A 115,343-nucleotide genomic window follows, 5' to 3' on the forward strand; every position below is an offset into this window, starting at 1 on the left:
TGGAATGTTCCATATCTGAAGTGTATGGCATTTTCACGACGTTCAAAAAGTTCTGAAGCTCTTTGTCCCAGCAGAAAACGTTATTAATTCCTTCAATTTTGACAATCTGATTCAAAGTCTGTAGAGCTTCCGCTTCATCTGCACAATAATTAAAAAATCCCCCCGAATGCGTAAACAATTGCGCAAACTTATAGTCAAGATCCGCATTTTTCAGCGAATCCCCGAGCTTCTCCAGACTCTGTTTTTCCTCTTCCTCAGGCTGGTTGGTAAGTTTGCTTACAATCCTCTTGAATAAATTCAACTTAATCTATTTTTAGTCAACTTTATACAAAAATAGAAAATAATTACAATAGATTCTAAAAATGTGACTTTAAATATGAAAAAACCTGACAATTCTAAGACTGTCAGGTTTTATATATTCTATTTTAAAGAGTTTTAAAGTTGTGTTGGGCTCTCCGGAGCCTGTATCTCACTTTCCTGTTCTTTCTCTTTAATTTCAGGCATTTGAGGCGCCTCAATATCAGTTTTAGGAATGGTATTCGTAACCGGCTTTTCTGTCAGTTCAGGATCCCAGGCTCTTTTTCCGAAAATATCTTCAAGATCTTCACGGAAGATCACTTCTTTTTCCAGAAGTTTGTTCGCAAGGGCATCCAGTTTATCCTTATTTTCATCCAGAATTCTTACTGCTCTTTCATACTGATTTTCGATAATGGATTTGATCTCTGCATCAATTTTCGTAGCCGTTTCCTCAGAATACGGTTTCCCGAAAGAATATTCAGACTGGCCTGAGCTGTCATAGTAAGAGATGTTTCCGATATTCGGGCTCAAACCATAGATGGTTACCATTGCCTGAGCTCTTTTCGTTACCGTTTCAAGATCAGAAAGTGCTCCGGTTGAAATATTATTGAAAATCACCTGTTCTGCAGCTCTTCCTCCTAAAGTAGCACACATTTCATCAAGCATTTGCTCGGTGGTTGTAAGCTGTCTTTCTTCCGGAAGATACCATGCTGCTCCCAATGAACGTCCTCTAGGAACAATTGTTACTTTCAACAGTGGAGAAGCGTGTTCTACTAACCATGAGATGGTAGCATGTCCTGCTTCGTGGTAAGCCACTCTTCTCTTTTCAGAAGGTTTGATGGCCATATTTTTCTTTTCAAGACCTCCGATGATTCTGTCTACCGCATCAAGGAAATCCTGTTTTGTTACGGAAGTATGGCTGTTTCTGGCTGCAATCAGTGCGGCTTCGTTACATACATTCGCAATATCTGCTCCGCTGAAACCAGGAGTTTGTTTGGCAAGGAAATCTCGGTCAACATTGTCATCCAGTTTGATTTTCTTCAAATGAACATCAAAAATATCTCTTCTTTCGTGTAATTCCGGAAGGTCTACATAGATTGAACGGTCGAAACGTCCGGCTCTCATAAGGGCTTTATCTAAGATATCCGCTCTGTTGGTCGCTGCCATTACAATAACGTTCACATCTGTTCCGAAACCATCCATTTCCGTAAGAAGCTGGTTCAGGGTATTTTCTCTTTCATCGTTTCCGCCTGAGAAATTATTCTTTCCTCTTGCACGTCCGATGGCATCAATCTCATCAATGAAAATAATAGCCGGAGATTTCGCTTTTGCCTGAGCAAAAAGGTCTCTCACTCTTGAAGCTCCTACTCCAACGAACATTTCCACAAAGTCTGAACCTGAAAGTGAGAAGAACGGTACTTTGGCTTCACCTGCAACAGCTTTTGCCAATAGGGTTTTACCTGTTCCCGGAGGGCCTACCAAAAGAACCCCTTTAGGAATCTTACCTCCCAGTTTGGTATATTTTTCAGAGTTTTTAAGGAAATCTACCACTTCCTGTACTTCTTCTTTGGCACCTTCCAGACCTGCAACATCTTTAAATGTTACCTGAATTCTTTCTTTTTCGTCAAAAAGCTTAGCTTTTGATTTTCCGATAGAGAAGATCTGTCCTCCAGGGCCTCCGCCACCGCCCATCTTTCTGAAAAGAAGGAAATAGAAAAGTCCTAAGATGGCAATCCATATCAATGCTGAAACCAGGATATCCATGAACGGGTTTTTACCTGCTCCGTAATCTTTGGTAGTTTTGATATTGGCATTAGCCGCTTTGATCTGATCGAATTTCTGAAGGAAAAGCTGAAGGTCTCCGTATTTCACAGAAAAATCTGCTTTTGGAGCCATATCGAACGCAGAAAGCGGGTTGTTTTGGTTGGCTGTTTTGCTAACCATCGCTGTCTTTGCTGCTTTTGTTAAGAATACATCAGCTTTCTCTGTGTCTTTGTATATGATAACGTTTTGGACCTTTCCTGCCTGCATTTCTCTAAAGAAAGCATCCTCATCAATAGATTTTGCACTGTCGCCTCCTAAAAAATTGGAACCGAAAAATAGCAAAAGAGCTATGATTGCAATTGGAAAAAACCAGTTGAATCCTTTATTGTTCATTTATACTTTTTAAAATTTAAAATTCATATTCTATTTTGGTAATGGCTGCATCTCCCCAAAGTTCCTCAATGTCATAGTATTCACGTACTTCTTTCTGGAAAATATGCACTACCACAGTTACATAATCTACCAAAACCCAAATTGAGTTTTCGGTACCCTCTACATGCCAAGGTCTATCTTTAAGATCGTTTCTTACTTTTTTCTCAACACTTCCTGCCAATGCAGAAACCTGCGTATTGGAGTTTCCGCTACAAATTATAAAAGTTTCCGCTACAGAATTTTCAATTTTCGAAAGATCGAAAATCATAATATCTTCACCCTTTACGTCCTGGATGGCTTCAACAATTTTATCTATTAGTGCCTGCTTTTCTGCTGTTTTATTCATTAAAATATCTATAATCTGCAAATTTATTGTTTTTCTTTTACTTTAGCCTTATTTTTAGCCTTTTAAAGTCTTAAAGTTTTCTTAAATGGATCAATTATTTTACTTAAAAGAGTGCTCTTCTACTAATGACGAAGTTTCGAAGTTTTTACTTTATGAACATTCAGATTTTATAGGAGTCACTACATTCAATCAAACCAAAGGACGCGGGCAATACGGAAATACATGGGCAGCAGCGGCCGAAAAAAATGTTGCGTACACGCTGGCTGTCAAAACTCAAGGCTTTCTGATCTCAGATTTTATATTCAATTACTATACCGCAGTGATCATTCGTGATTTCCTTGCCAATTTGACTGATCATGATGTAAAAATAAAGTGGCCCAATGATATGATTCTTAAAAATAAAAAAATCGTTGGAATTTTAATTGAAAAGAAAAAAATTAATCAAAATAATTATTTCATCATAGGTGCAGGCTTCAATGTCCTTCAGGATACATTTGACGAAATATCGCATGCAGGCTCTCTTCTGACGCTTACCGGGAAGGTTTTCGATTTAAATGATTTTGTATTCAGTCTCCATGAATATCTGTCGGAAAAGTTGAAAAATATTCCTTCTGAACAGGAAATTATTACCCAATTCAATCTGAATTTATTCCGGAAGGATGAAATATCTGTCTTCGAAATTGGAAAAGAAAGACAAAATGGCATTATCCGGAATGCAGATGAAAAAGGAGAGCTGTGGATCGAGCTTGAAAAAGACGGTTTACGATCTTTCTATCACAAGGAGATAAAACTCCTTTACTGATTGGCTCTTTTCAGATAAAGATACAGGGTAAGCGGAAAGAATACCATGTTAGGAAGCCACATGGCTACCGCAGGCGAAAGACTTTTGTTCTCTGATACCACTTTTAATGCTTCAAAAGAGAAAACGAAGAGAAATGCCAGTGAAATCCCTATAGCCAGATTCACCCCAAGACCCCCTCTTTTCTTCTGAGAAGCCAAAGACAGCGCCAGGAACGTAAGGATAATAATAGCAACCGGCATTGCGGTTCTCTGATGAAGTTCATTAAGATAAGAATTCAGGTTGCTGTTCCCTCTTTCTTTTTCTCTGTCAATGAATTTGATGAGTTCCGGAGTGGTTTTATTCTGACCGAGAAGTTCGTTCGGAAAAAGTTCTTCCGGGGAATGCCCGTAATTTTTTCTCAACTCAACCCCGTTTCCGAGTTTCTCAGTATTGTCTTTGTTAATGGTTTTCTCCAGGTAATTGGTAAGAACAAATTGCTTTTTGGCTTTGTCCCAGTACACTTCAGATGCCTTGAGTTCATAGGTCATCTTTCTGTTTTTATCGTATTTCTGATACACAAAACCTGAACCTCTTGTTTCTCTTTTATTCCAGGAATTCACGAAAATATATTCCGTTTTGGTGAACTGGGCAGATGCAGGACCTGTTCCCAGAATTTTTTCTTTGTTGGCAGCATTATAAGTATACGCTTCCAGTTCATTTTTCTTGATATTGGCCCACGGAAGCACCATATGGTTCACCGTAAGCGATATCATGGCAATGAGGATGGAAGTATACAGATAAGGTTTTGCAAAGCGGTGAAAACTTGCTCCACTGCTTATTACGGCAACAATCTCCGTATTATTCGCCATTCGGGATGTGAAATAAATCACCGAAATAAATACCAGAATAGCCAGAAAGGTTACCACAAGATTGATAATCCAGAACGGATAAAAATGAATCAGAAAGTATACAAGATCAAGTTTGGGATCCAGTGCTTTGGCATTTTCTATCCTCGGGATTTTCTGCTGTACATCTATCACGAGCACCACTATAGACAGCAATATCAGCATGAAACTGAATGTTCCAAGGTATTTTTTGATGATATATCTGTCTATAATCTTGATCATGATGTCTTTATTTTAAAGTCTTTGTCTCAGAACGGGCACTACAGATTTTTTCCACTCGTAGAAATCACCTGCTACAATGTGTTCTCTTGCCACTTTTACAAGGTCCAGATAAAACGCAAGGTTATGAACCGAAGCAATCTGTTTGGCCAGATATTCTTTAGATACAAATAAGTGGCGTAAATAAGCCTTAGAATATTCTTTATCAACGAAACTTGTCCCAAATTCATCAAGAGGAGAAAAGTCGTTCTTCCATTTTTCATTTTTAAGATTCATCACACCCTGCCATGTGAAAAGCATTGCATTTCTTGCATTTCTGGTAGGCATTACACAATCCATCATATCAATACCTAAACCGATAGATTCAAGGATATTCCAGGGAGTTCCCACGCCCATCAGATATCTTGGTTTCTCTTTTGGAAGAATATCGGTTACTTCATCCGTGATTCTGTACATTTCTTCTTCCGGTTCGCCTACAGAAAGTCCGCCGATTGCATTTCCTTCTGCACCTGCTTCAGCAATAACTTCAGCAGAAATTTTTCTGAGATCAGAATACGTAGAACCCTGTACGATTGGGAAAAGTCTTTGTTTGTGTCCGTAGATTTCTTTATTTTCTTCAGTCCAGTCGATACATCTTTTCAGCCATCTGTGCGTAAGTTCCATAGATGTTTTGGCCTGATTGTATTCGCACGGATAAGGGGTACATTCATCAAAAGCCATGAAAATATCCGCTCCGATCTGTCTCTGGATTTCCATCGATTTTTCGGGAGTAAATAAGTGATAACTTCCGTCTATGTGAGATTTGAATTTCACTCCTTCTTCAGACATCTTTCTGCTTTTGGAAAGTGAAAACACCTGAAAACCTCCTGAATCGGTAAGAATCGGAAGATCCCAGTTCATAAATTTATGTAATCCTCCTGCCTGCTCCATAATATCCATGGTAGGACGCAGGTACAGGTGATATGTATTTCCCAGAATAATCTGGGCCTTAATGTCTTCTTTTAATTCTCTCTGATGAACCGTTTTTACACTTGCTACAGTTCCTACAGGCATAAAGATAGGTGTCTGGATCTTCCCGTGGTCCGTGGTGATCTCTCCTGCCCTGGCTTTTCCTTCAGAGGTTTTTTCTATATTAAAAAATTTCATTCGTATATTCTTTTAATTCACCGCTACTAACGTTTCTGTTTTTAAAGACAGAATCCGTTTCCGCATCATATTTATTTTTCTAAAATAGGCGCAGGTAAAGTTCCTTTCAATTTATTCTGAATGTACTTATCCGCTTTCGGATCTTTTTGCAGGATAATTTCCTTCGCTTGATCTGCAATATCCTTCATTTTATCTTTCACCACATAATATTTGAAGCTTTCCACAAAATCTTCAGACTTTACTTTATGGGTTTTAAGAACAAATCTTGTTCCTGCCTCTAAATTTTTATTCTGATATATGATAACCGCCTGATCCGTAATAGCCAGATCAGCAAGGATCTCAGCCATAGCATCAGGCTCGATCAAATTCTTGGGTTTGTCTATATAGTCGCCGCATGAGAACATGCACAGCATAACGAAAATGAAGACCAGCTTTTTCATAATCTGTTGATTATTGATTTCCATTTTAAATTTAAAACTCCAAATACAGCTTCATGAATGATTCCTCCATTCATTTTGCTTTCTCCTAAAATTCTGTTGGTAAATATAATAGGAACTTCCACAATTCTGAAACCTTTTTTAAAAGCACGGAATTTCATTTCGATCTGAAAACCGTATCCTTTAAGCTTTACATTATTCAGCCCGATCTCTTCGAGAACTTTTCTTGAAAAGCAGACAAAACCTGCTGTAGTATCATGAATCGGAAGGCCTAAAATAAACCGTACATATTTGGAAGCAAAATAAGAAAGAAGAACTCTCCCCATAGGCCAGTTCACTACATTTACTCCTTTTGAATAACGCGATCCTATGGCCATATCTGCATTCAGGCAGGCTTCAAAAAGTTTGGGAAGATCACTTGGATTGTGCGAAAAATCGGCATCCATTTCAAAAATGTAGTCGTATTTATTTTCGATAGCCCATTGAAAACCATGAATATATGCTTTTCCCAACCCGTCTTTTACATGCCTTACCGACAGATGCAGATAATGCGGAAATCTTTTTTGCAGCTCCCTTACAATCTCTGCCGTTCCATCCGGAGAAGAATCATCCACCACCAAAATATGAAAGTCATCCTCCAATGCAAAAACCGCGGAAATAATATTTTCAATATTTTCCTTTTCGTTATATGTAGGGATAATGACGAGTTTTTTCATTTCAGTTTGCAAAGATAGTTTATTTAACCTTTTTATTTTATACAAAATAATCTATAATTTTGCAAAAAACATTCCTTTGCTGTTATCACAAAATTTCATCAACCATGTAAGAATACCTGAGAACAATGACTGGGTAATCTTTATATTAATAGGCTGCATATTCCTGTATGTTTTCATGATGAATGTCATAGAAAGAGATGCCAGCCTGAAAGATTTTCTTCTTCAGAAATATTTTGACGCAAGCAACAACCTGCCAAGCTGGATGATCACCTCGTGTGTGACAGCTCTTACGCTTTCTGTTTTGCTTTCGCAGTACATCCCTATTGTCCCGAAATATATTGCCGATCTCCAGCTTATGGGGTATCAGCTCAATAAATTCGGATATACTTTACTAGCTGTGGTATTTTTTTATGCCTCAAAATCTACATTAGGCTTTTTATTTTATCAAAGTATAGGTGACGGCAGAAAATGGACTGTTTTTTACTTCACCTCCACCAAATTTTACTTTATTCTATCATTTTTGCTGATAATTTTGTGTGTAACCCACTACTATTTCCCTGTAGACAGAAATAAAATATTTTTCTATTATTTCTGCTTCTTCGCATTTGTCGTGGTTTTCAAGATTTTCTTCTATTTGTTTCACAAAAACAACATACTTCCCGAAAAATGGTATTATAAATTTTTGTATATTTGCACCCTCCAAATCGCGCCTTTATTGCTGCTTTGGAAGTTGTTATTTTTTTAATAAAAGTCAATGATGAGAATAAAGTCTATATTGGTTTCTCAACCAGCGCCTAGTGAGTCTTCTCCATACCTGGATATAGCAAAGAAGGAAAAAATAAAGATTGATTTCCGCCCTTTCATCCACGTCGAAGGAGTTGACAACAAAGAACTCAGAACACAGAAGATAGATCTGACGCAGTTTACTGGAATTATTTTCACCAGCAAAAATGCGATAGATCATTACTTCAGACTTGCCGAAGAACTGCGTTTTGCCGTTCCGGATACGATGAGATACATCTGCCAGTCTGAGGCGATTGCCAACTATCTTCAGAAACATATTGTTTATAGAAAGAGAAAGATCAGCTTTGGGGAGAAAAACTTCTCAGACCTTCTGCCTCTGTTTAAAAAATTTCCGACTGAAAAATACCTTCTTCCGTCTTCAGACGTACTGAGCCCGGATATCGTAAAAACGATGGAAACTGCTAATGTAGACTGGACGAGAGCCATCATGTACAGAACGGTATGCAGCGATCTTACGGACATCAATGCCAAGGATTATGATATGCTGATCTTTTTCAGCCCGCAGGGAATCAAATCTCTTCAGCAGAATTTCCCGGACTTTAAGCAGGAAGAAACCAAAATTGGTGTTTTCGGAAATACCACTTTGGCAGCTGCCGAAGAAGCTGGCCTGAAAGTAGACCTTATGGCGCCTACAAAGGAAACTCCATCTATGACAATGGCACTTGAAAAATATATTAAAGCACTGCATAAATAGTCTTTAATTTTTAAGATAAAAACGGCCGTCTTTTCAATACAGGAAAGATGGCTTTTTTTTAACTAAATTTGAACGAAATTTAATATTGAATGAAATGATGCTTAAAATCATTCTCAAAAATGAGGAAATACATAAGCATCTTTCGTCTCCCAATAAAAACTTAAAATATTCGGATGAAAGCTCCACAGGCAAAAAAAATAGAAAAAATACTAGAAATACACGGCGACAGAAGAACAGACAACTACTTCTGGCTTAATGAAAGAGAAAATCCTGAAGTCATCAAATACCTGGAAGAGGAAAATGCTTATGAAGAGCAGATCATGAAAGATACGGAAGCCTTTCAGGAAGAGCTTTTTGAAGAAATGAAGGCCCGTTACAAAAAAGATGACGAGTCTCTCCCCTATTTTTTCAACGGATACTGGTATATCGTACGTTATGAGGAAGGAAAAGAATATCCTATCTTCTGCAGAAAGCATAAAAGTCTTGACAACGAAGAAGAAATTATTGTTGATGTAAATATTTTAGCAGAAGGTGAAACTTACTTTGAAGTGGGAAGTGTTGCCGTATCTCCCAACAATCAGCTCGTTTCTTTTTCATCGGACAATGTCAGCCGAAGAATTTATACCATCAACTTCAAAAACCTGATAACAGGAGAAATTTTCTCAGATCAGATTCTGAATACAACAGGAAAAGCGGTCTGGGCGAATGACAACGAACACGTTTTCTATATCCGAAAGGATGAAAGTCTGCGTGCTTTTCAGGTATACAGACATAAACTGGGCACAGATGCTTCAGAGGACATCCTGATTTTCCATGAAGAGGATGATACTTTTGACGTGAATGTTTTCAAAACAAAATCAATGGAATATATTTTCATTGCGAGCTCCAGTACAATTTCGGACGAGCACAGATTTATTCCTGCCGACAATGTTGCTGCGGAATGGAAAACTATTCAGCCAAGAATAGATGATCTGGAATATTCGGTAGAACATTATGAAGATGAGTTTTATATCATTACGAATGCAGACGACGCTACCAATTTTAAGATCGTAAAAACGAAGATTGACCACTGCAGTATGGAAAACTGGACAGATGTAATTCCTCACCGCGCCGAAGTTCTGTTGGAAGGATTTGAAATTTTCAGAGATTATCTTGTTCTTGAAGAAAGAGAAGAAGGTCTTCTGCAAATCAAAATTATTGATGAAAAAACTCAGGAGTCTTATTATCTTCCTTTTTCCGATCCTACGTATACCACATATATCGGAATCAATATGGAATTTGATACCGAAGTTCTGCGTTATGGCTACACCTCTCTTACGCAGCCAAGTTCAACGTATGAATATAATATGAAGGAAAAGACCACACAGCTTCTGAAACAACAGGAAGTTCTTGGTGGAAAATTTCATGCTGAAAATTATATTTCGGAAAGAATCTGGGCACCATCCAGAGACGGAGAAACTATGGTTCCTATTTCACTGGTTTACCACAAAGACACTAAAAAATCAGCAGACACTCCATTATTATTATATGGTTATGGAAGCTACGGGCATACGGTAGACGCAAGTTTCTCCAATGTAAGGCTTTCTATCTTAGACAGAGGTTTTATTTATGCCATTGCCCATATCCGGGGTGGAGAATATCTGGGCAGAGAATGGTATGAAGACGGAAAAATGCTGTTTAAGAAAAATACCTTCTTCGATTTCATTGATGCCGGAAAGCATTTGATCAGGGAAAATTATACTTCTTCCAATCACATGTATGCGATGGGTGGAAGTGCCGGCGGACTTCTGGTAGGCGCAGTTGTGAATTACGAACCTGAGCTTTTCAACGGAATTGTAGCACAGGTTCCTTTTGTGGATGTGGTAACGACTATGCTGGACGAAACCATTCCATTGACCACCGGAGAGTATGACGAATGGGGAAATCCTAATGATAAAGAGTATTATCAATATATGAAGGAATATTCTCCTTACGATAATGTGGAGGCGAAAGATTATCCTCATATGCTGATCACCACAGGCTTCCACGATTCTCAGGTACAATACTGGGAACCCGCCAAATGGACCGCAAAACTGAGAGAACTGAAAACTGATAACAACCTTTTACTGTTCAAAACGGATATGAGCTCAGGGCATGGCGGTGCCAGCGGAAGGTTTGAATCTTTGAAAGAAGACGCGCTGGAATATGCGTTTCTTTTAATGATTGACAAAAAATAACTTTAATTTTTTCTTCAACTTTAAAAACAAAATTATGCTGTTGCTAACATTCCTTGCCATAGCCATTATTTATTATCTAATACAAAAGGATAAAATCAGAAAGGCAGAAAAGCGAGAATTTTTTAAAGAAAAGCAAGAAAAAAAACTGCAACAGCTTCTTGAAAAGGCAAGAGAAGAAGATGCAAAAAAAGCTGAAGAAAGTAAATGACAAACATTATGAATGAATCCGAATACTGGAAAAAGATAGAGCAGTTTTTTGAAGACAATTTCGAAACTGAAAAAAATCCCCCGATTGAAACACTCCTGTTTCTGATCGGGCTGCAGGAGCTTGGAAGCGGCCAGCAGAAATATACAAAAGAAGACAAAGTAAATCTGATCCACATTGCAGTATGCAGATTACTGGAACCCTTCGGATACTATAAATTCACCCACTATGAAGACGGATGGCCACAATACGACAGACTGGAAGAACTTCCGGAATTAAGACCCAACGAACAATCTCTTCTGATGAAAAAAGCAATTATACACTATTTTCAGGAAGAAGAACTTATTTGATGTAGTGATGGACTGATGCAATGATTTGTTGATATGATGATGCGATGATTTGCTGATGTGGCACTTTGAAAATATAGGTTTAAAAATTCAATAGAGGCGGGCTTTAGCCCGTCTTTTCTTTAACAAAAATTTCAAAGTGCCACACCATTTTCAAACTAAATCATTTCTTCCAATTGTGAAAGACCCATTTTAAATCCTTCTTCAAAACCCATATCAAGCAGCAGCTTCATCGTTTCCGGAGTCGGAAAGTGAATATTGACTGTTACTTTCGTTCCCTCTTCCACGCCTGTAAATCCAAACAGCCATTTCGATTGTCCGGAATCTGCATTCACATTTCCTTTCTCATCGCAGAAAGAGTCTACTCCATCAAAGCTCCGGTGCTCCATGATTTCTCCATATTGCACTTTTGCGTACATTTTTTCACCTTCAGGGCCTACCATTGCATAATGCCAGACTCCGTCTTCTTTAAAATCCTGACTTACTGTTTCGCATTTCCAGGGTTTTGGAGCCCACCACTGATCCAATAATTCAGATTTTGTAAAATAATCCCACACTTTTGAAACATCAGCATCATAAATCTTCATGACATAGACGCTGTCTGAATCAAAATCTTTGTTAAAAATGATATTAGATTCCATAAGTAATTATTTTTACCAAAGCTACTTATTTTATCAGTTTGCAGGACTTTTCATAGGACAAGTAATTTACAATTCATAAATAATTGTTAAAAAACTCCCTTTTAAGAGAAATTAAACAATTTTTTGGCTCGTTTTTTGTTTATGAAGTCTTAAAATAATTAATTTTAACATTCATTTTTTTCATATATATTAAAATCAAATAATGAATAACAAATTCATCCCAATAATTTCGGTGTTTATGACAATCTCACTGATTGTTTTCGTTACGCTCCAATTTTATTGGCTGAAAGGTTATTATGGTGCTCTGGAGCAGGAATTTTCCAATAAAGTATATTCCGCATTGGAAAATACAGCGAAAAACATTGAAGAAATTGAGGCCGATAAATACCTGAATCAAAACTATAATAATCTAAGAAACAATATTCTTGCCAGCAAAGACAAACCCTCTTTAACGACAATTCAACAGGTTGAAGATTCTGGTACACAGCGGCAGATTGTCTACTCCAAAAATATTATTTCAAAAACACAGCTTCCAATTTCTCCCAAAGGAGATACGGTAAAGCTTACTACTTTGTATACGGATGCAGCGGCTTATAAAGTAAAGAAAGATACGACCAACCGCGAAATTCTTACCACAGAACTTAACAACGATATTGAAAATGGTGATTACGCTGTAAAAGAATTCGTAAAAGTTCTCGGTACCAATCTCCCGATTGCCAAAAGAGTAGATCCCAACATCCTTGATTCTGTGATTGCGAAAGAACTCAAAATAAGGGGGATTACCGCAAAATTCGGGTATGCAGTAATCGACAAAAGCAATAAACTCACCAGCGTCGTCAATAAAGTGTACAAGGAGAAAAAAGACAGCAATACTTACAGCTACCCTCTTTTCACCGATATAAAAGACCGGACTTTATACAGTCTGGCTTTGGTATTTCCGAAAAAGGAATACTCACTGGCCATGAACAACTGGCCGATGCTTTTGGGAACTTTTCTTTCTCTACTGACTATTCTTGGAATCTATATTATCTCCATTAATTATATGATGAGGCAGAAAAAGCTGGCAGAAGTGAAGACAGACTTTATCAATAATATGTCCCACGAGTTTAAAACTCCACTGGCTACCATTTCCGTAGCTACGGACTCGCTGGCCAATGACAAGATTGCGACCAATCCGGATAAGGTAAAATATTATTCGGAGCTCATTAAGCAGGAAAATTTAAGAATGAAGAAGCAGGTAGAAAACGTTCTGAATATGTCTAAGCTTGAAAGAAATGAAGTAGAACTGTTTTTAAAAGAAACCAATGTAAGGGAGCTGATCAAAAAAACAACGGAATCTTTCAATCTTATCGTACAGCAGAGAAATGGTTCTTTGACACAGGAATTCAATGCAACCAATTATACCTTTAAAATAGATGAATTCCATATCTCCAATATGCTTGTGAATCTGCTGGACAACGCCAACAAATATTCCCCCGAAGCACCGGAGATTCATGTAAAAACAAGAAATGAAGGAAATTGGTATGTGATAGAAATTTCCGATAAGGGAATGGGAATGGAGACCCAGAACAAAACAAAAATATTTGAGAAATTCTTCAGGGAAGAAACCGGAAATATTCATAATGTAAAAGGACAGGGACTGGGACTTTCTTATGTGAAGAAAATAGCAGAACTGCACAAAGGACAAATTCTCGTAGACTCACATAAAGACAAAGGAAGTACGTTTACAATAAAATTACCCATGAGCTAAGTTATAAATGATGAATGATAAGTGATGAATGATAAATGATGAGTGATGAGTGATGGGATGTTAAATAAAATTATTGAGTAATAATAAAAACCAACTAAACAAAATATAGGAAGACAGAGTGAGAACGTTCATTCTTAATTTTTAATTATTAATTTTAAAAATCATGAGCAACAGAATATTATTAGTAGAAGACGATCAGAGTTTCGGGGCAGTGCTGAAAGATTATTTGACGATCAATAACTTTGAGGTAACCCTTGCTACAGATGGAGAACAAGGCTTGAAAGAATTTACAGAAAATGAATTTGATATCTGTATTTTTGATGTGATGATGCCTAAAAAAGATGGATTTTCATTAGCCGAAGACGTAAAAAAAATTGATAAAAACACACCTATCATATTCCTTACGGCAAGAAATATGAGAGAAGACATCCTGAAAGGCTACCAATTGGGAGCAGACGACTATATTACAAAGCCGTTTGATACAGAACTTCTTTTATACAAAATCAAAGCAATTCTACAGAGAAGCTCTACTTTGGAAAATGAAGAACAGGAGCAGTTCAAAATCAGCAACATCTTCTTCGACTCTATGCTGAGACAGTTAAAAGTAGGTGATAAAGAGTACAAACTTTCTCCAAAAGAAAACGAATTATTAAAACTTCTTTGCATCCACAGAAATGATTTCATGCCGAGAGATCTGGCTTTAAGAAAAATCTGGAAAAAGGAAAATTACTTTACCGCAAGAAGTATGGACGTATATATTGCCAAGCTTCGTAAGCTGTTGAAAGACGATGAAGGATTGGAAATCATCAACGTTCACGGAGAAGGATTTAGACTTTTAGTTAAAAATTAGTTCTAAATACAGATTATAAATATAAAATTAGCAAAACAATTAAAAATGTTTTGCTAATTTTGTTTCATACCGATAGGATATGAAAAATACAATTTTGGGCGTTATCGCCGTTTCCATCATAAGCGTTTCATGCAATAAAGATGAAAAGCCTACCTACTTAAAAGAAGAAGCTGGTGTTCAGCAGCCCAATATAGCCGTAAATTCAGCCCCAAAAGCCTCTTTAATGGACCAGGCTGGCTTTTCGTCCAAACCGAATCTCACTCCTGTATCTTCACCTTCCGGAGTACTTAATCCTCCCCATGGACAACCCGGTCACAGATGCGACATTCCGGTAGGACAGCCTTTAACCGGAAGCCCGGCACCGGCACAGGCAGCTCCGGGACAGAATATTACGGTAAACCCAAGCAATGCTGTTAAAATTGACCCTAATTCAATGTCTCCCGGAAAAGTAGCGATAGACAACAATGGAAAACAGGTAAAAACAGCGCCAGGTATGAACCCTCCACACGGGCAACCAGGTCACAGATGTGATATTCCGGTAGGACAGCCTTTAAGCAGTAAACCCGCTCCGGCTCCTGCACCTCAACCTGTACAAAATGCGGCACAAAATGTTCCGGGACCTGTAACAGCCGCCCCGCCAACAGGTGAAAAACCAAAACTGAATCCCGCGCACGGAGAGCCGTGGCACAACTGCGCCTTAAAAGTTGGTGATCCTTTGTCATAATTTTTGTACTTTTGCAGAGATGAAGCTGTTTCACCTCCTTACAATGGTATTTTTTCTAGGAATCTTTTTGGTTCCTAAAGACGGCTTCTACTCTCAACCCATGAAGGATACGTGCTGCAAAGCCAAGTCCGAAAAAAGCGACTGCTGCAAAAACCATTCTTCAGAATGCAGCAAAGACCACAAAACAAAATCTTCATGCAATGACGACTGCTGCTCGTCCTGTGCGACATGCTACACCTATATAGAAACTCCGTTTTCAAAAAATTTACACTTCGAACTGTCTTATTATAAAACCAATAAGAATCCTCAGTTCCAATACGTTGCACCTCATTTATCAGACCGTTTAAAAGAAATCTGGCAACCGCCTAAGATAGGTTAATTATCATATACAGAGTTCGTTAAACACTTTAATGGACCGTTTTTAATTAATCTAAACTTTTAAACAAAATGAAATTATATATTTCCAAGTTTATTCTTGGTCTAATGATCCTGTCTGTACAATTTATATCCGCTCAAAACCTTACCAAAAGCCAGTTCAAAGTCAAAGGAAACTGCGAAATGTGCCAATCCAGAATAGAAACTGCGGCCAAAAAAGCAGGAGCAAAAACAGCCGTTTATTCTATTGATCTGCAAACACTGACTTTAGAAACCGATTCCAAAGTTTCTACAGACGAAATTTTAAAGAAAGTAGCTGATGCCGGCCATGACAACGAAAAATTCAAGGCAGCTGATCATACTTACAAAAATCTTCCGGGATGCTGTCATTATGAAAGAAACCTTCAGCCTTCTCCTGCAGAAACGGAAGCTCATCAGCAGCATACTAAAAAAGAAAATGAATTTTATGTAAAAGGAAATTGTGCTTCATGCAAGGCCAGAATTGAAAAAGCAGCTAAAGCAGCCGGTGCAGATGCTGCAGAATGGAGTGCAGAAAAGCAGACAGTAACCCTGGGTTTTGATGCGTCAAAAACTTCATCAGATCAGATTTTAAGAGCTATTGCTGATGCAGGTCATGACAATGAAAAGTATAAAACCTCTGATGCTGTCTACAAAAATCTTCCGGGATGCTGCCTGTATGACAGAGATATTGCTTTTGGTGAGGCGAATCCTAACGTTCACTTCCAGGAAGAAGCAAAGCAGGAAAATCATACTGAGCAGGTCAATACAACTCACACTGAAACCCATGAGCAGAATGAGAAAAAAATTGAAGGCGTAACCCTTACAGCTTCAAAAGCCGCTACTGCATTAAGCAAAAAGGAAGCGGGTCTTGTTTTTAATATTGACAAAAAGGAATTATTAAAAGCCGCCTGTTGTAACCTATCGGAAAGCTTTGAAACCAACGCTACCGTAGATGTCTCTTTCAGTAATGCCGTTACAGGAACCAAACAGCTTAAAATGCTCGGACTGGATCAAAAATACACCAGCCTAACTAAGGAACTTCTTCCAGAAATCAGAGGTCTTGCTTCTGCTTACGGATTGAATTTCATTCCCGGAAGATGGATTGAAAGCATTCAGCTGACGAAAGGAGGAAGCACCGTAACAAACGGCTACGAAAGTATCACGGGACAGATCAATACCGAGCTTTTAAAAAATGCAAAAGAACCGGAAACTTCATTAAATATTTTCGCTGATTTCAATGGAAGAGCGGAAGCCAACATTACAAGTGTCTCCTCAATCAACGAGAAATGGTCACAGACCTTTTTGCTACACGGAAACGGAACGTTCGGAGATACGGATATGAATGACGATACTTTCCTGGACAGACCGAAAGGAACGCAGATGAATGCTGCTTATCTCCTTAATTATAATGATCTTGAGAAATCCGGATTGGGGTCTCATTTCGGAATTAATTTTATCAGGGACGAGAGAACAGCCGGACAGATTGGTTTCGATAAAAACCTGGGTCAGGACAAGCAGGATGCTTATGGTGTAGGGATTGATATTTCAAGATTTCAGGTTTGGAATAAAACAGGATATGTATTCAAAGGAAAGCCTTATCAGAGTTTAGGCTGGATGAACCAGTACGTATACCATCAGCAGGACAGCTTTTTCGGACTGAGAAATTATTCCGGAAAACAGCATACCTATTATTCAAATCTGATTTTTGAAAGCATCATAGGGAACACCAATCATAAGTATAAAGCGGGAGCCAGCTTTTTATATGACGGCTACGAGGAAACTTATCTGAAGGATGATATGAGAAGGAACGAAATTGTTCCGGGAATCTTTGCAGAGTATACCTTAACCGGGTTAAAATATACTTTAGTTGCAGGAGCAAGAGCAGATTTCCACAACCTTGCAGGAACCCAGTTTACCCCAAGAGTGAATTTTAAGTATGATTTCACCCCTCAGACTATTTTAAGACTTTCTGCGGGAAGAGGATTCAGAACGGCTAATGTTTTTGCGGAGAATCAGCAATATTTTGCCTCCAACAGAAGTATTCAGATCTTGCCAAACGGTGGAAACATCTACGGATTAAGACCTGAAATTGCATGGAACTATGGAGCCAGCCTGCAGCAGGAATTCAAGCTTTTCGGAAGAAAATCTTCAATTGTTGCCGATTTTTTCAGAACAGATTTCCAGGATCAGGTACTTGTTGATCTCGACCGTTCTCCACAGCAGCTTACATTTTATAATTTAGAAGGAAAATCTTTCGCCAACTCTTTTCAGACGCAGTGGGACTTTACTCCTTTCAAAAACTTTGATGTAAGACTGGCTTATAAATATTATTATGTTCAGGCAGATTATATAGATGGCCGAAGAGAGGTTCCTTTTATGGCCAAGCACAGAAGCTTTGTTAACCTTGCTTATGCCACTAATAAAAATGACAAAGGCGGATTCTGGAGCTTTGATACTACGCTGAACTGGGTAGGAAAACAAAGACTTCCTGATACATCCAGCAATCCTGATGAATTCAGATTACCTGCTTATTCTAATTCTTATGCAGTCCTGAATGCTCAGATTTCAAGGAATTTCAATAAAAAAATCAGAGCTTATTTAGGAGGTGAAAACCTTACTTCTTACTATCAGAAAAACGCGATTGTGGATTTCAGAAATCCTTTCGGAAATTATTTTGATGGCGGAATGGTATATGCCCCTATTATGAAAGCTAATTTTTATGTGGGTCTTGATGTGACATTTTAAAGAATAGAAGCCGGATGATGGAAACAGGAAGTACTGTTTACCCATTCATTTCCGGAAGTTCAATTAAACATATTGAAGTAATTTAAAAACCTTATAGGTCTGCGAGACCTATAAGGTTTATTTTTTCCATAAGAACATACATTTAATTTTAATATTGATCATTGGGAAATAGAACGGTTTTGAAAACATCGCGTTTAAACTTTATTGGATATGATTCAAACCTTATAGGTTTTAAAAACCTATAAGGTTTATTTTTTCCCATAAGAATATAGGTTTAATATTGATAAGGGGAGAAATAGAAAAGCTCTGAAAACCTTATGTTTAAACTTGAATAGATGTGATTCAAACCTTATAGGTTTTAAAAACCTATAAGGTTAAACAATTTTTATTCTGCATAAAAAAACAGTACCGTAATACGATGCTGTTTTTACTTTTTATATCAGGAAGATTATCTTCCGAAGTCGTCCTGTACTCTCACAATATCATCTTCATCAGAAGGATGGGAAGCATCTGTATGCTGCCAGATCTCTGCGACTACGCCCCAGCCTGCCAGACCTATCAGTCTGTGTCTTTCGCCCTGCTGAAGCTTAATCTGATCTTTCGGATGGTATTCTTTCAATTCGCCTTCTTCATCGGTATTGCTTGTTTTAATTCCAACTGTACCTTCCACTACCTGCCAGATTTCTGCTCTACGGTGGTGATACTGCCAGCTTAAACGGGCTTCCGGAGCTACCAATAGAATCTTAGGACTCAGCTTCCCTCCTATTTTCAGGCTTTCCACATCGATTCCGTCAAAATACTGATTGGCAAAATCCTGGGCCTGATTTTCATCAATGACAAAAAATCCTCCCCACGGTCTTGTCTCATCTTTTGCTGCAATAGTAAAACCCTGGGTTTCCAGCATTTTTCCTACCTTATCGAATATTTCTGTTTTCTCTGCACTCATAATGTATTGCTGTTCTAAAATTATTTCAAATATAAAGTTTGTTAATGACTATTCTTTCGACATTGAATAAGGAAAATCTTTTTCCTGAGATCCTCTTTCTTTGTTGGGCTTACTGTCCATCTGGAATTCCAGAACCGCTCCTTTCATCAGTTCTTTGTGGCTGAGCCAGTTTTTTGAGTAAGGCCGAAGATTTACGTTTAAAGATTTTACATATAAATTTTCTGCACTGTTTTCCGGTGCTTTTATTTCAATTTTCTTACCGTTTTCCAAATGAACCACAGCTTCTCTAAAAAGCGGAGTTCCCAGTACGTACTGATCTGTAGCAGGCGTTACCGGATAAAATCCTAAAGCTGAAAATACATACCAAGCAGAAGTCTGCCCGTTATCTTCATCGCCGCAATAGCCATCCGGAGTCGCATAATACAGCTTATCCATCACCTGTCTTGTCCAGTATTGTGTTTTATAAGGTGCTCCTGCATAATTGTACAGATAAATCATATGCTGAATAGGCTGGTTTCCGTGGGCATACTGTCCCATATTCATGATCTGCATTTCACGGATCTCATGAATAACACTTCCGTAATAGCTGTCATCAAAAACAGGGGGAAGGGAAAATACCTCATCCAGTTTGGCTTCGAATTTCTTTTTGCCGCCCATTAATCCGGAAAGTCCGTCGATATCCTGGAAAACAGACCATGTATAGTGCCAGCTGTTTCCTTCTGTAAAGGCATCTCCCCATTTAAACGGATTGAATGGAGACTGAAATTTTCCGTCTTTATTTTTACCACGCATCAATCCTGTTTCGGGATCGAACAGATTCTTATAGTTATAGGCTCTTTTTTTATAGATCTCAATTTCGGTGGCTGGTTTTCCCAATGCTTTTCCTAACTGATAAATCGCAAAATCATCATAGGCATATTCCAGTGTTCTGGCTGCATTTTCATTGATCTTTACATCGTAAGGAACATAGCCCAATGTGTTGTAATATTCCACGCCTCTACGGCCTACGGCATCTATAGGTCCTTCATGATTGGCTCCATGTTTCACAGCTTCCCAAAGTGTTTCTACATCATAGCCACGGAGACCTTTGATGTAGGCATCGGCTACTACGGAAGCGGAGTTGTTTCCAATCATGATATCAGAATAGCCGGGACTGCTCCACTCCGGAAGAAATCCTCCTTCCTTAAATGTATTCGCCAGACCTTCCTGCATTTCTACATTGATGCTTGGATATACAAGGTTCAGAAAAGGATACAAGGCACGGAAGGTATCCCAAAATCCGGTTCCCGCAAACATTTTTCCATCCAGTATCTTTCCGTTGTAGGGGCTCCAGTGTTTTACTTTGTTCTGGGCATCAATTTCATATAATTTCTGAGGGAAAAACAAGGTCCTGTACAAAGAGGAGTAAAATGTTCTCATCTGCTGATCGGTTCCTCCTTTCACCTCAATACGACCTAAAGTTTTGTTCCAGATATTTTTTGCGTCTGCTTTTACCTGTTCGAAATTTCTGCCTGCTATTTCTCTCTTCAGATTCAGTTCTGCCTGTTCGAAACTGATAAATGAGGAGGCTGTCCGGGCATAAACACTTTCTTTGTTTTTTAATTTAAACCCGACAATCGCGCCGGCATGATCGCTTGTAATTTCCAATTGATTTTTAACGAAAACACTGTCTTTCCAAGTCGTTGTTAAATCAAAGTCTTTATCAAACTGAATGACAAAGTAGTTTTTGAAATTGGTATATTTTCCTCTGGAATATTTGGTAGTATAGCCCAGGATTTTTCTTTCTTTAGGCAGGATTTTGATGTAAGAACCTTTGTTCAAAGCATCGATCACTACATACGCACTGTCTGTTTTAGGAAAATCGAATTTAAAAAAAGCGGCTCTTTCCGTTGGAGTAAGTTCTGTAGTTACGTTAATATCTGCCAGATAAACGCTGTAGCTGTAAGGTTTTGCATTTTCGGCTTTATGACTGAACCAGCTTGCCCTTTCTTCTTCTTTAAATTTCAGTTTACCAACCCCCGGCATAATGGCAAAGGCCCCGTAATCATTCATCCAGGGAGAAGGTTGATGGGTCTGTTTAAAACCTTTTATCTTATCTGCGTCGTAAGTATAGGCCCAGCCATCACCCATCTTCCCGGTTTGAGGAGTCCAGAGGTTCATTCCCCACGGAAGTCCTATAGCAGGATAGGTATTCCCATTGGATAGTGATGGTTTGGACTGGGTTCCCATTAAAGGGTTTACATAATCCGCGGGAGATATTCCCTGGCCCAGCGCAAAGATATTGAGTACAATAAAAAAAGTTGAAAATAAAGACTTCATGATATCGTTTTGTTAATTTATCTGTTGCTTTTTTTCAAAGCGTAACCGGCAGCACCCAGAATGGCTGCATCTTCAAAAATAGCTGAAATTTTAATAGGAAGACTGATTTTATGCTGCGATAAATGCTCATCGAGTCTATTTTTAAAATAAGGATAGACTTTTGCAATATTTCCGCCTATCACCAGAACTTCGGGATCATAATTTTTCACATATTTTACGATGAATTCTGCGAAGGAGTCTGCATAATCGTTAAACATTCTGGTCTGTATCTCTTCAGGTTTGTCTAATAAATCTTTGGTTCCTGAGATTTCTTCTCCGGTTAAAGCAGCATAGTGATTCACAAACCAGCGTGTCGCCAGATAATCTTCACAAATAGAATCTCTGAAAGGCGAATCCCACAGATCTTCATCTGAAGCGACTTCCCCATTATAAAAAGCACTCCCCAGGCCTGTTCCCAGAGTAACTCCAAAGATTCTGCTGTAATCTCTTACACAGCCACCAAATATTTCTCCCTCCAGAAAAGCTCCGGCATCATTAACAAAATGAATCTGGTCCGAAGAAATTGAGAGTCTTTTGGCTATTTCTTCTTTAATATTAACCTTATAAATGTCGATGAATTTTCCCTGCTGCATCAGCGATATTCCGTGTTCGTAATCAAAAGGTCCCGGCATGGCTATACCCATGAGAAGATCCTCCTTTACAAGATTCCGGCTTACTTTTTCGATGGCTGAGATCCAGTCAGAAAAAATAGTTTCCCGTGGCCCGAAAGAGTCTACATGCTCCCTCACATAAGTGGATGTAATGATTTCCCGTTTCTCCGGATCAACCTGTGCCATGGTAATATGCGAACCGCCTATATCTATTCCTACTATATTTTGCATTCTACTTTTGCTTTATTTTTTCTCTGTAAATAATTCTTTGTCTTTAAAAAGGGGACAGACAGGAAAGTAATGCTCTCCCCGTCTGCCCATCCTAAAATCCCCTAATTTATTTTTACTTTTTATTTGCCCATTGAGGATTGAGTCTTTATTCTACAATTACTTTTCCGGAAGATCCGGTTTTAGCATCTTTTGTATTGATCTTATACAGGTAAGTTCCTGCGGATAAGTTCCGGGTATTGATTACCGTATCGTTTTTATCAATTTTCTGACTTATTATTAATTTTCCTGCCGCATCATATAACATGATTTCGCTGGCAGAGCTGTCTTTGATGATGAAATGAATATTATTTCCTTTTTTAACAGGATTCGGATAGATGTCACTGATCTTATTCTTTCCGGAATCAATATCTTTTGTGGAAAGGGTTGTACAGGCCACGTCTGTTTTCCAGTTTGTGGCAGACATATTGATCAGGGTCGCAAAGTGGGTATTTGCTGTTGCATCCAATGCCCCGTTTCCGCTGCCTTCATTCATTCTCCAGTTGGCTTCAAGGCCCGGTGAGCTGGCTGCCACATTACAGTTATTGGCAAGAATCTCTGCCGGAGTCAATGCTCTTTTCCATACTCTGAATTCATCTAAAAAACCGTTAAGTGTACGGGAATTATCATAATTTCTGGCCAGATAAAGAATACCGTTCGCCGTAAAATTACCTGTAGCAGGAACACTGGCATCCAGAACACCATTCACATAGAGCTTCATCGCAGAACCATCATAAGTAGCGGCTACGTGATACCACGTATTGGTATTAAAAGTAGTTGCCGTATTAACCTTTACCTGAGCAGATCCAAAACTTAATATAAACTGCAGTTTATTATTAGCCAGATTCCCATCTCCGAATCTCAGTATGGCAGAATTGCTGTCTCCCACTTCAATACCCATTACGGATGAGATATAAGGAAATCCTGTTTTAAATCCATTCACTTTCACCCATCCCTCGAATGTCAAAGCGTTCCCGCTGAGATTAAACTGTCCGGCATTCAGATAATGAGTACTTCCGTTAAACGAAAGAGATCTTGCCCCAGGGCTTTGTACAGGAGCAAATCCACTGTTGAATGTTGATTCTCCGGAATAAGCGCTGGTACCCGCTCCACCGCATACAGCCTGTACTTTCCATAGGTAGCTGGTATTTTCCGTTAAAGCTGGCAATGTATAAGAATTGGTTGTAATATTTTGAACATCCGTCCAGGTTGTTGCCGCAGCAGTTTTATATTGCAAATTGTAAGAAGCTGCACTGCTTACTGCATCCCAGGATAATTTAGTTGTAGTTCCCAGGTAGCTTCCGGAGGTCAATCCTGACGGAGTTCCGCATGCACTCCCGGAATTAAAGCGGGGAGCAAAAAGGTAAGTACTTTTTAGGGTTGCAGAACAGTTAGACTGTATTCTCCAGTCATAATCCGTATTCAGGTTCAGACCATTAATGATAATATTACTTCCTGAATAGCTGGTCGCTACATTCACCCAAGTCGTTGAATTGGCAGGTTTATAATCAATATTGTAGGTCTGGGTCCCGTTGCCCGTCCAGTTGAGTTTAGCTGTCGTTCCGGTAAGATTTGTTGTTTCAAGCCCCAAAGGCGGATCACAGGCCTCTCCCTGAGCCCATGAATAAAGCTGACCGCTAAGCAATGTATTTTCGTTGTAAAGAATATTTGATCCTGTGCTCAGGTAGCTGGCATTATCCACCCCGTTAAGATCATACCACATAAATACTCCGTAACCGTCATTTTTAGTATTGGTTGCTAAAGTAGAAAGTGTAGCTGCAGAGGTAGACTGAGGGTTGGTATTCTTAATCCAGGTAGCTGCCGCAGAAAGTTTTGCATTGGTAAGCGGCGGTACTACGGGAGCGCTGTAAGTTCCATAATAGGGATTCCAGCTGTAGTTGATATAATTTCCGGCCATATCCCCATTATAACTTTGTCTGGATGTAGCAGGCCCTAAATAATAAAAAGTGATCAGCTTATCCGGCATTGCTGCTTTAAGCTCCTGTAAAAGCATTACAAAAGAACTGTTGTTGGGCTGTCCTGTTCCGTTGTTTCCATATCCTGCATATTCATCATCCAGGTCAATTCCGTCCAAACCGTAAGTATATACTGTATGAGCAAGCTGCAGAGCAAAATCTTTGGCTGCTTCCCTGGTTGGAAAGTTTGATATTCCGGCTCCCTGATGGTTTCCTAAAACATCCAGAAGCACCTTAATCCCTTTTTGCTGTAAAGGGCGTACATAAGTGTTCACATCGTTCAATACTTTGGTTACATTGTTATTGCTCGAAAGATAAGCCCTGCTTTTAGATGCATCATAATTAATATTGGCTGCAAAAATAATAGCCACATCAAAAAGCTGTCTGTTGGTGTTCTGTAATGTATAAGATCCTACATTCAGCATATTGTTATTGTTCACCTCCACATAGCACACCCCTACAGGATTAAGCTGCTGTGCGTTGAGTACAGATGCCGTGTGAATGGCCAATGCGGCTACGGCAGTAAGAATAGATTTTTTTCTCATAGTCAATTCATTGAATGGTTGGTAAAATCATTGGGCCTAAGCCCAATGACTTTTTTTTTATTTTACAATTAGTTTTTCCGTTTGTTTCAGACCTCCGTCCTGAGATTCGAACTGTATGATGTAATTGCCCATTGAAAGGCTAGACAGATCATACGCGTTGGCTCCGGCCTTTAATGTTTTGGTTTCTACAAGGCCTCCATTAAAATTATAAACCGATAATCTTCCTTTATTATATTCTTCAGGAATAGAAATGGTAAGTGGTGAAGATGTGCTTAAAGGATTCGGATATAATTTGATTTGTTTTTTAGCCATTACTTCTTCCTGGCCAACCGCTTTTTGAGCTTTTGAAGACCCTGTTTTCTGAGACCCTGTTGTACAAGGCACATCCGTTCCCCAATTGGAAGCATCAACACCGGTAAGGGTCAACGTAACTCCGTTTCCTGAGGTGTCCTGAACGGATGAACCGCTTCCTTCATTAAATTTCCAATAAGCAGCAAGAGAGGTAGCCGGAAGTGTCACATTACACATATTCTGACTGATCTCTGTCTGGCTCAGTGCCCGTTTCCATACTCTCATTTCATCTACCTTCCCATTGAAGTTTCTGGAGGTATTGTATAAATATCCTACATTGAATGCTCCGTTGGAAACCACATTACCGGTTTGGGACTTGGTGGCATCAAGAACTCCGTTGATATAAATTCTCATATTGGAACCATCATAAGTGGCAGCAACATGGTACCAGGTATTTGCATTTAATGCCGTAACGGATGCCAGTTTTTGCTGAACATTGTTAATGCTTAATACAAACTGAAGTTTGTTATTCGCCAGACTTGCATCGCCCAAACGTAGAAATGCAGAATTACTATCACTCACTTCTGTTCCCATTACGGAAGAAATATAAGGAGATGCGGATTTGAAAGAAGAAGGTTTGATCCAGCCTTCAAAAGATAATGCAGAACCGTTCAGATTAAGGTTTCCGGCTGATCCTGACTCACTGCTTCCGTCCAAAGATAATGCAGCAGATCCTGAAGGATTTGTAGTTCCTGTTCCGCTGTTGAATCTTGGAGCAAAAATATAGGTACTTTTTACGCTGCAGTTTGTTCTGATCCTCCAGTCGTATTCTGTATTGGCTGTTAAACCGGATACCGTAACTGAAGTAGAAGAAGTAGCCGTTGCAGCATTGGTCCAGGCAGTCGCGGAAGCCAGTTTATAATCTACATCATAGGTATTCGTTCCTACGGCAGACCAATTGAGTTTTACACTTGTTCCAGTAAGGTTACTCGTAAACAATCCGATAGGAGCATCACAGTTGGTTCCCTGTGTCCATAATTGCAAAGGTGTGCTTAAAACAGTCTGTTCTCCATACAGCGTCTGTGTTCCCGCAGAAAGCTGTGAAGTTTCATTGGTTCCGTGAAGATCATACCACATAAATACTCCGTACCCACCATTTTTGGTCTGGGTAGCTAAGCTCGTTGTGGTAGAATTGGATGTATTTCCCAACCATACAGCCGCAGGAGAGATCTGTGCATTGGTAAGAGGCGGAACATTAGGGGCAGAAAAAGTTCCGTACGAGGCATTCCAGCTGTGATTCACATAATCGCCCACTCTAAGCCCGTTCCATGAAAGTCTTGAAGCGGCAGGACCATAATAATAGAAGGTAATCATTTTATTCGGCAGCAGGGCTTTTAATTCCTGTACAAGCATCACAAAAGAGCTTGCGTTGGGCTGTCCTGTACCGTTTTGTCCATAATCAGAATACTCATCATCAAAGTCGATCCCATCAAGACCATACGTATTTACAGTGTGTGCCAGCTGCTGGGCAAAATCTCTGGCTGATTCGCGGGTAGGAAAATTACAGAGACCTGCTCCCTGGTGATTTCCCAGAATGGTTAATACCACTTTCATTCCTTTGTCCTGAAGCGGTTTTATGTAGGTACTTGCATTGGTCAGTACTTTCGTAACGTTATTATTACAGTACAGATAAGGTCTTCCGCGGGATGTGTCGTAATTGATATTAGCAGCAAAAATATTGACCACATTGAACAGGTATTTGCCCGAGGTCTGCAGCTTATACGATCCTGCATTCAGGAGGTTGTTGTTGTTTACTTCCACATAGCATATCCCCGTAGGGCTAAGCTGCTGGGCATTAAGCACAGGGATTGCATGAATGATCATTAAGATCAACATAGTAATGGTTTTTTTCATAATGTTTTTTTATTAAATGTTGTGTCGGCAGTATCTAAAATCTCATCATAGAAATTTAAAATTATGGGGTAAAATTCAGACTAGAATGCTCCTTCTGTAGACTTCTCCAGCTCCCTCGCAGATTTCAGGAACTCTTCCACATTCATTTCCTTGAAAAAGAGCAGGCCGTGTGTAGCCCGTAACCGCGGGCTTTCATTATCGTAGAAGTAAGGTTTCCCTAAAACAAGCTGAACATCCTGCAACTGTTCTACCCAGGTCTGAATAGAAAGGTGACTGAATTTCCCATCGTAACGGTAGCTCGGGAAAGACGCATCTACCTGGCTCATATAGCTGTTGGTGAAGCTTTCGTCCATCGTACTCATCGCATTAAGCGATACCGGAAAAATATGAGTCACATCTGCCGCATTAAACTGATACCAAACATTTCTGTAGCCCCAGATTTTAATATTTGAAAGGTCTTTTTCTTTGCCCCACTCTCTTACCGCTTCAGCAATCGCCTGTAAAACTTTATAGTGAGTATCCGGGCCGCTGCCTTCGGGATCAAATGCCAGACTTATGACGGTAGGATCAATATCCCTCAACTGTTTCAGGATGGGAATAACATCTCTTTCCCGGTTGGGTTTTTCTGTAAAAATAGCTCCGGTATAAAAACCCAGTCTTAAATGATGAACATTTTTGGTCCTTACCCCAAAATGGGCCCAAACCAGCTCTTCTTCATATTCACGGATCATTCCTTTTAAAGTCTGGATCTTAGGCTCAGGATTCTGGCCGTCATAACTAAAGTTTACGGCAGCGATAATTTCATGGATCCTTTCTTCCAGATCTTTTTTATTTTTCAGATCCCACAGCTCTACAATATTCCTTACCATTCTGTGCGAAACGGCTCTTGATCTTTCATAAGCATTTCCGGAGGCAATATTGATCAGGTAATGATAAACGTCTTTATCTTTTTTCTTTTTATAGCCTGCTTCAAAGAAATCCGGGTATTCAAGCATTTCAACTTCTTCCTTTTGCACAAAAGAAAGGGTATCGTGAAGGATTTTGATTAAAAATTTATTGGTAACCGCCGTAAATCCTGAGGTAAGCACCGAGTAATGGGACTCATTGGTCTCATTACGCGACTGATAATGAATATAAGGCAGTAGTCCTAAAGAGATATCATCATGATGCGGCCCTGTATGGTAAAAAACTTCATTGCTGAGTCTGTCTGTCCCTTTTGTGATTTTACCGGTAATAGAATCAATGACAGATTGAACCGTATGCTCTCCCAAATCAGGGATGAGCTTTGTGTACTGATCTTCTCTAAGATCGTCCAGCGTAATATGTTCCGCATATTTGTTCAGTTTTCGGGTAAGAGACATCACCGCTTTATCTGTCTTTTCCTGAGACCAGCTGCCTGAGCGGTAATAATCATCGATATAGTCGCTCAGCATTCCTGCTGCTCCCAAAGTGATGTAGAATCTGCCATTTGGAAGTTCTGCGAGGACAGAGGCAGGATAGAGATTGGATGGCGGAAGCTCCAGTGCATTTTTTATCATAGGGGCTTTTGCTTCTCCTGCTGCAAAAATAATGGCTACCGCGTCTTTATTGTAGGTAATGGTTTCCAGGCCAATCGTAATCACGAGTCTTTCCTTTGAAATCTCAATACCTCCCAAGTCTCCTGCTGCTACAGCTTGTGTCTCAAAATTGGTGGAAGTGAGCCGTGTTGTAGAATACGGATCGGAACCTTTGATATTAAATGCAATATGCCCGTCCGGACCAATTCCTCCAAGAAAAAAGCCAATTCCTCCCAATCCGCGTATCTTCTGCTCATATTCCGAGCACCAGTTATCAATAAGAAAAATGGATTCTTTCTGCAGTTTTTCCAGAGGGTTCAGCGCTTCCCTGTATCTGAGCTCCAGATTCACTTTATTTTCAGGGAAAATCTCTTCAAAGCTTTTGCCTTCCGCCAAAGGAATTTCGTTGGAGTTGATCAGCAGGGCATTTTCTCTTTTCAGCCCGAAGCTTTCAATATAATATTTGTTTACGTAATGGTAGAAACTATTCGCCTGTGATGACTGTATCGGATAAAACTCATCAATCTGAACAAAGTAAAGATTGGCCAGTGACGGTTTATCCTGAAAAAACAAACCATGTTTTTTCCTCAGTTCAACAACATTTTCATTTTCCCAGTTTTCAAGGATGTGTTTTGTCCAGAAAATAAAGTATTCCGGAGTTTTTCCCGTAGGAAGACTGATCACTCCGGTTGGGTTTTCGTGTACCCATTCCAGGAAGCGCAGTGCGGTAAGCATTCCTAAATTTGGAAAATTATCTACAACGATATAGGGAACATTCACCTTATTGTTGCGAGGAACATCATTCAGAAATGATTGTTCTACCGGCGTAAAAGTTTTGTTCTTTTCCATTACGTTTTTGTATTTAGTGTTATAAAATCAATAGTCCTAAGTCAACAGGTCCGGATTCTTGTTAAAGGTATCCCACAAGAGTTCGCCAAAGAGTGTATTGGCCCATGCAAACCACTCTCTTGTAAATTTCTTATCGTTGTCTTTGTGGAAGGATTCATGCATAAATCCTGTTCCTCCATGCGTTTTCTGTAAAGTCTCTATACACCATTTGATTTCTTTTCTATCCTGGGTGGTAAGGGCTTTCATAATGATGCTCATCGGCCAGATCATATCAAGACCAATGTGAGGTCCTCCGATTCCTTCTGCCAGTTTTCCTTTGAAGAAGAACGGGTTATCCTGTGACCAAATATATTTTCTGGTATTTATATAAATGGGATCATCTGCTTTCACCGCCCCCAGATAAGGTAATCCCAGTAAACTCGGGCAGTTGGCATCATCCATTAAGTTATAGCTCCCGAATCCGTTGGTTTCAAAAGCGTAGATCTTTCCATATTCAGGGTGATCGTAGATTCCGTATTTCTTGATGGCAGCATCTACCTCATCAGCAAGGCTGTTGAGCTGCTGGGCCAATGCTTTTTCATTTTTAATCTGTGCAACCATTTCTGCTGCCTGACGTAAGCTTACCACCGCAAATAAGTTGGAAGGAATCAGAAAAGCGTAGATGGTAGCATCATCACTCGGACGGAACATAGAATTGATTAATCCTACAGGTTTTGTGGGATAGCCGTAGCCTCCCATCGGGATTCCGTCTGTAGCCCAAGCCGTCGTACGCTCGAACTTATAAGGCCCCAGGTTTGTTTTTCTCTGCTGCTCTATGAAAGTCTGTAAAGTAAGCTTAATTCCTTTCAGCCAGTTGTTATCAAATGGTTTTGTATCTCCGGTGGTTTTCCAGAAATGGTAGGCGAGACGGATAGGATAACACAATGAATCTATCTCCCATTTTCTCTCATGGATGCCGGGTTTCATATCCGTATGATCATATTCTTTCCATTTGCTTATTTTATTTTCATCATTATAAAAAGCATTGGCATAAGGATCTTTAAGGATAAATTCTGTTTGTTTATGGATAACTCCTGCGATAAGCTGATGTAATTTTTCGTCTTTTTTGGAGAACTGCAGATAAGGGAAAACCTGTGCAGAACTGTCACGAAGCCACATGGCATCTATATCTCCAGTAATCACATAGGTATCCGGAGTTCCGTTGGTTTCTTTATAAAAAACGGTAGTATCTAAAGTATTTGGGAAACAGTTTTCAAAAAGCCATGACAGCTCTTTGTTTTTCACTTTCTTTTTAAAAGCCGCAATCGCACTTTCTACCGCCTCACTGGTAAAATTTCTTTTATCTTTCGGAACGCGGACAACAGGAAAATCTTCCACACTCAGCGTTTTAGCAAAAACATTCTGAGTAAACAGTAATCCCGCTCCTGCAAGTGCACTTGTCTTTATAAACTTTCTCCTTTCCATTATACTTTTTGTTTCGTTATTTTTTATTGATTTATTTTACAGGCTTGCTTCCCATTACAAATTTCAGTTCGCCGCCGTTCATAATATCACTGTGATTGATTTCCCAGCTTTTGAATTCCTTCCCGTTCAAAAACATTTTCTGAACATAGATATTTTTATCAGATATCTTATCGGCAATTACGGTGAATGTTTTTCCGTTCTCCAGCTTCAAAGAAACTTTTGGAAATTGCGGTGCTCCAATGGCGTAGACAGGTTTCCCCGGCGTCACAGGATAGAATCCTAATGAGGAAAAAATATACCATGCCGACATCTGGCCGCAGTCTTCATTATTCACAATACCATCCGGTTTTGCTGCATACATATTGTCGCGGATGAATTTTACCATATTTTGGGTTTTGTAAGGCGCTCCTGCATAATTGTACAGATAAGGAACATGATGTCCCGGCTCGTCGCCAAATCCCAGAGAACCGATAAATCCTGAAATATCCACATGCTGCTCACCAATCATTTTAAGTTCTTCGGTGAAAGTTTTATCAAGCTTTTCTTCAAAGCCTTTTTTTCCACCATATAAATTCATCATTTCGTCAATCTGGTGAGGAACGAAGAAATCATAGGCCCAGATATTTCCGGAAACCCAGTGCGGCTGTAGTTTTTTCCAGTCGTTTAAAGGAAAATCCGGGAGAAATTCTCCGTTTTTCTGTCTTGGCCAGAAGTGGTTGTTTTCTTTGTTGAAGGTATTGAGAAAGCTCATTGAACGTTTCTTATACACTTCTGCCTCTTCTTTTTTGCCCAGTTTTTCGGCAAGCTGCTGAATACACCAGTCGTCATACGCATATTCCAGTGTTGCAGAAACAGAAGCTCCGTTTTCTGACGGGGTGTAGCCTAATTTAATATAATCATTAAGACCGCCGCCACCATCGCTGCTGCTCATTTTGTCCGTTAAAGAAGCGTCTTTCATCGCTGCGAATGCTTTTTCCTGGTCAATTCCCGGCACGCCTTTGGAAATAGCATCCCAGATAACCGATACACTGTGATAGCCCAACATACAGAAATTATCATATCCGCACAGCTCCCAGATCGGCATGTGATCTTTACGGTCTGTATACCTGCTGATCAGGGAATTGGCAAATTCTTTGGTATGCTTCTGATCCATAATGGTCAACAGCGGATGGGTTGCTCTGAAACCGTCCCAATATGAATATGTACTGTAGTTCGTAAACCATTTGGTATTCATATTTTCCTGAGCGGCCACATAATCTCCATTGGTGTCCATATACAGATTAGGAGCAATGAATGTATGGTACACTCCGGTATAGAAAATTTTTCTCTGATCGTCTGTACCGCCGGTCACCTGAAATCTGCTGATAAGATCTCTCCACGTATTCTGAGCGGTTTCTTTTGCTTTTGCAAAATCTACATTCTTAGCTTCTGCGTCAAAGTTTTCCTGAGCTCCTTCTGTACTTACCGGAGATAAAGAAACTTTCACTTCAATACTTTCGTTCTCCTGAGTAGAAAACCGTACAAAAGCTTTAGCATCTTTGGCAAGAGCGATCTTTTCGTTCTCTTTTATCTTCCCTTCGGAGTAGGTTCCGTAAGATTTAAACGGTTTTGAAAATTCCATCACAAAATAAGCGAATCTTTTTCCTCCCCAGCCGTTGCTGTAGCAGTAACCTTTGATCTTATTGTTTCCTTCTATACTTACCAACGTATGATAAATATTTCCGAAGATTTTATTTGTTGGATCTATGATGACATTGGCTTCTTCACTTTTTGGAAAAGTATATTTATGAAAACCAACTCTTGGTGAAGCAGTAAGCTCAGCTTTAATTCCATAACTGTCCAGCATCACTGAATAATAACCCGGAGAAGCTGTCTCTCTATCATGACTGAATGTAGAGCGGTAGCCAGTTTCCGGCTTTTCTTCTGAACCCGGAAGCATCTTTATTTTCCCAACTGTCGGCATGACCAGGATATCTCCAAGATCTGCCCAGCCTGTTCCGCTAAGATGATTATGACTGAATCCCATAATGGTTTTGCTGCTGTAATGGTAACCGGAACACCAGTCCCAGTCGCCACTTTTTGTATTCTGATCCGGACTGAGCTGGATCATCCCGAAAGGCGTAGTAGCTCCGGGGAACGTATGGCCGTGTCCTCCTGTTCCAATGAAAGGATCTACCCATGAAAGGACATCATCCTTCCGTTGCTGGGCATTTCCTACTTGAGAAAACAGGATCATTGATAAAAATATAAGCAGTTCTTTTTTCATAATCATAATAAGGAAATCTTAAAAAATCTTCAATATAGCAGTTTATTTAACAATATAAAAACCGTCAGCATGATTTCAATAAGCAGAAAAATAAAGTTAATCAACATATTTCTGATCTTTTGATCGGCTTAAAGTGAGTTATTCTTCATAAACTCAATAATTTCTGAAATATATCCAAACGCAATGGCCACCACAGTATCTGCAGCACCATAATATACCGTAACCTTATCGCCTTCTGAAAGTGCAGCACACGGGAACACTACATTCGGGATGTCTCCTGTAAGCTCGTACAATTCCGCAGGAGCGAGCAGGTAAGGTTTTGTTCTGTACAATACTTTAGACGGATCTTCCAGGTCCAGCAATGCTGCTCCCATAGAATATCTGAATCCTCTGCAGGTATTGATCACACCATGATAAAAAAGAAGCCATCCTTCTTCTGTTTTAATAGGAACGGGTCCTGCTCCTATTTTGGTACACTGCCAGGCACTGTCTTCAAAAGGTGACACTTTCATTACGCAACGGTGCTCGCCCCAGTATTTCATATCCGGGCTGTAGCTGATATAGATATCTCCGAAAGGGGTATGTCCGTTATCACTCGGTCTGCTCAGCATGGCATATTTCCCATCAATCTTTTCAGGAAAAAGAACTCCGTTTCTATTGAAAGGCAGGAATGCATTTTCGCACTGAAAAAATTCTTTAAAATCGAAAGTATAAGCAATTCCGATGGTAGGTCCATGATATCCGTTGCACCAGGTAATCCAGTAACGGTCTTCTATAAAAGCAACCCTCGGGTCGTATTTATAATCTGATTCTATCATTTCAGTATTTCCGGCTTGCATATCAATAGGGTCGTGATTGATTTCCCAATTGATCCCATCCTTACTGAAGCCTGCAAAAATATTCATCTGCACGGCTTTATTGTCGCAACGGAAAACTCCTGCAAAACCATCTTCAAAAGGAACCACGGCACTGTTGAAAATGCTGTTGGATGTAGGTATCGCATATCTGTTGATAATCGGGTTTGCAGAGTAACGCCACATGATATCGCGGCTGTCTTCCGGACGATCCTGCCAAGGGATCTTTGCTGGTTGAAATGTCATAAAGTATTTTTACTTTTTTAAAAGGTTTAATAATTGATTTAGTGTTCTTTTAGTTTTTCAGGATAGGAGAACGGAACCATTAATGTGACAATAAAAGCAGGGATCGTGGCAATAAGTACCCAGATGAAGAATACTTTATATCCTACCCAATCACTGATCATTCCGCTGAACATTCCGGGAATCATGACACCGAGGTTCATAATACCGGTTGCAAAGGCATAGTGAGCTGTTTTATGTTCTCCCGGGGCAATCTGCTGCATAATGTAGAGCATCAGTCCTACAAAGCCGAAACCATAGCCAAAATATTCCACTACAACGGCAACTCCTACCGGAAGCAGTTCTGTCGGCTGAAAATAAGCCAGCAATGCATACACTACAAAAGGAATATTAAAGGCAGAGCACAACCAGATCAGAGATTTTTTCAGGCCTCTTCCGGCAATGAAATAACCAGCCAGCACAGATCCTAAAATAAATGCCGCTGAGCCATAAGTCCCGTAAATAAGACCAATATCTGAGGTAGACAGGCCCAATCCTCCTGAAGTTCTCGGAGCTTTAAAAAACAAAGGGGCAATTTTAATGGCGAATCCTTCTGCAAAACGGTACAGGATAATAAAAAGCACGGCCCACATAATATTTTTCTTTTTGAAAAAAGAGGTAATTACTTCCATTAATTCCTGACGAACATTTCCAGCTTTCCTGACTTGTTTTTGGTTTGCCTGTTTATGTTCTTTCGGTAAAACAATATAATGATAGACCGCTAAAGCCAAAAACAGCAGACCATAAATTCCCATAATGATCATCCATGCATTAACAACGCCTTCTGTTTTTTCTAAAACTCCGGCAAAATAAACCAGAACTCCACTGCTGATGATTTTGGCCAGATTGTAGAAAGCTCCCTGCCAGCCAATGTATTTCGCCTGTTCTTTGTTCGTTAAAAAATTAATATACGTACCATCTGCAGCAATATCATGCGTTGCTCCACAAAATGCAACTACTGCAAAAAGGGCAATGCTATATTTAAAAAAATCGGGCAGAGGCAGCGTTAAAGCGATTAAGGCAAACAAAATTCCTATGGCAAACTGAGCGGCAACAACAAAGAACTTTTTGGTCTTATAAATTTCGAGGAAAGGACTCCAGAGAGGTTTCAATGTCCACGAAAACATAATAAGAGCGGTCCAGAAAGTAATTTTTGAATCTGAAACTCCCATATCCTTATACATAATTCCGGAAACTGCATTTATAGTCACAAAGGGAATTCCCATTGCGAAATATAAGGTAGAGATCCAGAAGATTGGTTTTACCGAGCGGGCTTCAGTATTGTTGTTTCCCATATTCAAACTAAAATATTAAAGATAAAAAGAGGCCTCTCAAAAGTACCATTCCGGGTTGAAACGAAACTAAAATTGAAGAATCCTGAAACTACGCTTTTTAAGAGATTTCTTCTTCCGGAAGGAAAAAAACCAAATTAAATCTAACTTTTGAGGCGGCCTCTGTATCTTTATAACTGACTTGTTTTTAAATGCTTATTTTTTATCCCACCACAGTTTGGTACCTCCTGTATCCGGACCTCCGATATATTGCAGGGCCTGTGCATAGTTCAGGGTATTATTTCTGTATTTGGTTGGGATAGGAATTCTTCTGACCATAGCATCTGTACTGATGGTTCCCTGGCTGTCATTCAGAACATTTTTGAAAATAATCGGATACCCGGTTCTTCTCTGTTCTGCCCATGCTTCGGATCCGTCAGGATAAATGGCAATCCATTTCTGAGTCATGATTCTCTCCAGTTTTCTTTCGAAAGTATCGCCATCGTTCCATTTAATGGTAATGGTACTTAACATCGGGCTTCCTGCAGGAATACTGTTTGAAGAATTCTTAGTATCAATATAGGGTGCTTCTTTTGAAGTGGCATCTGCGATATAGGTTGCATAAGCAGAACTTTTTCCCCATTCTGCAAATGACATTTCAATTCCTTTATTATAGTTTACCCCGGCATCTCCGGCACCTGCATACCCTCTGATTGCTGCTTCTGCTTTCAAAAACCAGATTTCTGCAGCAGTGAACACCTTATTTTTTCCGCTGCTGTTAGAGAAATAATCTCCTGTTGCAGCTGCAGCGATAGGTTGTGAAAAGTCTCCGTAACGGTCTTTACTTCCACCCAAATCTACACCTTGTCTTATTCCTATATATTGACCAGCTACAGTAGGATCGGTAGCAGGTTTGGCATAAGCAGGTCTTCTTGGGTCATTAAATCCGTTCATATATGCCATTAACGGAGCTCCAATTTTACAGTCACCCCATGAATAAATAATATCGCTCAGAGGAGAAGCTCCTCCGTAGTTAATCAAAGCATTGGAAGAATTATCATCAATAAATCCTACAGGTGAAGCTAAAGCCTGCTCTGCATAAAGTCTTGACTTCGCAGGATCTGCATAGCTGATTCTCATAGCAAATCTCAATCTTAAAGAATTCGCAAGTTTGGCCCAGCTAGCCAGGCTGCCTCCGTATATAAGATCTGATTTGCTAATAACCGCCTTATCTTCTACACCCGGGGTTTGCTGAAGATCCGCAATAGCAGACGTAAGATCCGAGATAAAATTATTGTAGGCTTCCTGCTGGGAGTCAAAATCGGTAATTCCGGTTGCTACATCCGGGGTTTCAAATTTACTGTAAATAATAGGTCCGTGTGCATCTGACACTTTGCTGGCAGATATCACTTTAAGAATTTTCACCAGAGCCAGTGATGCTTTAAAATTGATCCCCGGATAGTTTTTTTGAATTACTGTGTTGATGGCTTTTGATTTATCAAAAACGTCTTCCAGCTGTGTCATCATAATTCTTTCATTCCAGCCGTCCATCATGAAATAAGTGGTATTATTTCTTCCTCCATTATAGGGAGTAGCCGTACTGAAAAGACCACTGTACATATCTGCGTTAAGATTGGTCTGCAGCTGGTAAATCCAGTTAGTAGAACTTTCCTGGTTTCTCTGCATCAATTTTAAAGGATTCACAATCTGGGTAAAATCAGCATTAAAATTTTCAGGTCCACCAATATATTCCTGATTATATTTATCAAATTCACTTGTACAGCTTAGGGCAGAAGCCAGCATAAGCGCACTGAATGATACTGTTTTAATATATGATATTTTCATTGTTCTTAAAAATTAGAAGTTAGCTTTTAGTGACAGACCAATTGATCTGGTAATTGGCATTCCAAACATATCTATTCCTACTCCACCAGGATTCACTCCAGACACTTGTTCCGGATCAAATGGAGCATCTTTATACAAGAAAAATAAGTTGCTTCCGATGAGACTCACCGTAGCATTTTCCATATATTTCGAATGAATATCAAATGTATATGAAATTGAAGCCTGTCTCAGACGTACTGCTGTAGCTTTGTACATATAAGGTTCATCAATGGACCCTGATACTTTTGAATAATATTTTTCCGCATCAGTTAATCCGGTATAAGCAGTTCCATTCTCGTAAACAGCATTTGGAATACTTACGCCTCCTCTATCACGGGCATCCGCTGAAGCCTGGCTTACACCAAACTGGTCATTTTTAGCCTGAGTATAGCCCAATACCTTCCCACCAAACTTACCGTCAATCAGGAAGCTAATTCCTAATTTTCCGATGTTAAATGAGTTATTGAAACCAAGAATAAATTTAGGGTTTGGATTTCCAAGATACTGAACCTGATTTTCATCTCTTAATGGAACACCATCTGCATCTACAATAATTCTACCCTGTCCATCTCTTTTGAATACTGATCCGTAAATATCACCAAACGAACCTCCTACCTTCAGTCTGTTATATCCACCACCGGCAAGCACAAAGGTCTTGTCCTCCGGAAGTTTTAAACTGGAAGGGAACAATTCTTTAATTACATTTTTGTTGGCAGATGCGTTAACCGTTGTTGTCCATCCGAATTTTGGTCCCCCAAATACTTTATAGGATAAGCTGGATTCAAAACCTCTATTCTGAATTTTACCGGCATTAATATCAAATCTGCCTGTTCCAAATCCTAAGTTAGAAGAAATTTCAATAGCCTGCAACAACTGGTTGGACACGATTGAGTTATAATACGTAAAATCGAAACTCAAACGGTTATCAAAAAGTCTTAACTCTGTTCCTGCTTCAAAGGTTTCATTAAGTTCCGGTCTTGGAAACAGTTCTGAGAAAGCCGGATTGGTAACAGGAGACGAAGTTGGATTGATAACGGTACCTGCATTCACCTGATAAATCTGCGAGCCTGTCAGGAAGGCCGGAGGTAAGCCCAGACCTACTTTAGCGTAAGAACCTCTTATTTTCCAAAAATTAATGGTTTTTGGAAGAGTAAAAATTTCCGACAGAATGGCATTTATTCCCACAGATTCATAATCAAAAGATTTTTGGCTGGCATTTGCCAAGCTGGAATCCCAATCGTTTCTGAACGTCAAATCAAGATATATGATTTTTTTATATCCGACATTGGCACTTGCAAAGACAGACTGCACCTGTTTTTTCGTACTATACTGCAGGTAGCTTATACCGTTTCCGTTCTGGCCCGGCCACTGCAGGTTATTTTGTGTAAACAGGTTAGGAATCACCAAAAGATTATTTTCAAGACTGCTTGAAGTATATCTTTGAGTGTTGATACTTCCTCCTACTGTAAAATCTAAAGAGATATCATCTGTAATTTTCGGGCTACCGCTTAATAAGGCATCCCCATAAGTGGATGAAGTTTCAATAACATCTTTGTAAAGTTTACCATTATCATTTCCTCCCAATAATACCGGCAGTGAATAAACTGCTACATTACGCTGGCTGTCTGATGTAGTATAACTATAATTTCCTCTTACCCGTGCAGATAACCAAGGATTGATCTGATAGCTCAGGGTAGCAGCACTGTAAAGATTTTTATTTTTTGTGGTTACGGGGTTCTGATTAAGAATCCAATACGGGTTTTGAGATTCTACACTAAAACTTCCGTCCGGTTTTATTGCCCACCAGTTTTGGGCAGGAAGCAACCTGTTGCTATTTAAGTAAGAATAATTTGAACCACTGAATTGATCAAAATCAATTCCTCTTGGTAACCAGTAAAGATTCACCAACGGCGAGTAGTAAGAACCCGGTGTCAGTCTGTTTTTACCGTTTTGCAGAGATCCCATAAAGTTGGCATCCAAAGTCAGTTTATCATCCAAAAATTTACTTGAATTCCTGAAGTTGATATTATACTGATCAAATACGGATGTTGGAATAATCCCTTTATTGGTGGTATTTCCTATAGAGAAGAAGTTGTTGGATTTTTCATTTCCTGACTGAAAAGAAATATTATTAACCCATGTAGCTCCTGTCTGTAAGAAATCTTTAAGATAGTCTTTTGAAGCTCCCTTTACTCCCCAGCTCTGCTGAGAACCTGTTTGTCCGTTTGCAGGATCGTAAGGAATACTCTGCAGATAGCTGTGCTGTAGCTCTGGAAGACTATAAGCCTTATCAAGAGTCAAACTTGTATTATACGATAATCTGCTTCTCCCTGCTTTTCCTTTTTTGGTAACAATCAATACTGCTCCATTTCCTCCTGCACCTCCGTACAAGGCTGCAGCCGAAGCTCCTTTCAGGAAGTTAATACTTTCAATGTCTTCGGGGTTAATGGAACTTAATACATCTCCTGTATCAGGCATGGATGCATAAAAATCAACATTGGGCCCCTTCGTGTTGTTAATAATAGGAATACCATCAATTACATAGAGTGGCTGGCTGTTCCTTGTTGATTTATCTCCCCTCATTACAACCCTCACTGATCCTCCAACACCGCCATTGGTTTTATTAATCTGCACGTTGGAAACCTTTCCGTTGATTGAATTCAAAAGATTGGGTGTTTTTACTTCTGTAAGCTCATCCCCTCCGATCTGCTGACTGGAGTACGTAAGTGAACGCACCTGCCTTTTTATCCCCAAAGAAGTAACAACCACCTCTTCTATTTTGGTTGTTTTAGCAGTATCTGCCTTTTTTGTTTCCTGTGCGTAGGCAGATAAAGAAATAGCTAATAAAACCGGTATAACAGTTTTTCTCATAAGGTTTAGTTTTATTAAGATTTGTTTGAGAATCAACTACATCCCTTTAAATATTGTATACGTTTTAAAAACAAGATTTATCTTCCTATTTCTTTAACATTACATCCTGTTTACATCAAATAATTAAAGTTTTGTTAAGATTTAATTCATATTAACAAATCTAAATTTTGTACCCAGTCTGATATAATGTTATTTTATCATAAAACGATATTATTTATTCAGGTCTTTTTTCAACATATCATTTACGCTCTGATTTGCAGTAAAATAGGTTAATTCCACATATATTCTTTTCAGTTATTAATGTGACATTTTTTTAACACTTTATGATTAAAATGCATCTGATGCCCATAAAAAAATCCGGATAAAAAATATCCGGATCCTGAGAAGATAAAAATGTATTTCCTTAATTTAAAAAACGTTACTCGATTTTTTTCACGCCTTTAAATAATTCTTTAAATTCAGTGGGTGTTGTTTTTTTAATCGATTTAAACACCTTATTAAAATTGGCAATATTATTAAACCCAGCTTCAAAAGCCGTCTCAAAAACGGTCAGATTCTTCTCCATTAACCATCTTGCTGCATAGCTGATCCTTATTTCGTTCAGATAATTCACAAAAGTCTTACCTGTTCTTTTTTTGATAAACCGGTTGAAAGTTACACTGCTCATATTAATCAGCGAGGCAGCATCATGCAGTGTGATTTTGCTTTCAAAGTTTTTATGGACAAAGTCATGCACAATTTTCATTTTATCATTATCTGCAAAGGTTTCAAGCTCTATGCTGTAGGAGGATAAAAGTGTTTTATCTTCTGCAATGGCCAGTTCATTAAGAATTTTCATGATCTCGATAAAAGATTCAAAACTGCTCATTTTAGATAAATTGAGAAAGGAGTCTTTTAGCTTTTCAGCAGTTTCCTGCGAAAATAAAATTCCCCGAATCGAGTCCTTCATGAGGTTGCTGATAGGTTTCAGGATGTTTTTATCCATTAATGACTGGTTAAAGAAATCCTGATTAAACTGTACTGTAATCTCGTGTGTTTTCCTAGTTTTACATTTATGATTCGCCCAGCAATGGGGCAGATTGGGGCCTACCAAAACCAGCTCTATATCTCCTATTTCTCCTGTATGATCTCCAATCATCCGGCGGTATCCTTTTCCCTTACTAATAAAATTGATTTCGATTTCCGGGTGATAATGGTACGGAAAATCAAAAGATGCCTTGATCCTGTCGAACACAAGAAAACTGTCCTCAGGAGATAACGGCGTGATTTCTCTCAAAATATTTTCTAGCTTACTCATCTAATCTTTGAAGAAATTAAAATTATCATTCAATACGGTACTTTTTACAAAATTGATAAAAAACCAATCCACTAATATATAATTTTTATTTTTTCTATGATTTTTATATAAAAAAATTAAACCAATAGATAAAATGGATAATAGAAATTCAATTGATTGTATAAAAATATATTAATGCAGTCAGGTTTTATTTATTAATAGGCTGAAAACCTTCTTTTTTGTATCTTTCAACTAAAGTAATTGTATGCCGAAGCAGCTTATTTTTGAAGACCATTATAAAAAACTCGGACTTGAAATATTCTCCGAAGAAAATCTGGAAAGTATCAATGGAACGCCATTCAGGTATACTATTAAAATTCTTTTCGTCCCGGAAGGCTATGAACTTACGGTAGATTTCAATCATTATAAAGTTTCAAAGCCCTCACTCTTTTTTCTCACTACTCAAAATCTTAAAGTAGAAAAAGGAAAAGAAAACGCTATGCTTCTCTACTATAACCGTGATTTCTACTGCATCCAGATCCACGACAAAGAAGTGGCCTGCGACGGGCTCCTTTTCCATAATGTATTTGAAATACCTTTCGTAGAACTTACCGATGCAGAAACTTCCGATATTAAAAATTTATTCCAACATATAAAAGATGAGCTGGAATGGAAAGATTCCTCTGCGGAGGAAATGATCCGGACGTACGTAAAGCAAATCATTATTCGTGCCACCAGAAACTGGAAAAAACAGCATCTGGATAATGATCATATAAAAATACCAGGCAGCGAGCTGGATGTTTTCAGAGATTTCAGCAGGTATCTGGAAATTCACTTCAGGGAAAAACACAATGTGGCAGATTATGCGGAACTTCTTCATATGGCTCCCAAAACTTTAACCCATAAGTTTAAAAACCTGAATATAGATTCTCCGAATCAGTTGATCATCAACAGAATCCTTCTGGAAGCTAAAAGACTGCTTTTTTATACTGACAAACCGGTTAAAGAGGTGGCTTATGATCTTGGTTATGAAGACCCGGCTTATTTTAACAGACTGTTCACTAATAAAACGGGAAGCACCCCTTCTAATTTCAAAAAAAATTACTCTTCGGGAAAAAAGTACAATATATAAGTCTTTTTATCTATTGAATACAGCTTTTAACCACCATATATTTGTAACATCAAAATCAACATATTAAAAACAACAAAAAACAAACATTATGAGACGTAACGCAACAGCCGTTTGGAACGGTAACATCAAAGAAGGTAAAGGACATTTAACCACTCAAAGTACCACTTTAAATGAAACTCAGTATTCTTTCAACAGCCGATTTGCAGACGGAGTGGGAACTAATCCTGAAGAATTGCTGGCTGCAGCGCATGCGGGTTGTTTCACTATGAAGCTAAGTGCAGAGCTTTCCCAGGCAGGTTTTACTCCTGAAGAATTAAAAACCACTTCTGTGATTACTCTTGACCCAAGCATAGGAAAAATTACAAAATCTGAATTGACTTTAACAGCAAAAGTTCCGGGAATTTCCGAAGAAGATTTCCAGAAATATGCGAAAATAGCTGAAGAAGGTTGCCCGGTAAGTGCGGCTTTCAACTTTGAAATTACGCTGAATGCTACTTTAGCTTAATTATATAAAAATTCTTTATCTGAACCATTAAGTTTTTTAGGTACAGCTTTTTACATCCGCTGGCGGATTCTTAACTATTCTTCAATGCTTAAAAAAAACTTAATGGGTTAATTCTTTTCCAGCAGATTATGCGAATCTAGCAGATTTTTCATCAGTTTTTTTTTACGACTCAACAAAAACAGAGGTTTTAAAAAAGCTTCACAATTAAAATATACCGATCGGTATATTTTTTGTATATTTGTAAGGAAATTAAACATTTAAATGTCAAAAGCAGAAAAGACAAAACAGTTCATTATTGAGAAAACAGCTTCTTTGTTCAATACCAAAGGCTATATGGCTACGTCTTTATCAGATATTACAGAAGCTACAGGCCTCACAAAAGGAAGCATATATGGAAACTTTGGAAATAAAAATGAAGTGGCACTTGAAGTCTACAAATATAATTCAAGTCTTTTAGCTAAGAATATGAACCGTTCTTTAGGGGACGAATTTCCAAGCACCATTGATAAACTGAATGCTTTTGTGAATTTCTACAGAAAAAACTGGAAAACGGTATTTGAAAATGGCGGCTGCCCTTTAATGAATGCCGCAACAGAAGCTGACGATACTTTTCCGGGGCTGAAAAAACAGGTGACACAATCTTTTGAAGGCTGGATCAAAAAAATAGCAGACGTTATTGAAGAAGGACAGAAAACCGGAGAAATACAGCCGGATTTAAATGCTGATGAATACGGCTCTCTTTTTATTATGCTGGTAGAAGGCGGAATACTGCTCGCCAAAACCACAGAAGACGAAAGCTATCTGCATCTGGCTTTAGACAGGATATTATTCATGATCAACAAAGAACTCAACATACTTCCTTCCTAAATATTTCAATATGGAAACAAAAAAAGTAGCTATCGTAGGATACAGCCGGATTCCTTTTGCAAGAATCAATACAGCTTATGCAGATCTGGGTAATCAGGAGCTTTTGGAAGCTTCTCTCAACGGGCTCATCAATAAGTATCAACTGCAGGGAAAACTTCTTGGCGAAGTGGCCGGAGGTGCTGTCATCAAACATATTTCAGAAAGTAACCTCATCAGAGAATCTGTTATGAATACTGCTCTTGATCCGGCAACACCGGCTTGTGATCTTCAGCAGGCCTGTGATACCGGAATTGAGGCCGCCGTTTACATCGGAAATAAAATTGCATTAGGCCAAATTGAAAGCGGTATTGCCTGTGGTGTTGAAGCCATGAGTAATATTCCGTTTGAATCTGCACCGGAACTAAGAAAAGCCCTGCTAAAAGCCAATAAAGAAAAATCAGCATTTGGAAAGCTAAAACAGCTGCTCACCCCAAGACTGAAAGACTGGATGCCTATTCCATACAAAGGACAGGAGCCTAAAACAGGTCTGGTCATGGGCGGACACACCGAAATTACAGCAAAATATTATCACATCTCCCGTGAAGAACAGGATGAATTGGCTTTAAAAAGTCATCAGAATATGGCAAAGGCCTATGACGAAGGTTTTTTTGATGATATGATTATTCCTGCTTTCGGTTTACAGCAGGACAACAACCTCCGAAGAGATACAAGTCTTGAAAAGTTATCTCAGCTAAAACCTGCTTTTGATAAGGCAAACGGAACTTTGACGGCCGGAAATTCAACACCATTTACTGATGGAGCTTCATCCATATTATTAGCCAGTGAAGAATGGGCTCAGGCCAATAATCTTCCCATTTTAGCGTACATCACCTTTTCAGAAGTTGCAGGAATTGAATATGTGGAAAATAAGCAAAATTTACTGTTGGCTCCTGTTTTCGCTGCTGACAGAATGCTGAAGAAAGCCGGAATGAGCTTGGAAGACTTTGATTATTATGAAATCCATGAAGCATTTGCCGCTCAGGTCCTCGCTACTATTAAAATTTGGGAAAATGATGAGCTGGCTAAAAAATTCGGACTGGAAAAAGCTTTAGGAAAAATCGACCGGAATAAACTGAATGTAAAAGGCGGAAGTCTTGCAGTAGCCCATCCTTTTGCCGCAACGGGCGGAAGAATTATCGGGACCCTTGCCAAACTGCTCCATGAAAAAGGAAGCGGAAAAGGGTATATCTCTATTTGTGCCGCACGCGGGCAAGGCGTAACTATGATTTTAGAAAAATAAAACAGATATATGGACAGATTAGTACAGCTTCAGCAATTTATCGGAAAGGAATTTGATCAGTCGCCATCGCCGTTTATGAAATGGCTCAACCCGATTGTTCTTTCGGTAGAAGAGGGACATCTGGAGTTTCAGTATAAGGTAAGGGCTGAATGGCTCAATCCCATCGGAAATCTTCATGGTGGTGTAACAGCAGCCATTGTAGACGACATTATTGGAGCCACGATGTTCTCCTTAAATGAAAATTCTTTCATAACAACCATCAATAATGTGATTGATTATTTTTCAACTGCAAAAGAAAATGATAATATTGTAGCCGAAACAAAAATTATAAAAAGAGGCAGGCAGTTTGTCAATGCTCAATGCGAGATATGGAACGCAGACAAAACAAGACTGATTGCCAGGGGAACCTCTAATCTATTCAAAATTAATAACTAGATATGAAAAGAGTTGTCATTACAGGACTGGGCGCAGTGACGCCTTTGGGGAACAATGTCGAAGATTTTTGGCAAAACAGTATTAACGGGATCAGTGGAGCTGGTTTAATTACTCATTTTGATTCGGAAAAATTTAAAGTACATTTCGCCTGTGAGGTGAAAAATTTTGATCCGAAAGTTCATCTTACCCATAACGAAATAAAAAGGAGCGACCTTTTTTCACAATATGCCATGTATGCTTCTACGGAAGCTCTTCAGGATTCCGGACTGGAACTGGAAAAAATGGATCCGTTTGATACCGGAGTGATCTGGGGAACCGGACAGGGAGGTATGGTTACTTTTGAAGGGGAAGTTATGAATTTTGCAGACGGTGACGGAACCCCGAGGTTCAATCCTTTCTTTGTTCCTAAATTCATCGCCAACATGGCGTCGGGTATGATTTCTATGAAATTTGGTCTGCAAGGAATCAATTACACGACCATTTCTGCATGTGCGACCGGAAATACGGCTCTGATGGATGCATTTAATTATATCCGTCTCGGAAAAGCAAAAGTAATTATCAGCGGTGGTTCTGAGGCTGCCATTACTCCTGCTTCTATCGGTGGCTTCTCTATTATGAAAGCCATGTCTACAAGAAATGATGATTTTGCGACTGCAAGCCGTCCTTATGATGTAGACAGAGATGGTTTTGTAATGGGTGAAGGTGCGGGAGCTTTAGTTCTTGAAGAATATGAACACGCCAAAGCAAGAGGTGCCAAAATATATGCAGAACTTGCCGGCGCCGCAATGACTGCTGATGCTTATCACATGACCGCTCCTCATCCGGACGGAGTAAGTGCTATTAAAGCGATGAAGCTTGCGATGAAGGAGGCCGGAGCCAATTTAGAAGATCTTGATTATCTTAACCCTCATGCCACTTCTACTCCGCTTGGAGATCTTATAGAGTTAAAAGCAATCAGCCAATTATTCGGGGGAAGCAAAAAACTTGATATCAGTGCTACCAAGTCTATGACGGGGCATTTATTGGGTGCTGCCGGGGCTGCAGAAGCGATTCTTTCGATTAAGGCTGTAGAAAAGGGAATTATTCCTCCTACGATTAACCTTCATCATATAGACGAAAACATTCCGAAGGACGTGAACATCGTTTTTGGAGAGGCTAAAGAAAAAGAGATCAATTTTGCGCTGAGTAATGCTTTTGGATTCGGAGGGCATAATGCTACTTTGGTTTTCAAGAAATTCAGCTAGTCTTAGAATATACTACTAAAATCCCTGTACCATAAAGCACAGGGATTTTTTATTGTGGAGAATACTTTAACCACGGATTGCACAAATTTTCACAGATGTTTGTGTATATTATTCATTGTAAAAATCTTTGATTTTCTTTTAACCTTATGTGTTCTTTTTTTCGTTAAGCTTTTAACTTCAAATCAATTAAGCATCAATATCTTTTGTGCCTTTTGTGGTTGAAAATATTCTTTTTTAACCATGGATTTTACAGAGAAGCACGGATATTGATATGGAATTTTTAAGCTCTCGCAGATTCTGCGGATTATGCAGATTTCTTTATCATTCTAAATAAAATCTTGGATTTTTTATAAAACTTCAGTGTACTTTTTGCAGAAGGATTTTAAACTTCAAATTAACTGATGGCGTTAAAACTTTTGTGACTTTTGTGGTTGATTTTTTTTACATTGTTCTGTATTCTGCCCTATTTACAATAAAAAAGCAGCCTGGATCAGACTGCTTTTATACTTTATGCTTTCAACCATTCCGAGGAGGAAAGGTATTTTTGATCGGGATAATAGATGAAAAGGCAATTTCTTCCTTTTATCGTATTAATGATAGGCTGTGTCAATGCTCTTGGCACTGCCGGACATCCCCAGCTTCGTCCGATTCTTTTGTGCATGGATGCAAATTCATCACTCACATAATCTGCTCCGTGCATTACAATAGCTCTTCTGTAGGCTGCATCATTAAATCCTTTATCCATTCCCAGCAGTTTCAGAGAATATCCGTTGTCTCCCTGGTAAGTGGCATCCGTGATATAAAATCCAAGACTGCTCTGCAGCGAACTTTCCGTATTAGAAAAATTCGTCGCAAATTCTTCGCCTGTATTTTTTCCGTGTGCTACCAGTGAATTGAACAGTACCTTTTTCTCTTCCGTGTCAATTACCCAGAGTCTTTTTGTATTTGAAGACATAGAAAAATCGCAGATAGTTAATAAATGCGAATCTTGGTTCAGCAATCCTGCTTTTTTTAGATTTTCGAATCCTGTCAGTGCTTTTGAGAATACTTCGTAATTCAATTCATGCTCAGGATCAAATGAAATTGATTTGTACAATTCTTCTGATGAAGATGCAAGAGCTGTAGTCTTCTCAGATTTCGTATCTGCAACTTTTTCAATTTTCGTTGCGTTTCCATTCTCTGCTTTTACGGCCTTTCTCGGCGAAAGATAGAATGAAGTCGTGACCATATAAATCAGGCCTAATACACTATAAATTCCTCTCATTCAATACTATTAAATTCCAAATTAGTGAGGCAAAATTATAAAAACATAATTACCAGCCTGTTATAAATCCGGAAAGTTTAACTGAATTTAAGAAACTTTAACTTCCTGATTTGGTGAATAATTTGGTAATATTTCACTCTAAATCTTTTATATTTGAGAATAACCAAAAACAAAAAAAATATGCCATTACAGCTTTTAAACCCTGCTACACAAGAAACTTTAAATTATTTTCTTACGAATACTTTCCTTCATAATAACAATCCTATTCCCAATAGCATTAACAGTACTGATGGGGTCATTTATTTAGAATATTCCGGAAGTTATTATGTTCTGGAAGATTTTATGGGTGGTAACCCTATTAATGCAAGAAGATTTGGAACCAGTACTGATAAGGGATATAGCTCCGCAGCCATCAATAAAGCAATTAAACTTACAAAAGAATACAACTATAAGTCTTTGTATGTTCCCAGTGGAGATTATAAGATATCTGAGACCATTACTATTGACGTCACGGATGATACAACTATAATCATTGACGGCCAACTGAGTACCATTCCTAGTTTTACCAACACAGAAGGTATTGTGATAGGGCGATCACAAGCTCAAACCGGTGCTTTAAATTCTTTATCCGGACTTAATATCAAAGGCCTTAATTGCTCTGCTGAAAAAAGAGATTATTCTAATCCTGTTGGAATAAAAATAATAAATATTATATTCTCTACTATTGAAATTAAAAGAGTAACCGGGTTTGGTATTGGTACTTTATTTTATTCTGACAATGATGCAGGAGGAATATCCTATAATTCATTTTATCTGAATTATCTGCACAACAATACCACTAATCTCAAATTTGAAAAGGCAAATACATCAGGCTATATCAATGAAAACACTTTTTACGGAGGATCTTTTAATCACACCAGAGATTTTCCAGATGGGATAACTTACAATATAGAGATGAAACACAATCCCTTAAATGATCATCCCTACAACAACAACAGATTTCTTTATCCATCATTTGAGGACAACAATGTCTCTGCTATAGCTGCAATTATGACTGGAGACAGTAACACAATTGTTAGCCCCAGAATGGAGAACTCACAAAATCATCAATATAAAATAATACTGGATGAACACTCTATAAGATGCCAAGTTCTTTCCAAGGGTTTTGTACTTAATGAAAGTTCAATAGACAATCAGGGTAAAGAAAATTCTTATGAAACGAATACAGGAAATTTTTTAAGAACTAATTCTGCTAATCCGGTACTGACCTTACAAAACGGAGCTTCTTCATCTCTTAAACTCTACAGCGGATTGGATGCATCAACACCTACTCCCAATGAGGTATTTTTTGTAACGGGGGAAGGAAAAGGATACTACAGCCATTCCATATATGCAGAGCAGGGAATCAGATGGGTCACATCTGATGGCAGCAGAAATGACAGAGGCCTATTCTCCGGAATTGGGGATCCTACGGTTTCTGCTAATCCGGGAAGTTTATATGTTAATAATAATGGCGGAAATACAATGCTTTGGGTAAAAGCAAGTGGTGGAGGCTCTGCCGGATGGAAGCCTGTAGGAACACAGGCAGCACCTCTCACAGTTCCTGTTCCCCCGTCGCCTGTAAATGCACAGGATGTCTGGGCAAGACTGGAAGACCTCGAAAATAAACTGAAGGCCGCAGGCTTACTTTCCTCTTAAATGAACAGACACCTGTAACTTTTCGTTACAGCTGTCTTTTTTATTTCTCTGAATCTCCAACAAATTCCAGGCTGATCGAATTCATGCAATACCGCAATCCTGTAGGCTTTGGACCGTCATCAAAAACATGTCCCAGATGGGAATCACATCGTTTGCAGAGCACTTCTACCCTTTCCATTCCGTATGCAGTATCTCTTTTGTAATAAACCCCTTCTTTATCGGCTTCAAAAAAACTTGGCCATCCGCAGCTGCTGCTGAATTTTGAAGTAGAGCGGAACAGATGATTCCCGCAAACGGCACAGTAATAGTCTCCGAGCTCATCAAATTCATTATATTTTCCGGTAAAAGCTCTTTCCGTTGCCGCTTCTCTGGATATCGCATATAAGTCGGGAGCAAGGATTTTTTTCCATTCTTCGTTGGAAATATCAAGCTTTGCAGTATCGGTTCTTGAATAGTATGGATTGTTTTTTGCTTCGTTTTCCATAAGAATTATTTAAATATTTTTTGAAATTAAGTTTGAAAGCTAAACTATAAAAGTCACAAAAGTTTTTTGACACTTTAGAATACTTTAGTTAAGAAAGCTTTTGTGACTTTTGTGGTTAAATATTAAATATCAGACTTCACAACCAAATTTACTAAATTTGAGAATATGAATGATGAAGCCAAAAGAAAACAGCTGAGAAAATATAAAATGTTCGCCACCGGATTATTTGTCCTGATGGCCGTTATTTTCATCGCTACAACCCTCCTTCAGAAATCAATGCCTTCTCACTGGATAGGCTATGTACGGGCATTTTCAGAAGCGGCCATGGTAGGAGCTCTGGCAGACTGGTTTGCTGTAACTGCTTTGTTCCGTCATCCGCTGGGCCTTCCGATTCCGCATACCAATCTCATTGAAAACAGCAAACAAAGGTTGGGGGATAACCTCGGCAGTTTTGTGGTGAGCAATTTTCTTTCTCCACAGAATATCCGTCCTTATATCCAAAAGCTTAAAATTTCAAACTTCGTAGGAGAATGGCTTGCGAAAGAAAAAAGCCAGGAGATCCTGATCAGGAATCTTTCAGACATTGTTCTGGATATTCTCAATAAGCTTGATGATACTTCTGTAAGCCAATTCATCAGTAAAAAGGTTTCTGAAATGACGGATGACATTAAGCTTAATAAAGTGGTTGGGAATGGCATCAGCTATATTCTTGAAAAAAACGACCATCAGAGAATTGTTACCAATCTTTCCAAGCAGATCAAAGAATATATTATCGAAAACGATGAAATGATCAAAGAACGTGTTCAGAAAGGAAGTTACTCGTTTATTCCTTCTTTTGTAGATAATAAGATCGCGGATAAAATTGCCAGCGGACTTTCGGACTTTTTCAAAGAAATTGAAGAGGATCCAGAACATGAAATCCGAAATCTGATCACTCAAAAAATCCACGAATTTTCTACAGATCTAAAGGAAGATCCGAAGTGGGATGATGAATTTAAAGCCATTAAAAATGGCCTTCTCAAAAGTGATAAACTGGACGAATATTCCAGTGACATCTGGATTTCTATCAAAAAAACATTGATGAAGGAGCTTCAGGACGAACACTCTTCTTTAAAAGGCTATCTTTCCAAAAACCTGAATGAGTTTTCTCAAAATTTAAAAACCGATGAAAATCTTCAGAATAAAATTGATCATTGGGTAAGAGTGACGGCTTATAAATACATTCTTAAAAACACCCATCAGTTTGGAAACCTCATCAGTTCCACCGTAGGAAACTGGCAGGGTAAAGAACTGAGCGAAAAGCTGGAATTGGAAGTCGGGAAAGACCTTCAGTTTATCCGGGTCAATGGAACACTTGTAGGTGGACTGGTAGGACTTATCATCTACACTATCGCCAATTTTTTCCTTTAAAAACTAACCAAAACCAAACCATGAAAAAACTTTTTATTACATTATTCCTCCCTCTTTTTGTGCTCTGTTTCTGCCAGAAAGTTGAATTAAAGTCCGTGACAGATTCCTCGCAGGTTTTCAAAGGGGAGATTGCAGGAATGCCCGTTACCATACAGCTTTATTTTTCCGGAATTGCAGATTGCAGCCTGTATCAGTATTTTGTGGACGGCTGGTATTATTACGATAAATACCAGAAGAAAATTCCCTTGATTGGTGTTTATGACTACGGGAAACTGTCTTTATATAATTTTGGAAGTAAGCAAAAGCTCAATTCTAATGTATTAAAAGAACAAATCACGTCCCCACAGAAAGTGGAAAAAACGGCTGAAATTGCGGAAGCATTATCTCCAAAAGAATCCATTGTATTTGATAAGGACAATCCCAAAGAAAATACCATCTCAGGAAGTTTTTATCTGGATAAAAAAGTCCAGCCGTCCAAACTATTCACCGGGAATAATATGATTTACCGGTATAATAACTATCTCATTCTGCCGAACAATAAAAGGATCAATACTTTTGATTTCATCAATAAACACGGCGGAAATAAGCTGCTTTCCTATGCTTCCGGGGAAAACGGGAACCGTATCCTGCTGTACTTTGAACATTCATCGAATTTCAATGCATGCGGAAGATGCGGGGCCAGCGAAGGGGAAAAAGGCTATAGAATTCTGTATTTTACCAAAGACTGGAATTATAAAAACTACGAGGAATTCCTTACCGAAAGCTGTCTGGAAAACATTTATGATACCCAGAAGATCAAATCCAAAGATCCCGAAACGGTACAGCTAAAGATTAAAAAAACACAGTCTGCTCCCGGCTACACTTTAACCGTGGATAAAAAGAATGCTTCTGTGACCAAGTCTAAATGATTTGAGGACAAAAGCTGGAAGGAGGAGAATGGAAGTTACTATTGAGTACTAATATGTAACCTCTCCGTGCTTCAAACTTCCCAGCCTCAGATCATTATCTCGGTAATCTACTCGCTCTTTTTAAAAGTTCTTTATTGATTTCATTGATCAGTTCCGGGCCTTCGTAGATAAACCCAGTGTAAAGCTGAACCAGACTTGCTCCTGCATCCAGTTTTTCCATAGCATCTTTAGCAGAATGAATTCCTCCTACTCCGATGATCGGGAACGCTCTGTTGCTTTTATCAGAAAGGTATTTGATCATTTTTGTACTTCTTTCACGGATAGGTTTTCCGCTCAATCCGCCATTTCCAATCTGTTCCAAAACTTCAGGGGAAGTTTTCAGGCCTTCACGGTTCACAGAGGTGTTGGAAACAATCACACCGTCAATTTTTGTTTCTGCAATCAGTTCAACAATTTCGTCTAATTGATTGTTATTAAGATCCGGAGCTATTTTCAGTAGTATCGGTTTTTGTACAGATTTTGACTGGTTGATTTTCTTTACTTCCGTGATCAGCTCACGAAGGTATTCCACATCTTCCAGTTTGGCGTGGCTTCCTACATTCGGGCAGCTTACATTCAGTACAAAATAATCTACATGAGGGTGAAGTCCTTCAAAACAGTCCAGATAATCCTGGGTATAGTTTTCGGGGCTTGTATCTGTATTTTTTCCGATGTTTCCTCCGATGATGATTTTTCCTTTGTTGGATTTCAGTTTTTCGATCGCTGCTTCAAGACCATCATTGTTGAACCCCATTCTGTTGATGATTCCACCATCTTCGATCAGACGGAATAATCTTTTTCTGGGATTTCCAACCTGCGCTCTTGGTGTTACCGTCCCGATTTCTACAAATCCAAAACCTAGATCTCCCAGCTCATTGAACAAAACCGCATTTTTATCGAAACCGGCAGCCAGTCCTACAGGATTTTTAAATTTTAATCCGAAAACTTCTCTTTCCAGACGCTTGTCTTCAATAGGTTTTGGGAAAAATAATTGAGTAAGAAATCCAAAATTCTTTAGCATCGAAAATGTAAAATGATGAACATCTTCGGGGTCAAATTTGAAAAGAATCGGACGAATGAGCGATTTGTACATTGAAAAAAAGTTTTACAAAAATACTCAATTTAAAATTAACCTTTGATTAACCTATGATATTTTATCAAAAAATGTATTATAAATGTCATCTATAACTGTAAAACTAACCGTGTCAAGGTTTAAAACCTTGACACGGTTCTTTCCGGAGACTACATCGCCAACATGGAGGTTTATTAATTAAATTGGTCCTAAATTAAGAATACAAACTCAGATCAAATTTCAGAATATCCCCTACTCTTTTGAACTCATCATCTATAGCTGCATTTATCGTCATTCTTTCGTTAGAAACAGGATGATTAAAAATCAATTGATAGGCGTGAAGCGTCATTTTGTTGATGCCAAATGTTTGAAGCCACAACTTATTCTGTTTATTACAACCGTGTTTTCTACAACCTAAAATAGGATGCAGAATATGTTTAAAATGTTTTCTCAACTGATGAAATCTTCCCGTTTCAGGAATTGCTTCTACCAAAGAATATCTTGAAGTCTGATGCTTTAAAAAAGGTAAATCTATTTCCGAAGTCTGCAAACGGCGGTAGTATGTAACGGCATTTTGTTTGACTTCATTTTCATTAATTAAATCATAATCAATTGTTTCCTCTTCTTTTGTCCAGCCACGAAGAATGGCCAGATATTTCTTATCCACTTCGCGTGATGAAAACTGTTCGCTCATGATTCTAAGGGTATCTTTATCTAAAGTAAACAACAGAACACCTGAAGTTTTCCGGTCTAACCGATGTACAGGATACACTTTTTGTCCAATCTGTTTCTTCAACTCCTGAATAGCGTAGGTATCGGCTTCTCCCGCATAGAAAGATTTATGAACCAATAGTCCGCTTGGTTTATTAATGGCAATAATGTGTTCGTCGCGATAAAGAATTTCTAACATGGGGCAAAAGTAAATATTTTTGTCCGATTTAGCCCTGATGGCAGCGGCATCCTTTTGCGGAGCAAAAGATACAGCGTACAGCAGGTTCCCGGCTCTTTAAATTTGAATGAAGTTTTGCGGTTATCTGTTTTATTTTTCTATTTTCGCGAAAATTTTACCTTATGAAACTATTACTTTCGGCTGTATTCATGGCCTTTTTCTTTATTTCGGGTTCTGCACAAATTTCAGATTCTCTTAAACTGGGAAAGAATAACCGTGAATTTTTTATCAAAGGAGATCAGAAATTCAAATTCTCGGAATACAAAAAGGTATTTACCAATCCTGAAGCTTTGGGCTATATGAAAAAAGCCAATACTAATGGTACTGTAGCGCAGGTTTTTGGAGCTATAGGCGGAGGTCTGGTAGGTTTCGGACTGGCCAAACAAATACTCCGGACAAAAACGGTTTATCAAAACGGTGTTGCCATCAAACAAAAAGACAAAAGCGGCTGGGGACTGGTAGGAATAGGTCTGGGAGCCATCGGAGTTGGGATTCCTTTTGCCATAAGCTCGACAAAAAATCTTAAAAAGGCTATTAATACGCAGAATCAGGCTGAAGGTACGGATGCTGCAAAAACAACTTCGTACAGACTTGATCTTAGCGGAAACAGCGTTGGTGTTACTTATAGTTTCTAAAATTGGCTGAATCTGTTCAACCTGCAAGGGTATATAACATCGTATTTTTATTATTTAAACTTAAATCTTAAGGTAAAAGAAGGAATCAACAGGTTGAATTTTAAGTAATGTTACCTGGCTGAATCCCTGTTTTTTCTGTTAATACACTCTTTTTTTACTGAATTTCATGAATTTGGAATCCAAATTCATATTTTTGCACATCAGACGTTAAAAAAATTATGGCAAAGCAAGAAGATGTTTTCAAGAAAGTGATTTCTCACGCTAAAGAATATGGTTTTATTTTCCCTTCCAGTGAGATCTATGACGGTTTATCCGCTGTTTATGATTATGGACAGAATGGTGCCGAATTAAAAAACAATATCAAGCAGTACTGGTGGAAAGCTATGGTACAGCTTAACGAAAATATTGTCGGCATTGATTCAGCAATCCTTATGCACCCAACTACATGGAAGGCATCGGGCCACGTAGACGCTTTCAACGATCCATTGATTGACAATAAAGATTCTAAAAAACGTTTCAGAGCAGACGTTTTGGTAGAAGATTACTGTGCTAAAATTGAAGATAAAGAGAATAAAGAAATCGAAAAGGCAGCGAAAAGATTCGGTGAGTCTTTCGATAAAGCTCAGTTTGTTGCGACAAATCCAAAAGTTTTGGAATACCGTGCAAAAAGAGAAGCAATCCTTTCAAGACTGGCAAAATCTCTTGAAAATGAAGACCTTGCTGATGTAAAAGCTTTAATTGAAGAATTGGAAATTGCTGATCCTGACACCGGTTCTAAAAACTGGACGGAAGTAAGACAGTTCAACCTGATGTTCGGAACAAAGCTTGGAGCTTCTGCAGACAGCGCGATGGATCTTTATCTGAGACCGGAAACGGCTCAGGGTATCTTCGTTAATTTCCTGAATGTACAAAAGACATCACGTCATAAACTTCCTTTCGGAATTGCACAAATCGGTAAAGCCTTCAGAAATGAAATTGTGGCAAGACAGTTTATCTTCAGAATGCGTGAATTCGAACAAATGGAAATGCAGTTTTTTGTAGCTCCGGGAACTGAACTTGAATTCTACGAGCAGTGGAAAACAAAACGTCTGAACTGGCACCGTGCTTTAGGTTTAGGAGATGACAACTACAGATTCCATGATCATGAGAAATTGGCTCACTATGCGAACGCTGCGGCTGATATTGAATTCAATTTCCCGTTTGGTTTCAAAGAACTGGAAGGTATTCACTCCAGAACAGATTTCGACTTAAAAGCGCATGAAGAGTTTTCAGGAAGAAAACTTCAGTTCTTCGATCCTGAAAGAAATGAGAATTATGTCCCTTATGTGGTGGAAACTTCAGTAGGTTTAGACAGATTGTTCCTTTCTATCTTCTCTCACTGCCTGAAAGACGAAGTACTGGAAGATGGTTCAGAAAGAACAGTTCTATCTTTACCACCAGCATTGGCACCAATCAAGGCGGCTATCCTTCCATTAATGAAGAAAGATGGTTTAGCTGAGTATGCAGAAAAAATCTTCAATGATCTGAAATATGATTTCAACTTATTCTACGAAGAAAAAGATGCCATCGGAAAACGTTACAGAAGACAGGATGCCATTGGTACTCCTTACTGTATCACCATCGACCACGATTCATTAACGGACCACACGGTAACGATAAGAGACAGAGACACGATGCAGCAGGAAAGAGTTCCTGTTTCTGAGCTAAGACGAATCATCGACGAGAAAACAAACTTCAGAAATTTACTTTCTAAACTATAGACTAAGCCCCCATTATCCGGGGCTTTTTTATTGCTTGTTTACAATATAAAATCTGGGCAATCTGCTCAATCAGCGTGCTTTTAAAATTTTCGCGCAGATAAAACAGATAACGCAGATTCTAAACCTTATAGGTCTTTGAGACCTATAAGGTTTTTTTTCTTAGAAAAATTCAGCACAATACCCTTTTCCCCTCAGATAAAATCTTTCCTGGTTTCCGGCTTATTTAAAATATTTATAAAGAAAATGAAACTTATCCGGGGTATTCGTTAATTCATTATTTTTGGTAAAATAATAACTATGAAAAAACTCAGTTTACTGGTATTCGGATTGGTTCAGATGCTGGCTTATTCCCAGACTCAGGACCTTACAGCACTTGCTGCCGGAGACCATGTGGGCATGAACGCCCTGTTTGATGACAAAGACAATCTTTACGGCTATGTATCCATCTATTCTTACGGAAAGTCGGGCGACAGAACCAAGAAATTTGAATATGTAATCCTTGATAAAAACCTCAACCCTGTTGCCAATAAAGAATTTGAAGGTGATATTACAGCAGGTTCCTACCGCGGCTATGTTGATTTTAAGGGACAGATCATTCTAAGGCCTTCCATGATGGATTATTCACTGGTAAAAACAAGAGAGATTTTCACTCCTGTTTCTATGGTAATAGATCCGAAAACCAATACTATTAAGAGAAAAGTATATTACGATTATCTTGAAAACGGAACTTTCCAGGAAATTAATGAACCTAAAAACTGGAAAGCACAGCGTAAGGAAAACCGTGAAGAGAAGAAAGAAAAGGGCTATAACTATGTATCTGCCGTAGGAGAAGTAAAGGAAGGAGGTTATTTTGCCGTAGAGTATAAAGACTACGGTAAATATGTGAACAGCAACAACATCATTAAGTTCGATGATAATAAAAAAGAGCTTTGGAGGTATAAATACAATACAGACGGCAACAAGAAAGTTTTTTCTACCTTATCTGTTCTGGAAAGGGATGAAAACTACATGTACTGCATTATGAAAAAGGCAGATGATGATAAAAAGTCTTTCAGCCTGGTTGTCATTGATATGAAAACCGGAAAAGAAACGGCCAACAAACCGATTACAGGCCTTTCTGATACGACTATTGATCTCATCGACAGTTTTTCTTCAGGCTACGACAGCAGTCTTGACAACGACAAAACATTTGATGACAAGATCGTCCTTCTGGGAAGAAATTTTGCCAAGTACGATTTTATAGGCTATGCGAGAATGATGGTAAACAAATCTGACTTTTCCATCGATACAAAAACGATTAATTTCAAGCCGGATTTTGCTTCCTATCTTCCCAAGATCAATGCCAACGGAATGGTCGAAAGCGGCTATATGCTGCAAACAAAGGATATGTATTTTATGAATGACGGAAGTGTGGGAATTCTCACTGAAAAATACAAACCGGCCGGGCAGTATAATGCCCCCAAAACTACAGATCTCGTTTATGTATATACTGATAAAGATTTCAAGATCAAAAATATCCAGGTTTTTGAGAAGGAAAAAACAAAATGGGTGAACAGCGATTATCTTTTCTCTCAATACCTTAACGGCGGCAAAGATGTGGTATTCTTCTATCGTGATTACCAAAAAGATGAAGCAACCAAGCAGAAAAAGTGGAATCTGTTCATCAACACAGTCATAGATGGGAAATTTAAGCAGGAAATCATTCCAATCTCTGAAAAAGATAATTATGCGGTTACGCCTTACGTAGGAAAAGAAGGGTATATTCTTCTCCGTGAGTATAACGAAAAAGAAAAATTCAATAAGATCCGTTTAGAAAAACTAAACTATTAAAAAGCAAGAATCCTGATGATGTATCAGGATTCTTTTATTTGGTAATTGCTCTGGTAAAAGTCGGCTATATTTTTAATGTCATCCAGGCTCAGGTTCCACATGAAATTCAGGAACTGCTGATAGCTTTCACTTTGGTTCTTGGGTTCAACTCTGTCCAGATAACGGTTCAGGTTGTAATTTTTCCGGGCTTCATATATCTTGGAAAAACATTTACCCAGCCAGCCTTTGTAGTATTTTTCTTCTTCCCCGTCCTGCAGAAACTGCATGGAAGCATAGATTCCCAAGCCATAATCTTCGGAGTGAAAATAATTGGGAAGAATCTCCATACGGGCCATTTTCTTCAGGTCTGTAAAATTTTCAGAAGGTTTTTCAGATTCTACCGAAGGTTTTAGTTCAGGAAATGTTTTTTTCAGTTTTTCAATCCTTCTGGACATTTCCGGGTGTGATGCCAGAGAATCTTTATCCAGTTTTTCTTTGTAAAAGTTATAGTTGTACAGCGAAAAATCTTCCTTCTTCATCCATTTGTCATTAAAAGCTAGTTTTGGGAGATCAAACAACTTTTTATAGGTTTCCATCTTCAATTCCCGTGGCGAGATGGTATCAAAATCCTGCAGGCGCTGAAGAGCGTTTACATACTCGTTTTTCTTGAAATCGCTGTTTTTAAAGATCACATAGCCCAGGGAATCGGCCTGCATTTCCTGTTTTCTTCTTTCCACCCCTTTTTTATAGGCTCTGTTTTTAAGGATATCAAAAGCCTTTTTATTCTGCGTCTGGCTTCGGTTTACCGTTGTTTCCTTCAGATTCTGCACCGTTATTTTATCAAGCTGATTCTGTTCGATGATGTTTAAAAATGTTTTGAGAGAATGCTCATCAATTTTATGACCCAGTTCATGGGTAATCACTGCGGCAATCTGATCATCGTTATTAAACCAGTTGTAGAGGCCCATGTTGATGACGAAAGTTCCGTCTGCTAGGCAATAGGCATTCGGTGTATTATCTCTTGCCACCAGAATTTTCAGGTCCTGAGGAATATTGGGATTATTTTTTTTCAGGCGCTGAATAAGTGTTTTTATTTCAGCTTCAAATTCAGATTTGAAAATAAAATCTTTGTTCTTTACCTGCTTTTCAAAATCGGTTCCGAATTCTTTATAAATTTTAGATAATTCGGAGCCTGTCTTTCCGCTATACTGTGCTTTTAATTTTTTAATAAAAACCTCGTTATTTCCGGCAAAGCTTTTTAAAAATTCTTTTCTCTGCAGATAATCTGCGGTGTCTATCATTTTATAGGTCTGGGCAGTTCCCAGCACCGAAAAAATAAACAACATGAATATTAGGAGTTTTCTGGTCATATTTTTCATCAATAATCGCAAAAATAGTTTATTTACTGTTGCTTTCTCCTTTTCTTATCAAAATTATTTTAAATTTGTTTGAGACTGATATTCACGATCATATGAAGGCATTAAAATATGTAATAGGAGGGGCTGTAGTAGGTGTAGCCGCTGTTTATCTTCTGGGATACGACTATTTATTCAGCGGAATTTCCAAAACGTATCTCAAAGGAAAATCAAGCGCCTATATTGACGACGGAAAGCTCTTCCCGGGAAACCTCATTGCTACGGAAGAGCCCGAATTGTGGACGGAAGATCCGGAATACAATAAAAAGGAGCTGCCTGAGCATGTCGTTGAAAATTTAGAACATTCCAGAACCGCTGCTTTTGTCGTTATCAAAAACGGAAAAATTCTTCATGAGCAGTATTGGGACGGCTATAATCAGCTTTCCCACACGAATTCTTTCTCTATGGCAAAAGCTGTAACCGTAATGCTTTTGGGAAAAGCGCTGGAAGAAGGAATTATTAAAGATATTGATGAAAAACTATCTGACTTTTATCCTGAATTTAAAGAAAAAGAATTCGGAAGTGAGGTTACGCTCAAAAATTTAGCCCAGATGGAAGCAGGCCTCGATTGGGATGAAGATTATAACAATCCTTTTCTTCCCAACGCAAAAGCCTATTACGGAAGAAATCTTATGAAAGCCGTATTTTCCAGAAGATTTAAAGAGCAGCCCGGCATTCGTTACGAATACCAGAGCGGATCTACCCAGCTTTTGGGATTTGCATTAAAAAAAGCGCTCAACCAGACACTTGCCGGCTATTTATCCGAAAAATTCTGGATTCCGATGGGAATGGAACAAAATGCTTCATGGAGCACCGATAACTATGGAATGGAAAAAACCTATTGCTGCATCCATTCGAATGCGAGGGATTATGCGAAACTGGGTCAGCTGTTTTTAAATGACGGAAAGGTCGGGGAACAGCAAATTCTCAATCCCGGCTTTATTGAAGAGATGAGAACACCTACTGAAAAATCTAACCAAATTTACGGAATGGGCCTTTGGATCAATCATGACAATCCCGTTAAACATTATTATTTTCTGGGACTACAAGGCCAGTACATCATTATGGTTCCGGAACATCATATGGTAATTGTACGAACCGGAAGCTACAGCAATAATCCTAAAAATGACAGGGGAAGACCGGATCAGGTAAGATTTCTGGTTAACGAAGCCGTTTCATTATTTCAATAAAAAACTATGGAAAAATACAATATACAGGTCGATGAATACATTGAAAAATCTCCTGATTTTGCCCGGCCAATTTTAAATTATCTCCGCGAAACCGTACACGAAGTCTGCCCTGAAGCAGAAGAAGCTATAAAGTGGAAATTTCCAGCTTTCATGTACAAAGGAAAGATTCTTTGTTCTGTTACTTCTTTTAAACACTATTGCAGCCTCGGGTTTTGGTTGCATGGAGAAATGAAAACTTTAAAGGAACTGGAAACTACAGCCGAAGAAAGTTCTATGTTCAGCTTAGGCAAGCTTACCAAAATGGAGGACCTTCCATCCAAAGTTCAGCTGAAAAAAATGATTAAAGAAGCTATGGAGCTTACAGATATGGGCGTTACCATGAAAAAAGCAACGCCTTCTAAAGTGGAAACTGAAGTTCCGGACTATTTTCAGGCTGCTTTGGATAAAAATAAAGATGCATCAGCTGTTTTTAAGAAAGGATCTCCGTCTTTCAGGAAAGAGTATATCACCTGGATCACCGAAGCCAAAACCGAAGCCACGAGAGACAAACGAATGGAACAGGCTTTGGAATGGATCGCTGAAGGAAAGGCCAGAAACTGGAAATACCAAAAAAAATAAAAAATAGACTTCTTTCATATGATGAGAAACGAAAAACAGCCCAAGCGGGCTGTTTTAAAATAGAATCTGCCAGAGTTTTTAAATGCTCAGGGTTCATATATTTGAACTCCTCTAATTTAAAAAGCTTATTTAGGCCTATATTATTTCTTGATCAGTTTTACATTACTTATACCGTTCTTCGTTTTTAAAGTAACAATATACAAGCCTTTCATCAAGCCCGCCACACTGATTTTACTGTTTTGAACACTGCCCTCCTGCGCAAGTCTTCCCGAAGCATCGTAGATTTTATAGTCTGCATTTCCTTCCAGATTTTTAACCTCAACAAAAGTATCGGCAGGATTTGGATAGAAAGATATTTCAGATTTTGGATTCTTTATTCCTATATCCTTTGTAGCAAGCGCATTGTTTTCCGCAATTCTTACGGAGAAATCTCTGAATGATCCCCCTGAAACCACACCGTTTCCGCTAGGAACTGTAGGGATTCCACAAGGGCCGCTCGCAGCATTAAAGAAGGTACTTGCAACTCTCATTCTCAGTGTTTTGTCTCCGGAATATGCTGCATCAGGCACTGTAAATGTTGCATTTCCATCACGAAAATATGTTGAATTGTTCATCAGCCCCGGAAGTGCACTATTGGATATTACCTTTTCTGAATTTTCAAAAACGCCATTTCTATTATAATCTATCCAGATTTCAAACCAATCTGTGTATGGCTGTCCCAGTTGTCTGGTAGCCGCTACGTTTCTAAAGTTAGCCGTGTATTGAACCCCTTTTCGTAAATTAATTAATTTGGTGGCATCTTCACTAAAATCCAGATAAGTTTTGTAAGCATCTGTACCGGCAGCTGCATAATTCAAATTAGATAAAGTCAGACTGACAAGTCCGCTGCTATAAATCCCGTTTCCTCCGGTAGTCATTAAACAGTAATCTGTACCTGTTCTCAATCCTTTTGTTTTAAATGGATAGTTATTCGAGAATGCTCCCGGGACATTGTTTACAACAGCTGCAACCTGCACTTCGTAGTTGGTCTCATCTTCCAGCCCATTCAACACTACAGAGTTGGTAGGACTTGTTACATTGGACCAGTTGGCAGCACCTACTTTTCTATAATTAACAGAATAAGTGGCTCCAGATATTTTATTCCAGGAAATTCTTGATGTTGTTTTGAAAATCTCTGTATTTATTGCTGAAACTCCTGTTGGTGCATTCACTGCGGAAGTAGGTGCTGCTGCAACATTCAGTGCAGGAGAAACGGCATAGAAAATATTTCCAATAGCTGATATTCTCAACTTAACTGCTCCGTTCAGATTCCCCGGCATCTGGGCAGAATAACTTCCTGTATTGGGTGTAGAAGCTACGAGATCATTCCAGGTTGTTCCATTATCGGTTGTATACTCTATTTTTACATTCGCTACATTATAAGGCGCGGCATTGGTATTGGCAGCATCCCAGTAGATGGTATTGGCCAAATCATTATACAATACCGAAGAAGCTGTAAGCCCATTGAATTTGAAAGGCCCATCATTTCCGACTGTCACTACGGTTTCTGCGGTAGAAGTCATTGGTCTTTGGGCATTCTGATCTCTTACCGTTACTGCATAATTCAATACTCTCGGAATATAGGAAACTGTTTCCCACGATTGGGTATCTGTTAAAATACCGTTCATTACACTTGCCAGCTTAGGAAAATATCTTCTGCTGGTTGAAGTTCCCGGCAGCGATCTCGCAATGGCTCCTTCGGCATTATAACCCCAACCGCTGTCTCCTGATATAGAGTTTCTGTCTCCTACACTGTTGTATTGTTCCCAGGTATAATTGAAAGCATCATTCTCTGCATCTACCACAACGGCATCAAGATAATAAGCAGTTCCTTTTGGAATGGAATAATTAGCAAGCGGAGTAATGGCAGGCGCCGTATTATTTACTATTTGTATTCCGGCACCACATGCCGGTTTGCTTTCCAAATTATCCAGGACCTGCGAAATAGATTTGTAATGGAAATATCCGTCCATATTATTCTGAACATTATCCTGAGTGATACCGGGATACCCCATAATGGTTGTTCCTCCCCATGGTTCCACATTAGCCCCGCTGCCTTCTGTTCTCATAGAAAAAGTATGATTGGCTCCCAGCTGGTGCCCCATTTCATGAGCCGCCATTAAGTCAAAAACCTCTCCTATCGGATTCGGGCTCATAGAAAATGCGGATCCTTTAGATTCCTCATCATTATTGTCTAAAGGATTTCTACATACAATCCCTATACCTCCGGCATTTCCGTTTCTTTCTCCACCTGCATTTCTGTGAAATACATGTCCGATATCATAGTTTGCATCTCCTACCTGGGCGGTTAATAGTCTCTGAAGCTGTAAATTAAGTGATGGATCACCCTGAGCCGCCTGAGGAATGTAAAAATCCGCTGCAGGGTCGGTATAGATAATTCCCGGAATATCCTGAACTGTAAAATGGGCTCCGAAATCTTTTTCAAAAATACCGTTGATTCTGGTCATTGTATTATTGATACCTACTAATGCTCCGGCTACATTACCTCCGTGAAAAGCGGTATATTCGCCTGTTACAGCCATTGCCATTCTGAAAGTTCTGTATCTTGTGTTGGTAGGTCTCATTGCAATTCCTACATTGGAAAGTTGTTTCTTCCCGTTTTCAGCCAGCTTTTTAATGTCATTCAGGTTATGTTCTTCCATCCCGCATTCGAAACCGTGTATTCCTCCTTCTCCTTTTGATTTATAGAATACTCCATAGGTTTTCTTATCTGCACTAATAGGTTCAATAAACTGGAATATTCCGTCTTTAATGATCATAGACTGCATTTCGGATGGAGCGGTACTAAATCTAACATATTTAGAAGGATCATCTATTCCAATTCCCACATAGGAACCTAGCTGATATCTATCTGCCAGAGATTTTTCCAGCACAGGATTGCTGTATACAGCAAATTTCTCAACTTTTCCTTCTACGGTAGGTAAAGAGACAATTACAGGTTTTGCATTTTTCCCGGTTTCAACTGCCTCTTTTAAAAGACCTCTAAGCGCATTCAGATCCACTTGATAAGCCTGCTTTACTTCAACTTCCTTTCTTATTTGTGATCCTTTTTGTGATACAGGACTCCATCTCTGAGCAAAGCCGGAAACAGAACCCGCCAATGCACAAATAAGTACAATTTTTCTTTTCATATCAATTCAATTGTTTGATTTAGGTTAATTTTATCGGAAGTCAAAAGTAGAATCTAGGGTAATAAAATCTAAAAAAACCACTTCTACTTAGGTACTACAAATTCATTAAAATCATAAGACGTAGCGGAGTAGTATCCACTATATCCAGCAAAAAAATTGATATAAATCGGGTAAATATCTAATGAAAAGTGTTAGAAATCAATGAAATCTGAAATTCGCTTCGGGTAATGTGTTGTTTTTCAGAAAGGCTTCATATTCCGGAGAGAGCTTTGCCCGGCCAAATGTGTTTTCTCCGCTCATGCTTCCAAGACGCACCTTATCTTTCCCGAATTTTTTATTCATGGCATCCATTGCTTTCATGACAGGAAGGTGCTGGTTTTGGGTATCTTCTTCAAAAAGACTGATCAATCTTTCATTTTCGGGAACAAAATCATTCACAATGACTCCTGCCCTTTTGTAGTGAAAACCATCTCTGTAGATCTCTTCAAAAAGTTCGTTGACCACTCTTCCAATCAGAATAGATGAATTGGTAGGATTATGAAGCAGCCGGGTTATTGCATTTTTATATTCCGGTAAATCTTTTCTGAAACGGTTGGTCTGAACAAAAACGGTAATCATTTTACAACACGTGTTTTGTTTTCTCAGCTTCTCAGAACAGTACATTCCGAAAGTTTCAACCCTTTCCCTTACTTCTTCTTTTGTTGTCAGCATGCTCATGAAACTTCTGGTAACGGCAATGGATTTTTTCGCAGAAGGAGCGTCCAGTTCCAGCTGGCGGATTCCTTTTAATTCGTTAATCATCCTTACTCCATGAATTCCCATAATCTTCCGAACCCATATTTCCGGTTTCTGAAGAAGATCCCAGGCTTTATAAACCCCGCTGTCATGCATTTTTGCAGCCAACTTTCGGCCTATTCCCCAGACATCCCCTATATTGAGCCATTTTAAAGCTTTTTCAATTTTCTCAGGAGTATCCAAAGTATACACGCCATCAAACTGATCCGGAAAATCTTTTACAATCCTGTTCGCTACCTTACAAAGTGTTTTGGTAGGTGCAATACCTATGCTTACGGGAATATTTTCTTTCGCTTGGATCTCGTTCTTTATTTCGAGACAATAGTCCCGGATATTCACATATTTAAATCCTGACAGATCCAGAAACAGCTCATCTATACTATAAATTTCATATTCAAGGACATAGGACTTGGAAATATTGATAACCTGCTGACTTTTATAATTGTACAGCTCAAATTTTGCAGAAAAGCTTTTTACATCGTGCTGCTTAAAAAGGTCTTTATATTTGAATGCAGGCGCCGCCATAGGAATCCCGAGATCTTTGGCTTCTTTGCTTCTGGATACCACGCAACCGTCATTATTGGAAAGGACTACAACAGGTTTTCCCTCGAGAGACGGGTCAAGTGTTCTCTCGCAGGAAACGAAAAAGTTATTGCAATCCACTAAAGCATACATGATAGAAAGATGATAATTTCAATACAAAATTATACCTTTTAAAAATAATTTCCTCTTTTTATTTTAAAATTAACACCACATTTAACACACTGACCAACAGTATATTAATTTATTTCAAACACGTCATGTTTTGTCGCATTAATGATGTAGCTTGCCTGCCCGATGTGCTATTATTTCCACTCCATTTTTGACTTTCGTCAATCCTGTATCATTATTAACAGAATTGCAGAAAGCAGAATCTAAGTATTCTTCTTTTTTAAGGCTTCCAAAAGGTCCAGACCGTTCCATTATAAACGGCAAGCTGTCTTTTTACCGTATCATAAACAAGCATCCCGGCGCTTGGACTGATGATATTCAAATGAGGACTGGCTACTTTGGGCAGAACCATAGCTCTATCATCATCTGCGAGGACTAAAACCCCCTGAGTTGTATTGGTGCCGCCCGATCCCGTACTGATAGAAACTTTTGCTCCAGGTTGCTCTACTCTATCATTGGCCTGCATACCCAGGTTGGCTGTTCCGCTTGTATCTACGCTTAAATCAAACCAGGTATTCGTGTCTTTTAAGTATTTTACTTTATTATCTGTGGTATCAAAAAGCAGGGTTCCGTTTTCTATGATTCCGCTTTTATCTGAAACATAAGGAAGAATAATTCCTTTATTTTCCGTGTTTCCAAATTCCAGGGAAACAGATCCGTTACTTACATTATCCTTGTTTATTCCGATCTGCGCGTGTATGCCTAATGCCGAAAATAATCCCATTACAATCAGTGTGTTTTTCATTTTGTATATTTTAGCTTAATATGATTAATCCGGACAGGTTTGGGTACTGATACAATACCAGCCAAAAGTCGCTCCCGAATCTTGCGAGGTGTACATTTTGAGACATTTATTAGTGAGGTCGTATACCAGCATTCCTTCTACGAAGTTGGCAGGAAGAATATTGACAGGGTTTCCTGAGGCATTAAATGCCATCCGGTTAACAACAAACCCTTTGGTTCTGGCTTCCATCACCAGCCACGCTCCATTTCTCGAGGCAGGCCAGTTATCCTGAATCTGCTGACTGTTGTTCCTCAATAAAGAACTAACTCCTACCTTACTGATTAATGCCGGACTTCCAGCCGTAGCCGGGGCTCCGGGTTTGTAGCAGGAGCAAAGTGTTACGGCTACGGTTCTTGTTGCCGAAGCATTGGAACATCCTCCTGTACCTGTCACGGTGTAAGTAATTGTCGCTGTTCCGGCAGAAACTCCGGTAACAACACCTATTGTACTCACTGTGGCGATTGATGTATTCGAAGAGCTCCAGGTTCCTCCGGTTTGGCCCGTAGTAGTAAAGGTGCTCGCGCTTCCTACACAGATATTCTGAGTTCCGGATAACGTGCCTGCGTTAGGAGCAGCAGTAACGGTTATGGTTCTTGTTGAAGAGGAGTCTGCACATCCACCTGTACCTGTTACGGTGTAAGTAATTGTTGCTGTTCCGGCAGAAACTCCGGTAACGACTCCTGTTGTGCTTACTGTGGCAATTGATGTATTCGAGGAGCTCCACGCTCCTCCGGTTTGGCCAGTAGTAGTAAAGGTGCTCGTGCTTCCTGCACAAATATTCTGAGTTCCGGATAAGGTGCCTGCGCTAGGAGCAGCAGTAACGGTTATGGTTCTTGTTGAAGAGGAGTCTGCACATCCTCCTGTACCTGTTACGGTGTAAGTAATTGTTGCTGTTCCGGCAGAAACTCCGGTAACAACTCCTGTTGTGCTTACTGTGGCAATTGATGTATTCGAGGAGCTCCAAGTCCCTCCGGTTTGGCCCGTGGTAGTAAAAGTACTCGTGCTTCCTGCACAGATATTCTGAGTCCCGGATAAAGTGCCTGCGTTAGGAGCAGCAGTAACCGTTATGGTTCTTGTTGAAGAGGAATCTGCACATCCGCCTGTACCTGCTACGGTATAAGTAATTGTTGTGGTTCCGGCAGAAACTCCGGTAACGACTCCTGTTGTGCTTACTGTGGCAATTGATGTATTCGAGGAGCTCCACGTTCCTCCGGTTTGGCCTGTAGTAGTAAAGGTGCTCTTACTTCCTGCACAGATACTCTGAGTTCCGGATAAGGTTCCTGCGTTAGGAACAGCAGTAATGGTTACTGTTCTTGTTGCAGTTTGTGCGCAGGTTCCATTATATTTATCATAAGTGTAAGTAATCGTTGCTGTTCCGGCAGAAACTCCGGTGACAACTCCTGTTGCACTTACTGTTGCTATTGAAGTATTGGATGAACTCCATGTTCCCCCTGATTGAGTAGATGAAAAAGAGGTTGTACTTCCGGTACAGATATTCTGAGCCCCGGAAAGCGTACCCGCTGTAAAATTGGAACAGCAAACAACCACCCCCGAATTAATGGCTGATGAGTAGGTATAACCTGCCGTATTTTTATAGTCAGCAGCAAAAGTATCATTATTTTCAACGGAAGCAGCGAACCCATTAGTTCCATAAGGTCCGGAAACTACTGATTCAACTACTGTTCTCGTTGATGTAACCGCTCCATTGCTTCCATTTTGTATACTTCCAGACTGCATTGCTGCTGCGCCTGCATAATCTGCAACACCTGCTTCAACGGCATCTGGGCATCCGTCTCCATCACTGTCCAAATCAAAATTATTGGAAATTCCGTCATTATCCTGATCACAAGGTGTGTCAACTCTTCCGATAAAAACTTCCGCTTTTTCATCAAGTTCATAAGAAACCCTAATTGTTTTTACTGTAGCTGAACTATTTCCAACCAATGCAAACGCGCGATTATCATTAGTATCTACTCCCCGCAGCGGAACATTATAACTTATTACGCCTGTAGTGGCATTATAGCCTCCATTATTAGCATTATTAGGATTCGGTAAATCCAGATTTCTTACTTTGTATGCAGCCAAATCTTGTGTAGTAGCTGTACCCCCGCTAACAGTAATCGTAATTGTCGGGGCTCCTCCATTGGTTCTGTAATCTACATCCTGTAATACAATCAGAACCTGGCTTATAGGGATGGGAGTGCTGTAAGTGAACGTCACGGATCCCCGCTGATCCTCAACGCTATCAGCATTCATTAACCAAAAGGATTCTCTGGTAGCCGTGATTTTATAATTATTTGTATAGACCGAGGGGGCGCTTCCGGTTATAATCCTATTAATATCCGTCACGCTCCCTGTGCCATTCTCAGCGGTTATATTAGTGGTATTGCTCCGGGTTGCCGTAATTGTTGTAGCCCCATTCCAGATAGCATTTCCTGTATCATTGTATCTTTTTATTGTAGATACAGGCTGGCATTCAATGTAATCCAGGATTCCATCATTATCATCATCTATATCATCATAATTGGAAATGCCGTCAAGATCAAAATCATCGCTGGCTCCATATTGTGCGGAAAGGTTATGGGATAATATGATTAGTAAAAATATCAGTATCTTACTGCATGGCAAGACACCATGAAACGAGTAATTTTTTTTCATCGATTTGCAAGTTTTGTTGTGTTTTTTTATTAATTAATTTTGATCTTGCTGATATTGATCAATACTAATTAATATTGAAATTGTCATCATTTGTTAAGTGTTTTTATGAACTAAAAAAAGTATTTTACATTTTGTCTTAGTATTTCTACCCAACCATTGTATGTAATTAACTCCTCTTTTTAGTATCGCAACAAATTTATATTGATGCACCAAAAATATCATCATTTACGACCATTAATTAACATTAATAAAATTTATAAAATTTAAGAAAAGCATTAATTAATGAAGTATCAAATAGTTGAATTACAATATTTTACAATTTAATAAGCATTAAATTAAGAAAAACACGTTTTTGCTTCCAAGATTCTTTTTTTTAATGGCTAAAATTGATTTATCAACTACATTATGAGGTGATAAAAGGTGTTAATTTATTATTTAAATTGTTTTATTGCCATGTCCCGTTGCTTTTTTAAAAATACCGGACAGATATTTCCTATTTCAATCTGAACTTAAGTAGGTGTTATGATTGTTTTGTAAACATACCGCGGATATAAAATCTTACGACATCCAGAATGCTCCGATTGCAGTAGTTACCATGAAAACAATAAAAATAGCCTTCCTTCTGAGAAAACCGCTATTGGTCTTTCGGAAGAAAGGCTCTTGTAAATCAAGAAGGTGTATCCAGCTGAATAGTAATCATTCCGGATTGCTAATGAATAGAAATAAGGAATTTATTAAACCATTTATTCCATGAATTATGGAATTCAGAGACCTCAGCTAAACTATATTGAGTGTGTTTTTTATCTACATTTAATTTTAATCTGGGCAGGTTCGTGTGCTGATGCAATACCAGCCGAAAGTAGCTCCTGAATCTTGTGAAGTATACATTTTAAGGCATCTGTTGGTAAGATCATACACCAGCATTCCTTCTATAAAGTTGGAGGGAGGAATATTTACCGGATTTCCTGAAGCGTTAAATGCCAGACGGTTAACAACAAATCCTTTGGTTCTGGCTTCCATAACGAGCCATGCTCCATTTCTTGATGCAGGCCAGTTGTCCTGAATCTCCTGACTGTTGGTCCTTAATAAAGAACTGACCCCCACTTTACTGATTAGTGCCGAATTTCCGCCTGTAGCAGGGGCTCCGGGCTTATAGCAGCCTGTAGAGCAAAGGGATATTGTCACTTTAACTCCTGCAGAAGGAAGGCTATAGCATCCTGACGTTACATTATGGCAATAGGCATAATAGGTTCCTGATGAAGTCACCTGGCTGGGGTTAGCCACTTTCGTAGAAGAACTTGGATTACTGGCAACGGAATGCCATTCCAAAGTGGTTCCTGAAGGGCAGCTGCTCGTTACCAGATTAGATAAATTGGCAAAAAGATCAGGACAGGTATTGTTTACTGATGTTGCTGAAACAGTTGGAGAAGGGAATGGTGTGTTGGTAACTTCGAATACATTAATAACGAGTCTGAAGTTTCTGGCCTGCTCACAACCGGAATAGGCTGCAGCCTGGATGGTTCCCGAAAAACTTATGGTTGTTCTGTTGGTCACCTCAAAATCATAAATAATCTGATTGTTATCATCACTCCCTCCTACAAACGTATTGCTTCCCGTCTTACCTCCCAGATTATAGTTATTGAAAAACATGGATCTTTTGTCTCCTGAGCCTGTAGTACCAAACATATTCACATATACTCTATATGTTTTTGTTGGGCTTAGCCCTGAAACGCTTCTTTGCCAAAAAACGCCCACGGGTGTATCATACCAGGTTTCAAAACCTCTGCTGGACGTATTATTTTCATAAGTAGTGCCTCCTGTATTGTTATTACATCCGGAAGGAGAAGTAGACTGTGGCCCGGATCCGGGACTATGTGCACTCCATCCACTAGTCAATGCTGTGTAAGTCTTTGTCTTACAAGTGTCTGAAACTAAAGAATAATATCCCGTACTTGAATGTTCTCTTTTCAATAGTTTCTCATCTTTCACTGTTTTTGTGGGAAAATTTTCATTCAGTAATCCTGAATATTTAGAATAATTTTTTCCATGTAGGGAACTAAAAACTACCAGAAATGTAAGACACTTCAAAAAATATATTTTCATCATTTGTACTTTTATTTTAAGTGGTTGTTGCCTCTTAAAGATTGTTTTCTTATTGTTGAAATTTTATTAATTATCACTCGCCAAAATTTACCCCGTGCATGCTGAAATCATTCAGCATTGCATATGGGGAATCATTTTGTACGAAAAGAGAGTTGTCTGCAGATATCTTTAAACTGAAGGTTTACAATTATCACCTCAGCAAAAGCGGAAAAAGATTTATATCCTAATCTTTTTTACAAATCGAGCATCAACTCTTTATAATTATTAATGATTATTTATAGGATCAAATGAGCAGATTTTATTACAAATCTGTATATTTTTAGAAGAATATTTTTTAATAACCTTCTTTATTGTGTTTTTAAAAAAGTAAATTTTATACAAAAGTAATCCATTTTTCAAATTACACAAATAGTATTAATTGGCGTAAAAAAATGAAAAATTGAAAATAAAACAACACGAAATAAGTATAAATGATGAAATCAACATAATAATGCCAATTAATTGAAAAATCAATTTAATTAATTATTTATCAATGATTTAATAATTTTCAATAAATTATACATTTTAACATTATTATTTGTAAAATACTTAAATCATCTTTAATCGTTCTTCTTCCAGATCAATCTGATATAAGTGCTGGCGGATCACTTCTTCATTAATGGTAATATCTTTATTAAGCTCCGAAAGATACTGTCTCTGGCTTTCAAGCATTTCAACGAAAATTATTTTATTTTTCTCGTTCATCCAGCCATCATCATTCGCTTTCGATTTTTCTTCCCAGTGTTTCAGCATCCTTTCCACTCCGGCATGTCCTTGAAGTTCGTTTTCATGTTTTGTTTTAAGGAAATGATAAACATGCTGCTTCAGCTCATGTTTTATTTTCTGTCTCGTGAGCTCTTCCTCCTCTTCATTTATAAAATCCTGAAACGCATGACCTTTATTGATAAAATAAGGCAGTGTAAGCCCCTGGACCAGTAATGTAAGAAGAATCACAACAAATGTAATAAAGAGGATCAGATTCCGGTTAGGAAAAGGTTCTCCGTTTCCGAGTGTAATAGGAATCGCCAGTGCAGCAGCGAGGGAAACCACTCCTCTCATCCCTGTCCATCCAAGAAAAAGAGGCAGCAACAGACTTCTTCTTCTCGTAGAAGCTCTTGGTGCCACGCTTGGCCGGAAAATAATGGTAGCCACCATAGCCGCATAAGAGCTTATAATTCTGGCCAGAATCAAAACAAGAGTTACCATTATTCCATATTGTACAGCTGTACCCAGAGGAATTCCTTCGGTACGCAGCCCTCCCACAATTTCAGGAAGCTCCAGCCCGATCAGCAGGAAAACAATTCCGTTCAGAAGAAATACTACACTTTCCCATACACTTTGACCTTTTATACGGCTGGCACTGTCTAAAAATACCAGACGTCTCGTGGACATATACAAACCTCCACATACCACAGCAAGCACGCCGGAACTGTGAAACTGTTCAGCTATCCAATACATAATATAAGGCTCTATAAGGGTAAGGGCAATATCTGAAGGCGCATCCGTAGGTAAACGTTTATGGGCCTGTACAAAGATCCATCCCAATAATAACCCTATTCCCGAGCCACCTATCACCATCCATAAAAAGCTCAGAGAAGCCTCCTGCCATACAAATTGTCCGGTACCTATGGCAATGAGTGCAAAACGAAATATGATAAGAGAGGAAGCGTCGTTTAATAAGCTTTCTCCTTCCAGAATAGCGGAAGTAGTTTTGGGTATTTTGACAAATTTCATAATAGCTCCCGTACTCACAGCATCCGGTGGAGAAACTATTCCTCCCAATAAAAATCCTAACGCAATGGTAAACCCGGGAATAAAATAGTTGGCGGCCACAGCCACCGAAAGAGCCGTAAAAAATACCACCAGAAAGGCAAAACTGCCAATAATCCGCCACCATCTTTTCATCTCTTTAAAAGAAATGTCCCAGGCTGAAGCAAACAAAAGAGGAGGTAAAAAGATAAAGAAAATAAGATCCGGATCTACTTTCACTACCGGAAGCCCCGGAACAAGACTTACCAAAAGCCCGAATATTACCAATAAAATAGGGTAAGCGATTTTAAGTTTGGCAGCCCACATATTAAGTAATACGATAGCCGCTATCATTGCCAGAAAAAAAGGTAAAAGAGTATGCATTGAAATATTGTGTTTTTTTATTTTTTACCCATTGATTTTTTTAATTTCAACGGGTATGTTTTTTACAAATATACAGTCAAATCTCTTTTTTCATATTAATTTTTATGATCCTATTTGAACTTAAACTGAAATCATTGAAAAATCCTTTTGTTTATTATGTTTTCTGTTTAGCATCATGAAAATGTTATGTTAATCTGGGTTCGGGATTAGAATTGATTATAATAATGCTATTATTTATCGCAAGGATAAACAAAGATTCTTTCACCTTTTTGAATGTTTTTAAAGTTAAACTAAGTCACTTCGTTTATCAAAGTAATACAAAATTGGGTATTAATTCACTAGATTTTATTTCCTTGTACATCTTAAATAGTTAATTACAGAAATGCCATTATTTATCGCAAGGATAAACAAAGATTCTTTCACCTTTCTGAATGTTTTTAAAGTTAAACTAAGCCACTTCGTTTATCAAAGTAATACAAAATTGGGTATTAATTCGCTAGATTTTATATCCTTATATAGCTTAAAAAAATCACATTTTTAATTTAAAATTTTAATTAAACACGTCAAGTTTCGTCGTTCACAGCCTGTATTTTTGCCATACAATATAAAAACATCATGGACAAAGTAACTTTACAGAGAATAGGCCTGCTTCACCCCTATGTACGGGAGGAAGTAGAACAAATCATTAAAGAATGTGATGCCGCACTTACAGGAAGGGCAAAGGTCAGAATCACACAGGGACTGAGATCTTTTGAGGAACAGGAAAAACTCTATGCTATCGGAAGAATTACAACGGGAAAAAAAGTCACCAATGCCAAAGCCGGACAAAGCATTCATAATTACGGCCTTGCTGTAGATATCTGCCTGATGATTGACGGAAAAACAGCAAGCTGGGACACGGCAAAAGACTGGGACAATGATCAGGTGGCTGACTGGTATGAGTGCGTCCAGATTTTTGCAAAACACGGCTGGGACTGGGGAGGAAACTGGAAAACTTTTAAAGACCTTCCCCACTTCGAAAAAAAGAATATCAAGACTAAAAAAGGGGTCGTGAAAACAGCCTGGCGAACACTATCCAAGATGCCTAGAGATCAGCAGAATTATATACTATTTTAACCTAAATTCTGATTAATAAAATTGAGACCCTGAAAGTTACGGGATACGGGATTGCGAGTTACCGATTTGCGCCCCGAAACCCGTACCCCGAAACATTATGAGTCGTTGATATTAACTTTGAACCTCCTAAAATCATCATAAAAAAACAGCTTATTTTAATTCTCTATTATTTGAAAATAATTATAATACGACAAGTTCTGTCGCTTCCCCGGCCTATCTTTGTTTTATAAGAAAAATATTAGTTAACTGAGATCTCAACACTAAAACCAGCCTCCGCTTTCACGAGCAGAATGTTGGTTTTAGTTGTCTCAGGACATTAGTTTTTCCTTCGAAAACCATTAAAACATCATATGAAAAAGACAACCATTCTTTCTTTGGACGGGGGCGGAATAAGGGGAATTATTACCTGCATTATTCTGCGCTACATAGAAGAGCAGCTTCAGTATCATGATAACCCGGGAGCCAAACTCGGAGATTATTTTGATCTGGTGGCCGGAAGCAGTACAGGAGGGCTGATTGCATCTATTATTCTATGTCCCGATGAACACCGAAAAGCTAAATATTCTATCCAGAAAGGATTGGAATTATATGCTGAAAAGGGCGGCGACATTTTCCAAGTCTCTTTCTGGGAAAAGCTGGTCAATCCGTTTGGCCTGCTTAACGAAAAAATCTCTCAGGAAGCGCTTGTAAAAAACTTGAATGACTTTTTTGGAAATCTTGAACTTAAAGAATTTATAAAACCATGTTTAATAACCAGTTATGACATCGAAAACAGAAGAGCGAAGCTCTTTAATTCCTGGGAAGCCAATCTGAGCACAGATAATTTTTATGTAAAAGACATCTGCAGAGCTACATCAGCGGCACCCACTTATTTCAGCCCGGTACAGATCAAATCTATGTACGGGCAGATCTTCAGCCTGATAGACGGCGGTATGTTTGCCAACAATCCTGCGCTTTGTGCTTATGCAGAAGCAAGAAAAATTCCTTTTGCAGAAGTATTGAAAAATCATCAGAAAGCGAATCATCCCGGCGTAAATGATATGATTATTGTTTCTATAGGAACCGGTATTGAGGCGAGACCTTATTCTTTCAAAAAACTGCAAAAATCCGGAAAGATAGGCTGGGTAAACCCGATCATTGACATTCTGATGTCTGCCAATGCAGAAACTGTAGATTATCAGCTTTGCCAGATGTTTCAGACATTAGGCCAGCGGAATCAGAAGAATTATTACCGCCTGAATCCATCATTAAAAAATGCGTCTCCAGGTATGGATAATGTAAGAAGATCCAATATTGAAAACCTGATCCAGGCAGGATTGAGCTATATTGATGATAACAGAGAAATTCTGAATCAGATCGTCCAGAAACTGATCAGAAATAAAATATAAGCTTTTTTGCTTATAACTATTCGATATAAGCTTAAAAGATTATATTGAAAATTATAAAAAAGTTTTTAAAACACGTCAAGTTTTGTCGTCTTCGCTCACTACTTTTGGAGTATCAACAAAGACACAAAACAACCATCATTAAAATTTTAAAAAGCCTTTGAATTCAACATTTATCAATGCTGGACAGCCAGAAATATGTTTATCACATCACCAAAAACTTACAACACCCAACATGGAGACACCCAATCACAATCCAGATATACTTTTCGATGAAGATCTCTATACTATTGAATGGAGCGATATCGAACATGCTGAGATGGACTATGAAAACTATCTCAATGACATTGAAAATTTTTTCAGGGAAGATTTTAATGATGATATTCCCGAAGAAAATATCGACTAAATAAATTCTAACACGACGAGTTCTGACGCTGTCCGGAATTATCTTTGAAACACCAATCACAAGATCCGGCACACCATCCCATAATCATTATAAACACCTTTGAATCCATCATTCACAAAATGCCGGACAGCCAGAACTATGTCTGAAATGAACAAAAATGAATCACAACATGTAATGCACAAGTGGGCATAAGTCTTACCACTAAAAAAACTAAAAACCCTTTAAGAGCTTCTGTAAAAAGACTCTTTAAATGATAACCTATTCATTAACCCCAAACAAAATCACATCGTTTTTATTATGAAAACAAAACAAGAATTAAGGCTCAAATTCGAGAACGGAGACAAGCCTACACAGGACCATTTCTGGGAATGGCAGGACTCGTACTGGCACAAGGACGAGAAAATAGACATGGCTAAAATTGCAGGTCTGGAAAACGGTCTTCCCCGCCTGAATGACCTTTATGCAGAAACAGATGAATCCGGCAATGCTTCCTTCGCCTATTTACAGGTCAGAAGAATATTTATCAAACCCGGAACATTACATATTCCCGACCGGTTTGCTGTTGCAATGGGAGTATCGGAGCTGACGCTTGCGGACAGTGTTCTCACAATTGGAGTCGAAGCTTTCAATAGTAATCCGATAAAATCGCTGGTGCTTCCTAAGCAGCTTACAACTATTGGCGAACGGGCATTTATATCTAATGAACTGACTTCACTGGCTATTCCTTCCAACGTCAAAGAAATCAAGGATTCTGCCTTCGCTTATAATAAACTTACGTCATTGTACGTGCCTCCAAGTGTTACTCTGATCAGGCCGAATGCCTTCAATTTTAACCCGGGTTTATCCTCTGTACTGCTGGACAAAGCCACGCAATATTATTCTGATGCATTTGGAGCAAACACAAGAGTTACTGGCGGAACTTTAATCTTCGACATGTAAAAAAACAACGAAAATGAAAACAAAACAGGAAATAAAACAATACTTCGAAAACGGAAATATTCCCAATCAGGAACAGTTCTGGGATTGGCAGGATGCCTACTGGCACAAAGAGGAAAGTATTGCTCAGGATAACATCAGCGGACTGAAAGATGCTTTCAATACGAAAATGAACAGACCACAGGGAGGAACAGGCTTTTATATTATTGCCCAGAATGGAGATATCTCCAATTACTCCAAGCTCAATCTGCAGTCTTACAATATTCCTTACTGGAATGGATCCAGTCTTACCAGCAGCAGTATTTATCACAGTAACGATAAAACAGGTATAGGAACACTGACTCCTTCGGAAACACTTGAAGTAGCAGGAAATATCAAATCTACAGGACTGATTGTTTCTAATCTTCCGGCAGCCAATATCAATTTCAGCAGAAATCTGGTTGCAAAAGATGACGGAACCATCGGATGGGAAGTAAAATCCACCTCATCCGGAACATACATCCCGTTATCAGGAACGGAAGCCGGCAAGCCTATTTCCGGAAACCTGGAGCTGATGACAGAGCTGTCAGAGGAAAACAGTTCGATCTACAGGGATAATAAAGATACAGGCGTAAAAAATGAGATCGGGTTTTATCCTTCCGGAATGACGCTGTCTTCTTTAAACACCGATCAAAATGTGATGATGTCCAGAATAGATCTTTCCAATGATGCGCTTTATGTATCCGGTCCTTCTTCGCAACTTTCTATGGATCAGTGGCAGACTTCTCTGGTGTACCGCAACGGCAGAGATATGAAAGGAATTATTATAGATTCCAATATTGAGCAGCCTATAGTCATCAGCCATATCGCCTCTTTTCAGAAGCCAAGAGGATTAACCGGAGTACAATATTACGGAGATAATGCAGAACCGGATGACTATATCCAGAAGCAGTATGTAGACAAAAAAATGTCCTATACCCGTAAAGAAGAAAGAACGGAAGGAACCTGGATCAACGGCAAACCGGTTTATAGACAATCGCTGTACTTCGATCAGATTCCAGCATCCGGAGAAATTGATCTCGAAAGAGAGATTCCCGCCATCGAAACCATCGTTTCCAATGAAATGTTTACCGAGTGGAGGGCTTTTGATACGGCATTCGCAGGCAATCAATGGAGAAACCAGATCTTCATTACGGTAGACTCCAGGCTCATCAAGATTCAACTCATAAAGGAAGATGGCTACGATTATTCCGGAATCGACTCCTTTAGCATCACTCTGGAATACACAAAAAAATAACTGATTAACAACCCAAACAACAACAAATATTAAAATGGCAACAAACGAAACAACCAACAACGCTTCACAGACTCTTTTCAGATTTGTAAGCCTTAGAAATCCTCAATTAACAGAAACTAAAGCGATCAACTTAGGTTTCATTCACAGACCTCAACAAGGGCTAACCAGCTTTTTCGATTCTTACATCAATCCGGCTGATTCTGCTTTAAACAAATTCCAGGCTATGGAACGTGCTTCCAAGTCTTTCAATCCTGCCGGATTTGAAACGGAGCTTAAAATAGAAGAAGGAGGCTACGCAGAAGTTTTGAAAATAGGAAGAAAAATTTCAAAACAGGAAGCTTTGTCTCCGTCGGACGAAAGTACAGTGATCAATGCTTATGGAATCACGACTAAAGATCAGCTCAGCACTTTATGGGACAATTTGATGTATCAAACCGCATCTCAAAATAATTTTTATGTAAAAGAAGCAGTAGCTCATATTTTAAAAGCCCTTCACTATGGATATGTATGCACACTTCAGTCAACGGACGAACTGGTAAAAGTAAACGGTTCTGATCTCAAGGCAAAAGCACTTGAAGCAAGAATTGTTCTTCCTATGAAGTTTTTCGGAGATGGCTACGAAGGTGAAAATTCCGGAACATCTGTTTCAAGCAAGGCATTCACTGTGGGAGAATCCGCTATCGGAAAAGATGCTATTAATGTCAGTACAAACGTTCTTTCTGTTCCTGCTAAAGAGCAATTAAAAGCTGAAGGAGAAAAAATTCTGGAACTTACGAACCTTAATTTAGAAAAAGACAGCTTAAATATTCTAAAATCTGAACTGGAAAAAACTCAGAAAATTTATCAAAAAGCAAGAAACAAAGCTTATGATGAGGCTTATAAAGAATATCTTGCCGCCAATCAGCCGGCTCTTGACAGATACAGAGCCCAACTGAAAGAAATTCAGGCCAGGATCACAAAGGACATGACAGAGCAGGAGATCAACGCCTTATATGCAGAGCTTGAAGAGCCTTCCATTCCTCCGTTTGTGTTCACCTATAAAGACGAAATCAATTTCGGGGATTTTACACAAATACTTTCATTGAATTCTCTGAAGATCTTCGTTGACAAGTTTACAGCATTAACCAGCGGACAAAAACCTGAAGACGGCTTTGATTTCACAAAAATCAGTGTGGTATCCGACAGAAGGCTTCAGCTTGGAGGAGCAGTAGTTTCCATCACAGATGAGTTTGACACGTATCCTGAAGTTTTTGATAAAATTGATGAGGAGCATGCTGAAAAATCTCAGACTCTGTATAACAAAACGCCAGCTCAGGAGCAGACATTTGCCAGCCTTGGAGGAATCCTTGTTCCTGTAGCCGATTCTTTTACACAATATGCAGCTAAAATAGCACCAAGATCATATTATTTAAAAGCAACTCCTCAGGGAAGTATTTTCGCAGGCAGTCAGGCCTATCTTACGTTCTATTATCAGGCAGAAAGCGCTGCATGGGGATTGGCTTCCGCTAAGTTATCAATCATTTCAGATGTAGGTAATTTTGATGAAAGCTATAACAACATCGAAGTAGTTGACAATAAGGTAACTCTTGCTTCAGTTATGGTCGGTAAGTTCAGCAAATACATCAGAAATGTCAAAATCAAAATCTACTTCAACAACGGTAAAGAAGCTACACTGGATCTTTCCGGAGTAGAGCCTAACCAGGCTTATACCGATGTTTTGTATGTGGAAGACATTAAAGATGAAACCGGAAATCCGGGCGGAGGCATTGAAAATCCAAAACCGGGAACCTTCATTCCTAAACATTTCGGTGTAAAGAGATTGGGTATTGCAGATTATCTTAAAGTGGAGCAAAGCGTACATGCTTACGTTCCGGGAGAAGTCTCCAATATTGAAAATGTGATGGCCAGCGAACTTCGTCATAAGTCTTCCGTAGCCAGAGATTATTCAGAAATCACCGATACTACTTCGGAATCTATTGAAACTGAAAAAATTTCTGACACTACAAAAGCGGACAGAAATGAAATGCAGACAGAAATCGCTCAGGAAATTAAAAAAGAACAGGCAATTACGGCCAGCACCAAATTTACGTATGACACCAAAGTCATGAAGTACGAGATTGGGGGAACTTACGCCAACAATACTTCACAGCAGGACAGTACCAAGCAGGCGGTGAAAAAATCTCAGGAGATTACAGAACGTGCTATGGAACGTGTTCTTACCAAGATCAATAATGAACGTGTGCAGAAAATCATTAAAGAGTTTACCGAAACCAATGTTCATGAATTTGATAACAGAGGCCAGGCCAACCAGGAAAATCCTCAGCACATTACCGGAGTTTACAGATGGGTAGATAAGAAAATGAAAAACCAGATCTACAACTACGGCAAACGTACGATGTTCGAATTCATGATTCCGGAACCGGCAAGACTTCATACTTTGGCGACTGCCGTTTCAAAAGCGGACACGCTTACGGCTCCGGCAGATCCAAGAAGAGCAGAAAAACCATGGGGTATGGCAAGTGCTCAGGTGGCGACCAAAGATCAGATTGAATATTGGGCTAATATTTACAACGTGAAGCTTACTGAATTGCCAAAATCTCCTATCAATCTTATTTTAGGAAAGCAATGGGAGAAAGTAGACGGAAATGAGGAATACAGACACAGAACGATCGACATTCCTGTGAACTACGAAGCCAGCAGCGTAAAAATGTTCTATGGTTTTGAAAGAAACAGAAGAGGAACAAGTACCCTTTATACCAGCAACTTTGCAGGAGGAATGGTGCCTTTCTCAACCGGAGGAAATTCAATAGACGCTACAGCCTTTTTCACACCTCAGAACGTCACAGGCTCTTATGATTTCGTATACAAATGCAGCAACATTGATTCTGTAAACATTGCTTTCGAAATTACGTGTAAACTTTCCCAGGCATTTATGAAATCATGGATTCAGGAGAACTTCACAGCCATTATCAAGGCTTATGACGAAGCGTATGCTGTTTTCCTGGAAAAACAAAAGGAACTGCAGGACAAAGCAAAAGAAGAAGAGGCAGCCAACAAAGAAAAGCTTGGAAATTTCTACCGTGAAATGGAATCTGTTATTCTGAAACACAACTGTATCGCTTACCTTCTTCAGGATTATCTGACTACTTTAGGACAATCATTCACTTCAGGAAGCCAGATGAGTGATTTCAAAGTGATTCTGAGCGAAAATCTTGAGCAGTACACCGCTTTGGCCAAGTTCATGGAACAGGCGTTTGAATGGAGCATCATGGATTATACCTTCTACCCATATTACTGGGCAGACAGAAAGAAATGGCAGGAAATGTATCTGACACAAAGTGCAGATCCATTGTTCAGAAATTTTCTTCAGGCAGGTATGGCCAGAGTGATCGTAACGGTGAAACCAGGATTTGAAGATGCTGTACAGTTCTTTATGAGCACCGGAAAAATCTGGAACGGAGGAGAAGTTCCTGTCATCGGAGATCCTTTGTACATGTCTATCGTAGACGAATTGAGAAAACCAACGGGCGAAGCTCAGGGTAAATTCTGGATCACAAGAATTCCTACTACATTGACCATCCTTCAGGCTAAATCTGTAGGTCTGGAAGTAGAACAGGCCCTTCCGATCTTCCCTGAAGACGATCCTAAGAATTGTGAGAATCCGAAAGAGTTGGAAACTAAGAGTCCGTTTAAACTCGCCGATACACAGCTTCAGCATGGAGGTGCCACCTCAACCTTACCTAAGGAACTGACAACAATTTTTAAATAATTTCAGAATTGGCGGTTGTAAAAGACCGCCAGTTTTTTATAACCAATTAAATTAAAAATCATGTATAATTACAGACCTATAGGAGTTTATGGTGCAAAAACGATGGCAGACGAGGAAAGGCTTGATAAAATGAAACCAGATGAAGAAGATTTGGAGCAGCAGATCAAAAAAACAGGCAAAAATTTACTCATTGTATTAGAGTCTGATGGAAAAGACCAATTTGACGATACTCACAATAACATCTGGCTGGTAAGACATATTCCTTCTTTTGCTAATTATGAGAGTTTTGCAGAACTTGCCAAGAAATATAAATTTAAGAATATTGCCATAGTTCATCATGGTAATACATATTCAGACCATACTGTAAGAGATGCTATAAAAGTAATTCTTCATTATCAGGATTTCCAAATTCTAGGAGAAGCTTTTAAAAAAATGGAAACCAAAGATATTACTGAACTTGACGAGAAATATTTTGAAAGTTTCAGAAAAGAATGTGACAAAATACAAAATGGAGTCTACGAGCTGAGACACGTTAAATCTTACCTAAGCCTGCGCTTATTGTTAAATACGATTCAGGATAATTTCTCTTTCTTTTCCATAGCTTGTAACGAAGCTGATGATAAGGAATATCTATATGAAATGGCAAAAATGACCAATAAAAAAATAAAGATTTTTGCCAATTCCAATTTTACGCAAATTGAAATCAGCAGAAAATTTCCAGTAAACAATCCATTTGTTATAAACTTCGGATCAATTCTGAACTGTTTTCTGACTACAGGAAGCTCATGGATTAATTCCAACGGATGGTCATATATAAATACCTCTTCAAATAAGATTACAGTTACAAAGCAAGATCTTTGGCTCTACAGTATAGGAGCAAAAGTTTATGAGCTTGTTGACAGAACTGCCGTTCTTACTCCTGAACAGACAAAGAAAATAGATGAATACCAGATTTACTATTCAAAAAAATTTAAAATAGGATATAGTAAAGCAAAAGGAAGTGCTGTTTATGACCAGCTCATTAAACAAATCATAAAGGATAATCCAGGAATACCATTAATCCCTAAATAATATTTCATTAATCCCAATTTATAGAGCCGCAACGAAAATTGCGGCTTTTCTTTTCTATAAAAAATTAAAACACGACACGTTTTGTCGCATTAAGCCTATATATTTGTCTTATAAAATTTTACCATGAAACGCAGCCATGCTGCCTTATAAATTATAGACGAATGAAAAAAGATTTTTATCTGACGAGATATGCCTTAATTATTAAAAGATTAGAAAGTTCTCCGGCTACCTATTCCCAGCTGGAGAACTATCTTCTCAACTCTTTCGAATTCCAGGATGCAGAGATCAAAAGCTATTCTATCCGTACGCTGCAAAGGGATATCCGGGAAATTTCCGATCTTTTTAACCTTTCCATTCACAACAAAAAGAAGGGAGACAACCGGTATTATATTGAAAGCCGCCCCATTATGGAAGTGGACGAGTATAATCAGAAGCTTTTGGAATCTTTCCAGGTAAGCAATGCCCTGAATCTTCATCCTGATTTTTCAAATTTTATCTTTTTTGAAAGCAGAAAACCCACCGGAATAGAACATTTTTATGATCTATTCTTCGCCATCCGCAATAAAAGAGTAGTCAGCTTTGAGCATTACAATTACAAAAATAAAATGATGACTTCCCGGAAAGTCCATCCCCTGGCTTTAAAAGAATCTAAGGACAGATGGTACCTCATCGCTATTGATACCAAAGACAAAGTATTGAAGTCTTTCGGTTTGGACAGAGTGAACTATCTGGATGTGAGCGACAACAAATTCCGCGAAAAGTACAATTACAATTTCAGGGAGCATTTTAAAAATGCTTTCGGCGTTATGAATCTTGCAGAGCAAAAGCCTCAGAATATCGTTATGAAATGCAGCAGACATCAGGGTGAATACATCAGAAGTTTTCCGCTTCACCAGTCTCAGAAAGAAACAAAGGAAACACCGGATGAGATCTATTTTGAGTTTTTCCTCCACCCTACCTACGATTTTATGCAGGAAATTCTTTCATATGGAAAAGAAGTGACAGTTCTGGAACCGAAAGCTTTAGTTGACGACATACGCACCCATCTTCAGGAGTCTCTGAACCGTTATATTGAAGATAATACCCAAGCATAAAAAAGCTGATATTTTTTGATTATATTTACATAAATATACTCTTTTGAAAGCTCTATTTCTCTATCTGTTCTGCCTTATTTCTTCATTTTGCTTTTCACAGCAGAAGGAAGAATTCCGGAATGTGAAAAACTATTACAACCAACACCGGAATATGCTGAATACGGAGTTCAAAAAGAAATTTGACCTAGAATCAGATTCCTTCAGAAAAGCCAGTATAAAGCTTGACTATGTTCTTTTTATGAAAAAAATGGACAGCATTGAAAATGTAGCAATGATCGGAGCTTTGTTAAGGGTGAGAAATCTGGAAGATTTACAGGCTTTAAAAAATCCTAAAAGCATCTCTGAAAATAGTACCGAAAAACCTGTTGTTTTTGAGAAAGCCGCTGATTACCCCGGAGGCTTCAATACATTGAGACAGGAAATTGCCAACATCTTTTATACGCCCGCCGTTTACTCTGTGGCCAAAACCGTAAAAACAGATGTGGCTTTTATTGTAGAGAAAGACGGAAGCATCAGCAATGTTCACGCAAATGGTGATAATTTCACATTCAACCGGCAGGCCGAGATTGCAATGTATTCTGTTTCGGAAAAATTTTCTCCGGCAATCATCAATGGAGATCCGGTAAGACACAGCCTGAGACTTCCTTTAACTTTAACAATTGAAGATTAAATGTTTACCGACGAATATTATATGAAAATGGCCCTGCAGGAAGCAGAAGCCGCCTTAGAAAAAGATGAGGTTCCCATCGGATGTGTGATTGTATCCAACAACCGTATTATTGCAAGAGCCCACAACCTTACCGAAACATTAAATGACGTGACAGCCCACGCAGAAATGCAGGCCATCACTTCCGCCGCCAATTTCCTGGGAGGAAAATATTTAATTAACTGTACACTTTATGTTACCCTTGAGCCTTGCGTCATGTGCTCAGGAGCTTTGGCCTGGTCACAGATCTCAAAAGTGGTGATAGGAGCCAGAGACGAACAGAGAGGATTTATCAATAAACACCTTTCTCTGCATCCGAAAACTGAAATGGTAACGGGAATAATGGAGCAGGAATGCTCTGGAATTGTGAAGGCGTTTTTTAAAAGTAAGAGGTAGTGCGGGTTTCGGGATAAGAGGTACGGGTTTGGGAGTCGGAGTGTTTTAGGGTTTGAGAGCTTATGGATGCGTGTTACGGAGTGCTGTATTGGAATGTTTCACATTTACATTTCACTTACGGAGCAAAATTCACCATTCACATTTCCTAATCTTGATCTCTGCCTAATGCCTTCCTTACTCTGCATCTTCAATAGCTGCATGGAAAAGAGGTTGTAAAGCATTCATCTTTCGCCAGTTCAGTTCTTTGCCCGTTATGGTATATTCTCCGAAACGAAGCGTGAGCAGGCTGTCTTTTTTATGATATACATAATCAACCTTTGTCTTTCTGTTCCTGTCATCTTCAAGGATAAGATGGTCTTTTGCATCGAAGGTATAATGAAAATCCGTCATTCTTTCGTTTTTATCCATCAGAATAAGATAACTGTTCCGGTGAAAGAAGACATACTGAATATCTGAATTTTCATCGAGGTTTCTAAAAGCTCCATGAAGGAAAGGTCTTTCCGCCCTATCATCATTATAATTTCCGGTATTGACATAAGGAAAAAGAATAGCAGCCAGTGAAAGTCCTACAAAAGCCGTTTTAAAAAAGACCCAAAAAGGCTGAAGTTTGCTATCAGTTTCCTTGTTTACTTTCAATCTTGTTTCCTGTTTTAGAATGAAAAAGCGGTACAGCGGAATCCATTCATCGTTTAAAGCAAAAAGAACCATGGAAAGCAAGACCGCGGAGAAGAGCTTAACCGAAATATCAAAACCAATATTGATTAAAAATATGTTGATTAAAATTCCCGCAGACAACAGCAGTCCCGGAATTCTGGTGGTACGGAAAAGGATCAGCAGTGCAGCCAAAAGCTCCAAAACTCCTGCAGATATTGAATAAAAACGGGAAGTCCCCATTGTACTCCAGAAGAGGATATCTTTATGCAGATTTCCGAAACGGGAATACAGAATATTGGGCTCAGGAAGATAGAATTGGGCTTTAAAAACCTTATCAAAACCATATTCCATAAGAACTACAGCAAGATATAAAACGATAATTTCTTTAGAATAATAAAGAATCTTCCCTATATATTTCCTTCTTATTAAAACTGTCGTTAAAAGAGATAGTATAAGCAAGACAGCTGTCAGAACAAACATAGAAATACTGTCGGATGAAAAGTCTGTTCTTACATGATTTCTCTTAAAAACATTAGCAACCAGCCATTCCGTAAGATCTCCCCAGAAAAACAGAGTTGTTTCTTTCTGAAAACTTCCCATAAAACTCAACGGAAAGAACAAAATAAAAAGCAGAAAGAAAATCCCGGTTCCCGACAGAATTTTACTTTTCATGATTCTTCTTATTCTTTTTCCAGGTGTAAAACCCTGATGCTCCTGAAATCATCAAAATGCCAACCAGAAGACCTCCAGATACTTTTTTTGATTTCTCTTTCGTCGGCTTAGCTTCTTTTACAGGTTTAATTTCTTTATAGGATTTATTTTTTTGATCATATTCAACGAAAACAACACTGTCCATATCATTGACAAAGTAGTAATATTTCTTCAGCACATTTTTTACGCTGTCAATATTTTTCTTTGAGAAAAGGGTTTGATTCCGAACAATCTCTCTTCCCGGTTCCCATACTCTTTTCTTCCCATCCGTTGCAATTTTCCGTGCAGAACTGGTCACCAGAATACTTTCATTATCGTTAAGAATGATGACGGAATCCAGCTTCGCATCTCTTACATATCTTTGCGGAACTACCCCAAGATTGGATGAGTTGACATCGAAAAGATTTTCAGAAACGGCTGTATTGAAATGGGCAGAATTTCCGCTGTGGCTTTTAAAAGCAATTAATTTAGTCTGTGAGAAAAGAAATGTACAGAGGGTAATCGCAAAAAAAGAATAGATTGTTTTCATGGAAGTATTTACAGATTTGATAACCTATTCCACGAAAAGTTAAATCATTATTTATTTTTAAAGACAGAATACATCATAACATCAAAGTATTCCCCGTCTTTTTTGAGATGCTGTTTCAGCAGTGCTTCTTCTTTCATTCCTGCCTTTTCCATAATTCTTCCGGAAGCAGGATTGTGGAGAAAATAAGTCGCGTAAATTTTATTAACCTCCAGTTCACGGAATCCAAAATCAATCAGGGCGATGGCTGCTTCCGTAATGTAGCCTTTGTTCCAGAAGGGCTTTCCCATCCAGTAGCCCAGCTCGGCTTTATCATCATCTCTATCGTGAAGGCCGATTGCTCCTATCAGCTGTTCTTCTTTATTGCGGACGGCGAAAGTATACCCCGTATTGTTTTCAAAGGCTTCTCTGGAGATTTTCAGCCAAAATTCCGCATGTTCCAGTAGATAAGGATAAGGTATATTAGACGTAAGGTCTGAGAAAATTTTCTCCTGAAGATATACTTTTACCACAGGAATATCTTCCTCTCTCAGCTGAGAAAGGATCAGTCTTTCTGTTTCTATTCTCGGAAATTCTTTTAATTTTCTCATGATCAGTTTTTTAATTGATTCAATTCTAAATCAATGGATTTGAAATGTCTGCTTATTTAAATAGGAATTAACCCTGTAAGTCTTTTCCTAAGAAATAAAGCCCTTTCAGGGTGTGCAGTCTGTCCATGACATGAATTTTTTCTGTCAGAGGTTTGTAAACGTGGGAGACTCCGCCTGTTGCCACCACAAAACAATCATCATTCACCTCATCGTTGATACGGTCTATAAAACCTTCTACCATTCCCAGAAACCCATATACCATACCGCTTTGCATGCAGGTTACCGTATCCAGTCCCAGTACCGATTTGGGCTTTTTCAGTTCAATATCGGGAAGCTGCGCTGTCTGGTTGATCAGTGAATTCAATGAGGTTACAATTCCCGGAGCAATAATTACTCCCATTGTTTCTCCTGTTTCCGCTACACAGCTTGCTGTAAGGGCAGTTCCAAAATCAATGACAATCTTTTTTCGGTTAGGATAAAGATTATGAGCCGCTACAAGATTGGCATAAATATCCGTTCCCATCTGTTTAGATTTGGCAACCACCGCCGAAGGTGTTGTCCTATCAACAATCACAGGTAAAATTCCGTGGATTTTTTTAATAGCCGAACTCATCACTTTGGTAAGCTGAGGCACTACAGATCCTATGATAATTTTACTGATGTCCTGCGGTTCTATTTTATACGTCTGATAAAGCATCAGCATCTGAACATACAGCTCATCTACCGTCCTGTATGGCTTTGTATTAATCACCCATGAAATATCACAGTTGTCTCCATTGAAAAGTCCGAATCTGATGTTGCTGTTTCCTACGTTGATTACAATTGAATTCATTTAATTTTTTAAGCTAGTCTGGGTTAAAAAACAGATGTAAAAATAAGGCTTTATCCTCAAAAATAAGCAATATCCTTGTTATTTAGAGAAAATTACAGCTTTGCACTTATTCTTGTTTATAACGCACTTATTGAATGATGAATAACAGCCTGTTGTTTATCCTGTTAAAGGTATTGGATTACACTCTAATGTCACATCAAAAGACTAAAAATGATGGAGAATGGAGACTCTGAAGCTCTATTTATTATTTCTAGGTCAAAACAGTTTTAAGAATTCATTTCCAGTTTTAAAAACAATTAATTACCTTTAAAACTCAAAATCTTTTAAACCTGCTCCTCCATGAAAAAATTGATCTACACATTTTTCTTTTGTATTGCCCTGAATGTTTCTGCACAGAGCGCAGGCCAGGCTACCAGTGTATTTCAGAAAATAAAAGAAGTAACAAAAATTGACAAGAATGACAGAGCGGTATATGATCTTCTTGATGAATTTTACAATAAAAACCTGCAGGCCGAAAAAGATGAAATGACAGCTGAGACCGTTCAGAGAATTGAAAAACTCGCTTCCAATCCGGACACTAAAAATCTTCATATTCTGATGCTTTTCCTCATGTATCAGCAACATATCAGCCGAACTTCCATGGCAGGAAAAACACCTGATACGGATTTCCAGATTGAAGCAATGACTTTGCTGGAGAAAGAAACACAGGAGATTTACGGAAAAGTTCCCGCCATCATCTATATCTACAAAGCCGAAGCACTGGATGGCGCCGGAAAGAAAAATGAAGCTAAAGCAGCCGTGGATCAGGGACTCAAAGTATATCCGGATTCGGTTCCTTTAAAAGTATACAGCTATCTCAATACTAAAGATGAGGTTTTAAAAAATGATCTTGTGAAGAATCATACTAATCATTGGATGGTGCAGCAGTTTGGGATAAAATAAGGGAAATTTAGATGCCAGATATCAGACGTCAGATTTTAGACTGAAAAATAATCAGTGAAAGACTTTAATTCAAATAAAAATCCCGCGGAAAAGTTCTACGGGATTATTTTTTTATGATTTATCAGATTTCAGACATCAGATGGTCTGAGACAGAGATAAAGATTAGGAAATGCCAATGGTGAATTTTGCTTCGCAAGTGAAATGTGAATGTGAAACACTCCAATGTTGACTCCATAACCCGCACCTCGTACCCCGCATCCCGAAACTCTAAAACACTCCGATTCTCAAACCCGTATCCCGAGTCCCGAACCTCACCTATTGTTTTATCTCGACGATATTATCTGCCGTATTCACATCTGCCAGTCTCTGACTGAAATCTATTCCTAAAACGGAAAGCTGAGATTTTGTGTAAGGTATTGTGAGTGTATATTCTTTCTGTGTCCACGGCCAGTAAGGCATTGTTTTAAAATCACCGTAGATATCTTTTTCCTTCCAGGTATGGGTCATATTTAAAGGAATCTGATAAGTGACTACTTTTTTATCCGTAGTCAGTACACTGAAATCAATCGGCATAGGAACCTGACCGTTGTTAACAAGGGTAATGGTGGTAGATTTAGCATCATACTTCACATCTTTGATTCCGTAATCAATCGTTTTTGTGGTATTGATCCAGTAGTTATTAAACCACTTCAGATCCATTCCAGAAACTTTTTGGGCGATATGAAGAAAATCTCTGTCTGAAGGGTGCTTCATATGCCATTGATCATAATATTGCTTCAGGGTTTCAGCCAGCTTCTGCTCTCCCATGATATAACCAAGCTCTACGAGATACAATTCTCCTTTTACATAAGAGGCATAGGTATAAGATGTCCCGTTATCATGATGGTCTCCAAGCCAGACTGCAGGCTCTTCAATTCCTTTTTTAACGAAATTTCTGTATGCATTTACCGTATTGGCAAAAGGATTCGGAAGTTCCTCCGGAAACAGCTGATACATAACATAACCTTCTGCATAACTGGTAAATCCTTCATCCATCCACGGACGCACAGACTCATTGGTGGCCAACATCTGCTGATACCATGAATGTGCTCCCTCATGAGCCATCAGCCCCATCAAACCTTTAATATTCTGTGCTTCTCCCAAAATCATGGTACACATTCCGTATTCCATTCCGCCATCGCCTCCCTGGATAAATGAATAGGTAGGATAAACGTATTTTCCGAAATGGCTGTTCATGAGCTGGAAATATTTGGTCACATAAGGTTGGGCTTCTTCCCAAACTTTTGTTCTTTCGTTGGGCTGATACACAAGAAATACCTTTGGTCCTTCAGGAACATCGAAACTTTTTACGATATAGTCTCTGTCTGCACTCCAGGCAAAATCCAGAATATTACTGGCTTTCCAATTCCAGACTGCTTTTTTAGTTTTATCTGCCTTTACTTTTGCATTGGCGTCGTAGCCTTTTACATCAGCAGGGTTTTCAAGAATTCCTCCTGCTCCGATTACATAGTCTTTGTTGATTTTAATAGTCACATCAAAATCTGAGAACGGGGCATGGAACTCTCTTCCGATATAATCAAAAGTAGCCCAGCCGTCATAGTCGTATTCTGCAATTTTAGGATACCATTGGGTCATGGTCATATCTACACCTTCCCTGTTGTTTCTCCCGCTTCTTCTAATCTGTTGAGGAATTACAGCATCCCAGTCCATCGTAAAAGTAGTGGAAGAATTAGGCTTAATCGGTTCAGCCAGATAGACTTTCATGATGGTTTCCTGGATCTCAAACTTCAGTTCTTTTCCGTTTTGTTTGATCCAATGAATATTCTGTGCTCCTTCCTGATCTTTTGGAATAGAAGCCAGTCTTGACACGCCGTCTTTCTGAAGTCTCGAGTCTCCGTTCTTTCCTTGTCCGGCCACTCTCTGGTCCATCATCGAATTAGGCTTAAAAGCATTCCAGTACAGATGAAAATACACCACATTCAGCTCATCCGGTGAGTTATTGGTATATTCTAAAGTCTGATTTCCCTGGTAAGTAAATTTTTCAGCATTCACATCAATGTCCATCTTATACTTCGCAGCCTGCTGATAGTAAGCTCCCTGCTGAGCCTGAAATTGTGAAATGATAAACGCAAAAAGGATTGCAGCCGATTTTTTCATTTAAAATTTATTTTTTTTAAAGGTAGGTATTTTATATAAAACCCTCAAATATGAAGATGTATAAAGGATTTTCTTTTTTATTAACCACGGATTACACAAATTTACACAGATGCTTGTGCATATTTTTATTGTTTGAGGTAGTCTTCCAAAATCTTCGGAATTCTAATGGGTCAGCATCTTCTTTATTAAGGTGATTTGTCCCAGATGATAGTAGGCATGCTCAATCATTCCGTCAATATTTCTTAGATAAGTTCCGTATTTTTCATCTACAAACACCTCATTCATTTTTGAATTGGGCATTTTTTCCAGTAGAGTGGCAAACTTCTCAGCATCATTCCAAAGCTTGTTTAAAAGTTCGTTCCATTGCTCTGGAGTTTCAACCGGAGGCAGATCAAAACTGAATTGGTCTTTGATCTCGAGCTCACCGCCTTCAAAAACATTGTTGATTCCAGCAATATAATAGTCAATATGAAAGGTAAGCATCGCAATGGTATTCAGAGAGCCTACTTTGGTGATTGCCTGCTTCCAGCTTACATCAGAAAGCTGATCTTTAAAATTCGTATTGGCGATCCACAAGCCGTCCAGCAAGACTTCCCTGAATCTTTTTGCTAATTGTGAAACTGAACTCATTGTTTGAGATTTTATGATTCTTAAAGATAATTATTTTTTTCTCTGATTTTAAGCCTTGTCAAGGTTTAAAATCTTGACAAGGCTCATTTTCCTCATTTTTTTTCCGTTTTTGATTTCATTATATTTTAGTAATTTCATAGAGCAGAATTAAAAAAAGTTTAAATTCAGGTTACCTTCATGACGCTTTTTCATTAGTAATCAGGTTAAAATTCAACACCCCAATGATAAGAACTTTAATAATTACAGGAATTACAACAGTCTTGACTTTATTTGGCTGTTCGGAACAGAAAAATAAGGATGATGGTAAGCTTTCAAAAAATACACAGGAAAAACTTACATACTCCTCGCCTCAATTTAAAAACCAGGCAATACCTAGAGAAATAGATATTAAAGAATTCAGAGAGAATTGGGGTTCAACAGCCGTTCCGGACGAATTAGAAAAGCTGATTGAGTTTCAAAACCATATTTCATCTGCGGAATTTTACTCACAAGGCTTTGCCGTAACAATTGATGATCGATCAGGCCTTAAAAGCTGGAGCAAAGATCCGTCATTTTTGGAAAAACTATTTCCTTTTGCACAGGCAAACGGTACAGGCTCTTTTTATGTAATCTGGAATGATGGAACCCAAAAACCAATGAATAAAATGCCCGTTGTGGTATTTGGTGATGAAGGAGGAACGCATATCGTGGCTGAAAATATTTTAGAGCTGCTTCATCTGATAACATTTGACGCTGAAATTTCAGTTGATATGAAACAGGCCTATTTTTACAAAAATGAAGGGTATAAAAAAAGCAGAGATCTGAACAGGTTTTTAAAATGGCTTCAGGAAAATTACGGTTTAAACGCAACTCGGAAACCATCCGAAATTATTGCTTCTGCCCAGAAAAAACACAAAGAACAGTTTGACAAATGGTTCGCAGAATATTATAAAATTAAATAGATAATTATTTTTTAAGCTCTCGCGGATTGTGCTGATTTATTTAACCACAAATGACATCAATAAAAGTGCAATTGTTTCCGTGAGCCTTGTCAAGGTTTAAAACCTTGACAAGGCTCCGTTGTATCATTCACGTTTCAAAACAAAAAACCTCAAATGCAATAACATCTGAGGTTCAATATGATTTTTAAATCTAATTATTTTTTAGCAGGAGTTTCCTTCTTTCCACTTCGCAGAATTTCTTCAAGGATTCTTAAAGTGATCAGGTAGGTAGGTTTCACTCCTGTAAGGCCCAAACCTCCTGAAGAAAGGGTACTTCCCGTTTCCAAAGGATTATCCGAAGCATAGTACGCATAGCAGACGAACAGATCCGGTGAAATATGGTGCCTGATCTTAGAGGCTACCTGAATGGCTTTCTGATAATGAGCTCCTTCCATTTCAAGACCAATGGCCTTCCATGATGTGTTCATAAAATAAGAAAGAATATCTCTGTTTTGAAGTGAAGTTCCTAACACAGTGATCATAGGTCCTTCAAATGCTTTCAGTTCATCATCTTTAAAATCCTCCAGCTTCAGGGCGTTTTCAAAAGGATAGTTATCTGCTGTTCCTTCAAAGATATGGGATGTAGGAATCATGATATCTCCTTTTCCACCGGCCAGAATTCCGGCTTTCCCCATGATAGAAACGGATTTTACTTTCATCATGTACACTTCTCCCTGATGCTCGTAAGGTCTCAGTAATTCGTCCATTACTTCATACGCCTGTTCTCCGAAAGCATAGTCGAAAACCATGATAACATCGTCTCCTTCATATTTTATACCGCTGAACGGAGTATTTTTAAGGTTTGTTTTGCTTAAATCAATGATCTGAACATCAATATTACTTCCGCTCTTATCATTAATATAAATCATTCCTTCTTCCAAAGCATATTTTGAAACTTTATCACGAAGTTCTTTTTTATCGGAAATTTCGCCGTAAAGTTTGTAATCTACTTCTTTGTTGTCTTTTTTCTTTAAGGCATCATTTCCGTACAGCATATTCTTCACAGAGTGCATATTGGCAGAAATAATGTGTAGAGGACGCATGTGAAGATTGTTTTCAAATAAAACTTCTTTCACTTTGTTGGCCCATTTTTCACCAAAATAATGATGCCCTACTCTTTCCTTTAATATAGCACTGAAATGAATTTCTCTTTCTCTGGTCTGCTTGGCATCTTCCAGACTTACTTTTCCTAAGTTGTAGATGATTTTAAATAAACGGTCCGGATTATTATCGTCACCGAAAGCATTGTAAGCATTCAGGGTTTCTTCAAAAGTTCTTCCTATTAATGATGATAAGTGGATAAGAGCAACCTCTTTTTCTTTTCTGCTGAATTTCTTTTCACCTTTTACTACTTCTTCAATAATTTTAAAAGCACGTGTAGGTTTCCAGTTTTCGTCCTGAATGAAGGCCAGGTTTCTCACTTTATCTGCTTCTATAAATAAGAAGGTTAAGTGAGTAAGAATATCATAAATTTCAGAACGTCCCAAAAGAACTTCAATATTCATCTGGTGTTCGTCTATTCTGTAACAGTTTCTTCTCCTTTTTTTAGGAACAATGGGTTCGAAACTTCCTTTATCAAAACCCTCATCTGATGTAAGATGAATAAAAGCGCATTCTTCAATACCTTCCGGAAGTCTGTCTAAAACATACATCAAACCATCTAATTCCATTTTATTAGGAATATTCATGGTACCATAAATCTCTGGATTGATCGTCTTTAACAAACTTCTGATACTTTCTCCTGAAACTCCTGCCGGCTTGAAAAATCCTCTATAAAATAGATGTCTCATAGAGATATATAATCTTTCAATTGCTTCTGTTGTTTCTCTAGCTCTAGAATTTGTCATAAAATAAATTTCACACAAATATACAAAATCTCGGCTCAACTTATTTTAAGTATCTTTTAACAAGCGGTTTAAATTTGTATCTTTAGAATTCCAAAGCAGATCCTGCTTCTATGAACTTAGAAAGCTGCTACAGGGGTTCCACTTTGTGTTTGATCTCCTGAACTCCCCCTTGAAAAACATTAAACCATTGTTTAATTTTAAATATTTTCACAACAACCCCTAAATTTTTAAGGGGTAAAATGTTTTCAATTCATTTTTTTTGTAAATTTGCCCCACAAAATACAACCTTGATATGTCAACTTTAAGATTCAAAGCGTTAGAAACTTTACCATTTAAGGACTTCAGAAGAGATAATTCCGTTGAGGTTCCTGGAAAACTGTCAGAATTATTCTGCCAGAATGTTTTCTCAGAAGAGACCATGAGAGAATATTTGACAAAGGAGGCATTCCAGTCTATTATGGATGCTATCAAAAAAGGGACAAAAATCCAGCGACACATTGCAGATCAGGTAGCCGTAGCTATGAAAGACTGGGCAATGAGCAAAGGAGCCACTCACTACACGCACTGGTTTCAGCCATTAACAGGAACTACTGCAGAAAAACATGATTCTTTCTTCACACCCATCGAAGGAGGTAGAGCCATCGAAAGATTCAGCGGGAATCTATTGATCCAGCAGGAGCCTGATGCTTCTTCTTTCCCGAACGGAGGAATCAGAAATACTTTCGAAGCAAGAGGTTATACGGCTTGGGACCCTACTTCACCTGCATTCATCATGGGAACTACTTTATGTATTCCTTCTATTTTTATTTCTTACACAGGAGAAACTTTAGATTATAAAGCACCTCTTTTAAGAGCTTTGAATGCCGTGGATGAAGCTGCAACCAATGTAATGCAGTATTTTGACAAAAATGTAACAAAAGTAACTCCTACTTTAGGTTGGGAGCAAGAATATTTCTTAGTTGATTCTGCCTTATACCAGTCCCGTCCGGATCTTGTATTAACAGGAAAAACTTTATTAGGACATTCTCCTGCTAAAGGGCAGCAGCTGGATGACCACTATTTCGGTTCTATCCCGACAAGGGTAATGAACTTCATGAAAGAGCTTGAAATAGAATGTATGAAACTGGGAATCCCGGTAACAACAAGACATAACGAGGTTGCCCCTAACCAGTTTGAGCTTGCCCCAATGTTTGAGGAAGTTAACGTTGCAGTAGATCACAATTCTTTGCTTATGGACATCATGGCGAGAATTGCTCACAAGCACCATTTCCACATTCTATTCCACGAAAAACCATTTGCAGGCGTAAACGGAAGCGGAAAGCACAACAACTGGTCTTTAGCAACTGATACTGGTGAAAACCTGTTGAGCCCAGGGAAAAATCCTAAGAAAAACTTACAGTTCTTAACTTTCTTCGTTAATACGATTAAAGCAGTTTATGAATACGCTGACCTTTTAAGAGCAAGTATCGCATCCGCAAGCAACGATCACAGATTGGGAGCTAATGAAGCACCTCCTGCTATTATTTCGGTATTCATCGGAAGCCAGTTGTTCAGAGTGTTGGAAGAGCTTGAAAAAGTAACGGAAGGAAAACTTTCTCCGGATGAAAAGACGGATTTAAAACTGAATGTAGTAGGAAAAATTCCTGAAATCCTTTTAGATAATACGGACAGAAACAGAACCTCTCCATTTGCATTTACAGGAAATAAATTTGAGATCAGAGCGGTAGGATCTTCTGCCAACTGTGCAGAGTCTATGACGGTAATGAATACCATTGCAGCCAAGCAGCTTAATGATTTCAAAAAAGAAGTAGATGCTCTTATTGAAACAGGATTGAAGAAAGACGAAGCGATCTTCAACGTATTGAGAGAATACATCAAGCAGTGTAAAAACATTATGTTTGAAGGTGACGGATATTCTGATGACTGGGCAAAAGAAGCTAAAAAGAGAGGTCTAAACAATCTAAAAACCACTCCGGAAGCTCTTAAACAGGAAATGGACAAAAAATTCCTGGCACTTTATGAAGAAATTGGAGTATTTACTCACAGAGAGGTTGAAGCAAGAAACGAAATCAAATTAGAAAAATATTCTACTGTAATTGATATTGAAGCAAGAGTTTTAAGTGATATCGCAAGAAACCACATTATTCCTTCAGCTTTAAATTATCAAAACAGACTGATCGAAAACGTAAAGGGTCTTAAAGAAATTTTCGGGGACAAAGAATTCAAGACTTTAGCTAAAGAGCAAATGAGCCTGATTGCTAATATCTCTGAAAATGTTTCCAAGATCAAATTAGGCGTTGAAGATCTTATTAAGGCAAGAGAAGCAGCGAAAGCTGTATCAGATAGTCAGAAGCAGGCAGAAGCGTACTGCAACAAAGTAAAACCTTTATTCGATGGCATCAGAGAAGCTTCTGATGATCTTGAAATGATGGTTGATGATGAACTTTGGCCAATGACTAAATATAGAGAAATGTTATTCACAAAATAACATCTGTAAAGTTCCATATTAGTTAAGCTCCCCGGTTTTCCGGGGAGTTTTTTTGTTTTATTAACAGTATTGAAAATTAGAGTTTTAAATTACAAAATCCCACAGATAAAGGAATCCGTATTTATTTTGTTAAAGAATCTTAATAAAAAAAACCGCAGACTCACCAAAAACAGGCGGTTGCGGTTTGTTTTTCTTTAACATACTTAAATAATATGTTAAAATGTGTTAAATAAAGAACCTGACAATAATCATATCAGGGGTCTTTTACTCGGAATCTCTACTTTTGTAATGCTTTTGAAAAATAAATATTCCTTTTAACACGGATAATCAAATATATATGAAGAAAAGAGTTTTGTTTTATTTAGTTGCTTTAGTGTCTACAGTATCGGTTCAGTCATGCGCTACAAATTATGTAGTTTCACAACCAGCAACTTATGCTAAAGAATACAAAACAGATGCCAAACTAGCCTCTCTTGAAAACAAGAAAATGGAGCAGGATAAGCAAAGACTTATTGATTCTTTCCTGGCTGAAAAGGCAGCATCTATCGCCAATGCGAAAAAAGCTATTAAGAATTCTGAGATTGCAAAGGCAATCAAATACAATAAAACAATCGATAACATCCTTGAAGAAGCTGAAACATACCTGGGGACTCCTTACAGATACGGAGGAATGACCCGAAGAGGTATTGATTGTTCAGCTTTTGTTCTTTCTGTATTCGGAGCAGCAGCAGGGCTTAGCTTACCAAGAGTAGCAGCTTCTCAGGCTCAGGAAGGAGAAAGCATCGAAAAAGAAAACCTTCAGAAAGGAGATCTTATTTTCTTTTCTCACGGAAGAAGAATTTCACACGTAGGTATCGTAGAAAGTGTAACTGAAGAAGGTGAAATTAAATTCATCCATGCAGCCACTTCCAAAGGAGTAATGATCTCATCGCTGAATGATTCTTATTGGGGACCAAAATTCAGGTTTGCTAAAAGAGTGATCAACGAGAATGGAGAAGCTTATAACAATTTAGCATCTACGACTTCATCCGCAGCGACAAGTTTTTAATTTTAAATAATTGATTTAAATAATGAAGCCATCAGATATCTGATGGTTTTTTATTTGGTGGGTATTTGAAAGCCCATTTTAAGAAAATTGTTATGAATGGTAAGTTTTGGCTAAAGCCTTTCGTGTGAGGATAAATGTAAAGGCGGGTTAAAAGCCACCTCTATTGAATTATTCCGGGATTTGTTTCAGAATAGGTGAATTAATGGAATAATGTTCTGTTCCTAAAACCAGACAAGATAAATGCATAAGGTGGGTTAAAACCCACCTCTATTGAATTATTAGGGGATAAATTCAGATTAGAAAAATCAATGGAAGAATATTTTTTTTAAACACAGACAAGATAAATACAGAAGGCGGGCTAAAGCCCACCTCTATTGAATTATTAGGGGATAAATTCAGATTAGAAAAACCAATGGAAGAATATTTTTTTTAAACACAGACAAGATAAATACAGAAGGCGGGCTAAAGCCCACCTCTATTGAATTATTAGGGGATAAATTCAGATTAGAAAAACCAATGGAAGAATATTTTTTTTAAACACAGACAAAATAAATACAGAAGGCGGGCTAAAGCCCACCTCTATTGAATTTTTAATTAAATAAACAGAAGAAGTTTTCCCGACTTCCACCATCTAACTTCTAACCTCTACCTTCTAATTTCAATCTATCTCAATATCCAGTTTATACAAAAGCCCATGCACTTCAGAACGCGAAAATCTAGCCTTTTTAAGCCTGTTTACTGCCGGATCTATAGAACAACTGAACGAAGTCCTGAAATCTGCTTTTTCAAGGTTTGTACCATCGAATATAGCTCCGGACAAATCACATTCTGAAAATACTGAACCGGAGAGATCACATTCTGCAAAGTCAGTTTCTATTAACCTTGAATTTTTGAATATGGTCTTTTTAACTGAAGTATTGTAAAATACGGCATTATTGAGAGCACATCCTTCAAATGTGAATGAAAGACCAAAGCCATTGCATTCATTAAACTGAAGTCCAAACATTTTGCATTCTTTGAAAGCAACGGTACGGAAAGCTGTTTTAACCAATTTTGCCATGCTCAGATTACAGCTGATGAACTCACAGTCTGTGAAACTGAAATCTGAAAGATCCGCGTATTCAAAGCTGCAATTTTTGAAAGTACAGTGTTCGTATTCGGCTGTTTGTAAGGGTTGCTCTGTAAAATTGGTATTTTGGAAATCCTGATTGGAGACATATCCGTTTTTCATAATCACGAGTCAAGGACTAAAAAAGTCAAAAATTTAATTTTGACTTTTGTAGATGTTTAAATTATATTTTAATGAACTTCTATTGAACTAGACAGCTGTTCCTTTAATTTCTAACTTTTAATGTGGAAACCTTACCGTTCTCAAGAGTAACATTAACCATAAAAACGCCATGATTTCCAATTTCAAAAGAATATTTCTGAGCATTGGCTTTCGCGTTTAAAATCTCTCTTCCTGAGGCATCAAGAACTTCTATTTTTGCAATTTTATTGGTTTTTGATACTACTGAAAAACCATTGTTATCTTTAAATACAGAAACACCAGTCTCTTTAACAGTTTCGTCCGTACTCAAAACAGCAGTTCCATATTTGGCCAATACAACAGTCTTATTGACATTTTCATACGAAAAGTAGAGTTCATTGTTGTAAACTACAAAACTATTGTCCCGAACTCCCAGTCCACCATCCGGATTAGGAAATACCGTAATAGCATTACCATCATATTTTGCAAGATAAGAAGGGATAACATTGGGTGAAACAGCGGAAGTTTTATAGGTAAAATAAAGAGCTCCGTTGAATTCTTTAAATTTTGCACCAATTCCTGTATCACCGGCAGAAGGATTAGAGATTATAGAAAGACCTGTATCTCCAGGTGTATACTTACCTAAAAAATACTTACCTCCGGTGCCCTGATATTGAAAAAAGACATCAGTACCAAATAGCACCGGGTTCCCCACCACTCCATTATCTCCAGATACGGGATTACCTATTTGAGACTGTATTGCCCCATCAAAAACTGAAAGTTTCTTATTTCCGGTAGCTAGGTAAGCTTTTGAATTATGAATAAGCGGTTTATTGTTAACATCAGACATTGGTGGAGGTATCGAAGCTGCCAATAAAAAAGTATTGGATGCAGGAATATAATTTATAATACCTGTAACTGGGCTCATAAACATATTAAAATATAAATTATTAGCCAGATTGAAAATACCTCCATAATAAATAAAATTATCGTCTAATAGAGCTATATTTGTTCCATCAAATTTTGCAATCCTACTTCCATAGGACCCCGTATAAGTGTAACCAAAATACAAATCATTATTATAAACTAAAGCCCAATTTCCTAAATGCGGTCTAAGAGATACATTAATGTATGGATTATTAATAAAATATGGATTATCAATCCTAGTAAGTACTTGTCCATCAAATGACCATAAATGAAAATATGATGATTGACTCGCAGGATAATTTGCATTTGTACTATTTGATCTAAGTATTAATTTTCCATTATACTCAATAGGTTTAAAATCACTTTCACCATCTTCTATAGTTATTCCACCTTCAGCATATACATAATATGGGTTTAATAACACATTGTAGTTTGTGCCATCATAAGTGATAAAATAGTCTTTATTTAAATGGCTAAAAATAGGACTTTCGGGATTATAATAGTCATAACTATAACAAAGTTTATTATTATAGATAATCATACTTCCTCTAAGTTGTCCATTAATTGGTTGATTATTATAAGATGGCTCAGCCGTCCCGGTTACCGACACTCCATCAAATTTTACAAGTTTATAGTTTTTGGAAAAAAATAGAGAATTGTCATAAACAATCCCATTTTCACCATATTTTTCCGTATTGGGTATTACAACTACTGATTGTCCAAACAATCCTAGAGGTAAGATTAAATTAAGGAATAGTTGTTTCTTTTTCATGGCTAAATAATTTCACACAAATATACATATTACAACCTTTTGTAAATACTAAAGATCAATAATTTATACTGATCGATAAGGTTTTAAATTATTAAATAAAAAGGAAATTCAATTCATATCCAGTGAAACTGATAAAATTAATTCTTTATCTCAGACTATGATTGTGCGTTGAAAAAAGAGAAAATTATTTCCTATTAATTCATAAAATCAAGATCGAATAACGATAAACTTACACCAAGCTGTTCTTATCCGAATAATTAAGTTTAAAGAAAATAAAAGTCATGATAGAAAAGGCAAGCAGCGAGCTTCCTCCGTAACTGAAATACGGAAGCGGAATACCAACGGTCGGGAAAAGCCCCATAACCATTCCTAAATTGATGGTAAAGTGCATCATGAGGATGGAAGCAAAGCAATACCCAAATACGCGGTTAAAGGTAGATTTCTGCCTTTCTGCAAGGTAATAGATCCTTCCGATATAGATCATATAGCACAGCACCAGAATTGTGCTTCCTACAAAGCCCCATTCTTCTCCTACCGTACAGAAGATATAATCGGTTTCCTGCTCAGGAACAAATTTCCCCTGCGTTACAGATCCTTCACGATATCCTTTTCCAAGAAGACCTCCGGATCCTATTGCCGTTTTTGAATAGAGTAAGTTGTACCCGGAAGTATCTCTGAATGCTTTTTCTCCTTTGTAAAGAACCTCAATTCTTTCTCTCTGGTGTTTCGGAAGTTTTTCCAGAATGTAGGGCGAACCAAAAGCCAGTCCGCACAAAAGAAGAATCGATCCTGCAATTCCTGAAATAGAGATAACATCCCAGGACATCCTGTGGTAGTTCATTGCGATTAAAACTCCGGCAACCACTACAACTGTCAGCGCCACATACACCGGAGGTATAGCCAGAGAAACCAGAAAGACTCCGGCAAAAATAAATCCTACCCCGAATAAAAGACCGCTTAGTCCTTCTCTGTACAAGGCTATAAAGAATGCAATAAATACGAGCATAGAACCTACATCAGGAATAGCAAGTACTACTGCGGCAGGTATCCCGATAATGGCTAATACAGTCCAGAGTGATTTCTTTACTTTCAGGTTAAAATCCGGTCCGGAAACATAATTGGCCACCATAAGAGCGGTTCCGATTTTTGCAAATTCCACGGGCTGCATGGTAAAGCTTCCGAATTTATACCAGTTTTTCTGGCCTAAAATTTCCTTTCCAAACGGGAAAAGTCCGATCAGCAGTAAAACCCCGCCGATATAGATAATACCCGCCATATTTTCGAAGAATTTACTTCTTCCAACGAATATAATAAGCCCTACAAATAAAGAGATACAGAAGAAAACCAACTGTTTTTCTCCTAACTTCTGGTCAACACTGTAAATATTTGCAATGGCAAAAATACAAAGCAGGAAATACAGCCCCAGACCTAGTTTATCTATTCCTTCTGCCCATTTCATTGCTTTATTTTTTTAGAGTTGTTCTTTGTTTCTTCGTCTATTTTCTTCTGCAGTTTTATTTTCTGCTCTTTGATAAAATTAAGGCTGTCCAGTCTCCTTTTCTGTTTAACAGAATCTTCTTTAGGGTCTTTATACAGGCCTTTACGCTTCAAATCGGCAATCCACTGTCTTTTGTATTCCGGCATAAAGCTGGCACCCGTCATCTTCTTGTACAGATTTTCCCGCTTCAGATCTCCGGTAATATATTTTTCAGCAATCACGGTACAGGCCGGACCTGCCCATGTTGCTCCAAATCCTGCATGTTCCATTACCGCCGCTACTACAATTCTTGGTTTGTCTGCAGGAGCAATCAATACAAAAATGGAGTTATCTTTTCCCTGAGGAACCTGTGCGGTACCTGTTTTGGCTAACTGGGTAAAGTCATTGGATTTTAAACTTCTTGCCGTCCCTCTTAGCACTACGGCTTCCATTCCTTTCAGAACAGGTTCAAAGTGTTTAGGATCTACAAGAGTCTGATGTTTGGTTTTGAATCTTTTATCCGGATTGGGTTTTCCGTCAATAGATTTAACAATATGAGGAGTATAGAACCAGCCTTTATTGGCGATGGCAGCTACATAATTGGCTAACTGAAGAGGTGTTACCAGAACATCTCCCTGCCCCATCCCGTTAAAAATCGAGCCATTCATTGTATAGTCTGCGCTCCAGTTTTTCTTACCGCTTCTTTTTTCGTAGAACTTTCCGGAAGGAATTCTTCCCGGAGAACCTACGGCAATATCATTATTCAAATATTCTCCCACCCCGAAGCTGCTCATGATTTTTTTCCATTCATCTACCCCTTTGGATGGATCGCCCGGATATTTATTCATAATCGCAATAAATGCATGCGAGAAGTAACAGTTACTGGAAACTTGAATAGAAGGAATCAATGGATCTGCCCCACCGTGACCTTTAATCCTTAATCCTTTATAATAAAAGCCTCCACCACATGGAAAAATGGTGTTTTCATCCATTACTCCCATCTGCATTCCTGCCAGAGCGGTAAGCAGTTTAAAGGTAGAACCCGGAGGATAAGCTGCCTGCACAGATCTGTCGAAGGTAGGTTTGTTTTCGTATAAAGTGTCTTTGGAAAGAGCGTATAAGTTTTTAGATTTATAAGGTCCTGTGAATAAGTTCGGATCAATATCCGGTCCTGTGGCCATCGTCAGTATTTCACCATTATTCGGGTCTATGGCTACAATTGCTCCGTGTTTGTCCACAAGCATTTCTTCAGCCATTCTCTGAAGATCGTAATCAATGGTGAGCGTAATATCTTTTCCGGTAACCACATCTTTATCCAGCGTACCGTTTTTATAAGAACCTATATTTCTAAGCCTGATGTCTTTCTGAATATATTTCATTCCTTTCACCCCACGAAGATCTTTTTCGTAAGATTTTTCCACACCCGTTTTCCCGATAAAGTCTCCCGGAAGATAGTAAGCGGAATCTTTCTTGATCTCTCTTTCATTCACTTCACTGGTATACCCGAGAAGGTTTCCGGAAGTTCCCACTTCATACTGGCGCTGAGGTCTGGATACAATACTGAATGCAGGATATTTGAAGATAATCTCCTGTACTCTGGCTATATCTTCTCTGCTGAGGTCCTTCAAAAAGGTCATAGGAGTCAGCTTTGAATAGTATTTTTCTTTTTTGATAATAGCAATTCTATTGATAAAATCAGCCTTACTGATCTGCATCAGATTACAGAATCCCAATGTATCGAAATCAGGCTTCATGAGAGCCTGGGTAAAGGATATTTCATAGGCTGGCTGGTTACCTACCAGAATCTTACCGTTTCTGTCGAAAACTACACCTCGCTGTGGAATAACGTATTCTATTTTAATGGAAGTATTGGCTGCATTTAAGGCATAACGGTCTGTAAACATCTGCAAATAAGCAAGCCTCGCCACAAAAATAAGGGCGATTACTACGAGAATCGAAAAGATTTTTAAATAACGTGTGTTCAAACTTTTTGTTTGATTTTAAATATTAATGCGTAAACAACAATAAATATAAATGAAATTATACTTGTGATCACTACATTAAGTAATATTTCAAAAAAACGGCTAAATTTAAAAAACTCTATGTACTGCACCAAAAGCTGATGCAAAAAGATACTTGTAAAAAGAAACAGCAAAAACTGCGCCCATTGAAGGGACTGGAAAGAGAAGAAATCCGTAGAAGTATCTGTGGAAGTCCTGAAGATCAATGTTCTGAAATAAGCGATGAGCGTGGTCGCAAAAGCATTGATTCCCCATGAATAGAGGAATGCGTCTACAGAAAGTCCTATTAAAAAGCTTAAAGCTAAAAATTGAAATTTATTTCTGAAAAAAGGGTAAAACATGACGAAAACCGGATAAAGAACCGGTGTATATTTCCCGAAAATAGTAATCCTGTTGAGTACAAAAATCTGTAATGCAACCAGGAAGATCATGATCAGTATATCGGTAAATAAAGTCCTGCTAATCATTTTCTTTTTTTATTACGGTTTGCAATGTATCCTGAATTCTCTGTACTTCAGCTTTTTTAAGGTTTTTCACTACGAATACTTTACTTAAAGCACCCATTTTTTCACTCAATTCTACTGAAATATCCCAGAATCCCGTTTTGTTGTCCACAGAATATCCTGCAATGGTTCCTATCATCACTCCTTTAGGGAAAATAGCCGATTTACCGTCTGTCACCACCGTATCTCCTACTTTTAAAGCAACATATTTAGGAATATCTGCAAGATGCATCACCCTGGAATTGTCTCCACCCCATGTTAAAGTTCCGAAATATCCTGAGTTTTTCAGTGACGCATTGATTCGGATTTTATTAACGCTCAGAACAGATTGCACCAAAGCGTAGCTGTCTGTAGAATTAATAACAATTCCGGCTATCCCTTTAGGTGCCATTACTCCCATTTGAGGAAAAACACCATCCCGGCGACCACGGTTGATTGTAAAGTAGTTATTTCTTCTGTTGATACTGTTAAAGACAATTTCACCATCTACAAAAGTGTAGATCTGCCCGCCTCCCAGCGTATCATGTACTTTTCTGAACAAAGGATTTTTCGCTCCTTCTTTTCCGTAAAGCTGGAGCATCAAAGATTTATTCTGGGCTACCAGATCTTCATTGATCTGTTTCAGCTTCAGATAGGAAACCCCTTCGTCAATATATCCTGAAATCCATGAGTTCAACGCAGCCGACTGGCCTGCTACCCAAGATTTCTGCATGGCGTTTTTAGAGAATATCAGAACCAGAGCAACAATCTGCAGGAATATAAAGAAGACAAAAAGAGCATTCTTCGAAAATAATCTCAGCAAAAATCCCATTCAGATATAGAGTCGTAAAAGGTTAAAATTATTTAATTAAGAAATTGAATTTATCCATATTCTTCAAGGCAATCCCGGTTCCGCGAACAACTGCTCTCAACGGATCTTCTGCAACAAATACAGGAAGACCGGTCTTTTTGTGCAATCTGTCTGCAAGACCTCTCAATAAAGCACCTCCTCCGGCAAGATAAATACCTGTTTTATAAATATCGGCAGCCAATTCCGGCGGAGTAAGAGAAAGAGTCTCCATTACGGCATCTTCAATTCTGATAATAGATTTGTCTAATGCGCGGGCAATTTCTTTATATCCCACCATGATTTCTTTCGGTTTCCCAGTGATAAGGTCTCTACCCTGTACCGGGATATCTTCAATATCAACATCAAGATCTTCCACTGCAGAACCTACTTCAATTTTGATTCTTTCAGCAGTTCTTTCTCCAATGTAAAGATTGTGATGAGTTCTAAGATAGTAAGCAATATCGTTGGTAAATACATCCCCTGCAATTTTCACAGACTTGTCACATACGATACCTCCTAAAGCAACCACCGCAATTTCAGTAGTACCCCCACCTATGTCGATGATCATATTTCCTTCCGGCTTCTGTACATCTATTCCAACACCTATTGCCGCTGCCATTGGCTCATAAATAAGCCTTACTTCTTTTGCATTTACTTTCTGAGCAGAATCTCTTACCGCTCTTTTCTCTACTTCAGTAATACCAGAAGGGATACAGATTACAATTCTCAATGCAGGCTGTATGAATCTGCCCTTAATTCCCGGAATTTTTTTGATAAATTCCTTGATCATGTGCTCAGAAGCATGGAAATCCGCAATTACCCCATCTTTCAAAGGACGGATCGTCTTGATATCCTCATGAGTTTTACCCTGCATATGCTTAGCCTGCTCACCGACGGCAATCGGCCTACCCGTAGAACGTTCAATTGCAACAATTGACGGTTGATCTATAACAATTTTATTATTATGGATGATAAGGGTATTGGCAGTACCAAGGTCTATCGCAATTTCTTGCGTAAACATATCGAATAAACTCATATTTTTCTTCTGATTTTAAGTTTACAAAGATATAAATTTAACACTACTAAAGAAATTTAACGTGCATATAATTTGGTTAAAATTTTATTAAAATTTATAATCTTATATTAACTTTTGGGTTAATCATTTAGGGAGCTTGATTTAAACTAAAATTAATGGGATCATCATTGCGAAAGAACTAAAAGGCGAAGGTGGCTGAGATAACGGAGATGCTGGGTTGCTAATTTGATGGGCAAAAACATTGTTTTCTTAGCTTTATCAGCCATCTTTGCCTCATCAGCATTAAAAATCTCACCGCCCAGCCATAGTTTTTCACGATAATTATCATATACATTATCAGAGGGTGATTAATTAAAAAAAACGTAAATTTGCCTTGCTTATGTTACAGTATTCCAACATCCATCAAACGTCGAATTTTGCTGTACTTTCCATCAGCTACGAAAAGGCAGATGTAGAAACGAGAGGAAAATTTGCATTTTTTGATGACAACATTAAAAACTTTGTTACCCGAATTCACAATGTGGATTTAGGGGATGCGTTTGTGGTTTCCACCTGTAACAGAACCGAAATTTATACCACTTCTCCCAATTACCTTTTGGTGGCTGAAGAATATTGCAAAACCATAGGAGTTCATCTTACAGATTTTCTTCAGTTTGCCAATATCCTCACCAAAGAAGAAGCGCTTATCCACCTGTTTCGTGTAGCTGCGGGACTTGAAAGCCAGATCATCGGAGATTTCGAAATTATCGGACAGATAAAAAAAGCATACAGCCGGTTCAAAAAGGAACGACAGAACTCCAATCCTTATCTGGAAAGAGCCATCAATGCAGCCATTCAAATTTCGAAAAGAATTAAAAACGAAACGGGAATTTCCAATGGAGCGGCTTCTGTATCTTATGCCGCTGTTCATTACATTCTAAACAGCCAGAAAAAAATTACCGAGAAAAACATTCTTCTTTTAGGAGTCGGTGAAATCGGACAAAATACGGTTGAAAACCTGGTAAAACATGTTTATCAGCCTAAAATCAAAATTGCCAACAGAACTCAGGAGAAGGCAGAGAAAATTTCCGAGAAATACAATATTCCCCATGTGGACTATTCGGATTTTGACAGGGAATTAAAAGACACCGATATTCTGATTGTAGCAACAGGAGCCAAACATCCTATCATCAACAAGTCTCATTTCCCGAACGGAAAAGAAACACTGGTTATTGATCTTTCTATTCCTCACAACGTGGAAAAAGACGTGACCGAGAATGAGAATGTAACTCTGATAGACGTGGATGAACTTTCCAAACAAATCCAGGAAACGATTCAGCAAAGAGAAAAAGAAATTCCAAAAGCGGAAAAAATCATCAAAGAACTGATGAAAGACTTTCTGGAATGGGAGAAAAAAAGAAAGCTGGCTCCGAATATTCACCATTTCAAAGCGGTTCTGAAGAACATGGAACGCAACGAAATGCATAATTTTTACAGAAAAAATAAATACATAAACATCACGGACATGGAGCTTTCTGATAAAATGATCCAGAAAATCACCAACCGTTTTGCAAAATTTATCATCGATAATCCTTTAAAAGCCGAAGAAATTAGTAAATTAATGCACGAAATATTAGTTGAACAACCAAACAACGAATTCAATGAAAAGCATTAGAATAGGAACAAGAAATTCCGCACTTGCACTTTGGCAGGCAAGGGAGGTTGCGAGGCACCTTCAAAACCGCAATTATTTAACAGAAATTGTTCCTATCGTATCTTCAGGCGATAAGAATCTGAACCAACCGCTTTATTCTTTAGGAATCACCGGGGTTTTCACAAGAGACCTTGATGTCGCGCTTCTGAATGATGAGATTGACATTGCTGTACACTCTTTGAAAGATGTTCCTACGCAGCTTCCTCAAAACACTGAGATTGTCGCTTATCTGGAAAGAGATTTCCCACAGGACGTATTGATCCGAAAAGAATCCGCAAGAAATAAAGAATTCCACGAGCTGAAACTGGCCACCAGCAGTCTGAGAAGAAGAGCATTCTGGCTGAAAAATTATCCAAACGCTGAATTCTCCGATATCCGCGGGAATATCCAAACGCGTCTTCAAAAACTGGAAGAGGGTGATTTTGATGCAACGATTCTTTCTCTGGCAGGAATCAAAAGAATGAAAATGGACATTGATTATGAAATGCTTCCATTAATGATCCCGGCTGCCTCTCAGGGAGTAATAGCCGTTGCCGGACATTCAGACAAAACTGAGATCAATGATATCCTGAAACAGATTAATCACAAGAAAACCCAGATCTGCGTGGAAATCGAAAGAAATTTCCTGAGCACATTGGAAGGTGGATGTACCGCTCCCATTGGTGCTTATGCCGAAATCATTGAAAATCAGATCCGCTTCAAAGCAGCACTTTGTTCTCTGGATGGCAAAAACTGTATTGCTACCGATGAAAATTTCGAGTATAATGAAACGGAGAATTTCGGAGAAAAATTCGCGAAAATTGTTCTTGAAAACGGAGGAAAGGAATTGATGTCTGAAATCAAGAGTTCTTACTAAACACTTCAATCAGTTTATATTTTTATATCCCGGGTATAAAAGGATGAAAAAATCCCTGTTTTTACTGGTATTCATACTCTGTACATTCACAGCCAATGCACAGAGCAAATTTGCGTTTCAATTATCCGATGCGGCTTTAGGGCTTATAGACAGGTCTATTACTTATGATCCTACTTATTTCGTTCTAAAATATCCCAACGGAGATGTTCCGGCAGACAAAGGGGTCTGTACAGATGTCATCATACGGGCTTACAGAAAAACGGGCATTGACCTGCAAAAGGAAGTGCATGAAGATATGGCAAAAAACTTTTCGCAATACCCGAAAACATGGGGATTAAAAAAGCCGGACACCAATATAGACCACCGGAGAGTGCCCAACCTCGCCGTGTTCTTTTCTAAATTCGGGAAGAAAAAATCCATAGAAACCAATCCTGCGTTGTATGTTCCGGGTGATATTGTTACCTGGATCCTGCCCGGTAATTTAACCCACATCGGAATTGTGGTGAATAAAAAATCTGCCGACGGAAAAAGGTTTATGATCGTACATAATATAGGAGGCGGACAGGTACTGGAAGACTGCCTGTTTACCTATACCATTACAGGACACTATCAGTATCAAAAATAACAGTATCATGAAATATCTTTTTTATGCTTTATTGGTATTGATTTCTTACTGCACTAAAGCTCAGACTAACGAATTTAAAATAATTGACAAGCCTATTGATTATTCTCCTGAAAGAGTAAGCCTAAGCCTGGAATACCTCAAAATCCATTATAACATAGTCCAGAAATCCCCTACGATTTCTCCTAAAATCATTGTGCTCCATTATACGGCCGGAGGAACTGTTGAAACCAATTTTAAGTATTTCAATAAAACCCATTTGGAGTCTGCCCGGAATACTTTAAAAAAACAGAGCACCTTGAATGTTTCCTCGCAGTTTATTGTGGACAGAGACGGCACTATCTATAAACTTATGGAACCTAATCTATTTGCAAGACATACCATTGGACTTAATTACTGTGCCATCGGCATTGAAAATATAGGAAGCAAAAGCCAGCCTCTTACCGAAAAGCAGGCCGCAGCAAATGCTCAGCTGATTCGGCAGTTAACTAAAAAATACAATATAGAATATCTCATAGGCCACTCCGAATACGGAGCATTCAGAGGGTCCAAACTCTGGAAAGAAACGGATCCGAATTATTTTACCGGAAAAGATGATCCCGGAAAAGACTTTATGACAAAAGTAAGACTGCTTGTAAGTGATCTGCATTTAAAAGACAAACCTTAAATCAATGAAAATTTTATTTACCAAAATCATAGACGCTGCTTTATTATCCAAAGAGTTAGGATCGGATATCCCGGCGGACTGCATTGAGGTAATTAAAACGGAGGCGATAAAAACAGCTGCTTTCGATTTAAAAAATTATTCTTTGATCTTTACAAGCGTAAACGGGGTGCGATCTTTTTTTGAAAATCAGTTTAAACCCAACGAAGATTTTACTGCAAAAAATTACAACAAAATTTACTGCGTTGGTGAAAAAACAAAACGGGAGCTACGAAAACATGGTTTCGGGACCTTCAAAGTTCTGAAAAATGCGGAGACCCTTTCGAGATTTATCATCGGAAACTGCCAGCACGAACAGTTTGTTCACTTCTGTGGCAATCTGGCTCTTGATGTTCTGGACAAAGATCTTCCCCTACAGAATATCAGCTACAAAAAGGTAACGGTTTACAACACAAAGGAAACCCATCCTCAAGTACCTGAAAAATATCATGCCGCAGTTTTTTTTAGTCCAAGCGGAGTTCGTAGTTTTGCAAAACTCAACTCTTTAGAAGATATGAAGATTTTTTCCATCGGAGAAACTACCTCCGGTGAACTGAGAAAGTATACCCAACAGGAGATCTTTACCTCGGAAGAAAATAATCTGGCTTCTATTTTCGGGCTGATCAAAAAAGAACTTTAAACAGCTGTAAGCTTAGCTGACCAAATAATGAGTGCCGGGAACGGCCGTATTAGTTTAAATAAATTATGATTAAAAACGACTTATATTTAAAAGCTCTCCGCGGAGAAACTGTAGAAAGACCACCGGTATGGATGATGAGACAGGCTGGAAGGTATCTGCCTGAATTCATTGCGCTTCGTGATCAATATGACTTCTTTACGAGATGTCAGACTCCCGAACTGGCTTCTGAAATTACTGTACAGCCTATCCGTAGATTTCCTTTAGATGCAGCCATCCTGTTTTCTGACATTTTGGTAGTTCCCCAGGCTATGGGAATTGATTTTAAAATGAAAGAAAATATAGGTCCGTGGCTGGATAATCCTATCAGAACAATGGAGCAGGTTCAGAATGTAGTGGTTCCGGATGTAAATGATACTTTAGGATACGTTTTTGATGCCATTGAACTTACGTTAATTAAATTAGATAACGAAATTCCATTGATCGGTTTTGCGGGTTCTCCGTGGACTATCTTATGCTACTGTATTGAAGGGAAAGGAAGCAAGGCGTTTGACATTGCAAAATCTTTCTGTTTCCAGCAGCCTGAAGCCGCTCATTTACTGCTTCAGAAAATTACCGATACTACGATTGCTTATCTGAAAAGAAAAGTTGAAAAAGGCGTTTCTGCCGTTCAGGTTTTTGATTCCTGGGGAGGCATGCTTTCTCCTTCAGATTATCAGGAGTTTTCATGGCAGTATATCAACCAGATTGTTGAGGCTTTAAGCCCGCTTACTCACGTTGTGGTATTCGGAAAAGGATGCTGGTTTGCCCTTGAAGATATGACGATGTCTAAAGCTTCGGCTTTGGGTGTGGACTGGACAATTACTCCGGAATTTGCTAGAACTCTTACGAATCATACGATGACTCTTCAGGGAAATTTTGATCCTGCAAGACTTCATTCTACTCCTGAAACAATTAAGAAAATGGTGACTGAAATGATCAACCGTTTTGGAAAGGACCGGTATATTGCAAATCTTGGACACGGAATTCTACCTAATATTCCTGTGGAAAATGCAGAAGCGTTTATCAGGGCTGTTGTGGATTGGAAACCGAATAATTAATTTACAACCACAAAAGAAACAAAAGTTTCAATGCTTTGGAGTTTTTAAGAATATCCTTTATGTATAGAGAGTGCACATAAGTTTTCTTCAAAAGGAATAAGTATAATTTCCAACCTCATAGGTTTTTTGAAACCTATGAGCTTTAGATAGAAATACGATTAAGGATATTAATCAAAAAACAAAATCCCCTTCAATTGTTTTGAAAGGGATTTTTTATAAGAAAAAATTGAGTAATTAATTTACTTCGGTAATAAAGTCTTCTTTGGATTTTCTCACTTTCGCAAGATTCACTAACCAGTCCGACTCTTCATTTCTGTAGCCAATAGGCAATAATA

At 38.5% G+C, this 115,343-nt stretch carries 92 protein-coding genes (2 of these 92 running past the window's edge); 45 read left to right on the top strand and 47 right to left on the bottom strand.

Going from position 1 to position 115,343, the window contains the following annotated elements; genetic code table 11:
* The 3 genes from ACM46_RS02015 to rsfS all read right to left on the bottom strand — a co-directional run.
* On the bottom strand, positions 1–301 hold the 5' portion of the coding sequence (locus ACM46_RS02015; RefSeq protein ID WP_048504942.1) for an LUD domain-containing protein. It extends 281 nt beyond the left edge of the window; 301 of the gene's 582 nt are visible here — the first part of the coding sequence; it begins with the start codon at positions 299–301; its stop codon lies beyond the left edge, outside the window.
* A gap of 134 nt (positions 302–435) precedes the next feature.
* Positions 436–2,454: an ATP-dependent zinc metalloprotease FtsH gene (gene ftsH, locus ACM46_RS02020; RefSeq protein WP_048504943.1), complete on the bottom strand. Its 2,019-nt coding sequence runs from the start codon at positions 2,452–2,454 to the stop codon at positions 436–438.
* Positions 2,455–2,470: 16 nt separating this feature from the next.
* Positions 2,471–2,839 carry a ribosome silencing factor gene (gene rsfS, locus ACM46_RS02025; protein WP_048504944.1) on the bottom strand — a complete coding sequence of 123 codons (369 nt, stop codon included), beginning with the start codon at positions 2,837–2,839 and terminating at the stop codon, positions 2,471–2,473.
* A gap of 85 nt (positions 2,840–2,924) precedes the next feature.
* Here rsfS and ACM46_RS02030 point away from each other — a divergent pair, with 85 nt between their 5' ends.
* Entirely contained in the window at positions 2,925–3,641 is a 717-nt protein-coding gene (locus ACM46_RS02030) for a biotin--[acetyl-CoA-carboxylase] ligase (RefSeq protein WP_048504945.1), read from the top strand.
* On the opposite strand, the gene ACM46_RS02035 is transcribed toward ACM46_RS02030, so the two are convergent.
* The 4 genes from ACM46_RS02035 to ACM46_RS02050 all read right to left on the bottom strand — a co-directional run bounded on the left by ACM46_RS02035 (position 3,635) and on the right by ACM46_RS02050 (position 7,043).
* Entirely contained in the window at positions 3,635–4,744 is a 1,110-nt protein-coding gene (locus tag ACM46_RS02035; protein ID WP_048505564.1) for an LptF/LptG family permease, read from the bottom strand. The two genes, ACM46_RS02030 and ACM46_RS02035, sit on opposite strands and share 7 nt — an antisense overlap.
* A 15-nt stretch (positions 4,745–4,759) precedes the next feature.
* Entirely contained in the window at positions 4,760–5,890 is a 1,131-nt protein-coding gene (gene tgt, locus ACM46_RS02040) for a tRNA guanosine(34) transglycosylase Tgt (RefSeq protein ID WP_048504946.1), read from the bottom strand.
* Positions 5,891–5,961: 71 nt separating this feature from the next.
* Positions 5,962–6,330 carry a DUF4296 domain-containing protein gene (locus ACM46_RS02045; RefSeq protein ID WP_048505565.1) on the bottom strand — a complete coding sequence of 123 codons (369 nt, stop codon included), beginning with the start codon at positions 6,328–6,330 and terminating at the stop codon, positions 5,962–5,964.
* On the bottom strand, positions 6,327–7,043 hold the full coding sequence (locus tag ACM46_RS02050) for a polyprenol monophosphomannose synthase (protein WP_048504947.1): 717 nt from the start codon (positions 7,041–7,043) through the stop codon (positions 6,327–6,329). Before ACM46_RS02050 ends, ACM46_RS02045 begins: the two co-directional genes overlap by 4 nt.
* A 76-nt stretch (positions 7,044–7,119) precedes the next feature.
* On the opposite strand from ACM46_RS02050, the gene ACM46_RS02055 reads away from it, so the two are divergent.
* From ACM46_RS02055 to ACM46_RS02075, 5 genes are all read left to right on the top strand, one after another.
* Positions 7,120–7,788, top strand: a complete 669-nt coding sequence (locus ACM46_RS02055) for a DUF4271 domain-containing protein (protein ID WP_117614417.1) — start codon at positions 7,120–7,122, stop codon at positions 7,786–7,788.
* A gap of 12 nt (positions 7,789–7,800) precedes the next feature.
* A complete protein-coding gene (locus ACM46_RS02060; RefSeq protein WP_034724052.1) occupies positions 7,801–8,541 on the top strand; it encodes a uroporphyrinogen-III synthase in 741 nt (246 codons plus the stop codon).
* A gap of 173 nt (positions 8,542–8,714) precedes the next feature.
* Positions 8,715–10,757 carry a S9 family peptidase gene (locus tag ACM46_RS02065; RefSeq protein WP_048504949.1) on the top strand — a complete coding sequence of 681 codons (2,043 nt, stop codon included), beginning with the start codon at positions 8,715–8,717 and terminating at the stop codon, positions 10,755–10,757.
* Positions 10,758–10,797: 40 nt separating this feature from the next.
* Positions 10,798–10,965, top strand: a complete 168-nt coding sequence (locus ACM46_RS23250) for a hypothetical protein (RefSeq protein ID WP_157859412.1) — start codon at positions 10,798–10,800, stop codon at positions 10,963–10,965.
* An 8-nt stretch (positions 10,966–10,973) separates the two neighbouring features.
* The gene (locus ACM46_RS02075) at positions 10,974–11,312 is read left to right on the top strand and encodes a hypothetical protein (RefSeq protein ID WP_048505566.1); all 339 of its coding nucleotides are present in this window, start codon (positions 10,974–10,976) and stop codon (positions 11,310–11,312) included.
* Positions 11,313–11,467: 155 nt separating this feature from the next.
* Here the strand turns inward: ACM46_RS02075 and ACM46_RS02080 are convergent, their stop codons facing one another.
* Entirely contained in the window at positions 11,468–11,950 is a 483-nt protein-coding gene (locus ACM46_RS02080; protein WP_048504951.1) for an SRPBCC family protein, read from the bottom strand.
* Positions 11,951–12,152: 202 nt separating this feature from the next.
* Between ACM46_RS02080 and ACM46_RS02085 the strand changes: the two genes are divergently transcribed.
* The 5 genes from ACM46_RS02085 to ACM46_RS02105 all read left to right on the top strand — a co-directional run bounded on the left by ACM46_RS02085 (position 12,153) and on the right by ACM46_RS02105 (position 18,415).
* The gene (locus ACM46_RS02085) at positions 12,153–13,700 is read left to right on the top strand and encodes a sensor histidine kinase (RefSeq protein WP_048504952.1); all 1,548 of its coding nucleotides are present in this window, start codon (positions 12,153–12,155) and stop codon (positions 13,698–13,700) included.
* A gap of 163 nt (positions 13,701–13,863) precedes the next feature.
* The gene (locus ACM46_RS02090; protein WP_002982671.1) at positions 13,864–14,550 is read left to right on the top strand and encodes a response regulator transcription factor; all 687 of its coding nucleotides are present in this window, start codon (positions 13,864–13,866) and stop codon (positions 14,548–14,550) included.
* A 79-nt stretch (positions 14,551–14,629) separates the two neighbouring features.
* Positions 14,630–15,274, top strand: a complete 645-nt coding sequence (locus tag ACM46_RS02095; RefSeq protein WP_048504953.1) for a hypothetical protein — start codon at positions 14,630–14,632, stop codon at positions 15,272–15,274.
* A gap of 43 nt (positions 15,275–15,317) precedes the next feature.
* Positions 15,318–15,653, top strand: a complete 336-nt coding sequence (locus ACM46_RS02100; RefSeq protein ID WP_241485953.1) for a hypothetical protein — start codon at positions 15,318–15,320, stop codon at positions 15,651–15,653.
* Positions 15,654–15,721: 68 nt separating this feature from the next.
* Complete coding sequence (locus ACM46_RS02105; RefSeq protein ID WP_048504955.1) at positions 15,722–18,415, top strand: TonB-dependent receptor domain-containing protein; 2,694 nt, start codon at positions 15,722–15,724, stop codon at positions 18,413–18,415.
* Between the two features lie 448 nt (positions 18,416–18,863).
* On the opposite strand, the gene ACM46_RS02110 is transcribed toward ACM46_RS02105, so the two are convergent.
* From ACM46_RS02110 to ACM46_RS02170, 13 genes are all read right to left on the bottom strand, one after another.
* Complete coding sequence (locus ACM46_RS02110; RefSeq protein WP_048504956.1) at positions 18,864–19,361, bottom strand: cupin domain-containing protein; 498 nt, start codon at positions 19,359–19,361, stop codon at positions 18,864–18,866.
* Between the two features lie 48 nt (positions 19,362–19,409).
* Positions 19,410–21,680: a GH92 family glycosyl hydrolase gene (locus tag ACM46_RS02115; RefSeq protein ID WP_048504957.1), complete on the bottom strand. Its 2,271-nt coding sequence runs from the start codon at positions 21,678–21,680 to the stop codon at positions 19,410–19,412.
* 17 nt (positions 21,681–21,697) lie between these two features.
* Positions 21,698–22,561, bottom strand: coding sequence for an ROK family protein (locus ACM46_RS02120; RefSeq protein ID WP_048504958.1), 864 nt, complete (start codon positions 22,559–22,561; stop codon positions 21,698–21,700).
* A 145-nt stretch (positions 22,562–22,706) separates the two neighbouring features.
* Complete coding sequence (locus ACM46_RS22905; protein ID WP_083997315.1) at positions 22,707–25,118, bottom strand: endo-beta-N-acetylglucosaminidase H; 2,412 nt, start codon at positions 25,116–25,118, stop codon at positions 22,707–22,709.
* A 57-nt stretch (positions 25,119–25,175) separates the two neighbouring features.
* Positions 25,176–27,323 (bottom strand): endo-beta-N-acetylglucosaminidase H, encoded by a 2,148-nt coding sequence (locus tag ACM46_RS22910; RefSeq protein WP_083997316.1) that lies wholly within the window; start codon positions 27,321–27,323, stop codon positions 25,176–25,178.
* Between the two features lie 80 nt (positions 27,324–27,403).
* Positions 27,404–29,728, bottom strand: a complete 2,325-nt coding sequence (locus ACM46_RS02135) for a PIG-L family deacetylase (protein WP_048504959.1) — start codon at positions 29,726–29,728, stop codon at positions 27,404–27,406.
* A 36-nt stretch (positions 29,729–29,764) separates the two neighbouring features.
* Positions 29,765–31,192 (bottom strand): glycoside hydrolase family 125 protein, encoded by a 1,428-nt coding sequence (locus ACM46_RS02140; protein WP_048504960.1) that lies wholly within the window; start codon positions 31,190–31,192, stop codon positions 29,765–29,767.
* 31 nt (positions 31,193–31,223) lie between these two features.
* Entirely contained in the window at positions 31,224–33,458 is a 2,235-nt protein-coding gene (locus ACM46_RS02145; protein WP_048505569.1) for a GH92 family glycosyl hydrolase, read from the bottom strand.
* A gap of 128 nt (positions 33,459–33,586) precedes the next feature.
* A complete protein-coding gene (locus ACM46_RS02150; protein WP_048504961.1) occupies positions 33,587–34,558 on the bottom strand; it encodes a glycoside hydrolase family 130 protein in 972 nt (323 codons plus the stop codon).
* A 38-nt stretch (positions 34,559–34,596) separates the two neighbouring features.
* On the bottom strand, positions 34,597–35,889 hold the full coding sequence (locus ACM46_RS02155; protein ID WP_048504962.1) for an MFS transporter: 1,293 nt from the start codon (positions 35,887–35,889) through the stop codon (positions 34,597–34,599).
* A gap of 192 nt (positions 35,890–36,081) precedes the next feature.
* Positions 36,082–37,710: a SusD/RagB family nutrient-binding outer membrane lipoprotein gene (locus ACM46_RS02160; RefSeq protein WP_048504963.1), complete on the bottom strand. Its 1,629-nt coding sequence runs from the start codon at positions 37,708–37,710 to the stop codon at positions 36,082–36,084.
* A 12-nt stretch (positions 37,711–37,722) separates the two neighbouring features.
* On the bottom strand, positions 37,723–40,620 hold the full coding sequence (locus tag ACM46_RS02165) for a SusC/RagA family TonB-linked outer membrane protein (RefSeq protein WP_173426460.1): 2,898 nt from the start codon (positions 40,618–40,620) through the stop codon (positions 37,723–37,725).
* 418 nt (positions 40,621–41,038) lie between these two features.
* Positions 41,039–41,917 (bottom strand): AraC family transcriptional regulator, encoded by an 879-nt coding sequence (locus ACM46_RS02170; RefSeq protein WP_048504964.1) that lies wholly within the window; start codon positions 41,915–41,917, stop codon positions 41,039–41,041.
* Between the two features lie 244 nt (positions 41,918–42,161).
* Between ACM46_RS02170 and ACM46_RS02175 the strand changes: the two genes are divergently transcribed.
* The 6 genes from ACM46_RS02175 (at position 42,162) to fabF (ending at position 47,358) form a co-directional block, all read left to right on the top strand.
* Positions 42,162–43,028, top strand: a complete 867-nt coding sequence (locus tag ACM46_RS02175) for a helix-turn-helix domain-containing protein (RefSeq protein WP_048504965.1) — start codon at positions 42,162–42,164, stop codon at positions 43,026–43,028.
* 88 nt (positions 43,029–43,116) lie between these two features.
* Positions 43,117–43,533 (top strand): OsmC family protein, encoded by a 417-nt coding sequence (locus ACM46_RS02180; protein WP_048504966.1) that lies wholly within the window; start codon positions 43,117–43,119, stop codon positions 43,531–43,533.
* A gap of 261 nt (positions 43,534–43,794) precedes the next feature.
* Positions 43,795–44,400, top strand: coding sequence for a TetR/AcrR family transcriptional regulator (locus ACM46_RS02185; RefSeq protein WP_048504967.1), 606 nt, complete (start codon positions 43,795–43,797; stop codon positions 44,398–44,400).
* A 10-nt stretch (positions 44,401–44,410) separates the two neighbouring features.
* Entirely contained in the window at positions 44,411–45,679 is a 1,269-nt protein-coding gene (locus tag ACM46_RS02190) for an acetyl-CoA C-acetyltransferase (protein WP_048504968.1), read from the top strand.
* 9 nt (positions 45,680–45,688) lie between these two features.
* Positions 45,689–46,114 (top strand): PaaI family thioesterase, encoded by a 426-nt coding sequence (locus ACM46_RS02195; RefSeq protein WP_048504969.1) that lies wholly within the window; start codon positions 45,689–45,691, stop codon positions 46,112–46,114.
* 2 nt (positions 46,115–46,116) lie between these two features.
* On the top strand, positions 46,117–47,358 hold the full coding sequence (gene fabF / locus ACM46_RS02200) for a beta-ketoacyl-ACP synthase II (RefSeq protein ID WP_048504970.1): 1,242 nt from the start codon (positions 46,117–46,119) through the stop codon (positions 47,356–47,358).
* A gap of 508 nt (positions 47,359–47,866) precedes the next feature.
* Here the strand turns inward: fabF and ACM46_RS02205 are convergent.
* On the bottom strand, positions 47,867–48,622 hold the full coding sequence (locus tag ACM46_RS02205; RefSeq protein ID WP_048504971.1) for a murein L,D-transpeptidase catalytic domain family protein: 756 nt from the start codon (positions 48,620–48,622) through the stop codon (positions 47,867–47,869).
* Between the two features lie 180 nt (positions 48,623–48,802).
* On the opposite strand from ACM46_RS02205, the gene ACM46_RS02210 reads away from it, so the two are divergent.
* The gene (locus ACM46_RS02210) at positions 48,803–50,320 is read left to right on the top strand and encodes a hypothetical protein (protein ID WP_131707526.1); all 1,518 of its coding nucleotides are present in this window, start codon (positions 48,803–48,805) and stop codon (positions 50,318–50,320) included.
* Positions 50,321–50,360: 40 nt separating this feature from the next.
* On the opposite strand, the gene msrB is transcribed toward ACM46_RS02210, so the two are convergent.
* On the bottom strand, positions 50,361–50,804 hold the full coding sequence (gene msrB / locus ACM46_RS02215) for a peptide-methionine (R)-S-oxide reductase MsrB (RefSeq protein ID WP_048504973.1): 444 nt from the start codon (positions 50,802–50,804) through the stop codon (positions 50,361–50,363).
* 165 nt (positions 50,805–50,969) lie between these two features.
* On the opposite strand from msrB, the gene ACM46_RS02220 reads away from it, so the two are divergent.
* Both ACM46_RS02220 and ACM46_RS02225 read left to right on the top strand, forming a co-directional pair.
* Positions 50,970–52,214: a DUF445 domain-containing protein gene (locus ACM46_RS02220; protein ID WP_048504974.1), complete on the top strand. Its 1,245-nt coding sequence runs from the start codon at positions 50,970–50,972 to the stop codon at positions 52,212–52,214.
* Between the two features lie 20 nt (positions 52,215–52,234).
* Positions 52,235–53,122, top strand: a complete 888-nt coding sequence (locus ACM46_RS02225) for a hypothetical protein (protein WP_048504975.1) — start codon at positions 52,235–52,237, stop codon at positions 53,120–53,122.
* Positions 53,123–53,216: 94 nt separating this feature from the next.
* Here ACM46_RS02225 and ACM46_RS02230 read toward each other — a convergent pair whose 3' ends face one another.
* Complete coding sequence (locus tag ACM46_RS02230) at positions 53,217–54,254, bottom strand: quinone-dependent dihydroorotate dehydrogenase (protein ID WP_048504976.1); 1,038 nt, start codon at positions 54,252–54,254, stop codon at positions 53,217–53,219.
* Positions 54,255–54,447: 193 nt separating this feature from the next.
* Positions 54,448–55,143 (bottom strand): pseudouridine synthase, encoded by a 696-nt coding sequence (locus ACM46_RS02235; RefSeq protein ID WP_048504977.1) that lies wholly within the window; start codon positions 55,141–55,143, stop codon positions 54,448–54,450.
* A 161-nt stretch (positions 55,144–55,304) separates the two neighbouring features.
* On the opposite strand from ACM46_RS02235, the gene ACM46_RS02240 reads away from it, so the two are divergent.
* The 3 genes from ACM46_RS02240 (at position 55,305) to ACM46_RS02250 (ending at position 59,407) form a co-directional block, all read left to right on the top strand.
* Complete coding sequence (locus tag ACM46_RS02240; protein WP_131707527.1) at positions 55,305–55,817, top strand: hypothetical protein; 513 nt, start codon at positions 55,305–55,307, stop codon at positions 55,815–55,817.
* Positions 55,818–56,035: 218 nt separating this feature from the next.
* Positions 56,036–57,577, top strand: coding sequence for a glycine--tRNA ligase (locus ACM46_RS02245; RefSeq protein WP_048504979.1), 1,542 nt, complete (start codon positions 56,036–56,038; stop codon positions 57,575–57,577).
* 297 nt (positions 57,578–57,874) lie between these two features.
* Positions 57,875–59,407: a hypothetical protein gene (locus tag ACM46_RS02250; RefSeq protein ID WP_048504980.1), complete on the top strand. Its 1,533-nt coding sequence runs from the start codon at positions 57,875–57,877 to the stop codon at positions 59,405–59,407.
* A 23-nt stretch (positions 59,408–59,430) separates the two neighbouring features.
* Here ACM46_RS02250 and ACM46_RS02255 read toward each other — a convergent pair whose 3' ends face one another.
* Entirely contained in the window at positions 59,431–60,756 is a 1,326-nt protein-coding gene (locus tag ACM46_RS02255; protein ID WP_241485954.1) for a M48 family metalloprotease, read from the bottom strand.
* Positions 60,757–60,857: 101 nt separating this feature from the next.
* Between ACM46_RS02255 and ACM46_RS02260 the strand changes: the two genes are divergently transcribed.
* On the top strand, positions 60,858–61,991 hold the full coding sequence (locus ACM46_RS02260; RefSeq protein WP_048505571.1) for a serine hydrolase domain-containing protein: 1,134 nt from the start codon (positions 60,858–60,860) through the stop codon (positions 61,989–61,991).
* A gap of 6 nt (positions 61,992–61,997) precedes the next feature.
* Positions 61,998–62,609 (top strand): YdeI/OmpD-associated family protein, encoded by a 612-nt coding sequence (locus ACM46_RS02265; protein ID WP_048504982.1) that lies wholly within the window; start codon positions 61,998–62,000, stop codon positions 62,607–62,609.
* 140 nt (positions 62,610–62,749) lie between these two features.
* Here ACM46_RS02265 and ACM46_RS02270 read toward each other — a convergent pair whose 3' ends face one another.
* The 6 genes from ACM46_RS02270 to ACM46_RS02295 form a co-directional block, all read right to left on the bottom strand.
* Complete coding sequence (locus ACM46_RS02270) at positions 62,750–65,800, bottom strand: reprolysin-like metallopeptidase (protein WP_048504983.1); 3,051 nt, start codon at positions 65,798–65,800, stop codon at positions 62,750–62,752.
* Between the two features lie 198 nt (positions 65,801–65,998).
* Complete coding sequence (locus ACM46_RS02275; RefSeq protein WP_048504984.1) at positions 65,999–67,270, bottom strand: Y-family DNA polymerase; 1,272 nt, start codon at positions 67,268–67,270, stop codon at positions 65,999–66,001.
* Between the two features lie 256 nt (positions 67,271–67,526).
* Complete coding sequence (locus ACM46_RS02280; RefSeq protein WP_048504985.1) at positions 67,527–68,051, bottom strand: hypothetical protein; 525 nt, start codon at positions 68,049–68,051, stop codon at positions 67,527–67,529.
* A 24-nt stretch (positions 68,052–68,075) separates the two neighbouring features.
* Entirely contained in the window at positions 68,076–70,748 is a 2,673-nt protein-coding gene (locus tag ACM46_RS02285) for a beta strand repeat-containing protein (protein ID WP_048504986.1), read from the bottom strand.
* An 816-nt stretch (positions 70,749–71,564) separates the two neighbouring features.
* Positions 71,565–72,854, bottom strand: a complete 1,290-nt coding sequence (locus ACM46_RS02290; RefSeq protein ID WP_048504987.1) for a hypothetical protein — start codon at positions 72,852–72,854, stop codon at positions 71,565–71,567.
* A gap of 585 nt (positions 72,855–73,439) precedes the next feature.
* Positions 73,440–75,023: a Na+/H+ antiporter gene (locus ACM46_RS02295; RefSeq protein ID WP_048504988.1), complete on the bottom strand. Its 1,584-nt coding sequence runs from the start codon at positions 75,021–75,023 to the stop codon at positions 73,440–73,442.
* Positions 75,024–75,638: 615 nt separating this feature from the next.
* Between ACM46_RS02295 and ACM46_RS02300 the strand changes: the two genes are divergently transcribed.
* The 10 genes from ACM46_RS02300 to ACM46_RS02340 all read left to right on the top strand — a co-directional run bounded on the left by ACM46_RS02300 (position 75,639) and on the right by ACM46_RS02340 (position 87,178).
* Complete coding sequence (locus ACM46_RS02300) at positions 75,639–76,139, top strand: M15 family metallopeptidase (protein WP_048504989.1); 501 nt, start codon at positions 75,639–75,641, stop codon at positions 76,137–76,139.
* 350 nt (positions 76,140–76,489) lie between these two features.
* The gene (locus ACM46_RS02305; protein ID WP_048504990.1) at positions 76,490–77,527 is read left to right on the top strand and encodes a patatin-like phospholipase family protein; all 1,038 of its coding nucleotides are present in this window, start codon (positions 76,490–76,492) and stop codon (positions 77,525–77,527) included.
* Between the two features lie 232 nt (positions 77,528–77,759).
* Entirely contained in the window at positions 77,760–77,930 is a 171-nt protein-coding gene (locus tag ACM46_RS23255; RefSeq protein WP_157859413.1) for a hypothetical protein, read from the top strand.
* Between the two features lie 297 nt (positions 77,931–78,227).
* On the top strand, positions 78,228–78,869 hold the full coding sequence (locus tag ACM46_RS02310) for a leucine-rich repeat domain-containing protein (protein WP_048504991.1): 642 nt from the start codon (positions 78,228–78,230) through the stop codon (positions 78,867–78,869).
* A gap of 13 nt (positions 78,870–78,882) precedes the next feature.
* Positions 78,883–80,142 carry a hypothetical protein gene (locus ACM46_RS02315; RefSeq protein ID WP_048504992.1) on the top strand — a complete coding sequence of 420 codons (1,260 nt, stop codon included), beginning with the start codon at positions 78,883–78,885 and terminating at the stop codon, positions 80,140–80,142.
* Positions 80,143–80,176: 34 nt separating this feature from the next.
* Positions 80,177–83,911 carry a hypothetical protein gene (locus tag ACM46_RS22760; RefSeq protein ID WP_053082659.1) on the top strand — a complete coding sequence of 1,245 codons (3,735 nt, stop codon included), beginning with the start codon at positions 80,177–80,179 and terminating at the stop codon, positions 83,909–83,911.
* 60 nt (positions 83,912–83,971) lie between these two features.
* Positions 83,972–84,982 (top strand): hypothetical protein, encoded by a 1,011-nt coding sequence (locus tag ACM46_RS02325; protein WP_048504993.1) that lies wholly within the window; start codon positions 83,972–83,974, stop codon positions 84,980–84,982.
* A gap of 161 nt (positions 84,983–85,143) precedes the next feature.
* On the top strand, positions 85,144–86,076 hold the full coding sequence (locus ACM46_RS02330; protein WP_048504994.1) for a helix-turn-helix transcriptional regulator: 933 nt from the start codon (positions 85,144–85,146) through the stop codon (positions 86,074–86,076).
* Between the two features lie 43 nt (positions 86,077–86,119).
* The gene (locus ACM46_RS02335) at positions 86,120–86,746 is read left to right on the top strand and encodes an energy transducer TonB (RefSeq protein WP_241485955.1); all 627 of its coding nucleotides are present in this window, start codon (positions 86,120–86,122) and stop codon (positions 86,744–86,746) included.
* Positions 86,747–87,178 carry a nucleoside deaminase gene (locus ACM46_RS02340; protein WP_048504995.1) on the top strand — a complete coding sequence of 144 codons (432 nt, stop codon included), beginning with the start codon at positions 86,747–86,749 and terminating at the stop codon, positions 87,176–87,178.
* Between the two features lie 174 nt (positions 87,179–87,352).
* On the opposite strand, the gene ACM46_RS02345 is transcribed toward ACM46_RS02340, so the two are convergent.
* From ACM46_RS02345 to ACM46_RS02360, 4 genes are all read right to left on the bottom strand, one after another.
* Positions 87,353–88,504, bottom strand: a complete 1,152-nt coding sequence (locus tag ACM46_RS02345) for a hypothetical protein (RefSeq protein ID WP_048504996.1) — start codon at positions 88,502–88,504, stop codon at positions 87,353–87,355.
* Positions 88,494–89,072, bottom strand: a complete 579-nt coding sequence (locus ACM46_RS02350) for a hypothetical protein (RefSeq protein WP_048504997.1) — start codon at positions 89,070–89,072, stop codon at positions 88,494–88,496. The genes ACM46_RS02345 and ACM46_RS02350 overlap by 11 nt, the downstream gene beginning before the upstream one ends.
* 47 nt (positions 89,073–89,119) lie before the next feature.
* Complete coding sequence (locus tag ACM46_RS02355; RefSeq protein ID WP_048504998.1) at positions 89,120–89,659, bottom strand: GNAT family N-acetyltransferase; 540 nt, start codon at positions 89,657–89,659, stop codon at positions 89,120–89,122.
* A gap of 67 nt (positions 89,660–89,726) precedes the next feature.
* The gene (locus ACM46_RS02360) at positions 89,727–90,491 is read right to left on the bottom strand and encodes a type III pantothenate kinase (protein ID WP_048504999.1); all 765 of its coding nucleotides are present in this window, start codon (positions 90,489–90,491) and stop codon (positions 89,727–89,729) included.
* 339 nt (positions 90,492–90,830) lie between these two features.
* Here ACM46_RS02360 and ACM46_RS02365 point away from each other — a divergent pair, with 339 nt between their 5' ends.
* The gene (locus ACM46_RS02365) at positions 90,831–91,433 is read left to right on the top strand and encodes a hypothetical protein (protein WP_048505000.1); all 603 of its coding nucleotides are present in this window, start codon (positions 90,831–90,833) and stop codon (positions 91,431–91,433) included.
* Positions 91,434–91,748: 315 nt separating this feature from the next.
* Here ACM46_RS02365 and ACM46_RS02370 read toward each other — a convergent pair whose 3' ends face one another.
* Both ACM46_RS02370 and ACM46_RS02375 read right to left on the bottom strand, forming a co-directional pair.
* Positions 91,749–93,590, bottom strand: coding sequence for a M1 family metallopeptidase (locus tag ACM46_RS02370; RefSeq protein WP_048505001.1), 1,842 nt, complete (start codon positions 93,588–93,590; stop codon positions 91,749–91,751).
* A 162-nt stretch (positions 93,591–93,752) separates the two neighbouring features.
* Positions 93,753–94,220: a hypothetical protein gene (locus ACM46_RS02375; protein ID WP_048505002.1), complete on the bottom strand. Its 468-nt coding sequence runs from the start codon at positions 94,218–94,220 to the stop codon at positions 93,753–93,755.
* 221 nt (positions 94,221–94,441) lie between these two features.
* Here ACM46_RS02375 and ACM46_RS02380 point away from each other — a divergent pair, with 221 nt between their 5' ends.
* Entirely contained in the window at positions 94,442–95,161 is a 720-nt protein-coding gene (locus tag ACM46_RS02380; RefSeq protein ID WP_048505003.1) for a hypothetical protein, read from the top strand.
* A 194-nt stretch (positions 95,162–95,355) separates the two neighbouring features.
* On the opposite strand, the gene ACM46_RS02385 is transcribed toward ACM46_RS02380, so the two are convergent.
* A complete protein-coding gene (locus ACM46_RS02385; protein ID WP_048505004.1) occupies positions 95,356–97,047 on the bottom strand; it encodes a DUF6909 family protein in 1,692 nt (563 codons plus the stop codon).
* A gap of 292 nt (positions 97,048–97,339) precedes the next feature.
* Between ACM46_RS02385 and ACM46_RS02390 the strand changes: the two genes are divergently transcribed.
* Positions 97,340–99,535: a glutamine synthetase III family protein gene (locus ACM46_RS02390; RefSeq protein WP_048505005.1), complete on the top strand. Its 2,196-nt coding sequence runs from the start codon at positions 97,340–97,342 to the stop codon at positions 99,533–99,535.
* A gap of 337 nt (positions 99,536–99,872) precedes the next feature.
* Complete coding sequence (locus tag ACM46_RS02395; RefSeq protein WP_048505006.1) at positions 99,873–100,583, top strand: C40 family peptidase; 711 nt, start codon at positions 99,873–99,875, stop codon at positions 100,581–100,583.
* A 658-nt stretch (positions 100,584–101,241) separates the two neighbouring features.
* Here ACM46_RS02395 and ACM46_RS02400 read toward each other — a convergent pair.
* From ACM46_RS02400 to ACM46_RS02430, 7 genes are all read right to left on the bottom strand, one after another.
* Positions 101,242–101,814: a pentapeptide repeat-containing protein gene (locus tag ACM46_RS02400; protein WP_048505007.1), complete on the bottom strand. Its 573-nt coding sequence runs from the start codon at positions 101,812–101,814 to the stop codon at positions 101,242–101,244.
* Between the two features lie 103 nt (positions 101,815–101,917).
* The gene (locus ACM46_RS02405; protein WP_048505008.1) at positions 101,918–103,531 is read right to left on the bottom strand and encodes a hypothetical protein; all 1,614 of its coding nucleotides are present in this window, start codon (positions 103,529–103,531) and stop codon (positions 101,918–101,920) included.
* Between the two features lie 229 nt (positions 103,532–103,760).
* Entirely contained in the window at positions 103,761–104,990 is a 1,230-nt protein-coding gene (gene rodA, locus ACM46_RS02410) for a rod shape-determining protein RodA (protein WP_048505009.1), read from the bottom strand.
* Positions 104,987–106,912 (bottom strand): penicillin-binding transpeptidase domain-containing protein, encoded by a 1,926-nt coding sequence (locus ACM46_RS02415; protein WP_420911826.1) that lies wholly within the window; start codon positions 106,910–106,912, stop codon positions 104,987–104,989. The genes rodA and ACM46_RS02415 overlap by 4 nt, the downstream gene beginning before the upstream one ends.
* A 77-nt stretch (positions 106,913–106,989) precedes the next feature.
* Complete coding sequence (locus tag ACM46_RS02420; RefSeq protein WP_048505011.1) at positions 106,990–107,496, bottom strand: hypothetical protein; 507 nt, start codon at positions 107,494–107,496, stop codon at positions 106,990–106,992.
* The gene (gene mreC, locus ACM46_RS02425; RefSeq protein WP_048505012.1) at positions 107,489–108,343 is read right to left on the bottom strand and encodes a rod shape-determining protein MreC; all 855 of its coding nucleotides are present in this window, start codon (positions 108,341–108,343) and stop codon (positions 107,489–107,491) included. The genes ACM46_RS02420 and mreC overlap by 8 nt, the downstream gene beginning before the upstream one ends.
* Positions 108,344–108,371: 28 nt before the next feature.
* Positions 108,372–109,397, bottom strand: coding sequence for a rod shape-determining protein (locus tag ACM46_RS02430; protein WP_034700899.1), 1,026 nt, complete (start codon positions 109,395–109,397; stop codon positions 108,372–108,374).
* A 379-nt stretch (positions 109,398–109,776) separates the two neighbouring features.
* Here ACM46_RS02430 and hemA point away from each other — a divergent pair, with 379 nt between their 5' ends.
* From hemA to hemE, 6 genes are all read left to right on the top strand, one after another.
* Positions 109,777–111,051 (top strand): glutamyl-tRNA reductase, encoded by a 1,275-nt coding sequence (gene hemA / locus ACM46_RS02435; RefSeq protein ID WP_048505013.1) that lies wholly within the window; start codon positions 109,777–109,779, stop codon positions 111,049–111,051.
* Positions 111,038–111,946, top strand: a complete 909-nt coding sequence (gene hemC, locus ACM46_RS02440) for a hydroxymethylbilane synthase (protein WP_048505014.1) — start codon at positions 111,038–111,040, stop codon at positions 111,944–111,946. The genes hemA and hemC overlap by 14 nt, the downstream gene beginning before the upstream one ends.
* 43 nt (positions 111,947–111,989) lie before the next feature.
* Positions 111,990–112,571, top strand: a complete 582-nt coding sequence (locus ACM46_RS02445) for a DUF1287 domain-containing protein (protein ID WP_048505015.1) — start codon at positions 111,990–111,992, stop codon at positions 112,569–112,571.
* A 7-nt stretch (positions 112,572–112,578) separates the two neighbouring features.
* Positions 112,579–113,235 carry a peptidoglycan recognition protein family protein gene (locus ACM46_RS02450; RefSeq protein WP_048505016.1) on the top strand — a complete coding sequence of 219 codons (657 nt, stop codon included), beginning with the start codon at positions 112,579–112,581 and terminating at the stop codon, positions 113,233–113,235.
* Between the two features lie 4 nt (positions 113,236–113,239).
* Positions 113,240–113,911, top strand: coding sequence for a uroporphyrinogen-III synthase (locus ACM46_RS02455; protein WP_048505017.1), 672 nt, complete (start codon positions 113,240–113,242; stop codon positions 113,909–113,911).
* A gap of 65 nt (positions 113,912–113,976) precedes the next feature.
* Positions 113,977–115,008, top strand: a complete 1,032-nt coding sequence (gene hemE / locus ACM46_RS02460) for a uroporphyrinogen decarboxylase (RefSeq protein WP_048505018.1) — start codon at positions 113,977–113,979, stop codon at positions 115,006–115,008.
* A gap of 234 nt (positions 115,009–115,242) precedes the next feature.
* Here hemE and ACM46_RS02465 read toward each other — a convergent pair whose 3' ends face one another.
* Positions 115,243–115,343, bottom strand: partial view of an NAD(P)H-dependent oxidoreductase gene (locus ACM46_RS02465; protein WP_048505019.1) — the end only. The gene runs 532 nt beyond the window's last position; the window shows 101 of its 633 coding nt (coding positions 533–633); its start codon lies beyond the right edge, outside the window — the gene reads right to left on this strand; it ends in the stop codon at positions 115,243–115,245.

It is taken from the genome of Chryseobacterium angstadtii (assembly GCF_001045465.1).
GTDB lineage: Bacteria > Bacteroidota > Bacteroidia > Flavobacteriales > Weeksellaceae > Chryseobacterium > Chryseobacterium angstadtii.

Coding starts and splice junctions, on each gene's coding strand:
- ACM46_RS02370 (WP_048505001.1), bottom strand. CDS start 93,590: ATGAAAAAATCGGCTGCAATCCTTTTTGCGTTTATCATTTCACAATTT.
- ACM46_RS02065 (WP_048504949.1), top strand. CDS start 8,715: ATGAAAGCTCCACAGGCAAAAAAAATAGAAAAAATACTAGAAATACAC.
- ACM46_RS02375 (WP_048505002.1), bottom strand. CDS start 94,220: ATGAGTTCAGTTTCACAATTAGCAAAAAGATTCAGGGAAGTCTTGCTG.
- fabF (WP_048504970.1), top strand. CDS start 46,117: ATGAAAAGAGTTGTCATTACAGGACTGGGCGCAGTGACGCCTTTGGGG.
- ACM46_RS02075 (WP_048505566.1), top strand. CDS start 10,974: ATGAATGAATCCGAATACTGGAAAAAGATAGAGCAGTTTTTTGAAGAC.
- ACM46_RS02325 (WP_048504993.1), top strand. CDS start 83,972: ATGTATAATTACAGACCTATAGGAGTTTATGGTGCAAAAACGATGGCA.
- ACM46_RS02390 (WP_048505005.1), top strand. CDS start 97,340: ATGTCAACTTTAAGATTCAAAGCGTTAGAAACTTTACCATTTAAGGAC.
- ACM46_RS02395 (WP_048505006.1), top strand. CDS start 99,873: ATGAAGAAAAGAGTTTTGTTTTATTTAGTTGCTTTAGTGTCTACAGTA.
- ACM46_RS02340 (WP_048504995.1), top strand. CDS start 86,747: ATGTTTACCGACGAATATTATATGAAAATGGCCCTGCAGGAAGCAGAA.
- ACM46_RS02090 (WP_002982671.1), top strand. CDS start 13,864: ATGAGCAACAGAATATTATTAGTAGAAGACGATCAGAGTTTCGGGGCA.
- ACM46_RS02220 (WP_048504974.1), top strand. CDS start 50,970: ATGAATGATGAAGCCAAAAGAAAACAGCTGAGAAAATATAAAATGTTC.
- ACM46_RS02300 (WP_048504989.1), top strand. CDS start 75,639: ATGGACAAAGTAACTTTACAGAGAATAGGCCTGCTTCACCCCTATGTA.
- ACM46_RS02330 (WP_048504994.1), top strand. CDS start 85,144: ATGAAAAAAGATTTTTATCTGACGAGATATGCCTTAATTATTAAAAGA.
- ACM46_RS02105 (WP_048504955.1), top strand. CDS start 15,722: ATGAAATTATATATTTCCAAGTTTATTCTTGGTCTAATGATCCTGTCT.
- ACM46_RS02205 (WP_048504971.1), bottom strand. CDS start 48,622: ATGAGAGGAATTTATAGTGTATTAGGCCTGATTTATATGGTCACGACT.
- ACM46_RS02140 (WP_048504960.1), bottom strand. CDS start 31,192: ATGGAAAGGAGAAAGTTTATAAAGACAAGTGCACTTGCAGGAGCGGGA.
- ACM46_RS02045 (WP_048505565.1), bottom strand. CDS start 6,330: ATGAAAAAGCTGGTCTTCATTTTCGTTATGCTGTGCATGTTCTCATGC.
- ACM46_RS02095 (WP_048504953.1), top strand. CDS start 14,630: ATGAAAAATACAATTTTGGGCGTTATCGCCGTTTCCATCATAAGCGTT.
- ACM46_RS22910 (WP_083997316.1), bottom strand. CDS start 27,323: ATGAAAAAAACCATTACTATGTTGATCTTAATGATCATTCATGCAATC.
- ACM46_RS02345 (WP_048504996.1), bottom strand. CDS start 88,504: ATGAAAAGTAAAATTCTGTCGGGAACCGGGATTTTCTTTCTGCTTTTT.
- ACM46_RS02270 (WP_048504983.1), bottom strand. CDS start 65,800: ATGAAAAGAAAAATTGTACTTATTTGTGCATTGGCGGGTTCTGTTTCC.
- ACM46_RS02430 (WP_034700899.1), bottom strand. CDS start 109,397: ATGAGTTTATTCGATATGTTTACGCAAGAAATTGCGATAGACCTTGGT.
- ACM46_RS02415 (WP_420911826.1), bottom strand. CDS start 106,912: ATGTTTACAGACCGTTATGCCTTAAATGCAGCCAATACTTCCATTAAA.
- ACM46_RS02085 (WP_048504952.1), top strand. CDS start 12,153: ATGAATAACAAATTCATCCCAATAATTTCGGTGTTTATGACAATCTCA.
- ACM46_RS02235 (WP_048504977.1), bottom strand. CDS start 55,143: ATGTTAGAAATTCTTTATCGCGACGAACACATTATTGCCATTAATAAA.
- ACM46_RS02060 (WP_034724052.1), top strand. CDS start 7,801: ATGAGAATAAAGTCTATATTGGTTTCTCAACCAGCGCCTAGTGAGTCT.
- ACM46_RS02180 (WP_048504966.1), top strand. CDS start 43,117: ATGAGACGTAACGCAACAGCCGTTTGGAACGGTAACATCAAAGAAGGT.
- ACM46_RS02275 (WP_048504984.1), bottom strand. CDS start 67,270: ATGTATGCTTTAGTGGATTGCAATAACTTTTTCGTTTCCTGCGAGAGA.
- ACM46_RS02280 (WP_048504985.1), bottom strand. CDS start 68,051: ATGAAAAACACACTGATTGTAATGGGATTATTTTCGGCATTAGGCATA.
- rodA (WP_048505009.1), bottom strand. CDS start 104,990: ATGAAATGGGCAGAAGGAATAGATAAACTAGGTCTGGGGCTGTATTTC.
- ACM46_RS02455 (WP_048505017.1), top strand. CDS start 113,240: ATGAAAATTTTATTTACCAAAATCATAGACGCTGCTTTATTATCCAAA.
- ACM46_RS02450 (WP_048505016.1), top strand. CDS start 112,579: ATGAAATATCTTTTTTATGCTTTATTGGTATTGATTTCTTACTGCACT.
- ACM46_RS02360 (WP_048504999.1), bottom strand. CDS start 90,491: ATGAATTCAATTGTAATCAACGTAGGAAACAGCAACATCAGATTCGGA.
- ACM46_RS02150 (WP_048504961.1), bottom strand. CDS start 34,558: ATGACATTTCAACCAGCAAAGATCCCTTGGCAGGATCGTCCGGAAGAC.
- ACM46_RS02295 (WP_048504988.1), bottom strand. CDS start 75,023: ATGCATACTCTTTTACCTTTTTTTCTGGCAATGATAGCGGCTATCGTA.
- ACM46_RS02230 (WP_048504976.1), bottom strand. CDS start 54,254: ATGTACAAATCGCTCATTCGTCCGATTCTTTTCAAATTTGACCCCGAA.
- ACM46_RS02240 (WP_131707527.1), top strand. CDS start 55,305: ATGAAACTATTACTTTCGGCTGTATTCATGGCCTTTTTCTTTATTTCG.
- ACM46_RS02120 (WP_048504958.1), bottom strand. CDS start 22,561: ATGCAAAATATAGTAGGAATAGATATAGGCGGTTCGCATATTACCATG.
- ACM46_RS02245 (WP_048504979.1), top strand. CDS start 56,036: ATGGCAAAGCAAGAAGATGTTTTCAAGAAAGTGATTTCTCACGCTAAA.
- ACM46_RS02155 (WP_048504962.1), bottom strand. CDS start 35,889: ATGGGAAACAACAATACTGAAGCCCGCTCGGTAAAACCAATCTTCTGG.
- ACM46_RS02385 (WP_048505004.1), bottom strand. CDS start 97,047: ATGACAAATTCTAGAGCTAGAGAAACAACAGAAGCAATTGAAAGATTA.
- ACM46_RS02250 (WP_048504980.1), top strand. CDS start 57,875: ATGAAAAAACTCAGTTTACTGGTATTCGGATTGGTTCAGATGCTGGCT.
- ACM46_RS22905 (WP_083997315.1), bottom strand. CDS start 25,118: ATGAGAAAAAAATCTATTCTTACTGCCGTAGCCGCATTGGCCATTCAC.
- ACM46_RS02255 (WP_241485954.1), bottom strand. CDS start 60,756: ATGACCAGAAAACTCCTAATATTCATGTTGTTTATTTTTTCGGTGCTG.
- ACM46_RS02160 (WP_048504963.1), bottom strand. CDS start 37,710: ATGAAAATATCATATATTAAAACAGTATCATTCAGTGCGCTTATGCTG.
- ACM46_RS02170 (WP_048504964.1), bottom strand. CDS start 41,917: ATGAGTAAGCTAGAAAATATTTTGAGAGAAATCACGCCGTTATCTCCT.
- ACM46_RS02190 (WP_048504968.1), top strand. CDS start 44,411: ATGGAAACAAAAAAAGTAGCTATCGTAGGATACAGCCGGATTCCTTTT.
- rsfS (WP_048504944.1), bottom strand. CDS start 2,839: ATGAATAAAACAGCAGAAAAGCAGGCACTAATAGATAAAATTGTTGAA.
- ACM46_RS02290 (WP_048504987.1), bottom strand. CDS start 72,854: ATGATGAAAATATATTTTTTGAAGTGTCTTACATTTCTGGTAGTTTTT.
- ACM46_RS02185 (WP_048504967.1), top strand. CDS start 43,795: ATGTCAAAAGCAGAAAAGACAAAACAGTTCATTATTGAGAAAACAGCT.
- hemA (WP_048505013.1), top strand. CDS start 109,777: ATGTTACAGTATTCCAACATCCATCAAACGTCGAATTTTGCTGTACTT.
- ACM46_RS02050 (WP_048504947.1), bottom strand. CDS start 7,043: ATGAAAAAACTCGTCATTATCCCTACATATAACGAAAAGGAAAATATT.
- ACM46_RS02175 (WP_048504965.1), top strand. CDS start 42,162: ATGCCGAAGCAGCTTATTTTTGAAGACCATTATAAAAAACTCGGACTT.
- ACM46_RS02315 (WP_048504992.1), top strand. CDS start 78,883: ATGAAAACAAAACAGGAAATAAAACAATACTTCGAAAACGGAAATATT.
- ACM46_RS02420 (WP_048505011.1), bottom strand. CDS start 107,496: ATGATTAGCAGGACTTTATTTACCGATATACTGATCATGATCTTCCTG.
- ACM46_RS02445 (WP_048505015.1), top strand. CDS start 111,990: ATGAAAAAATCCCTGTTTTTACTGGTATTCATACTCTGTACATTCACA.
- ACM46_RS23255 (WP_157859413.1), top strand. CDS start 77,760: ATGGAGACACCCAATCACAATCCAGATATACTTTTCGATGAAGATCTC.
- ACM46_RS02165 (WP_173426460.1), bottom strand. CDS start 40,620: ATGAGAAAAACTGTTATACCGGTTTTATTAGCTATTTCTTTATCTGCC.
- mreC (WP_048505012.1), bottom strand. CDS start 108,343: ATGGGATTTTTGCTGAGATTATTTTCGAAGAATGCTCTTTTTGTCTTC.
- hemE (WP_048505018.1), top strand. CDS start 113,977: ATGATTAAAAACGACTTATATTTAAAAGCTCTCCGCGGAGAAACTGTA.
- ACM46_RS02145 (WP_048505569.1), bottom strand. CDS start 33,458: ATGAAAAAAGAACTGCTTATATTTTTATCAATGATCCTGTTTTCTCAA.
- ACM46_RS02380 (WP_048505003.1), top strand. CDS start 94,442: ATGATAAGAACTTTAATAATTACAGGAATTACAACAGTCTTGACTTTA.
- ACM46_RS02030 (WP_048504945.1), top strand. CDS start 2,925: ATGGATCAATTATTTTACTTAAAAGAGTGCTCTTCTACTAATGACGAA.
- ACM46_RS02305 (WP_048504990.1), top strand. CDS start 76,490: ATGAAAAAGACAACCATTCTTTCTTTGGACGGGGGCGGAATAAGGGGA.
- ftsH (WP_048504943.1), bottom strand. CDS start 2,454: ATGAACAATAAAGGATTCAACTGGTTTTTTCCAATTGCAATCATAGCT.
- ACM46_RS02285 (WP_048504986.1), bottom strand. CDS start 70,748: ATGAAAAAAAATTACTCGTTTCATGGTGTCTTGCCATGCAGTAAGATA.
- ACM46_RS02400 (WP_048505007.1), bottom strand. CDS start 101,814: ATGAAAAACGGATATGTCTCCAATCAGGATTTCCAAAATACCAATTTT.
- ACM46_RS02260 (WP_048505571.1), top strand. CDS start 60,858: ATGAAGGCATTAAAATATGTAATAGGAGGGGCTGTAGTAGGTGTAGCC.
- ACM46_RS02225 (WP_048504975.1), top strand. CDS start 52,235: ATGAAAAAACTTTTTATTACATTATTCCTCCCTCTTTTTGTGCTCTGT.
- ACM46_RS02080 (WP_048504951.1), bottom strand. CDS start 11,950: ATGGAATCTAATATCATTTTTAACAAAGATTTTGATTCAGACAGCGTC.
- hemC (WP_048505014.1), top strand. CDS start 111,038: ATGAAAAGCATTAGAATAGGAACAAGAAATTCCGCACTTGCACTTTGG.
- ACM46_RS02265 (WP_048504982.1), top strand. CDS start 61,998: ATGGAAAAATACAATATACAGGTCGATGAATACATTGAAAAATCTCCT.
- ACM46_RS22760 (WP_053082659.1), top strand. CDS start 80,177: ATGGCAACAAACGAAACAACCAACAACGCTTCACAGACTCTTTTCAGA.
- ACM46_RS02310 (WP_048504991.1), top strand. CDS start 78,228: ATGAAAACAAAACAAGAATTAAGGCTCAAATTCGAGAACGGAGACAAG.
- ACM46_RS02350 (WP_048504997.1), bottom strand. CDS start 89,072: ATGAAAACAATCTATTCTTTTTTTGCGATTACCCTCTGTACATTTCTT.
- ACM46_RS02135 (WP_048504959.1), bottom strand. CDS start 29,728: ATGGAAAAGAACAAAACTTTTACGCCGGTAGAACAATCATTTCTGAAT.
- ACM46_RS02100 (WP_241485953.1), top strand. CDS start 15,318: ATGGTATTTTTTCTAGGAATCTTTTTGGTTCCTAAAGACGGCTTCTAC.
- ACM46_RS02365 (WP_048505000.1), top strand. CDS start 90,831: ATGAAAAAATTGATCTACACATTTTTCTTTTGTATTGCCCTGAATGTT.
- ACM46_RS02110 (WP_048504956.1), bottom strand. CDS start 19,361: ATGAGTGCAGAGAAAACAGAAATATTCGATAAGGTAGGAAAAATGCTG.
- msrB (WP_048504973.1), bottom strand. CDS start 50,804: ATGGAAAACGAAGCAAAAAACAATCCATACTATTCAAGAACCGATACT.
- ACM46_RS02195 (WP_048504969.1), top strand. CDS start 45,689: ATGGACAGATTAGTACAGCTTCAGCAATTTATCGGAAAGGAATTTGAT.
- ACM46_RS02115 (WP_048504957.1), bottom strand. CDS start 21,680: ATGAAGTCTTTATTTTCAACTTTTTTTATTGTACTCAATATCTTTGCG.
- ACM46_RS02210 (WP_131707526.1), top strand. CDS start 48,803: ATGCCATTACAGCTTTTAAACCCTGCTACACAAGAAACTTTAAATTAT.
- ACM46_RS02355 (WP_048504998.1), bottom strand. CDS start 89,659: ATGAGAAAATTAAAAGAATTTCCGAGAATAGAAACAGAAAGACTGATC.
- ACM46_RS02405 (WP_048505008.1), bottom strand. CDS start 103,531: ATGAAAAAGAAACAACTATTCCTTAATTTAATCTTACCTCTAGGATTG.
- tgt (WP_048504946.1), bottom strand. CDS start 5,890: ATGAAATTTTTTAATATAGAAAAAACCTCTGAAGGAAAAGCCAGGGCA.